Source organism: Micrococcus sp. 2A (genome assembly GCF_039519235.1).
GTDB lineage: Bacteria > Actinomycetota > Actinomycetes > Actinomycetales > Micrococcaceae > Micrococcus.
In genome coordinates this window covers 1-112365 of the sequence record NZ_CP154351.1, presented here as the reverse complement: position 1 = coordinate 112365, position 112365 = coordinate 1, and the positions used below count along the sequence as shown (strand labels likewise).

General features: G+C 72.6%; 105 protein-coding genes and 4 tRNA genes (1 of these 109 only partly in view). 36 read left to right on the top strand and 73 right to left on the bottom strand.

Going from position 1 to position 112365, the window contains the following annotated elements:
* The 10 genes from AAG742_RS00545 to AAG742_RS00500 all read right to left on the bottom strand — a co-directional run.
* A protein-coding gene (locus AAG742_RS00545) for a helix-turn-helix transcriptional regulator (protein WP_136941142.1) crosses the window boundary here: on the bottom strand, positions 1-51 show its start. It extends 264 nt beyond the left edge of the window; the window shows 51 of its 315 coding nt (coding positions 1-51); its start codon is at positions 49-51; the stop codon falls past the left edge of the window.
* A gap of 844 nt (positions 52-895) precedes the next feature.
* On the bottom strand, positions 896-1837 hold the full coding sequence (locus tag AAG742_RS00540; protein ID WP_101966191.1) for a cation diffusion facilitator family transporter: 942 nt from the start codon (positions 1835-1837) through the stop codon (positions 896-898).
* A gap of 2 nt (positions 1838-1839) precedes the next feature.
* Positions 1840-2190: a metalloregulator ArsR/SmtB family transcription factor gene (locus AAG742_RS00535; RefSeq protein ID WP_225348724.1), complete on the bottom strand. Its 351-nt coding sequence runs from the start codon at positions 2188-2190 to the stop codon at positions 1840-1842.
* A gap of 175 nt (positions 2191-2365) precedes the next feature.
* Positions 2366-2956: a LysR substrate-binding domain-containing protein gene (locus AAG742_RS00530; RefSeq protein WP_225348723.1), complete on the bottom strand. Its 591-nt coding sequence runs from the start codon at positions 2954-2956 to the stop codon at positions 2366-2368.
* A 514-nt stretch (positions 2957-3470) separates the two neighbouring features.
* A tRNA-Cys gene (locus AAG742_RS00525) sits at positions 3471-3544 on the bottom strand.
* 15 nt (positions 3545-3559) lie between these two features.
* The gene (locus AAG742_RS00520) at positions 3560-4078 is read right to left on the bottom strand and encodes a carboxymuconolactone decarboxylase family protein (RefSeq protein ID WP_061873196.1); all 519 of its coding nucleotides are present in this window, start codon (positions 4076-4078) and stop codon (positions 3560-3562) included.
* Between the two features lie 13 nt (positions 4079-4091).
* The gene (locus AAG742_RS00515; RefSeq protein WP_061873197.1) at positions 4092-4457 is read right to left on the bottom strand and encodes a helix-turn-helix domain-containing protein; all 366 of its coding nucleotides are present in this window, start codon (positions 4455-4457) and stop codon (positions 4092-4094) included.
* 41 nt (positions 4458-4498) lie between these two features.
* Positions 4499-5176 (bottom strand): hypothetical protein, encoded by a 678-nt coding sequence (locus AAG742_RS00510; protein WP_225348722.1) that lies wholly within the window; start codon positions 5174-5176, stop codon positions 4499-4501.
* Positions 5177-5240: 64 nt separating this feature from the next.
* Positions 5241-5546, bottom strand: coding sequence for a metal-sensitive transcriptional regulator (locus AAG742_RS00505; protein WP_006214168.1), 306 nt, complete (start codon positions 5544-5546; stop codon positions 5241-5243).
* 10 nt (positions 5547-5556) lie between these two features.
* Positions 5557-7458, bottom strand: a complete 1902-nt coding sequence (locus AAG742_RS00500; RefSeq protein ID WP_248124761.1) for a heavy metal translocating P-type ATPase — start codon at positions 7456-7458, stop codon at positions 5557-5559.
* A gap of 198 nt (positions 7459-7656) precedes the next feature.
* On the opposite strand from AAG742_RS00500, the gene AAG742_RS00495 reads away from it, so the two are divergent.
* Positions 7657-7779, top strand: a complete 123-nt coding sequence (locus AAG742_RS00495) for a hypothetical protein (protein WP_255355161.1) — start codon at positions 7657-7659, stop codon at positions 7777-7779.
* 85 nt (positions 7780-7864) lie between these two features.
* Here AAG742_RS00495 and AAG742_RS00490 read toward each other — a convergent pair whose 3' ends face one another.
* From AAG742_RS00490 to AAG742_RS00450, 9 genes are all read right to left on the bottom strand, one after another.
* Positions 7865-8464, bottom strand: coding sequence for a YdhK family protein (locus AAG742_RS00490; RefSeq protein WP_088477531.1), 600 nt, complete (start codon positions 8462-8464; stop codon positions 7865-7867).
* Positions 8465-8561: 97 nt separating this feature from the next.
* A complete protein-coding gene (gene fdxA / locus AAG742_RS00485; protein WP_088477532.1) occupies positions 8562-8891 on the bottom strand; it encodes a ferredoxin in 330 nt (109 codons plus the stop codon).
* Positions 8888-10123 (bottom strand): MFS transporter, encoded by a 1236-nt coding sequence (locus AAG742_RS00480; RefSeq protein ID WP_135101183.1) that lies wholly within the window; start codon positions 10121-10123, stop codon positions 8888-8890. Before AAG742_RS00480 ends, fdxA begins: the two co-directional genes overlap by 4 nt.
* A gap of 45 nt (positions 10124-10168) precedes the next feature.
* Positions 10169-11314, bottom strand: a complete 1146-nt coding sequence (locus AAG742_RS00475) for an FAD-dependent oxidoreductase (protein WP_088477534.1) — start codon at positions 11312-11314, stop codon at positions 10169-10171.
* 46 nt (positions 11315-11360) lie between these two features.
* On the bottom strand, positions 11361-11714 hold the full coding sequence (locus AAG742_RS00470) for a metal-sensitive transcriptional regulator (protein ID WP_006214162.1): 354 nt from the start codon (positions 11712-11714) through the stop codon (positions 11361-11363).
* A 66-nt stretch (positions 11715-11780) separates the two neighbouring features.
* Complete coding sequence (locus AAG742_RS00465; protein WP_006213356.1) at positions 11781-12032, bottom strand: YHS domain-containing protein; 252 nt, start codon at positions 12030-12032, stop codon at positions 11781-11783.
* 53 nt (positions 12033-12085) lie between these two features.
* The gene (locus tag AAG742_RS00460) at positions 12086-14356 is read right to left on the bottom strand and encodes a heavy metal translocating P-type ATPase (RefSeq protein ID WP_061873202.1); all 2271 of its coding nucleotides are present in this window, start codon (positions 14354-14356) and stop codon (positions 12086-12088) included.
* 46 nt (positions 14357-14402) lie between these two features.
* A complete protein-coding gene (locus AAG742_RS00455) occupies positions 14403-15302 on the bottom strand; it encodes a hypothetical protein (protein ID WP_343282137.1) in 900 nt (299 codons plus the stop codon).
* Positions 15303-15343: 41 nt separating this feature from the next.
* A complete protein-coding gene (locus tag AAG742_RS00450; RefSeq protein WP_006213359.1) occupies positions 15344-15553 on the bottom strand; it encodes a heavy metal-associated domain-containing protein in 210 nt (69 codons plus the stop codon).
* Between the two features lie 625 nt (positions 15554-16178).
* Between AAG742_RS00450 and AAG742_RS00445 the strand changes: the two genes are divergently transcribed.
* Complete coding sequence (locus AAG742_RS00445) at positions 16179-16535, top strand: hypothetical protein (protein ID WP_061873204.1); 357 nt, start codon at positions 16179-16181, stop codon at positions 16533-16535.
* Between the two features lie 18 nt (positions 16536-16553).
* Here AAG742_RS00445 and AAG742_RS00440 read toward each other — a convergent pair whose 3' ends face one another.
* The 3 genes from AAG742_RS00440 to AAG742_RS00430 all read right to left on the bottom strand — a co-directional run bounded on the left by AAG742_RS00440 (position 16554) and on the right by AAG742_RS00430 (position 18978).
* Entirely contained in the window at positions 16554-17282 is a 729-nt protein-coding gene (locus AAG742_RS00440) for an SUMF1/EgtB/PvdO family nonheme iron enzyme (protein WP_223246359.1), read from the bottom strand.
* 71 nt (positions 17283-17353) lie between these two features.
* Entirely contained in the window at positions 17354-18280 is a 927-nt protein-coding gene (locus AAG742_RS00435; RefSeq protein ID WP_343282182.1) for a hypothetical protein, read from the bottom strand.
* A 263-nt stretch (positions 18281-18543) separates the two neighbouring features.
* Entirely contained in the window at positions 18544-18978 is a 435-nt protein-coding gene (locus AAG742_RS00430; protein ID WP_298710705.1) for a DUF3806 domain-containing protein, read from the bottom strand.
* An 87-nt stretch (positions 18979-19065) separates the two neighbouring features.
* Here AAG742_RS00430 and AAG742_RS00425 point away from each other — a divergent pair, with 87 nt between their 5' ends.
* Complete coding sequence (locus AAG742_RS00425) at positions 19066-19542, top strand: low molecular weight protein-tyrosine-phosphatase (protein ID WP_298710708.1); 477 nt, start codon at positions 19066-19068, stop codon at positions 19540-19542.
* A 1-nt stretch (position 19543) separates the two neighbouring features.
* Positions 19544-20377, top strand: a complete 834-nt coding sequence (locus AAG742_RS00420) for a fructosamine kinase family protein (protein WP_298710713.1) — start codon at positions 19544-19546, stop codon at positions 20375-20377.
* A gap of 447 nt (positions 20378-20824) precedes the next feature.
* Here AAG742_RS00420 and AAG742_RS00415 read toward each other — a convergent pair whose 3' ends face one another.
* From AAG742_RS00415 to AAG742_RS00345, 15 genes are all read right to left on the bottom strand, one after another.
* The gene (locus tag AAG742_RS00415; RefSeq protein ID WP_298710716.1) at positions 20825-21757 is read right to left on the bottom strand and encodes a DUF2520 domain-containing protein; all 933 of its coding nucleotides are present in this window, start codon (positions 21755-21757) and stop codon (positions 20825-20827) included.
* On the bottom strand, positions 21754-23388 hold the full coding sequence (locus AAG742_RS00410; protein ID WP_298710720.1) for a PH domain-containing protein: 1635 nt from the start codon (positions 23386-23388) through the stop codon (positions 21754-21756). The genes AAG742_RS00415 and AAG742_RS00410 overlap by 4 nt, the downstream gene beginning before the upstream one ends.
* Positions 23385-23948: a PH domain-containing protein gene (locus tag AAG742_RS00405; protein ID WP_343282181.1), complete on the bottom strand. Its 564-nt coding sequence runs from the start codon at positions 23946-23948 to the stop codon at positions 23385-23387. The genes AAG742_RS00410 and AAG742_RS00405 overlap by 4 nt, the downstream gene beginning before the upstream one ends.
* On the bottom strand, positions 23878-24408 hold the full coding sequence (locus AAG742_RS00400; protein ID WP_343282180.1) for a DUF3180 domain-containing protein: 531 nt from the start codon (positions 24406-24408) through the stop codon (positions 23878-23880). The genes AAG742_RS00405 and AAG742_RS00400 overlap by 71 nt, the downstream gene beginning before the upstream one ends.
* Positions 24405-25010 (bottom strand): 2-amino-4-hydroxy-6-hydroxymethyldihydropteridine diphosphokinase, encoded by a 606-nt coding sequence (gene folK / locus AAG742_RS00395; protein ID WP_298710729.1) that lies wholly within the window; start codon positions 25008-25010, stop codon positions 24405-24407. The genes AAG742_RS00400 and folK overlap by 4 nt, the downstream gene beginning before the upstream one ends.
* A complete protein-coding gene (folB, locus tag AAG742_RS00390; RefSeq protein WP_248118423.1) occupies positions 25007-25405 on the bottom strand; it encodes a dihydroneopterin aldolase in 399 nt (132 codons plus the stop codon). The genes folK and folB overlap by 4 nt, the downstream gene beginning before the upstream one ends.
* On the bottom strand, positions 25402-26298 hold the full coding sequence (gene folP, locus AAG742_RS00385) for a dihydropteroate synthase (RefSeq protein WP_298710732.1): 897 nt from the start codon (positions 26296-26298) through the stop codon (positions 25402-25404). The genes folB and folP overlap by 4 nt, the downstream gene beginning before the upstream one ends.
* A gap of 49 nt (positions 26299-26347) precedes the next feature.
* Positions 26348-26968 (bottom strand): GTP cyclohydrolase I FolE, encoded by a 621-nt coding sequence (gene folE / locus AAG742_RS00380; protein WP_298710877.1) that lies wholly within the window; start codon positions 26966-26968, stop codon positions 26348-26350.
* A gap of 32 nt (positions 26969-27000) precedes the next feature.
* The gene (gene ftsH, locus AAG742_RS00375; protein WP_298710735.1) at positions 27001-29088 is read right to left on the bottom strand and encodes an ATP-dependent zinc metalloprotease FtsH; all 2088 of its coding nucleotides are present in this window, start codon (positions 29086-29088) and stop codon (positions 27001-27003) included.
* A 177-nt stretch (positions 29089-29265) separates the two neighbouring features.
* Positions 29266-29817 (bottom strand): hypoxanthine phosphoribosyltransferase, encoded by a 552-nt coding sequence (hpt, locus tag AAG742_RS00370; RefSeq protein ID WP_298710738.1) that lies wholly within the window; start codon positions 29815-29817, stop codon positions 29266-29268.
* A 52-nt stretch (positions 29818-29869) separates the two neighbouring features.
* A complete protein-coding gene (gene tilS / locus AAG742_RS00365) occupies positions 29870-31141 on the bottom strand; it encodes a tRNA lysidine(34) synthetase TilS (RefSeq protein ID WP_298710741.1) in 1272 nt (423 codons plus the stop codon).
* 13 nt (positions 31142-31154) lie between these two features.
* Positions 31155-32351 carry a zinc-dependent metalloprotease gene (locus tag AAG742_RS00360; protein WP_298710879.1) on the bottom strand — a complete coding sequence of 399 codons (1197 nt, stop codon included), beginning with the start codon at positions 32349-32351 and terminating at the stop codon, positions 31155-31157.
* Between the two features lie 72 nt (positions 32352-32423).
* Positions 32424-33893: a D-alanyl-D-alanine carboxypeptidase/D-alanyl-D-alanine-endopeptidase gene (dacB, locus tag AAG742_RS00355; protein ID WP_298710744.1), complete on the bottom strand. Its 1470-nt coding sequence runs from the start codon at positions 33891-33893 to the stop codon at positions 32424-32426.
* Positions 33890-34414 carry a helix-turn-helix domain-containing protein gene (locus AAG742_RS00350; protein WP_248118411.1) on the bottom strand — a complete coding sequence of 175 codons (525 nt, stop codon included), beginning with the start codon at positions 34412-34414 and terminating at the stop codon, positions 33890-33892. The genes dacB and AAG742_RS00350 overlap by 4 nt, the downstream gene beginning before the upstream one ends.
* Positions 34415-34475: 61 nt before the next feature.
* A complete protein-coding gene (locus tag AAG742_RS00345; protein ID WP_298710747.1) occupies positions 34476-35828 on the bottom strand; it encodes a serine/threonine-protein kinase in 1353 nt (450 codons plus the stop codon).
* Between the two features lie 144 nt (positions 35829-35972).
* Between AAG742_RS00345 and AAG742_RS00340 the strand changes: the two genes are divergently transcribed.
* From AAG742_RS00340 to AAG742_RS00330, 3 genes are all read left to right on the top strand, one after another.
* The gene (locus AAG742_RS00340; RefSeq protein WP_298710750.1) at positions 35973-38042 is read left to right on the top strand and encodes a VWA domain-containing protein; all 2070 of its coding nucleotides are present in this window, start codon (positions 35973-35975) and stop codon (positions 38040-38042) included.
* Positions 38043-38184: 142 nt separating this feature from the next.
* Entirely contained in the window at positions 38185-38772 is a 588-nt protein-coding gene (locus AAG742_RS00335; RefSeq protein ID WP_298710753.1) for an inorganic diphosphatase, read from the top strand.
* A gap of 98 nt (positions 38773-38870) precedes the next feature.
* Positions 38871-39503, top strand: a complete 633-nt coding sequence (locus AAG742_RS00330; protein WP_248118405.1) for a hypothetical protein — start codon at positions 38871-38873, stop codon at positions 39501-39503.
* A gap of 120 nt (positions 39504-39623) precedes the next feature.
* Here the strand turns inward: AAG742_RS00330 and AAG742_RS00325 are convergent, their stop codons facing one another.
* Entirely contained in the window at positions 39624-40466 is an 843-nt protein-coding gene (locus AAG742_RS00325) for an HAD family hydrolase (RefSeq protein WP_298710755.1), read from the bottom strand.
* A 157-nt stretch (positions 40467-40623) separates the two neighbouring features.
* Entirely contained in the window at positions 40624-41910 is a 1287-nt protein-coding gene (gene serS, locus AAG742_RS00320) for a serine--tRNA ligase (protein ID WP_248116632.1), read from the bottom strand.
* Between the two features lie 41 nt (positions 41911-41951).
* Here serS and AAG742_RS00315 point away from each other — a divergent pair, with 41 nt between their 5' ends.
* Positions 41952-43079, top strand: a complete 1128-nt coding sequence (locus tag AAG742_RS00315) for a diacylglycerol kinase family protein (RefSeq protein WP_298710757.1) — start codon at positions 41952-41954, stop codon at positions 43077-43079.
* Between the two features lie 38 nt (positions 43080-43117).
* Here AAG742_RS00315 and pheA read toward each other — a convergent pair whose 3' ends face one another.
* The gene (gene pheA / locus AAG742_RS00310; protein WP_298710759.1) at positions 43118-44050 is read right to left on the bottom strand and encodes a prephenate dehydratase; all 933 of its coding nucleotides are present in this window, start codon (positions 44048-44050) and stop codon (positions 43118-43120) included.
* Positions 44047-44373, bottom strand: coding sequence for a rhodanese-like domain-containing protein (locus AAG742_RS00305; RefSeq protein WP_248116639.1), 327 nt, complete (start codon positions 44371-44373; stop codon positions 44047-44049). The genes pheA and AAG742_RS00305 overlap by 4 nt, the downstream gene beginning before the upstream one ends.
* Positions 44374-44427: 54 nt before the next feature.
* Between AAG742_RS00305 and AAG742_RS00300 the strand changes: the two genes are divergently transcribed.
* Positions 44428-45900: an amidase gene (locus AAG742_RS00300; protein ID WP_298710761.1), complete on the top strand. Its 1473-nt coding sequence runs from the start codon at positions 44428-44430 to the stop codon at positions 45898-45900.
* A gap of 24 nt (positions 45901-45924) precedes the next feature.
* Here AAG742_RS00300 and AAG742_RS00295 read toward each other — a convergent pair whose 3' ends face one another.
* The 3 genes from AAG742_RS00295 to AAG742_RS00285 form a co-directional block, all read right to left on the bottom strand.
* Positions 45925-46491, bottom strand: coding sequence for a DUF4190 domain-containing protein (locus AAG742_RS00295; RefSeq protein WP_298710763.1), 567 nt, complete (start codon positions 46489-46491; stop codon positions 45925-45927).
* A gap of 225 nt (positions 46492-46716) precedes the next feature.
* Entirely contained in the window at positions 46717-48873 is a 2157-nt protein-coding gene (locus AAG742_RS00290) for a PIG-L family deacetylase (RefSeq protein WP_298710766.1), read from the bottom strand.
* Entirely contained in the window at positions 48870-50033 is a 1164-nt protein-coding gene (locus AAG742_RS00285; RefSeq protein ID WP_298710769.1) for an acyl-CoA dehydrogenase family protein, read from the bottom strand. Before AAG742_RS00285 ends, AAG742_RS00290 begins: the two co-directional genes overlap by 4 nt.
* A gap of 167 nt (positions 50034-50200) precedes the next feature.
* Here AAG742_RS00285 and AAG742_RS00280 point away from each other — a divergent pair, with 167 nt between their 5' ends.
* From AAG742_RS00280 to AAG742_RS00260, 5 genes are all read left to right on the top strand, one after another.
* A complete protein-coding gene (locus tag AAG742_RS00280; protein WP_343282179.1) occupies positions 50201-50677 on the top strand; it encodes a Fur family transcriptional regulator in 477 nt (158 codons plus the stop codon).
* 52 nt (positions 50678-50729) lie between these two features.
* Positions 50730-53081 (top strand): catalase/peroxidase HPI, encoded by a 2352-nt coding sequence (gene katG, locus AAG742_RS00275; protein ID WP_343282178.1) that lies wholly within the window; start codon positions 50730-50732, stop codon positions 53079-53081.
* Positions 53082-53252: 171 nt separating this feature from the next.
* Positions 53253-54971 (top strand): phosphoglucomutase (alpha-D-glucose-1,6-bisphosphate-dependent), encoded by a 1719-nt coding sequence (gene pgm, locus AAG742_RS00270; RefSeq protein ID WP_248116651.1) that lies wholly within the window; start codon positions 53253-53255, stop codon positions 54969-54971.
* A 52-nt stretch (positions 54972-55023) separates the two neighbouring features.
* Positions 55024-56715, top strand: coding sequence for an aldehyde dehydrogenase family protein (locus tag AAG742_RS00265; RefSeq protein WP_248116652.1), 1692 nt, complete (start codon positions 55024-55026; stop codon positions 56713-56715).
* A 1-nt stretch (position 56716) separates the two neighbouring features.
* Positions 56717-57271, top strand: coding sequence for a hypothetical protein (locus tag AAG742_RS00260; RefSeq protein ID WP_298710780.1), 555 nt, complete (start codon positions 56717-56719; stop codon positions 57269-57271).
* A 3-nt stretch (positions 57272-57274) separates the two neighbouring features.
* Here AAG742_RS00260 and AAG742_RS00255 read toward each other — a convergent pair whose 3' ends face one another.
* Positions 57275-58120 (bottom strand): glycerophosphodiester phosphodiesterase, encoded by an 846-nt coding sequence (locus tag AAG742_RS00255; RefSeq protein WP_298986792.1) that lies wholly within the window; start codon positions 58118-58120, stop codon positions 57275-57277.
* 171 nt (positions 58121-58291) lie between these two features.
* On the opposite strand from AAG742_RS00255, the gene AAG742_RS00250 reads away from it, so the two are divergent.
* Positions 58292-59404: a hypothetical protein gene (locus AAG742_RS00250; protein ID WP_298986761.1), complete on the top strand. Its 1113-nt coding sequence runs from the start codon at positions 58292-58294 to the stop codon at positions 59402-59404.
* Between the two features lie 116 nt (positions 59405-59520).
* The gene (locus tag AAG742_RS00245) at positions 59521-60069 is read left to right on the top strand and encodes an NYN domain-containing protein (RefSeq protein ID WP_298986764.1); all 549 of its coding nucleotides are present in this window, start codon (positions 59521-59523) and stop codon (positions 60067-60069) included.
* Positions 60070-60087: 18 nt separating this feature from the next.
* Here the strand turns inward: AAG742_RS00245 and AAG742_RS00240 are convergent, their stop codons facing one another.
* Positions 60088-60519: an Lrp/AsnC family transcriptional regulator gene (locus AAG742_RS00240; protein ID WP_298986795.1), complete on the bottom strand. Its 432-nt coding sequence runs from the start codon at positions 60517-60519 to the stop codon at positions 60088-60090.
* 30 nt (positions 60520-60549) lie between these two features.
* On the opposite strand from AAG742_RS00240, the gene AAG742_RS00235 reads away from it, so the two are divergent.
* The 3 genes from AAG742_RS00235 to AAG742_RS00225 all read left to right on the top strand — a co-directional run bounded on the left by AAG742_RS00235 (position 60550) and on the right by AAG742_RS00225 (position 64735).
* On the top strand, positions 60550-61980 hold the full coding sequence (locus AAG742_RS00235; RefSeq protein ID WP_298986767.1) for a DUF6421 family protein: 1431 nt from the start codon (positions 60550-60552) through the stop codon (positions 61978-61980).
* 40 nt (positions 61981-62020) lie between these two features.
* Positions 62021-63094: a beta-eliminating lyase-related protein gene (locus tag AAG742_RS00230; RefSeq protein WP_248116657.1), complete on the top strand. Its 1074-nt coding sequence runs from the start codon at positions 62021-62023 to the stop codon at positions 63092-63094.
* 216 nt (positions 63095-63310) lie between these two features.
* Positions 63311-64735, top strand: coding sequence for an amino acid permease (locus AAG742_RS00225; RefSeq protein WP_248116820.1), 1425 nt, complete (start codon positions 63311-63313; stop codon positions 64733-64735).
* A gap of 40 nt (positions 64736-64775) precedes the next feature.
* Here AAG742_RS00225 and AAG742_RS00220 read toward each other — a convergent pair whose 3' ends face one another.
* On the bottom strand, positions 64776-65621 hold the full coding sequence (locus AAG742_RS00220) for an HAD-IIB family hydrolase (protein ID WP_248116658.1): 846 nt from the start codon (positions 65619-65621) through the stop codon (positions 64776-64778).
* 57 nt (positions 65622-65678) lie between these two features.
* Between AAG742_RS00220 and AAG742_RS00215 the strand changes: the two genes are divergently transcribed.
* On the top strand, positions 65679-66761 hold the full coding sequence (locus AAG742_RS00215) for a malate dehydrogenase (RefSeq protein ID WP_343282177.1): 1083 nt from the start codon (positions 65679-65681) through the stop codon (positions 66759-66761).
* A 182-nt stretch (positions 66762-66943) separates the two neighbouring features.
* On the opposite strand, the gene AAG742_RS00210 is transcribed toward AAG742_RS00215, so the two are convergent.
* Complete coding sequence (locus tag AAG742_RS00210) at positions 66944-67864, bottom strand: carbohydrate kinase (RefSeq protein WP_343282429.1); 921 nt, start codon at positions 67862-67864, stop codon at positions 66944-66946.
* Between the two features lie 106 nt (positions 67865-67970).
* Between AAG742_RS00210 and AAG742_RS00205 the strand changes: the two genes are divergently transcribed.
* Positions 67971-69335 carry a solute carrier family 23 protein gene (locus tag AAG742_RS00205; RefSeq protein ID WP_298986777.1) on the top strand — a complete coding sequence of 455 codons (1365 nt, stop codon included), beginning with the start codon at positions 67971-67973 and terminating at the stop codon, positions 69333-69335.
* Positions 69336-69360: 25 nt separating this feature from the next.
* On the opposite strand, the gene AAG742_RS00200 is transcribed toward AAG742_RS00205, so the two are convergent.
* The 5 genes from AAG742_RS00200 to AAG742_RS00180 all read right to left on the bottom strand — a co-directional run bounded on the left by AAG742_RS00200 (position 69361) and on the right by AAG742_RS00180 (position 74856).
* Positions 69361-70182, bottom strand: a complete 822-nt coding sequence (locus AAG742_RS00200; protein WP_298986780.1) for a CPBP family intramembrane glutamic endopeptidase — start codon at positions 70180-70182, stop codon at positions 69361-69363.
* A 143-nt stretch (positions 70183-70325) separates the two neighbouring features.
* The gene (locus AAG742_RS00195) at positions 70326-71162 is read right to left on the bottom strand and encodes a hypothetical protein (RefSeq protein ID WP_298710801.1); all 837 of its coding nucleotides are present in this window, start codon (positions 71160-71162) and stop codon (positions 70326-70328) included.
* Between the two features lie 137 nt (positions 71163-71299).
* The gene (locus tag AAG742_RS00190) at positions 71300-72022 is read right to left on the bottom strand and encodes a dienelactone hydrolase family protein (protein ID WP_343282176.1); all 723 of its coding nucleotides are present in this window, start codon (positions 72020-72022) and stop codon (positions 71300-71302) included.
* Between the two features lie 164 nt (positions 72023-72186).
* A complete protein-coding gene (locus AAG742_RS00185) occupies positions 72187-74160 on the bottom strand; it encodes an AMP-binding protein (RefSeq protein ID WP_298986784.1) in 1974 nt (657 codons plus the stop codon).
* 159 nt (positions 74161-74319) lie between these two features.
* On the bottom strand, positions 74320-74856 hold the full coding sequence (locus tag AAG742_RS00180; protein ID WP_248116665.1) for a YceI family protein: 537 nt from the start codon (positions 74854-74856) through the stop codon (positions 74320-74322).
* 398 nt (positions 74857-75254) lie between these two features.
* Here AAG742_RS00180 and AAG742_RS00175 point away from each other — a divergent pair, with 398 nt between their 5' ends.
* A complete protein-coding gene (locus AAG742_RS00175) occupies positions 75255-76214 on the top strand; it encodes a CoA ester lyase (RefSeq protein ID WP_298987852.1) in 960 nt (319 codons plus the stop codon).
* 111 nt (positions 76215-76325) lie between these two features.
* On the opposite strand, the gene tctA is transcribed toward AAG742_RS00175, so the two are convergent.
* The 3 genes from tctA to AAG742_RS00160 are packed head-to-tail and all read right to left on the bottom strand — an operon-like array spanning position 76326 to position 79394.
* Entirely contained in the window at positions 76326-77831 is a 1506-nt protein-coding gene (gene tctA / locus AAG742_RS00170; RefSeq protein WP_343282175.1) for a tripartite tricarboxylate transporter permease TctA, read from the bottom strand.
* Position 77832: 1 nt separating this feature from the next.
* Positions 77833-78393: a tripartite tricarboxylate transporter TctB family protein gene (locus AAG742_RS00165; protein WP_319075645.1), complete on the bottom strand. Its 561-nt coding sequence runs from the start codon at positions 78391-78393 to the stop codon at positions 77833-77835.
* Positions 78390-79394 carry a tripartite tricarboxylate transporter substrate binding protein gene (locus AAG742_RS00160; protein ID WP_343282174.1) on the bottom strand — a complete coding sequence of 335 codons (1005 nt, stop codon included), beginning with the start codon at positions 79392-79394 and terminating at the stop codon, positions 78390-78392. Before AAG742_RS00160 ends, AAG742_RS00165 begins: the two co-directional genes overlap by 4 nt.
* A 167-nt stretch (positions 79395-79561) precedes the next feature.
* On the opposite strand from AAG742_RS00160, the gene AAG742_RS00155 reads away from it, so the two are divergent.
* Entirely contained in the window at positions 79562-79912 is a 351-nt protein-coding gene (locus AAG742_RS00155; protein WP_248116675.1) for a universal stress protein, read from the top strand.
* Between the two features lie 91 nt (positions 79913-80003).
* On the opposite strand, the gene AAG742_RS00150 is transcribed toward AAG742_RS00155, so the two are convergent.
* Positions 80004-81284, bottom strand: a complete 1281-nt coding sequence (locus tag AAG742_RS00150) for a Glu/Leu/Phe/Val dehydrogenase (protein WP_343282173.1) — start codon at positions 81282-81284, stop codon at positions 80004-80006.
* 388 nt (positions 81285-81672) lie between these two features.
* Here AAG742_RS00150 and AAG742_RS00145 point away from each other — a divergent pair, with 388 nt between their 5' ends.
* Together AAG742_RS00145 and AAG742_RS00140 are read left to right on the top strand one after the other, a co-directional pair.
* Complete coding sequence (locus AAG742_RS00145; RefSeq protein ID WP_343282172.1) at positions 81673-82836, top strand: DUF1524 domain-containing protein; 1164 nt, start codon at positions 81673-81675, stop codon at positions 82834-82836.
* 22 nt (positions 82837-82858) lie between these two features.
* Positions 82859-83059, top strand: a complete 201-nt coding sequence (locus AAG742_RS00140; RefSeq protein WP_298710815.1) for a hypothetical protein — start codon at positions 82859-82861, stop codon at positions 83057-83059.
* A 109-nt stretch (positions 83060-83168) separates the two neighbouring features.
* Here the strand turns inward: AAG742_RS00140 and AAG742_RS00135 are convergent.
* Positions 83169-83252, bottom strand: a tRNA-Leu gene (locus AAG742_RS00135).
* Between the two features lie 152 nt (positions 83253-83404).
* Here AAG742_RS00135 and AAG742_RS00130 point away from each other — a divergent pair.
* Genes AAG742_RS00130 through pknB form a run of 7 tightly spaced genes read left to right on the top strand, consistent with a single transcriptional unit; the run spans position 83405 to position 93574 of the window.
* On the top strand, positions 83405-84241 hold the full coding sequence (locus AAG742_RS00130; protein ID WP_248116684.1) for a DUF3662 and FHA domain-containing protein: 837 nt from the start codon (positions 83405-83407) through the stop codon (positions 84239-84241).
* The gene (locus AAG742_RS00125; protein ID WP_248116686.1) at positions 84238-84828 is read left to right on the top strand and encodes an FHA domain-containing protein; all 591 of its coding nucleotides are present in this window, start codon (positions 84238-84240) and stop codon (positions 84826-84828) included. The genes AAG742_RS00130 and AAG742_RS00125 overlap by 4 nt, the downstream gene beginning before the upstream one ends.
* Positions 84829-84832: 4 nt before the next feature.
* On the top strand, positions 84833-86401 hold the full coding sequence (locus AAG742_RS00120; RefSeq protein ID WP_298710818.1) for a protein phosphatase 2C domain-containing protein: 1569 nt from the start codon (positions 84833-84835) through the stop codon (positions 86399-86401).
* Entirely contained in the window at positions 86401-87837 is a 1437-nt protein-coding gene (locus tag AAG742_RS00115; protein ID WP_298710821.1) for an FtsW/RodA/SpoVE family cell cycle protein, read from the top strand. The genes AAG742_RS00120 and AAG742_RS00115 overlap by 1 nt, the downstream gene beginning before the upstream one ends.
* Positions 87834-89279: a penicillin-binding transpeptidase domain-containing protein gene (locus AAG742_RS00110; protein ID WP_248116692.1), complete on the top strand. Its 1446-nt coding sequence runs from the start codon at positions 87834-87836 to the stop codon at positions 89277-89279. The genes AAG742_RS00115 and AAG742_RS00110 overlap by 4 nt, the downstream gene beginning before the upstream one ends.
* Positions 89276-91273 (top strand): protein kinase, encoded by a 1998-nt coding sequence (locus AAG742_RS00105; RefSeq protein WP_248116694.1) that lies wholly within the window; start codon positions 89276-89278, stop codon positions 91271-91273. The genes AAG742_RS00110 and AAG742_RS00105 overlap by 4 nt, the downstream gene beginning before the upstream one ends.
* A 21-nt stretch (positions 91274-91294) precedes the next feature.
* Positions 91295-93574, top strand: coding sequence for a Stk1 family PASTA domain-containing Ser/Thr kinase (gene pknB / locus AAG742_RS00100; RefSeq protein ID WP_298710824.1), 2280 nt, complete (start codon positions 91295-91297; stop codon positions 93572-93574).
* Between the two features lie 48 nt (positions 93575-93622).
* On the opposite strand, the gene AAG742_RS00095 is transcribed toward pknB, so the two are convergent.
* Entirely contained in the window at positions 93623-94279 is a 657-nt protein-coding gene (locus AAG742_RS00095) for an aminodeoxychorismate/anthranilate synthase component II (protein WP_248116698.1), read from the bottom strand.
* 164 nt (positions 94280-94443) lie between these two features.
* Here AAG742_RS00095 and AAG742_RS00090 point away from each other — a divergent pair, with 164 nt between their 5' ends.
* Positions 94444-94755, top strand: a complete 312-nt coding sequence (locus tag AAG742_RS00090) for a cell division protein CrgA (RefSeq protein ID WP_248116700.1) — start codon at positions 94444-94446, stop codon at positions 94753-94755.
* Between the two features lie 197 nt (positions 94756-94952).
* Here AAG742_RS00090 and AAG742_RS00085 read toward each other — a convergent pair whose 3' ends face one another.
* Both AAG742_RS00085 and AAG742_RS00080 read right to left on the bottom strand, forming a co-directional pair.
* Positions 94953-95807 (bottom strand): rhomboid family intramembrane serine protease, encoded by an 855-nt coding sequence (locus tag AAG742_RS00085; RefSeq protein ID WP_248116702.1) that lies wholly within the window; start codon positions 95805-95807, stop codon positions 94953-94955.
* Between the two features lie 104 nt (positions 95808-95911).
* A complete protein-coding gene (locus AAG742_RS00080; RefSeq protein WP_282442663.1) occupies positions 95912-96445 on the bottom strand; it encodes a peptidylprolyl isomerase in 534 nt (177 codons plus the stop codon).
* Positions 96446-96652: 207 nt separating this feature from the next.
* Between AAG742_RS00080 and AAG742_RS00075 the strand changes: the two genes are divergently transcribed.
* Positions 96653-97822 carry a hypothetical protein gene (locus tag AAG742_RS00075; protein WP_248116706.1) on the top strand — a complete coding sequence of 390 codons (1170 nt, stop codon included), beginning with the start codon at positions 96653-96655 and terminating at the stop codon, positions 97820-97822.
* Positions 97823-97885: 63 nt separating this feature from the next.
* Here AAG742_RS00075 and AAG742_RS00070 read toward each other — a convergent pair whose 3' ends face one another.
* The gene (locus tag AAG742_RS00070) at positions 97886-98110 is read right to left on the bottom strand and encodes an amphi-Trp domain-containing protein (protein WP_248116708.1); all 225 of its coding nucleotides are present in this window, start codon (positions 98108-98110) and stop codon (positions 97886-97888) included.
* A 49-nt stretch (positions 98111-98159) separates the two neighbouring features.
* Here AAG742_RS00070 and AAG742_RS00065 point away from each other — a divergent pair, with 49 nt between their 5' ends.
* Complete coding sequence (locus AAG742_RS00065) at positions 98160-99203, top strand: nucleoside hydrolase (RefSeq protein ID WP_298710827.1); 1044 nt, start codon at positions 98160-98162, stop codon at positions 99201-99203.
* Here the strand turns inward: AAG742_RS00065 and AAG742_RS00060 are convergent.
* On the bottom strand, positions 99152-99919 hold the full coding sequence (locus AAG742_RS00060) for a queuosine precursor transporter (RefSeq protein ID WP_298710830.1): 768 nt from the start codon (positions 99917-99919) through the stop codon (positions 99152-99154). The genes AAG742_RS00065 and AAG742_RS00060 overlap by 52 nt on opposite strands.
* A 126-nt stretch (positions 99920-100045) precedes the next feature.
* On the opposite strand from AAG742_RS00060, the gene AAG742_RS00055 reads away from it, so the two are divergent.
* Entirely contained in the window at positions 100046-100633 is a 588-nt protein-coding gene (locus tag AAG742_RS00055; RefSeq protein ID WP_248116715.1) for a hypothetical protein, read from the top strand.
* 11 nt (positions 100634-100644) lie between these two features.
* On the opposite strand, the gene AAG742_RS00050 is transcribed toward AAG742_RS00055, so the two are convergent.
* The 10 genes from AAG742_RS00050 to dnaA all read right to left on the bottom strand — a co-directional run bounded on the left by AAG742_RS00050 (position 100645) and on the right by dnaA (position 112365).
* Positions 100645-100717: transfer RNA gene (locus AAG742_RS00050), tRNA-Ala, on the bottom strand.
* A 25-nt stretch (positions 100718-100742) separates the two neighbouring features.
* Positions 100743-100916: a DLW-39 family protein gene (locus tag AAG742_RS00045; RefSeq protein ID WP_248116717.1), complete on the bottom strand. Its 174-nt coding sequence runs from the start codon at positions 100914-100916 to the stop codon at positions 100743-100745.
* A gap of 56 nt (positions 100917-100972) precedes the next feature.
* Positions 100973-101046: transfer RNA gene (locus tag AAG742_RS00040), tRNA-Ile, on the bottom strand.
* Between the two features lie 126 nt (positions 101047-101172).
* Complete coding sequence (locus AAG742_RS00035; protein ID WP_248116719.1) at positions 101173-101673, bottom strand: DUF3566 domain-containing protein; 501 nt, start codon at positions 101671-101673, stop codon at positions 101173-101175.
* Positions 101670-104486 carry a DNA gyrase subunit A gene (gyrA, locus tag AAG742_RS00030; RefSeq protein WP_298710890.1) on the bottom strand — a complete coding sequence of 939 codons (2817 nt, stop codon included), beginning with the start codon at positions 104484-104486 and terminating at the stop codon, positions 101670-101672. Before gyrA ends, AAG742_RS00035 begins: the two co-directional genes overlap by 4 nt.
* A gap of 156 nt (positions 104487-104642) precedes the next feature.
* Entirely contained in the window at positions 104643-106790 is a 2148-nt protein-coding gene (gene gyrB, locus AAG742_RS00025) for a DNA topoisomerase (ATP-hydrolyzing) subunit B (RefSeq protein WP_343282171.1), read from the bottom strand.
* 330 nt (positions 106791-107120) lie between these two features.
* On the bottom strand, positions 107121-107693 hold the full coding sequence (locus AAG742_RS00020) for a DciA family protein (RefSeq protein WP_248116721.1): 573 nt from the start codon (positions 107691-107693) through the stop codon (positions 107121-107123).
* Positions 107686-108897: a DNA replication/repair protein RecF gene (gene recF, locus AAG742_RS00015; protein WP_343282170.1), complete on the bottom strand. Its 1212-nt coding sequence runs from the start codon at positions 108895-108897 to the stop codon at positions 107686-107688. The genes AAG742_RS00020 and recF overlap by 8 nt, the downstream gene beginning before the upstream one ends.
* A 19-nt stretch (positions 108898-108916) precedes the next feature.
* Positions 108917-110032 carry a DNA polymerase III subunit beta gene (gene dnaN / locus AAG742_RS00010; RefSeq protein WP_248116725.1) on the bottom strand — a complete coding sequence of 372 codons (1116 nt, stop codon included), beginning with the start codon at positions 110030-110032 and terminating at the stop codon, positions 108917-108919.
* 800 nt (positions 110033-110832) lie between these two features.
* Entirely contained in the window at positions 110833-112365 is a 1533-nt protein-coding gene (gene dnaA / locus AAG742_RS00005) for a chromosomal replication initiator protein DnaA (RefSeq protein WP_248116727.1), read from the bottom strand.

Here is a 112365-nt window from a genome sequence, read left to right as displayed (position 1 = left end):
CAGCTGCCGGTGCTGGTCCGCTCTATCCGCAAGGTACACGACTTCTCCCATGGGCCCACGATAAGGCGGTGAGCATGCTGTCGGGAGTTCCTTGATTCAGCCAGGGAAGCCCCGGCGATGAGAGTGCCTTCTCCGGTGCTGTCAAGAGGTGAGGCGCTAGAACGTGTATGAATCAAATTGGCGCGTTTTTGAAATCTTCGCTGCATCTCGACAGTATGAATCAAATTGGCGCGTTGTAGAGATGCAGCGAAGATTTCACACGACACGCGGTGAACCCTTCTCGGAGCAAAACCTTCAGCGGGGTCTGTGAAATGTACCCCTCGGCCGCCGAGAGAGTCATCAACGCCCAGGGTCAGTACATCTAGCCGACCACCCTGACCGCTGCGTCGCGGACATGTCCCAGGCGCGCGCCTGACAGTGCGCTCATGCCGGGAAGGCGATTCTGAGGCCGTGCCACCTGCCGCTCGACTTCCGCCTCAGGCACCGGGTGCAGAGGAGTCACCTCTCGTGGTCGACGGCGGGCTATCAGTCGGGGATGCTCTCGCGTGCAGCCTTGCGAATCTGTGCTGAAGCGTGCTGCGAGGCAAAGGTCAGCAGTTGAGAAACAGCTGGCGGGCGTGAAGCAGGAACTGGTGACAGCTGATCGTTAGTGCCGGGAGGCTGAGGATGAGTCGTTGGCGGCCGTGCATCCGGTGAGCAGGAAAGCACCGACCACGACGGTGATTGCAGCGGTTTTCGTTCCGCCGTACTTCGGGAATGGCCTGAAGTTTTTCATGGGATTCCTTCCCGTGTCTGCCCGTGGTGCCAATTGGCCTTACTACCCCATAGGGGTAGTGCCTACCTGCGTGACGCGGAAGCGCCCCCGCCCGGAACGAGCCCGGGAGGGGCACTGCGTTCAGTCGTGCTTGCTGATTTCCGGTTCATGTTCGGCAATGTGCTCGGTCTCGATCTGGAAGGTCGAGTGATGGATGGAGACCTCGAAGTGTCCTGCGACGCAATCTTTGATCTCGTGGAGCGTCTGCGCGGCACGACCGTCGGTGAAACACTCGTCCTCGACGACGACGTGGGCGGTCAGGATCGGCAGGCCGGTCGCCACAGTGGAGGCGTGCAGGTCATGGACATCTTTGACATGGTCAAGTTCGAGGATGTGCGAACGCACCTTGTCGAGGTCGAGGCCCTTGGGAGTGAACTCCATAAGGACGCCAGTGGTCTCGCGCATGAGCTTGAACGCGCGAGGCACGATCAATGCGGCGATAAGCAGTCCGGCGATGGCATCGGCCTGCATGAACCCGGTCGTGGCGATGACGATCGCCGCGATGATCACTCCGAGCGACCCGAGGGCATCATTGAGAACTTCGAGGAACGCGGCACGCATGTTGAAGTTCGAGCCGCGGCTGGAGGCGAGGATGGTGATGGCGATGATGTTCGCGACCAGGCCGATGATGCCGAATATCAGCAGTTCGCTTGCGGGCACCTCCGGCGGCTCGAACAGTCGCCGGATGCCTTCGATGGCGGCGTAGGTGCCCACCGCCAGCAGCAGTGCCGACTGTCCGAGGGCTGCGATCACTTCAATACGCCGGAACCCCCAGGTGCGCTTGGAGTTGGCGGGCTTGAGCATCAGCGTCGCGGCGATCAGTGCGACCAGCAGGCCGGACGCATCGGTAATGGCATGGGCGGTGTCGGTCAGCAGTGCGAGGCTGCCGGTGATGATCGAGCCGATGGCCTGGGCGACGACGATCGTCGCGGTGATCGAGAATGCGATCCAGAGTTTCTTGCGGAAATCTCCGGGGTGACCGGTCTCGCTGGCGGCGGGGCCGTGATTGTGTCCTGCGCCCATGACTACTTCTTGTCCGTATCTGTCGCGTGGTGGGTATGTGGGAGTCGCAGGTGCGTGCAGAGCAGGGTCTGCGTGCCGGTGGCATCGAGGAGGCGTTCGGCAGCGGCGATGAGGGTACGCAGGAGCTCGGACTGTGCCAGCGAGTACCAGGTGGAGCGCCCTTCCGGGCGCATCGTCGCCAGGCCGCACTCGACGAGGAAGCCGACATGCTTGCTCACCGTGGACTGGGCCAGGCCCATGTGCTCGACCAGGTCCCGGACCCGGTGCTCCCCGGAGGCGAGGTGCTGCACGATCGCTAACCTCGTCGGCTCCGCAAATGCCTGGAACAGGTGGGCGTACGCTACTGTCGCCACTTCGTCGAGGGTTGCCCCCTCCTCTTGAATCATCGTCATAGGGCGATCATATCGCGCTAGAGCGATATTGTCGAGTGTGATCTGTTGCTCCGACACGGAATGAAGCTCAGGGGTCCCGTCGCACCCGAGGATGGGCTACCTGGGGGATGGTCGGTCGCATAGCTGCAGTGGGGAGCTACGTCAGCTGACCATCGGCCCCGGTGGAGAGCAGGCGGGGTGGGGAGCCGATGTCGATGAGTCGGGTGAAGTAGTCCTGTGCGCAGGTGGCGAAGACCCCTACCTGCGGGTGGCTCCTCCTCTGCCCTGGCCAGGTCAGCGCCACGGTCACCCGTGGGGCATCCTCGATGGGCAGATAGACCACCTCCGGCGCGCGGTGATTGTGCGTTGTCGCCTCTGCAGTGATGCCGATGGCGTCGCCGACAGCGATGCGGGTTAACCACTCGTCCGTGTTCGCCACCGAGATCGTGCGCGGCATGCGAGCAGTCGTACTCCACAGCTCCCCGGTGGCCGTCGGAGCGGTCGCCCAGACCGCCACCGGCCCGTCAGCGAGATCGGCTAGGGTCACCGACTCCTGCCGGGCACGGGAGTCGCTGCTCGTCACCGATGCAACCAGGCGTTCGGTGAACAGCGGTAACCGCTCCAAACCCGGACCAATGGCACGTTTGGGTGAAGAAGAGCGGATGAGTGCGGCATCGATCGCCCCCGTCGCGCAGGGCCCAGATCGGGTCCGTCGGGCGACTGTATTCGATGAGCTCAGCGTGCCCACGCTTCCATTCCTGGAACAGAGGCAAGGTGTGACGGCCAAAGCCGGCCCAGGCGCAACGGCACCAGGATGCGCAGTGAGGCCGTGGTGCGATCTTCCAGGTGAAAAGGTAGGTTTGAATCCGGTTCCGAGAAGGGCACATGGGCCTGGGTCCGACGATCAGACTCTGTTGTGAGCCGCGGCCCGCCCTCGCCCTCGCAACGTTCAAGTGAGTAGATCCTGGAACGGCCGAACTTCAGACGGATGCCGTAGCCGCCGTTGGGTCCGTCAGGCAGAAACTCTGCCCCCAATTCTTCGAGGGCGGCCCGCACACGCTCCTGCTTCTTCTACGACAAGTCGTGTCGCCCCTTCTCGAAGTCGCGCAACTCTTCCTTGGTCACGTTGGCTTCACGGGCGATATATTGGGCGCTCACCTTCACGAGGATGCGCGCGGCGCGTGTCATGTCACCGTTGAAGATGTGCTAGCTCTCCATCACTCGCCTCCAACGACGTGTGTCCTATTGGGCTCAGCGGGAAGTGGAGGTGCCTACGGGATTCGAACCCGTGTAAACGGTTTTGCAGGCCGCTGCCTATCCTCTCGGCCAGGGCACCAAGTCGCCGGCGAAGTCAGTCGCCCGGCGTGAGGCCAGCAACCAGGTTGAAGGCGCCGGTGAGAATGTTCAGCGACACGACCCCGACGACATCAGAGATCTCACGGTCGCTGTACCCGTATCCCCGAAGCTCGTCAATCTGCTCGTCGGTGATCGACGTAGGCTCACGGTAGATCTGGAGGCCGAGCGCGATCATCGCCGCGACCGGGCCGGTCATCGCCGTACCCTGCTGGGCGAGTGCGATCTCGTCATCGCTGACCCCGAGCGATCGTGCCGCGCTGATGTGCGAGGCCAGGCACATTCCGCATCCCTGCTTCGACTGCACGGCGATCGAAACGAGCTCGCTGACCTTACGGTCGAGCTTGGCGCGACGCATGGCTTTGCTCAGCTGCAGATAGCCGCCGAGCACCGCCGGGGAGTGCGCCATCGTCGAGACCATGTCTCCGACCTGGCCGTGCCGCTCGACGAGATCGCCGAGCAAGTCTCGTGAGGCCCCCACTGCGGTCTCAGGGGTCAATCGGGAAAAACGGGGCATGATGCCTCCTCTGTCAGTTCGGTCGCGAGTTCGAGGTGGGAGAACCCGCACGAGTGCGTTCCTGCTGCTGATGTTCGGCATGGAAGATCGCAGCCTCAGCCAGCGCCCCGGCATGCACACCGTTCAATAGGTAGAAGTCGCCGGACTCGCGTCGCTGCCGACTCACGATCCCGGCCGACTCCAGGCGGTGAAGCTCGTGGGAGGTCTGGTCGACGGGAAGGTCGACGATGTCCGCCAGATGATTGGCAGAGACCTCGATGTCGCGAATGGCGAGGATCATCTTCACACTCACCGGATTCGCCAGCAACGCGAAGACTCCGACCGCCGCATTCAGATGCGGTGTGTCATACGTGGCGTGCACGTGCTCAACCTTCTTCATAGTCATCAATACTACCCCATACCCCTATAGGGTATCAAGGGTTATTCAATCGATGTGACGGACTTGGAGACGCGTGGCCGGGTGCGGCGGATCGGGGTGAGGCCAGAGGCGACGGGTCCGCGCAGGAGCACGTGTCCAGTCGGGAGGGTCAACCGCGTCCAACGGCCGGCGGTTGAGATCGTGGCCCCGTTTCCTCGGCTGAGGAACCCGAAGACGTAGGCGGCGAACGCAACGCCTTGTGGCAGCGATGCGAGTGCCGTGTCCGGGGTACCCCAAACCGTGCCCCGGATCTTGCGGACGACATCGTCGCCGGGTTTGTCGGGAAGTGCTTGGGCGACGGCCTCGATGCCGGCACGGGCGCTGCGCATCAGCGTCAGGCTGGTCACATCGGCAATAAGTCTCCACCCGTGTTGCGGGGGTTCGACGCTGGTCCAGGCGGGTGCCAGCGCGGTCTCCGGCAGCGCCAGGGTCAGGGGGTCGGCGGTCGCGGTCAACGTTTCCACGGTGACGTCGCACTGCAGCTGAGGGTCGGAGCGGAGCGTGCGAAGGACGAGGATCGTAGGAGTGCGGTCGAGCGGACCACGGGGCGTTAGCGCGGCTGCGCTCATGCGCAGCAGCCCGGCCGCGGCCTGCAAGCGCACGCCATGGGCACCGGCCTGCGCGGCCCGCTGAGCGAAGGTGAGCGCGTCGCGGGCGGACGGCGCGTCGGCAAGGAGCAAGCGCGCTGGCATCCTGAGGGTTTGTGCCCGCCGTGTCCTGGAACGCGGTGATCGGGGTCCGGGTTCAGGAGCGAACGAGCCGGTTGATGGCGTCGGTGGCTTCCTGGATCTTCTCGACGGCCGCCTCGTCGCTGAGCTTGGCGGCATCAAGCACGCAGTGCTTGAGATGGTCGTCGAGCAGACCAGTCGCAACCCCCTGGAGGGCACGGGTCAGAGCGGAGACCTGGGTGAGGATGTCGATGCAGTACTTCTCCTCATCGATCATCTTCGCGATCCCACGCGCCTGTCCTTCGATGCGCTTCATGCGGCCGAGATAGCGCTCCTTGTCGCTGATGTAGCCGTGCTGGTGGGAATCGGTATCGACAGACATGGGCATGTCCTTACTTCTGGCGCTCCAGGACGGAACGCGTGCTGGCTTCGGGTGTGAGGTCGATGCGCCGCAGCAGCTGGGCGTTGAGCGCGACAACCACGGTGGAGGCTGACATCAGGATCGCGCCGATCGACATTGGCAGGACGAATCCCACCGGTGCCAGGATACCGGCCGCCAACGGCACCGAAAGAAGGTTGTAGCCGGCGGCCCACCACAGGTTCTGCTTCATCTTGCCGTATGCGCGTCGCGACAGCTGGATGATCGAGAGCACGCTGCGTGGGTCGGAACTGGCCAGGATCACCCCGGCCGAGGCGATGGCGACATCGGTGCCCGCGCCGATCGCGATGCCGACATCGGCCTGCGCCAGAGCCGGGGCGTCGTTGACGCCGTCGCCGACCATCGCGACCCTCTTGCCCTCTTCCTGCAGCTGGGAGACCTTCGCGGACTTGTCCTCCGGGCGCACGCCGGCGAAGACGCGGTCGATGCCGAGCTCCCGTCCGACCTCGTTCGCGACCGCCTCGGCATCGCCGGTGATCATGACGACCTCGACGCCGAGGGCGTGGAGGGCGTCGACGGCGTCGCGGGATTCTGGCCGGACCTCGTCGGCGAGCCTCAGCCCGCCGACCACCTGGCCGCCGCGGAGAACGTGCAGAATGATCGCGCCCTCGGAGCGCCATGCCTCGGCCGTGCCGACCTCGTGCTGACCGGTCTCCTCGAGCAGCCGGGGCCCGCCGACGCGGACCTCCTGGCCGGAGACGGTCGCGGTGACGCCGACGGCGGGCGAGGATGAGAAGCCGCTGGCCTGCTGGAGGGCAAGGCCCTTGTCCTTGGCGGCGGTGACGATGGCCTTGGCGAGCGGGTGCTCGCTGTCGGCCTCGGCCGAGGCAGCGAGGGCGAGGACCTGGTCGGCGTCGAGTTCGCCGGTCGGCTCGACGCCGGTGACGGTGGGCTCGCCCTTGGTCAGCGTGCCGGTCTTGTCGAACAGCACCGCGTCGACCTGCCGCATGGACTCCAGCGCCAGGCGGTCCTTCACTAGGACGCCTCCGCGGGCGGCTCGCTCGGTGGCGATGGAGACGACCAGCGGGATCGCCAGGCCGAGGGCGTGGGGGCAGGCGATGACGAGCACGGTGATGGTGCGCACGACGGCCTCGTCGGGCATGCCGATGAGCGTCCAGACGACCGCAGTGACCAGCGCCGCGCCAAGAGCGAACCAGAACAGCCAGGCCGCGGCCTTGTCGGCGATCCGCTGGGCGCGGGAGGATGAGTTCTGCGCCTCGGCGACGAGCCGGTTGATGCCGGCCAGGGCGGTGTCGTCACCGGTGGCGGTAATCTCCACCCGCAGGCCGGAGTCGGTGGCGACGGTGCCGGCGGTGACGGTCTGGCCCTCGCCGCGAGAGACCGGGCGGGACTCGCCGGTGATCATGGACTCGTCCATCTCGGCGCGGCCGTCGACGATGGTTCCGTCAGCCGGGACGCTGCCGCCGGGGCGCACGATGACCACGTCGCCCACGTCGAGGTCGGCTGGGGCCACCTTGACGACGTTCTCGCCCTCGACGCGCTCGGCCTCGTCTGGCAGCAGTGCCGCCAACGAGTCGAGCGCCGAGGTGGTCTGGGCCAGGGAGCGCATCTCGATCCAATGGCCCAGCAGCATGATGACGATCAGCAGCGCCAGTTCCCACCAGAATTCGAGCTCGTGATGGACGAGCCCGAGCGTGGCGGCCCAGGAGGCGAAGAAGGCCACCGTGATCGCCAGAGCGATGAGTAGCATCATCCCGGGCTTGCGGGACTTCAACTCGCTGACGGCACCGGTGAGGAAGGGCCTGCCGCCCCAGACGTACATGACGGTGCCCAGTGCCGCGGCGACCCAGCCCGCCCAGCCGGGGACCTCGTAGCCCAGCAGCATGGCGAACATCGGTGAGAGGGCAACCGCGGGGATGGCGATGACGAGGTTGATCCAAAACAGCCGGCGGAACTGGCCAACGTGGTCCCCGTGCCCGCCATGGCCGCTGTGATCTCCGTGCCCACCGTGCTGGGCATGCTCATCGTGGCCGCCGTGCTCGTCGAGGCCCGTGTGGCCTGAGTGCTGCCCGTGGTCCATGGCGTGGCCCTGATGCCCGGTGTGCTGACCCTCGCGCGTGCCGTGCGCATCCGCCGAGGCGTGCGCGGACACAGACCCGTGGTGATGCTCGCCGTGGGCGGGTGTATCGGTTTCGTGACCGTGGTGCTGGTGTGAGTTCGGGTCCGTCATGATTCCTCTCCTCCGTCATCGAGCCAGGCCGATTGCCGCTCACCCGGTGGCCGGGCAAGCGAACGTCGGCTCAGGACGCTGGTTGGATCTCGCTCTCGACGACCCACTTGTGGTTCGTCATCTTCATGCCGTCCGTCTCGTAGTCGACCATGTAGACCGTCTCATCGGTGGACGAAGCAATGATGGCCTTTACGCCTTCCATGCCTTCCATGTGCTCGGCGAGCAGAGTCACCTCTGTGCCGTCGGCCAGGCGCGCGTCGCCGGCATCCTCAATTTCTTCCTGCACGACCCACTTGTGATCAGTGACGGGGTCGCCGCCACCTGCGGGCGTGTAGTTCACGGAGTACGTGTACGTGTCGAATGCGCCGGAAATCGTTGCTGTAGCCCCTTCCATGCCTTCCATGTGGTCGGCCGTGAGCTGCACCTCGGTACCGACAGGGTAGGTGGGCTCACTGGCTTCGGCGATACCCTCGGGTGCCGGTCCGCCGTCCATCGGGTGCTCCATCTCTTCATCACCGCTTTCTGCGTTGTTGCCGCCGTGGCCCTGATGCTCCTCAGTAGCCGAGGGGTCGGTCTGCTGGTTGTCGTCTGCTCCGCTGGCGCAACCGGCGAGCACGAGCGCCACTCCGAGGGCTCCCGCTGCCAGTCCTGTTCGCAGTCTCCTCTGCATGTCATTTCCTTTCATCAATATGCCTACCCTATACCCCGAGGGGGTACTAGTCAAGACTTGTGTGTTGTGTCGGTATGGATCAATCGGAAACCCCTTCTCAGAGGGTCTGCTCGTGTTGGATGGGCAATGCGGCGATGAGGGGATGGTCGAAGCCCGTCGGTCCGGTCTTCGCGGCTCCTCCGGGAGAACCCAACTCGTCGAAGAACTCGACGTTGGCCTTGGAGTAGTCAGACCATTCGTCGGGCAGGTCGTCTTCGTAGTAGATGGCCTCGACGGGGCAGACCGGTTCGCAGGCTCCGCAGTCGACGCATTCGTCGGGGTGGATGTAGAGCGAGCGTTCGCCCTCGTAGATGCAGTCGACAGGACATTCGTCGATGCAGGCGCGGTCCTTGACGTCCACGCAGGGAAGCGCGATCACGTAGGTCATGGCTGCTCCTCTCGGTCGGGTGCGGATCGGCGGTGAGAGCCGGTGGGAGGCTCGGGGAAGTCGTCAGCCTCTGCCGGGCCTGCGGCCGGGTGCGGGATGCGCAGGCGCAGGACGGTGGCGACGAGGCTGAGGGCGATGATGATCGCACCGAGGATCGTCATCGTCCCCGACAGGGTGAGCACCGGCACGAGCAATCCGGCGACGATGGTGGGCACGCCGAATGCCAGGTAGGCAACTGTGTAGATCACAGCCATCACGGCGGCGCGTTCCGACGATGCCGTGTGGGGCATGAGTGTGCGCAGTACCCCGAGGAACGCTGTGCCGAACCCGGAACCGACGATCGCGACCGAGGCGACATAGGCTGGGTAGGAACCGAGTGCGAGGGCGCCGATGCTCACTGCGGTGCCGAACGCCAGGGCACTGGTCGCATACAGGCTGATGGTGCGGGCGGAACGCCGCTGTAGGACGGAGGAGGCGGTGACTCCGGAGATCGCCAGTGCGAAGAGGACGATCCCAGCTTGGGTGTGCGTGGAGCCCCCAAGCTCACTGCCGACGAGGTCGGCTCCGAGCGCAAGGAAGAGTCCGTTGGTCGCCCACCCGGCGATGATCACGGGCACTCCGACGGTGAACATGCGGCGTAGGTGCGGTGGCACGGTGAACCGCGGACGGAGGTCGCCACGTCGTATCTGGGTCTTCGGGACCAGTTCCGGTGTGCTCCACACGACCGTTGCCACGATGAGGAAGGCAAGCACGAGCGACCCGAAGACGGCAGTTGTCGGTTCGGAGGTGAGATCGAGGAGAAGTGCAGCACCGAGAGCCCCGGCCCCAAGGCCAATCATCGGGCCGATCGTGTTCCACAGGGCTGCGATGTTCCGATGTGACGGGGACTCGAAGTCGATCATCATCGCCGACAGCGCCGGGATCAGCAGACCCGCTGCGAGCCCTTGCAAGGCTCGGGCGACCAGGAGCGCCGCGAGGCTACCGGCGAACCAGAACATGGCCACGCTCAGCGCCAGCGCCAAAGAACCGGCGGCCACGACCGGACGTCGGCCGACGTGGTCGGAGAGTGGTCCGAGGTAGAGCAGCGCGGCCAGGAGGGTGAAGGTGTAGACCGCGAACACGAGTGTGGTGGCGACGGGGATGAGTCCGAGCCGTTCGGCGATCTGGGGATAGAACAAGGACGGCGCGCTGGCAGCGGCCATCATGAGAATGGTCGCTGCCAGCGAGAGCACGAAGCCCCACCGTGGGATCTGCCTAATACAGTCTCCCGCCATTGCCTATGCCCGCACGCCGTGGAGCTGCTGCCCCCACTGGTAGACGGTGCCGACTGCGTCGATGCCAGTGACGCCGACGACGATGCCGTCGATCTCGTGGCGGACGATGAACTCCTCACCCGCTTCCAGGTGGGCGTCTGCGCCGGCTGTGTACCCGACTCCGGAGATCATCTGACCGTAGACCATTGCCATGTAAGGGCTGCGTGGCAGGTAGGCGCCCGGATCGTCGCTAACGCCGAGGTCGTGCAATGCGGCCCGCGCGGCATGCGCACCCTGTGCGGCGGCGTCTTCCCAATGGTCGATGCGCCAGGCGTCCAGTGCTTCGTCGTGGTGCGTGGCCACGCCTCCGGCTGCGTAGACGTGGTCTGCCGCGGCGCGGAGGTGATCGTCGACGTCGATACCGTTCGTCCACGGTGACGGGGCTGCGGGCGTCGTGCCGAGCGCGAGGAGAAGGAAGTCAGCCACGACGGGATTTCCGTCGTTGAGGGTGATGGTGACACCGGATTCTGTTTCGTCGACATGCTGGAGAGTGCGACCGAATCGGGCCTGCACCTTGGCGGCATGGTCGGCGGCGAGGCGCTCAGCCACGGGCGCCCCAAACGCTCCGACGCCGGGAACTGAACTGCGGGAGACCAGCGTGACCATGTGTCCGTCGGCTTGCAGAGACGAGGCCGTCTCGGCTGCGATGATTCCACCGCCGTAGATCGCTACCCGCGCGGGTCGCCCCAGTCCGGTCAGCAGCTTTCGGATGCCCAGGGCATCCCCCACGGAGTGAAGAGCGGTGACCCGCCCTTGTCCGGCGTCGTCGCCGCCGAACACGTCAGCGGGCAGGGAGCGGGGCATGCTCCCGGTCGCGACGATGAGCGCGTCGTAGGAGACTTGTGCGCCGGAGGTCAACTGGGCCTGCTTCGCCGAGGTATCGACTTTAAGCACGGTGTCGGCGATGACCTCGATCTGAGGCAGCGGGAGCTTGATCATCTCCGGCGGTGTCTGACCGAACGCGATTCCCTTGATGAGCATCCGCGTATAGGGCGTCTCCCCGGTGCGGGTCACCAGCGTCACCCGGACATCGTCGCGTGAGGCGAGAGTGCGGGCGGCTGCGGCCCCGGCTGCTCCCGATCCGAGGATGAGGACGTGCTGTGGGGTCATAGAAGAACTCCTGGATGCTGGTCGTGATCGAACTGATGCGCCGGCGTCAGGAGCGCACGAGGCGGGCGATGGCCTCGGACGCCTCGCCGAGCCTCTGCTCGCTGACTGGTCCGCCGGCGAGTGCGGCGTCGAGGACGCAATGCTTGAGGTGATCGTCGAGCAGGCCGAGGGCGACGTTTTCGAGTGCCCTGGTGACTGCGGAGATCTGGGTGAGGATGTCGATGCAGTAGCGGTCCTCGTCGACCATCCGATCGATGCCGCGGATTTGGCCTTCCAGGCGGCGCAGGCGATTGCGGTACTTCGTCTTATCGCTGATGTATCCGTGGACGGACGCGTCGCCGTCGCCTCCTGCGGGGCAGGTGTCGAGGTGGGTTTCGGTGGTGGGAGTCGTAGTGGTCATGTCGGTTCGCTCCGATCAGGTGGCGGGGTGCCGCAGCGGTGCCGCGGCACCCCGCACGCTGGTGGATTACGCCATGTTGGCGGCGTACTTGGCTGGGTCCGAATCGAACGCGGGCCCACAGCCAGCGCAGCAGAAGTAGTAGCGCTCATCCTCGAAGTCGCGGTAGAGGCCGGCGGCCTCGGCGGTCTTCTTGCTGACCGGGGTGCCGACCATGACCGGGCAGGTGGTCATGTCATCGGCGCCCCCGCCAAGAAGGTTCTCGCGTCCACCGTTCTCCACGGCCGGGTTGGTCTCGTTCGTGCTGCAGCAGCTGCTCATTCTCTGGTGTTCCTTCGTTATTGGATTCGTGTGGATGGGTGGGTTCTCGTACGTCACTTCGAGGCGACGCTCGTGAACCCGCGCAGGCGGAGGCTGTTGCCGACGACGAAGACGCTGGAGAACGCCATCGCCGCACCTGCGAGCATGGGGTTGAGCATGCCGAGCGCAGCGACCGGGATCGCGGCGGTGTTGTAAGCGAATGCCCAGAACAGGTTGGTCTTGATCGTCGACAGGGTCTTCCTGGACAGGCGGATCGCGTCGACGGCGGCCCGCAGGTCACCGCGCACGAGCGTGATGTCGGAGGCCTCGATCGCGACGTCCGTGCCGGTGCCCATCGCGAGGCCCAGGTCGGCCTGCGCGAGCGCGGGGGCGTCGTTGACGCCGTCGCCGACCATCGCGACGATCTTGCCCTCTTCCTGGAGGCGGGTGACGACGTCGACCTTGTCCTTGGGTAGCACTTCGGCGATGACCTCGTCGATGCCGACCTCGGACGCGATCTGGCGGGCCACGGCCTCGTTGTCACCGGTGAGCAGCACCGGGGTCAGGCCGATCTCCTTGAGCCCGCGGATCGCCTCGGCGCTCGTGGGCTTGACGGTGTCGGCGACGACCAGGATGCCACGCGCAGCACCGTCCCAGCCGATCGCGACGACCGTCTTGCCCTCGCCCTCGGCCTGGGCCTTCGCCTGTGCGACCTCCGGAGAGAGCTTCTGCGACCAGTCCGCCAGCAGAGACTCGCGGCCGACGACGACCGGGGTCCCCTCGACGATGCCCTGCACGCCCTTGCCCTCGACATTGGCGAAGTCCTCTGGAGTAGGCAGCTGGCCGACTTCCTGGGTCGCGCCCTTGGCGATCGCCTGCGCAATCGGATGCTCGGAAGAGTCTTCCAGTGCACCGGCGAAACGCAGCAGCTCCGCACGATCCACACCGGGCTCAGTGATCACGTCGGTCAGAGTCATCTTGCCGCTGGTGACGGTGCCGGTCTTATCGAGCACGACGGTGTCGACCTTGCGAGTGGACTCCAGCACCTCCGGACCCTTGATGAGGACGCCCATCTGCGCACCGCGCCCGGTGCCGACGAGCAGCGCGGTCGGGGTTGCCAGACCCAGCGCGCAGGGGCAGGCGATGACGAGCACGGCGACCGCTGCGGTGAACGCGGCGGCGACGGGGAACCCGCCTCCCAGCCAGGCGCCGAGGGTGATGAACGCGACGACGATGACGATCGGCACGAAGATGCCGGAGATGCGATCGGCCAGACGCTGCACCTCGGCCTTGCCGGTCTGCGCGTCCTCGACGAGCTTCGCCATCTGTGCGAGCTGTGTGTCCGAACCCACACGAGTCGCCCGCACGACCAGGCGGCCGCCGGCGTTGACGGTGGCACCGGTGACCGAGTCGCCCTCGCGGACCTCGACCGGCACGGACTCGCCGGTGAGCATCGAGGCGTCCACCGCGGAGGAGCCGGAGGTCACGAGACCGTCGGTGGCGATCTTCTCGCCTGGACGGACGATGAACTCGTCGCCGACCGCCAGCTCAGAGGTGGGGATCTTCACCTCTACGCCGTCGCGGAGTACGGCGACTTCCTTCGCGCCCAGCTCCAGGAGGGCGCGCAGCGCGGCCCCGGCCTGGCGCTTGGATCGCTTCTCGAAGTAGCGGCCGGCGAGGATGAACATCGTCACGCCCGCGCCGACTTCGAGGTAGATGTTCGCCGCGCCATCCGACGGAGCGATCGTGAACTCGAAGGGGTGCGTCATGCCGGGAGTGCCGGCAGTGCCGAGGAAGAGCGCGTAGAGCGACCAGAGCAGTGCGACGGAGGTGCCCATCGAGATGAGCGTGTCCATCGTCGCCGCACCGTGCTTGAGGTTTGTCCACGCCGCCTTGTGGAACGGCCAAGCTCCCCAGATGATCACCGGTGCGGCCAGGGCGAGTGAGGCCCACTGCCAATACGTGAACTGCAGCGCGGGGATCATCGCCATCGCGATTACGGGAACAGTGAGCACGATCGCGCCGATCAGCCGATGCCGCAGCGAGGTGAGCTCACTGTCTTCCTCCTCCCCGGCCTCGGTCTCCGACGTGTTCGCCGTAGTGTCCTTGGGCTTGGGCAGTGCGGCCGTGTACCCGGTCTTCTCGACCTCGGCGACCAGCAGTGACGGATCGTAGCCGGCAGGCACGGTGACCTTAGCCTTCTCAGTGGCGTAGTTGACGGTGGCCGCGACGCCATCGAGCTTGTTCAGCTTCTTCTCGATCCGGTTCGCGCAGGAGGCGCAGGTCATCCCGCCGATCTCCAACTCGATGTCCGGCCCACCCGTTGGGGGCGCTGATGTGCTCATCCTCTTCCTTCTTTCTCAGCTCTCGTGCGACGCCGGGCCCTGCGGGTCAGTGGCCGTCGGAATGCGAATCGTCTGTCTTCGTGCCGTCACCATGCTCAGCGTCGATCACGAACTCGGCGGTGTGCACCTGCCCGTCGACCTGGAAGTCCAGGTAGAGCAGGTAACGGTCGGCGGTCGGGGCCTCCGCTGCGAATCCGATGTCGGGTCCGGCCGTGTCCCCGGCCTGGGGCTGGTCGCCCTCGGCGTGGACGTGCAGGTAGGCGAGGTCACCCTCGCGCAGCGCCACTAAGTGGCCGAACGCGCCCAGGTAAGGCTCCAGCGTGGTCACCGGCTGACCGTCACGCTCGACCGAGATGGTGAGCTCGCTTGAGGTGCCCGCAGTGAGGTCGCCGTTGAGGGAGACGGTGTATCCGTCGACCTCGTCGGTGGGCTGCGCCTCGGTCTCGACAGGGGTGAAGTCGCCCGCGACCTCGATTGCGCGGGTGAGAGTGATGCCTTCGGCTTCCTCGCCCGCGGGTGTGAAGTCGGCGTACACGCGGTAGGTGCCCGCCTCGTCCCAGGTCCACGGCACCGACCAGGTGCCTGTGCTCGTGTCGAGTTCGGGGTGCACGTGCTGGAAGCCGGCGCCGTCGGTGCGCACGGCGATCAGGTGCAGGTCCTTCTCGTGCGCGGTGGTGTATTCGGTCACCGGTTCGCCGGACTCGTCGAGGATCTGGAAGCTCAGGTCTCCATCCTCGCCTGCGGCCGTGGGGGCCTGGACCGGAGAGAGCACGAAGCCGTCCGCGCTTGCGGAGACCCCGTTCAGAGCGGGCTCCGCGGTTTCCTGCGCAGCGTCGCCGTGCCCTTCACCGTGTGCGTTCACGCCGCTTCCTTCTGCCCATGCTGCTGCGAAGCTATCGGGAATGACGGCGCCGGCGAGGCCGAAGGCCCCGCCGAACGCCACCACCAACCCGGCCCCGTAGAGCGCGAGCCGTCCTCCGGCCTTCATCAGACGCGCACCGCCGAGTAGCCGGCCTCCTCGACCGCCGCGAGGACCTTGGCGTCGTCGATCTCGCCCTCGGCGGTGACGTTGAGCTTGCCGGTCTGCGCGCTGACTTGGATGTCCTGGACGCCGGGGATCTCGCTGACCTCCTCGCGGATCGACATCTCGCAGTGGCCGCAGGTCATGCCCGTCACCTGGTAATCGTTCGAAGCCATCAGGTGTCCTCCTTGTATGTCGGGTTGTACGTCGGGAGTACCCCTACCGGGTACGTGTACTAGTCAAACGTATACCCATGTCAGGTATTCCGCAAGGAGGGAGGCGATCGTGTGAGCTGCATTGCGCAAGTGCTGCAAACAATGGTTGGAGCGTCCGAGGTGTGCCTTGTGGTGCACCGATGCTGCGGGGCGATCCGCTGGGTTCTGGCGCTGCGCGTCGGAGAGTAGTGACCCCTCGGCTCATCAGAACCGTGGACTGCCTTGCCGCATCGACGAAGGCAGCGAAGACTGGTACGAAACCGACTCGCGCCCAGACCCGTCAGTGAGTGGGGTCAACGCTCGGGAAGCGCGGTGCCGGAGACCCCAGGCAGGGGTCTCTGACGGTGACCCTGGTGAAGGCGCGCGGGCGCAGCAGCACGGGGACAGTCAGTGGCCGGGCCGATCCCGTGGAGGACGTCGTCACCCTCGGGGTTGTCGAGATGCAGCAAAGACTGCACGCGACTCGCCGTGAACCGTTCGGAGAGGGGGCGGGATCCGGTGTGTGAGGGAGCCTGGCCGGACGCCCCTGCCGTGCTGGGGCGGGGAGCAGGCTGGGGTATCGAGTCGACAACTCTAGGCTGTCACCGTGACCACTGTTTTAGATCACCTCCGCGCTGATGACCGCGAGCACGTCGGGTACATCGAGATGACCGACGAAGGCCTCTTCATCCCCTACGACCTCCTGCGTCGGCGATGCGGTGAACCCATGGAGTCGACCGAGGCCGAAGAACTGCTTGACACCGTCGGTTTGCAGGCGTTGGGCGAACAGTGGCTGCTTCGCACCGAGGGTGACGCATGGGTGCCCGTGGGCATCCAGGAGTTCTCACGAGAGGCCGTCACAGTGGCGCCGCGGCTCGATGACAGGGCGGTGGCCAAGGCGCCGGATCTCACCGCGACGGTGATGTTGTCGTTGCCGACGGATCGGCTCCGTTCCGCCGAATGAGGCTGGGCGGTTCCCTTCTCAGGCGAAGATCTCCCGCAAGGGTGTCCACCCCACGGGAAGCGGCCCGCAGATGGCGGCTCGTTGCCTGTCTGCCTCATGGGACCAGCCCTGAGCTTGTCCCGGGCTGCCGACCAGACCCCGGGCCAGGCGGAGTCCCACGTCCTCCAGGACGGCGTCCGGGGCGCTGCCCCGGCGCACTGAGGCGCGCACGCTCCAGGGTTCATCCGCCCAGCCACCCCCGCGCAGACTGCGGTAGTCGCCGTAGCGGGCGGGATCGGCGTAGTCCCAGCACCATTCCCAGATGTTGCCGAGCATGTCGTGCAGACCGTGCGGGTTGGCTTTCTTCATGCCGACGGGCTGGGGGCCCTCAAGGTGGTCGAGGCTGGTCCAGGCGATGTCTTCAAGCGGCCCGTAGGTGGGCGAGGTCGTTCCGGCGCGGCAGGCGTACTCCCACTCGGCCTCGGTGGGCAATCGGTACCCGTCAGCGCTCGTGTTCCAGGTGACGGAGCGTCCGTCCCCAGCATGCGTGTAGGCCGGCTGCAGCTCTTCAGCATTGGATAGCTCGTTGCAGAGGTTGATGGTCTCGAACCATGTCAGAGGCGTGAGCGGGCGTCCGGTGCTCCGGTCACGGAGGGGGTGCACGGCCATCTCGAAGGGCTCCAGTTCCACATCCCGTGTGGTCCCGCGACGGGCGTCACGCAGGGTGATTTTTCCCGAAGACAGGGTGGCCATGGAGGGCTGGTTCATGGCGTCAGCGTCGCACACGGGCTGACTGGAGAACCACGAGCTGCACCCGGACAGGGTTCAACTGTCAATACCTAAGTGGCTCGTGGTCGTATGAAACATATTTGCGCGTTTGTGAAATCTTCGCTGCATCTCGACAGCAGGACGCGGTGTTCGCCGGTGGGGAGCTCAATCCGCACGACCCTGCCCTCGCGGACGTTGCCGCGCGCCTCAGCCGTGGCCACGACGGTGAGGAGGAACGAGCCGTCCGGGGCCACCTCGGCGCCGAGGCCGAAGGCATGGGAGCGGTCGACGCCGGTGAGGTGGCGCAGGTGGTGCGCGGCGTCGTCGGCGGGGGCGGCGCCGTCGTCGCTGGCGTCCGACTCCGGGACGCCCTGCGGGTCCGGGCCGTCCTCGAGGAGGAAGAGCTCGGGGCGGGCGGGGCCGAGGTCGTGGTCCCAGAAGCGCACGGGGTAGCCGGCGTGGAGGATCGCGTCGACGCCGGCGTCCTTGCGGGCCTGCACGAGGCGGGCGTGCTCGGCCTCGGTGCTCGCGCCGCTCAGGCGCTCCGCGGTGACGACGACGCGGTCGGCGTGCGCGGCGCACGTGACGGCGGAGACGCCGCCGGGGCGGTTGAGCACGACGCGGGCCTCGCCGCCGCGGGCAGGGAGGGCCCAGAGCGCGGCGGCCTTGTCGGCGTCGTCGACGGAGGGGTCCGGGCGCGTGGAGGTGAAGTAGAGAGTGCCGTCCGCGGCGAACGCGGCGCCGGACTCGCCCTCCCGGGAGCGGGTGAGGCGGTGGGCGGGGCGCTCGCCTGCGGGGTCGAGCTCCCACAGTGCGGTGGCGTAGCCGGTGCCCTTGCCGTCGAGGGTGGCGACGGTGGTGACGAGGCGCGTGCCGTCCGGGCTCAGGGTGAGGCCGGAGACGCGGGGCAGTGCGACGAACGCGGAGAGGTCGTGGAAGGGGGTGGGGGCTGAAGCGGGCGTGGGGGCGGCCGAGGACGGGGTGTCGGGCGAGGTCATGCCGTCCGTTCTATCCGGGCTGGTGTGACCGGGGCAACACGGACCCCTCCCCGGGAGGCAGGCGCACACGCCGCAACGCCTTGGGGAAGCGGCGTGTGCGCCTGCCTCCGCGAAGGAGAGTGCCGACGTTCGGGCCGCCGCATCCCGTCCGTCGCGGCCCGAACGCAGGGGTCAGCCGCGGTGGCGGTCCGGTGGCGGTTCGGTGGCCGGGTGGCCGGGTGGCGACCTGAGCGTCCCCCTCAGCCTTCACCGGGCGCCCCGCCTCAGTCCTCGGCGCGGGCCTTCGCGCGGATCTCCTGCAGCTGCGTGCCGAGCCAGTCGACGTACTCGCCCATCCAGCCCGTGGCGCCGTGGTTCCAGCTCTCGCCGACCACGGAGTGCGGGAAGATCACGGCGTCGGAGAGGTGGTCGCGCAGGCCGAGCTCGGAGCCCTCGTCGTCCTTCAGGGTCACCCACTGCATGCCGTGGCGGGCGCCGAGGTGCTCCCCCAGCAGCACCACGACGACGTCGAGGTGCACTCCCAGCTCGTCCGGGTCCACGTCCGCCGCGCCGACCCGGGCCACGAGACGGTCGTAGTAGGCGCTCACGGCGTCCAGGTCCAGGTGGTCCACGCCCTCCTGCGCGGCGAAGTCGCGGCGGGCACTGACCCACTCCTGCTCGGTCTCGGTCAGGGGGGACAGATCGGGCTGCTCGGTCATGGGATCCATCGTGCCAGGCGTTCGGGCGACGACGGCGCCGCCCGAACGGGCATGGCCCCCTGCCACGCCCTTTGGGACACTGGCCTCATGCGCATCATGACGGTCTGCCTGGGCAACATCTGCCGCTCCCCCGCCGCCGAGGCCGTGCTGCGGCGCCGGATCGCGGAGGCCGGTCTCGACGACGTCGCGGTCACCTCCGCCGGCACCGCCGACGACCACGTGGGCGAACAGCCCCACGAGCTCACCCGGGAGGTCGGCGAGAAGCTCGGCTACGACTTCCCCACCGTCGGCGCCCAGTTCAGCGCGCAGGACCTCGAGGGGGCGGATCTCGTCCTCGTGATGGACCGCATGAACCTGGAGGACGCGCGGCGCCTGGCCGCCACGGACGCCCAGCGGGCGAAGGTCCGCCTGCTCGGCGAGTTCGCCTCGGACGTGGACACGGCCGGCGTGGTCGAGGTCCCGGACCCGTGGGGCCGCCCGCGCGGGCAGTTCGAGGAGATGTACCGCCAGATCGAGGACGCGGCCGACGGCGTCGTCGCCGCGATCCGGGACGGGCAGGTCTGACATGGTCCAGCACCAGGCCGAGGACACGTTCTTCCGCAAGCACCGCGCCGGAGCGCCCGAGCGCTTCTTCGAGCGGGAGGCCGCCGGCCTGCGCGCGCTCGGGGCGGCCGGCGCCCGGGTCCCCAAGGTGCTCAACGTGGACGACGGCAGCCTGCGGATCGGGCGCGTGAGGACCGGCGGCCGCCCCTCCCCGCAGACCGAGGAGGCCTTCGGCCGCGAGCTGGCCGCCCTGCACGCCGGGTCGCGCCGTCCCGCCGGTGAGGCCGACTCCTTCGGCTCCCACGACGGCGTCCCGATCGGCTATCTCGGCGAGGCTCCCGTGGACTACACGCCCACCGGCACGTGGGCCGAGTCCTGGGTCGCACGGCGGATCGTGCCGCTGGCCCGCGAGGCGGAGCGGCGCGGCGTCGTGCCGACCGCGGCCCTGGCGACGGCGGAGCGGCTCGCCGAGCTCACGGACGGTTTCGGGACGGACTCACCCGTGGACCACCCGGGCGCGGCGGTGCTGGGGCCTGCCGAGCCGTCGTCGCTGCTGCACGGGGACCTGTGGGCGGGCAACCGGCTGCTGGACCACGAGGGCCGCTCCTGGCTGATCGACCCGAGCGCGCACCGCGGCCACCGCGAGGTGGAGCTGGCGATGATGCAGCTCTTCGGCGGCTTCGGCGAGGAGGCGTTCGCCGCGTACGAGGAGTCGTTCCCCCTGGCCGAGGGCTGGCGCGATCGCGTGGCGCCGTACCAGGCGGTGCCGCTGCTGGTGCACGCGATCCTCTTCGGCGGCTCCTACGGGCCGCGGGTCGTGGACTCCCTCGAGGCGGCGGTCCGGCTGGGCGGCTGAGGCTGACCGAGGACGGCGCCCGGCCTGTCCCCTCCTTCCCGGAGCCCCCTCTCGACGGCGGGCAACGAGTCCATGCCCGGCATCGTGGCCATCGCGCCAACGGGTGGTTCTTCGTGGCCTTCTTCGCCTGTGACGAGGCCATCGCCGCCAGCTCCACGTGAAGGCCCCTCTGCGTCGCCACGCTCCATCGGTCCGCCGCTCGCATGCCGTCGAAGAGGCGGGAGACATCGAAGAAGTCCAAGACCTCCAGCACCACCCAGAGGCGCATGCGCCCGTGGCAGCGTGCGGGCGACCTCGTCGAGCCTCGTCGAGCCTCGCCGTTGTCAAGCGTCATGCCGCGTCCACGCAGGAGTGACCGCTGCTGTACCACCGTGGTGGACGTCTTCAGCGGACGCATTCGGCCTCCGGTCGGCGCGGCGCCGGGACGGGGTGGACGTGCTGGGCTCCTCAGGCGTCGTCGGGCTCGGCGAGGACGTCCAGGACGCGGGCCGCCGCTTCGTCGCGCAGGGCCCCGCGGGCGGCGGCGCGCCGAGCGGTCGCGGCCGCGAGCGCCTCCCACGTGTCCAGCACGTCGGCGGGCATGCCCTCGGCCACCAGCTCGCGCAGGGTGTCGCGATGGGCGCGCACGGTCTCGACGTCGCCGCGGGCCACCGGGCCGGTCAGGGCGTCGTCGCCGTCGGCCAGGGCGTTCTCGAGCGAGGCGCTCAGGAGCGGGCGCAGCAGCCGCTCGGTGTCCGCCATCCCGATCTGCCGCAGCAGCTGGGCCGCCTGCGCCGTCACGGTGACGAGGTGGTTCGAGCCGTGGCTCAGCGCCGCGTGGTAGACCGCGCGGTCCGCCTCCTTGATCACCACGGGCTCGCCGCCCATCTCCACCGCGAGCGCCTGCGCCACGGGCAGCACGACGGGATCCGCGGTCACGCCGAACACGCAGTCCCGCAGTCGGGCGAGGTCCAGGCTCAGCCCTGTGAAGGTCATGGCCGGGTGGATGGCCAGCGGGATGGCCCCGGCCGCGCGCACGGGGCCCATCACGCCCACGCCGTAGCGGCCCGAGGTGTGCACCAGCAGGTGGCCGGCCTGCACGTGCCCGGCGGCCACGAGCCCGGCCACGAGCTCCCCCAGGACGTCGTCCGGCACCGCGAACAGCACCATCTCGGAGCGCCGCAGGATCTCCGGGACCTCCAGCACGGGCACGTCCGGCAGCAGCGCCTCGGCCCGGGTCCGGGAGGCCTCGGAGACGGCGTGCACGCCCGTGACGGTGTGCCCCGCGTTCCGCAGGGCCGCGCCCAGCACGGCGCCCACCCTCCCCGCGCCGATCACCCCGACGCCGAGCCGCCCGGGCCGCTCCCGCGGGTCCAGGCTCGTGTCCAGTCCGCCGGTCATGCGCTCTCCTCTCGGGGGGCGACGGCGACGCCCGCCACCGCCAGCTCGCGCCGCCCGACGTCGGTGCTCGCCACCTCGCGCGTGCGCTGCTCGAAGCGCTCGAGCTCCTCGGGGGCCATCCACCGGTTGCGGTCGGCCAGGCGGCGCGACCGGGCGGCGTGCCCCGACTCGAGGGCGAACAGCTCGAGGGCCTCCGCCTCGTCGAGGTCCGGAACGGTGGCTGTGGCGCCGGCCATGCCCACCGTGACGGTGGCGATCCGCAGGCGCCGCTGCACCGGCCCCTGGTTCAGCGACGCGGTCTGCATGCGCTCGTGCTGCAGGGTCTGGAACGAGCGGTTCCACCGCCCGCGCCGCACCACGAGCAGCGTGCGCGTGGTGGTGCAGCCGGTGCGGTGCCAGGACCGCAGGTTGAACCACCAGCGGGCGCGCCGCGGGATGTGCCGAAAGCCGCCCTCGGTCCCGGAGCCGTGCAGGCCCAGGTGCATGAGGCCGGCGGGGGTGAGGCCGGCCTCGGCGCGGGGGTCGCCGTCGAGCCCGGGATCCGGAGCCGCCACGGTGAGCACCCGGAGCACATCCTCCCAGCGGCCCACCGGCAGGGCCGTGCTTCGCTCGCCCCCGGAGCCCCCGCCGTAGCCGGCCACGGACACCTTCACGCGATACCACCCGAACGGCCGCCAGAACAGCGGCTGGGCGACGGTCACGCCCTGCACGCGCCCCGGCGGGATGGTCTGGGAGGTGGTCTCGGTGAGGCCGTGGCGCAGGCGCAGCCCATCCGGGGAGCGGCGCACCGTGAACCCCCAGCCGGAGTTCAGCCCGGACCACAGCCCGCCCAGCAGCGCGAAGCCGAGGGGCAGGGACGGGGCCCCGATCAGGCCGAGCACCGCCATCTCCTCGCCGTCCAGCCACGAGGAGGGCACCAGGCGCGCCGCCACGGACACGGCGGCCGCCCACAGCGCGAACGCCACGGCGACGCCGGCCACCGACCCGGAGAGCAGCACCGAGCCGACCAGCCGGCCGGGGGGCACGGTGAGCATGAGCTCACCCTCGTCGGCGGCGCGGTGCAGGTCCGCGGCCGAGGCCGACGGCGGGCCGTCTCCGGTCACCGCCCCGGAGGCGCGGTCCAGGATCTCGCGGCGCAGCTGCTCGGCGTGGCGCTTCTTCAGGTAGGAGAGCTCGAGCGCGGACTCCCCGCCGTCGGCCGCCTCCACCTTCACGGCCGCCAGCCCGAGGATCCGGGCGACGAAGGGGTGCTGGAGGTCGACGGCCTGGATGCGGTCGTACTTCATCTGCCGGCGGCTGCGGAAGATCCACCCCTGCCGCAGCTCGATCTCCTCGCGGCCCAGGCGGAAGCGCGTGAACCACCAGGAGAAGAAGAACGCGAGGCAGACCAGCAGCAGGACACCGGCCGCGATCGCCCCGCCGATCAGGAGGGACTGTGGGTCCACGGGGTCGCCGGACGAGGTCTCCGCCTGACCCAGCGCGCGGGCGACCGCCTGCTCCACGACGTCGCGCCCCACCACGAAGGCGAGCACGGCCAGGCCGGTCCAGCCCTTCACCCACGGAGAGGCGGGGTGGACGCGCACCCAGCCGTCGTCGTCGTCGTGGAGGTCGGGGTCGGGGCGTGCGCTCACAGGCCCGCCAATCGGGCCTGGCCGCGGGCCATGAGCACCTCTCGGAGCTCGTCGCACGTGGCGGCGGGGATGCCCTCGAGGGTGACGTCGCCGCCGGAGGACGCCGTCTTGAGCGTGAGGGTCTGGAGGCCGTAGCGGCGCAGGAGCGGGCCGTCCGAGGTGTCCACGTACTGCAGCCGCCCGTAGGGGACGGCGTTCACGGTGCGGAAGAGCAGGCCTTCGCGCCACAGCAGGTCGTCCTCGCGCTCGGCCCAGCCCATGGCGCGCACGCTCCGCGGGATGAGGACGAGGTCGGCCGCCCAGGAGAGCAGCACGACCGCGGGCAGGCCCCACGCGGCCCACGCCCACATGCCCTCCCACACACCGGTGAGCTTCAGCACGAGCGGCACGGAGAGGACTGCCAGGAGGATCACGTGCCCGATCGCCGAGGAGATCAGCTTCACTGGTGTCAGCTTGGACGAGACGGGCGTGAACACCACCCCGTCCTGGTCAATCCCGGCCACGTGCGTACCCTCCCTCGGTCTCGGGGCGGCCCCGTCGGCCGCCTCCCGGGAGTCCATCCTGCCCGCCCGCGCCGCCGCCATCCTCCTCAGGGGGGATCCTGCACCAGGCCTCCACCACGAGGCCCGCCACGAGCATCACCAGTCCGCCCACGGTCAGCAGGGCGGCGTCCACCACGGTGGGGGCCCGGGTGCCCGTGTGGGAGGCCACCTGCCCCGCGACGCCGGCGTGCCAGCCGGCCAGCGCCGCGCCCGTGAAGCCGACGGCCTGCCCCAGGACCAGCGTGCGCGCCGCGGCCAGCGGGTCCATGCGCTCGGCCACGGGCTTCTCGCGGTCCCGCCGCACGCGCCACGCCAGCGCGAGGACGAGGACGCAGACGGCCGCCGCCGTGATGAGGCCGGTGCGTCCCACGGCCGGAGCGGGCAGGCCCATCGAGGGCGCGGCCAGGGCGGCGAGCCAGCCGAGCACACCGGCAGCCAGCAGCACGACGGCGGTCCACGCCGAGCGCAGGGAGGTCACGTCGCGTCCCTCCCGGCCTGCCCTGGCGCGCCGAGAAGGCGGGCGCGGCGGGGCGCCGCACGGCGGACGCCCCCGGCGTCGGCGGCGCGCTCGGCGAGCTGCGCGACGGGCTCGCCCGCGAGCTCGGCCGCGGGATCGAGCCACAGCCACGGCAGGAGCACGAAGGCCCGCTGCGCGGCCCGCGGGTGCGGGAGGGTGAGGTCCGGGTGGTCGCTGCGCAGCTCGCCGTAGGCGATGAGGTCGACGTCGAGGGTGCGGGCGCCCCAGCGCTCCGAACGGCGGCGGTGGTGGTCCTGTTCGAGCCGGTGCGCCAGGCCGAGGAGCTCCCACGGGGAGAGGCTCGTGCGGATCCGGAGCACCTGATTGAGGTAGTCCGGCTGTCCGGGCGGGCCGCCCACGGGGGCCGTGACGGCGCGGGGGGACGCCTTCACGTCATGGACGTCGGGGGTGACGGTGATGACGGCGACGGCGTGGTCGAGGGTCTCCCGGACGTCCCCGAGGTTGGCCCCGAGCGCGAGCACGGCCGTCACCGGCTCGACCGGGCGGGCGGCCAGCTCCGGCGTCGGGGCGGGCCCCTCGGCGGGGTGGGACGCGGGGCTCATCTCCCCTCCTCCCTGCGGCGGAGCACCGTGACGGCCGCGTCGGCGAAGTCGTGCGGGATGGGGGCCTGCGGCTTGTGCACGGTGACCTCCACCGCCTCCACCACGGGCTGCTCCGCGAGGACGGCGGCCGCGATCCGCACGGCCAGCGTCTCGATCAGGTCCACCGGCTCGCCCGTCACGAGCCGGACCACGGTGTCGGCGACCTCGCCGTAGTGGGCGGTGCGGGCGAGGTCGTCCGTGGCGGCGGCAGGGCCGGCGTCGAGGTGGAGCACCACGTCCGTGACGAACGGCTGCCCGTCCCGGCGCTCGTGCTCGAACACGCCGTGCCGGCCCACGGCCGTGAGGCCAGTCAGGCGGATGCGGTCCGGGGCGGTGCCGCGCCCGGCCGCGCTCACGCCGGCACCTCGGCCGAGAGGGATCTCCCCAGCCACGAGGCACCGCGCCACGCCGCGGCGGCGCGCACCGCGGCCGCGCTGGAGGGGACGTCGTGCACGCGGACGGCCCACACGCCGTGGAAGGCGGAGAGCGCGCTGACCGCGGCGGTGGCGGCGTCCCGCTCGGTCGGCTCCGGGGCCGCGCCGTCCGCGTCCTCCAGGAGCGAGCCCAGGAAGCGCTTGCGGGAGGCGGCCACCAGCACGGGGTGGCCCATCGCCTGCAGCCACTCGAGGCCGCGCAGCAGCTCCCAGTTCTGCTCGCCGGCCTTCGCGAAGCCGAGCCCCGGGTCCAGGATCAGCTGCTCGCGCTCCACGCCCGCCGCCATGAAGCGCTCCGCCACGGCGCGCAGCTCGCACACCACGTCCGGCACGGTGTCCGCGTACTCCGCCAGTCCGTCCATGGCCTGGGGCTTGCCGCGGTTGTGCATGAGCACGTACGGCGCGCCCGTCTCGGCGATGAGCTCGGGCATGTCCGGCTCGTGGACGAGGCCGGAGACGTCGTTGACGATCACGGGGCCCAGCTCGAGGGCGGCCCGCGCGGTGGCCGTGTGCATCGTGTCCACGGAGACCACGGCCCCGTCGGCCAGCAGCGCCTCGACGACCGGGAGGATCCGCTCCTGCTCCTGCTGCGGGGGCACGGCCTGCGCGCCCGGGCGCGTGGACTCGCCGCCGACGTCGATGATGTCCGCCCCCTCGGCGAGCATCCGCCGCGCGTGGGCGAGGGCGGGGCCGACGGCGTCGTGGGCGCCGCCGTCGGAGAACGAGTCCGGGGTGACGTTCAGGATGCCCATCACCAGGGTGCGGTCCGCGGGCAGGGCGCCCAGCAGGGCCCGGTTGGCCTCACGCGTGCTCACTGTGTCCTCCTCGTTCGGGGGCGGCGCCCGCGGGTGCGCCCGACGTCGCTCAGCCGTGCATGATGAGGCTCATGGCCTCGGAGCGTGTGGACGGGTCCCGCAGCTGCCCGCGCACGGCGGAGGTGACGGTCTTCGCGCCCGGCTTGCGCACCCCCCGCATGGACATGCACAGGTGCTCGGCCTCGACCACCACGATCGCACCCTTCGGCGCCAGGTGCTCCATGAGGGCCTCCACCACCTGCGTGGTGAGCCGTTCCTGCACCTGCGGGCGGCGGGCGTAGAGCTCCACGAGCCGGGCGAGCTTGGACAGCCCCGTCACCCGCCCCTCGGCGGAGGGGATGTAGCCGATGTGCGCCACGCCGTGGAAGGGGACCAGGTGGTGCTCGCACGTGGAGTAGAAGGGGATGTCCTTCACCACCACGAGCTCCTCGTGCGCGATGTCGAACGTGGTGCCCAGCACCTGCTCGGGGCTCTGGTGCAGGCCCGCGAAGAACTCCGCGTACGCCTTGGCCACGCGCTTCGGGGTGTCCTGCAGCCCCTCGCGGTCCGGGTCCTCGCCGATCGCCTCGAGGATCTCCCGGACGGCCCGCTCGATGCGCGGCCGGTCCACGGCGGTCGAGCGCGGGTCGAACGTGCCGGGCACGCCCGGGAACGCGTCGTCGTCGCCCATCGGGCCGTCGTCGTGCAGGAGCAGGTCCGGGTTCACCACGTCGGCCCCTTCCCGGGGCCGGGCGCGTTGCCCGGGCCGGTGGCCGGCGGCGTGCCGCCGGGGGCGTCTCCGCCCAGCGACGACGGCGGCGCGCCCTCGGGAGCGACCGGCACCGTGCTGTCCGAGGTGCCGACGGGCGCCTGCTCCTCCGCGTCGCGGCGCGAGCGGCGCTCGGCCGGGGAGAGGACGGGCGGCACGTCGTGGGGGAGGCGCTCGTCGGCCGCGAGCCAGAGATCCCGCTCCGGACGCTTGCGCACGTCCGCGAAGATCTCGGCGATCTCCTCCTGGTTGAGGGTCTCCCGCTCGAGGAGCTCGTAGGCGAGCCGGTCGAGGATGTCACGGTTCTCGGTGAGCACCCAGTGGGCGTCGGCGTGCGCACCGTCGAGGAGGGCGCGGACCTCGGCGTCCACGAGGGAGGCCAGCTCGTCGGAGTACTCGCGGGACGAGCTGCCGGAGCCCCCGCCCACGAACGGCTCGGAGTCCCCCGTGCCGAGCTTCACGGCGCCCACGCGGGAGCTCATGCCGTACTCGGTGACCATCTTGCGCGCCGTCTCGGTGGCCTTCTGGATGTCGTTGGCCGCGCCGGTGGAGGGGTCCTTGAAGACGACCTCCTCGGCCACGCGGCCGCCCATCGCGTAGGCCAGCTGGTCGAGCAGCTCGTTGCGCGTGACCGAGTACTTGTCGCTCTCCGGCACCACCATCGTGTAGCCCAGGGCGCGGCCGCGCGGCAGGATCGTGATCTTGGTGACGGGGGCGGAGTTGCGCAGGCCGGCCGCCACGAGCGCGTGGCCGCCCTCGTGGTAGGCCGTGACCTTGCGCTCGTGCTCGTTCATGAGGCGCGTGCGCTTCTGCGGGCCCGCCATCACGCGGTCCACGGCCTCGTCCAGGGCCTTGTCGTCGATCACGTTGTTGTTCGAGCGGGCCGTGAGCAGCGCCGCCTCGTTGATGACGTTCGCCAGGTCCGCTCCCGTGTAGCCCGGGGTGCGCTTGGCCAGGGAGCGCAGGTCCACGTCCATGGCGATCGGCTTGCCCTGCGCGTGGACCTCGAGGATCTTCGCGCGGCCCTCCAGGTCAGGGGCCTCCACGGGGATCTGCCGGTCGAAGCGGCCGGGGCGCAGCAGCGCCGGGTCCAGGACGTCCGGGCGGTTGGTGGCCGCGATCATGATGACGTTGGTGGAGGCGTCGAAGCCGTCCATCTCCACGAGCATCTGGTTCAGGGTCTGCTCGCGCTCGTCGTTGCCGCCGCCGATGCCCGCGCCGCGGTGCCGGCCGACGGCGTCGATCTCGTCCACGAAGATGATGGCCGGCGCGTTGTTCTTGGCCTGCTCGAAGAGGTCGCGCACGCGGGAGGCGCCCACGCCCACGAACATCTCCACGAAGTCCGAGCCGGAGATCGAGTAGAAGGGCACCCCGGCCTCGCCGGCCACGGCCTTGGCGAGCAGGGTCTTGCCCGTGCCGGGAGGGCCGTAGAGCAGCACGCCCTTGGGGATCTTGGCGCCCACCGCGTGGAAGCGGTCCGGGACGGTGAGGAACTCCTTGATCTCCTCGAGCTCCTCCACGGCCTCGTCCGCGCCGGCGACGTCCTTGAACAGCACGTCCGGGTTGTCCTTGTTGATGAGCTTCGCGCGGGACTTGCCGAACTGCATGACCTTGCCGCCGCCGCCCTGCATGCGGGAGAGGAGGAACCAGAAGAACAGGGAGATCAGCAGGAACGGGACCATGAGGCCCAGCAGCGAGGTGAGCCAGTTGCTGCGCACCGGCTCGTCCGTGTAGCCGTCCAGCGCGGACTGGTCCACGGCCGCGACGACGTCGTCCGCGCGCGCCGCGGAGAAGTGGAAGTAGACGTCCTTGCCGAGGTCCCGGCCGTCCTGCTCGTAGGGCTCACGGAGGGAGAGGTCCACGCGCTGGTCGCCGTCGACCACGCGGGCCTCCACGGCCCTGTCGTCCTTCAGCATGGACATGCCCACGTTGGTGTCCACCATCGCGCGGCCGCCCTGGCTCGTGGCCAGCGGGATGGCCATCCCCAGCACGAGGAGCCCGAGCAGGATCCAGACGTAGGGCTTGTTGAACAGCTTCTTCACGGTCCGTCTGTCTCCTGGTCTGCCATGTCCCGGCGGGACGCGGGCCGGGTGCACGGAGGCGCGGCCCGGGCCTTGGGTCACTGCACCACGGTACCGGGCGGGCGGAGCGGCGCGGGGACGGGCCGCGGGGAGTTCGCCGCCGGTGGACAGCCCCCTCTCCCCCGCGGGCGGCGGGGGTCAGCTGTAGACGTGCGGGGCCAGCGTGCCGACGAAGTCCAGGTTGCGGTACTTCTCGGCGTAGTCGAGGCCGTAGCCCACCACGAACTCGTTGGGGATGTCGCGGCCGACGTACTTCACGTCGATCTCCACCTTCATCGCGTCCGGCTTGCGCAGCAGCGCGCAGATCTCCACCGACTCCGGGCCGCGGGACTCGAGGTTCGCCTTGAGCCAGGAGAGGGTCAGCCCCGAGTCGATGATGTCCTCCACGATCAGCACGTGGCGGCCGGTCAGGTCCGCGTCGAGGTCCTTGAGGATCCGCACCACGCCGGAGGACTTGGTGCCGGAGCCGTAGGAGGACACGGCCATGAAGTCCATCTCGACGTGCGAGTGCAGGGCCCGGGTGAGGTCGGCGACCACCATCACGGCGCCCTTGAGCACGGCCACGATCAGGAGGTCCTTGGACTCGTAGTCGCGGTCGATCTGCGCGGCGAGGTCCGTGATGGTGTCCTGGACCTCCTCCTTGCTCATGAGGACGTGGGTGAGGTCTTTCCGGACATCCTGTGCGTCCATGCGGGTGCCGCTCCTGGGTGCTCGTGCGGGTGGGGCCGGCGCCGGGTCGCGGTCAGCAGCCGGGGCGTCGGGGGATGAGGACCAGTCTGGCACACGGGCCCCCACCGTCGGCCTGCCCGGAGGACTCCGCGACGCACGTCACTCCGGGCCCCTCCCGGACCGCACGCACGCCGCCGGCCAGCTCCACGGGACCGGCCGACGTGCCGCCCCGGCGGGCCCCCGTGACGAGGGTCTCCACGGCGAGCACCCGTTCCCGAGAGAGGTCCTCCGCCCCCGCCCGGCGGGCGGCGCGGACGATCACCCGGCGGCGCACCGCCGGCGGCAGGGCGGCCAGCCCGTCCAGATTGAGCGCCACCACGACGCCGGGCGCCTCCCCCACGGGGCGCCCCGCCTCGGCCACGGGGTCCGGAGCACCCGCAGCGGCACGCGCGTCCCCCAGGAGCAGGCCCGCGAACTCCCGACCGGCCCACGCGTCGAGGGCGTCGGCGTCCTCGGCGGCCAGGGCGGCGGTGCGCGTGAGGGCGTCGCGCACGCCGGGGCCGAGGCCGGCGTCGGCGTCCTCGAGGGCCGGCAGGACGCGGGTGCGGATCCGCGAGCGCAGCAGGGCCGGGGCCCGGTTGTGGGGGTCCTCGAACCAGGCGATCCCGGCCCACCGGCAGATCGCCTCGGTGTCCGCCCGGGTGAGGCCGAGCAGGGGCCGGGCCACGGGGATGCCGCCGGGCAGGGTCCCGCGCGTCGGGATCCCCGCGAGCGACCGGGTGCCGGATCCTCGGGCGAGACCGAGGAGCACCTGCTCGGCCTGGTCGTCGGCGGTGTGCGCGGTGAGCACGAGGGCGAGGGCGTCGGCGGACGCGGCCTCGGCGGCGCGGGCCAGAGCCTCCCGACGCGCGGTGCGGGCCGCGGCCTCGGGGCCGTCCCCCGCGGGGACCACCCGCACGGGCGTCACGGTGACGGGGTCCAGGCAGAGGCCGCGGGCGACCTGCGCGGCGGCCGCCGCGACCGCCGCGCTGCCGTCCTGCAGCCCGTGGTCCACCACGACGGCGCCCACCGGACCCAGCGGCCGCCCGGCGCGCGTCGCCGTCAGCACGGCGCAGGTCACCGCGAGGGCCAGGGAGTCCGCCCCGCCGGACAGCGCCACGAGTGCCCGGGGGGCCTGCGCGCCCTCCTCGGCCCGCGCCCTCCTCGGCCCGCGCCCACCGGTCGCGCCGCCGTCGGCGTCCGGTCCGAGGACCGTCCGCACCGCGGCCACGGCGCGGTGGAGGGCCCCCGGCCAGCGGGCGCGCCGCGGCCACGGGGTGACCGCGTCCAGGGCGGGGAGCGTCACCGGAGCGGACCCGTCAGGCCTCGGCGCGGATCCGCGCCACCCACGTCTCGGGCGCGTGGATCTCCGCCTCGCTCGGCAGCAGCTCCGGGGCGTCCCACACCACGTTGAACCCGTCCATGCCGATCTCCCCGACCACGGCGTCCACGAACCGCTGGCCGTCCCGGTACTGGGCCATCTTGGCGTCCATCCCCAGGATCCGGCGGATCGCCCGGTCCACCGCGGAGCGGCGGTCCCCGCGCTCGTCGAAGCGGCGGCGGATGGTCTTGACGGAGGACACGACGGAGGAGTCCACGGCGTCCATGACGACGTTCGCGTGGCCCTCGAGCAGGGACATCACGGCGGTCACGCGGGACAGGCGCTCCCGGTCCTCCTCGTCCTGGAACGCGCCGAGCAGGCCCAGGCTCGGCCGGCCCGACGTCACAGCCGGGCCCGCCTCCCCGCCGGCGTGGCTCGCGACGCCGCCGCCCCGACCCCGCACGGACCCCGCCAGGGGGTTCGCGGCGGCCAGGGCGGAGCGCAGCCGCTCGGGCAGGGACTCGGCCTTGTCGAACAGCCCGCCGGTGAGCCCGGTGATCTCCGACCGCAGGTGCCCGCGCAGCCACGGGGCGGCGGCGAACTGGACCCGGTGGGTCTGCTCGTGCAGGCACACCCAGAGCCGGAAGTCGGCGGGGTCCACGTGGATCTCGCGGCGCACCTGCACCACGTTCGGCGCCACGAGCATCAGGCGGCCGCCCGCGGGGCCGGCGGGGACGCCGTCGGGCCCCGGGAGGGCGCTGAACGGGTCGTACTGGCCGAGCACCTTGGCGGAGAGCCACGCGAGGATGCCGCCCATCTCCAGGGCGGTGGCGCGCGTCGCGACGGGCGTGGTGGCTGCCTCGTACTCAGCCGGGCGCGTGGCCTGCAGGTGTGCGAACGTGGGGCCCAGAAGCGCCGCGAAGGACTGCGTGTTCGCGCGGGACCACGTGGGGCGGTCCACCACGAGCACCTGGGAGTCGAGCAGGTCCCGGGCCGCCTCGAGTCCGGTCAGCCGGTGGACGTGCGGCACGGAAGCCGCCGCGGCCACACGGAGGCCCTCGGCCTCCCCGCGCGCCTCCCGCGCGGAGATGCGCGGCCCGGCCACGGTGAGGGCCTCGGCCGTGCGGGCGGCGAACGCCCAGTCCACGGGGTGCACGGCGGGTGCGGCCGGGCCGGCGGTGGGGCCGCCGGCCATGCGGGGCTGGTCTGCGCTCATGCGGCCCATCCCATCACAGGCGCCGGGCACGGGACCGGGTCCGGTGCCCGCTCACAGGGCGGCGACCGCGGCCACCGCCTCGTCGATCGCCGCCCGCGCCGGCTCGATCTGCCAGTCGACCTCGGAGCACACCACGCTGAACGCGAGCACCCGCCCCGACGTCGTGGTGACGGTGCCGGTGAGGGAGACCGTCTGGTCGAGGGTGCCGGTCTTGGCGGCCACGGCGCCGCGCGCGGGCGGGGACGGGAAGCGCTCGCCCAGCGTGGAGTCCTCGCCGGGGCGCGGCAGCGCGTCCAGCACCCCGTCCTGGGCCGGCCCCGCCGAGAGCCCCGTCACCACCTCCACGAGCTGCTCCGGGCTCACCCGGTTGGCGGCGGCGAGGCCGGAGGCGTCCACGACGTCCATGCCCGCCGTGTCCACGCCCAGCGCCGCGACCCGACGCTCGAGGAGCGCGGCGGCGCCGTCATGGGTGGCGGGGAGCCCGGCCGCCGCGGCCGCGGTGTGCGCGAGGGCCTCGGCCACCTGGTTCTCCGAGTGCATGAGCATGTGCTCGACCTGCGCGCGGACGGGAGCGGACGTCACCTCCGCCACGGACGCGGCCGCGCGCACCTCCTCGCGGGGCGCCTGCGTCGCGGGGACCTCCTCCCGCACGGCCACCTCGACGCCGCCCTCGCCCGCCTCCGCCGCGTCCTCCGCGAGGGCGGCGAGCTCGGCCTGGAAGGTGCGGGCGGCGGACGCGGCCGGGTCCGCCAGCCGGTCCTGTCCGGTCCCCGGCGTGGCCCGCCCGCCGTAGGTGGCCAGCGGCTGGACAGGGGCGATGTTGCCGCTCTCCACCATCCCCGTGGACCACGCCGGGTTGAGCGGGGCCTCGTCCTCGAACAGGCGCAGGTCCGTGCTCACCACCACCCGGCCGGTGACGCCGCGCTCGTCCAGCCCGGCCAGGGTCCGCTCCGCGAGGGTGCGCAGGCCGGCGCGGCCCGCCACGCTCGAAGGGTCCGAGGCCCCCGTGCCGAGCAGGACGTCGCCGCCGCCGACGAGCACCAGTTCCGTGGCTCCACCGTCCGCCGCCGGACGGGCGACCACGCGGGTGGTGAGAGCGGCGTCCGGGCCGAGCGCGTCCACGGCGGCCGCGGCCGTCAGGAGCTTCATGGCCGACGCCGGCGCGACCGGCTCGTCCGCGCGCCGGGAGAACAGCACCCGCCCCGTGGCGAGGTCACGGAACTCCGCGGACGCCACCCCCGGGGCCGCCGCCAGCCCCGGCTCGACCGCGTCCGCCACCGCGGCGGCCGAGGGCACCTCCCCCGGGGCCGAGGTCGAGGCCCGCGGCGTCGGGGAGGGGGACGGCGTCGTCGTCGGGGAGGGGGACGGGGCGGGGGCGGACCAGACCGCCGAGGGGGCGGGCCCCGAGGCCAGTCGCGTGAGCAGGAAGTCCCGGGCCAGCATGCCGAGCAGGGTGGCCACGGCCAGCGCCAGCAGCACGCAGAGGACGACGATCGTGCGATCGGAGCGGCGGTCGGTCACGACGCCACCGGGGTGGCGTCGCCCGCGGCGACGGACCGGGCCGCGGAGAAGAGGGCGACGAGCTCGTCCGCGCCGCTGCGGCGCGCGGCCTCGAGCACCGCGTCCCACTGCGCCGCGCTCGCCCGGTGGTGATGGGCCGCGGCGAAGGCGTCGGGTCCGGCGTCATCGAGGCGCGCGTCCGACGTCGCCGCCGCACCGTCACCGGTGACCGCACGCACGCGCGTGGTCAGCACGGGGTCCGACGCGCGGACCTCCTCCAGCACGGCGGCGCGGTCGCCCTCTCCCATGCGCTCCTCGAGCATGACGAGGCGCGCGTAGACGGCGGGGTTGCCGATCTTGATCCGCTGCCCGGAGCCGAGCTGGGAGAGCATCGGCGCGGACAGGCCGAGGACCCCGGCCAGGGCCCGCTGGCTGACCCCGTACGCCTCACGCAGGACGCCGAACCGCTCGCCCAGCGGCTGCCCGTACAGCGCGCGCTGCTGGTCGAGGTTGTCCTGGAGGTCGTGATCGGTGAGGGCCATGCCGACCATGATGACGGACCCGCGGTTGCAGGTGCAAAGACGTGCCGGTGACGGCGCCGTCTCAGCTGGCGACCTCGGTCCACGCGTACCCGCCGTCGCCCCACGTGCACATCAGGTGGCGACCGTCCACGCCGCGCACCTCCGTGCCGCGCTCCGCCGCGAGGCAGCCGTCCCTGAGGCGCACGGAGCTGATGATCCGGGGGGAGCCCGTGGAGGACGGGGTCGCGGGCCCGGCCGGCCCCTCGGCGGAGGACTCCGCCGTCGGCGGGGGCGCGGAGACGGCGGCGTCCGTGGGCGCCGTCACGGACGACGACGCGGCGCTGGACTCAGCGGGCCCGCCGGCCGCCTCCTCGCTCCCGCCTCCCAGGAGCAGGGCCAGCGCGGTCGCCACGGCCAGGAGCCCCAGGACGATCAGCGCCCACGCCCAGCGGCGCGCGCCCAGCTCCGGGTGCACGTCGGGATCCATGGCGGGGTCCGCGGCGGGGTGCCGCGTCGGCTGGGGCGCGGCCGCCATCGCCGTGGCCGACGTCGGCTGGGCGGTCTCCCTGCCCGGCCCGGCCATCAGGTCCTGGACCTGGTCGAAGACCTCGAAGGGCTCCCCCTCCGCGGTGAGGAACCCGCCGTCGGCCTCGCGGCCCGCGGCGACGAGGGGCGCCAGGACCGCCGGGGCCCCGGCCGCGGCCCGCACCCGCACCTCCGGGTCCTCCGACCCGAGTCCGCCCTCGCCGAGCAGGTCCCGCAGGGCCGGGGAGGCGATCCCCGCGAGGACGTCGGTGGGGGCTGTCGTCTCGTCGGGGACTGCGGCGGGGGCCAGGAGCCGCAGGGCCGTCCGGCCGGCGGCGAAGAGGTCCTGCGCCGGGGCCGGGTGGGCTCCGGCGGCGGCCTCGGGCGCCACGAAGCCCGGCGTGCCGTGGAGCAGGCCCAGCTGCGTCAGGCGGGCGTCCGAGACGCGCATGGCCAGTCCCATGTCCCCGAGACGGGCGTGGGGTGCGCCCGTGCCGGTGGGCTCGAGCAGCACGTTGGCCGGCTTCACGTCCCGGTGGACCCAGCCGTCCGCGTGCAGCGCGGAGAGGCCGTCGAGGATCTGGAGGAGCAGGTGCGCCACGAGCGGCTCGGACAGCGCCCCGTGGTCGGCGAGGGCGTCCTCGAGGGATCCGCCGGCCACGAGCGGCATGGCGATGGCCACCTCGTGGTCCTCCGCCGCCCAGCCGTACGGAGAGGCCAGGTGCGGGTGGTCCACCTGCACACCCTGCTCCCGGACGAACCGCAGCAGCGCCGCGGAGTCGGACTGGCGCAGCACCTTGGCGGCGCACCTCTGCTGCCGGCGCAGGTCGCGGGCGACCCACACGGTGCCCTGCCCGCCGCCCGCGAGGGGCTCGAGCAGATCGAAGCGCCCGGCGATCACCTGTCCCATGGACCCATCATCGCCGAGACCGGTGGCGTCCTCGCGCCCGCCGGCGGAGGGGCTCCCGAAAAAAGTGTTTGCGTTCGTGACCGAGGGGGCTTAGGTTTGCTCATGCAAACAGTCGGTCGACTCTCCTCACCTCAGGAGCCACCCATGGGACACCGCACCACTCCTCTCGCCGCCGCGATCACCTCCGGCCTGATCACCCTGGCCCTCGCCCCCACCGCAGGCGCCCAGCCCACGGCCCCGGCCACCGGTGACGGCACCGCCCAGCAGCCCGTCGTCGTCGTCATGGACTACTCCGAGTCCATGCTCGAAGCCGACGCCGACGAGGCCGGCACCACCCGCATCCAGGCCGCCAAAGACGCAACGAAGAGCCTGATCCAGAACACCCCGGACGACGCCCGACTGGGCATGATCGCCTTCGGCCACGCCGACCGACAGACCTGCACCACGATCGAGACCCTCCAGAAGGTCGACACGATCGACAAGGACGCCCTGCTGGCCAAGGTCGACGCCCTCAACGCCCAGGGCGGCACCCCCATCGGCCAGTCCCTGAGCCGCGCCGCCGACGAGCTGCGCGGGATCGAGGGCGAGAAGTCCATCATCCTCGTCTCCGACGGCGAGCCCGCCTGCGACGAGCCCCCCGCGTGCGAGGTCGCCCAGGACCTGGCCGACCAGGGCATCGACCTGACCGTGCACACCATCGGCTTCCGCCTGAGCGGCAACGCCAAGGCCCAGGAGACGCTGGAGTGCATCGCGAACGCCACCGGCGGCACGTACACGCCCGCCGAGGACGCCGCCCAGCTCACCGAGACCCTCACCACCCAGACCACCCGCGCCCTGCAGGGCTACCAGGCCTCCGGCACCCCCGTGACCGGCGGCGCCCGCTACGAGGAGGCGACACTGCTGCTCCCGGGGCAGTACCGAGACACGCTGACCTCCCACGGCCGAAACGAGGACCTTCCCGCACTCAACGGCAGCCGCTTCGATCGTGGGGACGTGAAGTTCTACCGGATACCGCTGCGTCAGGGGTACCTGCCGGTGCTGACCGCGACCCTGGCCACGGGTGTGGAGCAAGCCGCGTCCGAGGGGTCCAGCCTGGTGGCCATCGAGCCGGTGGCGGCACCCGGCAACAACAACTGCTATCCGTACCGGAAGGACGGAACGGGCGACATGGCGGACGCCCGCGGTGTGCCGTCCGCCACGTTCTCCGACCGGCTCTGGGTGCAGCGCGCATTCGAGGATGAGAGCCTCCGGGCGAAGTGCCTCTCCGCCGAGGGCGACCTCGTGGTCGCCGTCTACCAGGAGACCGACCTGCCCACCGACGCACCGACCGACCTCGAGCTGCTGCTGGCCTATGAGCCACAGCGCGACCCCGAGGGATCCCCCGCCCCGGAGTCGAAGGACCTGCGCGCGCCCGCCCCGACGAAGGCCACGCCGGTGACCGGCGGCGGCTCCTTCAATGACGCCGTCACTCTCACGGACGGCCAGACCATCTCTGACTCCCTGGTGCCGGGCGAGGAGCGGTACTACACGATCGAGGCGGGCGTGAACCAGGATGTGCTCACCCGGCTCGACTTCCCGCAGAGCGACGAGAACGTCGTCACCGTGATGGCGCACCTCTACAACCCCCTGCGCGAGCCGATGATCCTGAGCAGCGGCCAGGAGCGGTATCACAGCGGCTTCGCCCTCGGCACCGTCCACCCCCGCGCGGGACAGACCGTGTTCAACCACACGAAGGTCCCCATCCATCCGAACCGGCGGCTCGACTATGTCAACGTCCTCGAGGGTGACACCATCTCCGTCGCGGGCCGGCAGTACGTGGTGGTCTCACGCGCCTACAAGGCGGACGTCCCGGCGACCCCGCTCCCCTTCGAGCTGACGGTCGCCACGTCCGGCGCGTCGGACGGTCCCGGCCCGGAGCACATCACGACGGCGGCGCAGTTCGTGGAGAGGTTCGGCCAGCCGGGCTCGGGGCCTGCGCCGGAGACGGCCCAGCCCTCCGCGGAGGCACCCGCTGCCGACGCGTCCGGGTCCGCGGCCGGGGAGGCGGCGGAGGAAGGCGCCGGGAGGGCCGCCGGTGACACGGCGACCGCCGAAGCCGCCGCGGATACCGATGCCGCGGGCGGCGCACCGACCTGGGCACTGGTCCTCGGCGGGATCGGCCTGCTGGCCTTGGGCGGGGGTGTGGCGGCCCTGACCCTCGGGCGCCGCCACTGAGGGGCCGGGTGCGCGGGCCGAGGTCGTCGGCTCGCGCACCCGCCCCGTCCTGGGTGCGACGGACGCCCCCGGTAGGCTGACCCCAGCACTGCCGGGCGGCGCGCCCGCCGTCCGGGAATCGCCCCTGTCTGAAGGAGAAGCCATGGCGCACGACGTCACCATCGAGATCCCCGCGGGCTCCCGCGTGAAGTACGAGTTCGACCACGAGACCGGCCGCCTGCGCCTGGATCGCGTGCTGTTCACCTCGATGCAGTACCCCACGCACTACGGCTACTTCGAGAACACCCTCGGCGAGGACGGCGACCCGCTGGACGCCCTCGTGTTCCTGCCGGGCTTCGACCTGGTGCCCGGCTGCATCGTGGAGGCCCGGCCGGTGGGCGTGTTCAACATGACCGACGACGGCGGTGGAGACGCCAAGCTGCTGTGCGTCCCCGCAGACAAGCGGTTCGACCACATCGTGGAGCTCGAGGACGTCGAGGAGTCCCTCAAGCAGGAGATCGAGCACTTCTTCACCCGCTACAAGGACCTCGAGCCGGGCAAGTGGGTCAAGGCCGAGGGCTGGCAGGGCCGCGCGGACGCCGAGAAGGAGCTCGAAGCCTCCATCGAGCGCTTCGCCGCCGCCGGTGAGCACTCCCCGTCCGACGAGCCGCAGGGCCGCGACGTGGACACCGAGGAGGCCGAGCCGGCCACCGAGGAGGGCTCCGAGACCGACGTGCCGCAGGGCCGCTGACCCCCGGACCACCCCCGGCGCGTCCCGCGCCACGCACGACGGCGGCCGCTCACCCATCCGGGTGGGCGGCCGCCGTCTGCGCTGGCACAATCGAGCGCATGCTCGTGCTCACCCTCAACCAGCGGGACACCCCCGACGCCGGCGATCGCGTGGACGCCTTCCTGCGCAGCCTGGACGCAGTGCCCGGGCTCGAGGCGGCGGCGGCGCTGCCCTTCCAGCGTTCCGTGGGCGACGAGCTGATCGGCGCGGTCGAGGACCCTGCCCTCGCCGTGGACGTGGCGCTGCGCGCGCTGCGGGAGCGGCGCTGGAACGTGGGGGTCGGCGTCGGGGGCGTGATGCACGCGGACGGGACGCCGGGCCTGCCGGAGTCCGGGGACGTCCACGACGCCGGCGGGCCGGCGCTCTCCGCCGCGCGCCGCGCCGTGGAGGCGGCCGCCCTCTCCACCGCGCGCATCCCGCTGGCCGTGCGGGGCCGGGACGAGACGGCCGCGGCGGAGGCCGAGGCGGTGCTCAAACTGGTGGGCCAGCTCGTGTGGACACGCACCGAGGCGGAGTGGGCCGTGCTGGACCTGCTCGTCCCCGGCGTGCGCGGCCAGCAGAGGCCCGCCGCCGAAGCACTGGGGATCACGGTGCAGGCGGTGTCCCAGGCGACGCAGCGCGCGTTCTGGAACGAGGAGCACGCCTGCCGGCCGGCTGCCGCGCGGCTGCTGGGCCTCGTCGATGCCGCCTGAGACAGCCCTCCCCCTGCAGCCCACCGGCGCCCGACTCCCCGCTGACGGCTGACCCCTGCGTTCCAGCCGCCGCGCCAGCCGGGTAGCGGCGGGAGCATCAGGGTCAGCGCCGGTGGGCCGTCAGACGGCCGCCGGCTCCTGCACGCGCACGCCCGCGGGGCGGTCGGCCTCCGGGACGAGCGACCACAGCACGTCCGCGAGGCCGTGGTCGTCCACCCCGCCGGTCACCTCGTCCGCGGCCTCCTTGACCTCGCGCACGGCCTGGCCCATGGCCACGCCGCGGCCGGCCCAGCGCAGCATCTCGAGGTCGTTGCGGCCGTCCCCGACCGCCACGGTGTCCTCGATGCCCACGTGGAGCACGGTGCGCAGCCCCTCCAGCGCCGAGGCCTTCGTGACGCCCGCCGCGGCGACGTCCAGCCACGCCGTCCAGCCCACGGAGTACGTCACGCCGGAGAGGCCGATGCCCTCCACCGCGCGCCCGAACTCCTGAGCCGAGGAGTCCGTCGAGAACACCACGAGGCGCACGGCGGTGGCGTCCATGAGCGCGTCGAACGTGGTGCCCGTGGCGTCCACGCCGAAGGAGGCGTCCTGGAAGCGCTCGGTGGAGAGGAACCGGCCGTCCGGGACCTCCACGGCGTACTTCGCGCTGGGCAGGCGGCGGCGCAGCTGCGTGAGCACGGAGCGCGGCTCGAACGTGCGGCAGTCCGTCACCTCGTAGCCGTCCTCCAGGCCGCGGTCCAGGCGCAGGGTGATGCCGCCGTTCGAGCAGACCATGTAGCCGGCGTCGATCCCGAGGGACTCCCCCACCGGCAGCGTGGCCCCGCGGGAGCGCCCCGTGGCGATCACGACGTGGTGGCCCGCCGCGACGACGGCCTTGACGGCCTCACGCACGGGCTCATGCAGGTGCCCGTCGTGGTCCACGATCGTTCCGTCCACATCCAGGCATACGAGCTTCTTGGTCATGGCCCCACCCAACCACACGGCCCGGACGGGACAGCGACGCGCGGGTGAACAGCCGGGACGCCCCCTCACCCCCGAACGAGGTGTCACGAAGTGTGGGTATGCGGCCGCCATACCCACACTTCGTGACACCTCGTTCCGCCGGGGGGGGGGCACGGGGTCAGAGGACCTCGAACCGCTCCAGCCCGCCCACGTAGGGGCGCAGCGCCTCCGGCACGGTCACGGAGCCGTCCGCGTTCTGGTGGTTCTCCAGGATCGCGACGATCCACCGCGTGGTGGCCAGCGTGCCGTTGAGCGTGGCGACCACGCGGGTGCCGCCCTTGGCGCCGTCGTCATTCTTCATCCGCTCGCGGATGTTGAGGCGGCGCGCCTGGAACGTGGTGCAGTTCGAGGTGGAGGTCAGCTCTCGGTAGGTGCCCTGCGTGGGGACCCACGCCTCGCAGTCGAACTTGCGGGCGGCGGAGAGGCCGAGGTCGCCGGCGGCGGTGTCGATCACGCGGTAGGGGACCTCGACGGCCGCGAGCATCTGCTCCTCCCACGCGAGCAGGCGGGCGTGCTCCGCCTCGGCCTCCTCCTGCGTGGTGTAGACGAACATCTCGAGCTTGTTGAACTGGTGCACGCGGATGATGCCGCGGGTGTCCTTGCCGGCCGAGCCGGCCTCGCGGCGGTAGCACGTGGACCAGCCGGCGTAGCGCACGGGCCCCTCGGAGAGATCCATGATCTCGTCCGCGTGGTAGCCGGCCAGGGCGACCTCGGAGGTGCCCACGAGGTAGAGGTCGTCCCGCTCGAGGCGGTAGATCTCGTCGTCGTGCTGCACGTCGAAGCCGGTGCCCTGCATGGTCTCGGGGCGCACGAGCGTGGGCGGGATGACGGGCACGAACCCGTTCTCGATCGCCAGGTCCAGGCCCATCCGCATGATGCCCAGCTCGAGGCGGGCGCCCACGCCCTTGAGGAAGCTGAAGCGGGCACCGGAGACCTTCGCACCGCGCTCCATGTCGATCGCGCCGAGCAGCTCGCCGAGCTCGAGGTGGTCCCGGGGCTCGAAGCCGTCCGCCGCGAAGTCGCGCGGCGTGCCGACCTCCTTGAGCACCTCGAAGTCGTCCTCGCCGCCGGCCGGGATGCCCTCCACGATGAGGTTGGGGAAGCCCCGCTGCAGGTCGGCCACCTGCGCCTCAGCCTCACCGGAGGCCACCTCCGCCGCCTTCACCTGCGCGGCGAGGTCCTTCACCTCGGCGAGCAGGGCCTGCTTCTCCTCGCCCTGGGCCTGCGCCACCTGCTTGCCGAACGCCTTCTGCCGGGCGCGCAGCTCCTCGAAGCGGGTGATCGCGGAGCGCCGCGCGGCGTCCGCCTCGAGGAGGCGGTCCACGAGGGACGCGTCCGCCCCACGGGCCTCCTGGGAGGCGCGGTACTTCTCGGGCTGCTCGATGAGGTCCTTGACGTCGATCACCCGCCCAGACTAGCGAACCCGCGCCCCTCTAGACTGGCCGCATGACCCCCGAACTGATCCTGGCCGTCCTCGCCCTCGTCGCGGTGGTGGCCCTGGCCGTCGTCGTGATCGGCCACGTGGTCTCCGGCCGGCGCCGCGACCGCGAGATCGCCGCCCTGCGCGCGGACCGCCAGTCCCTGGCCGCCCGCGTCGAGGAGCTGCGGGAGCGCGTCGTCGCCACCGAGGAGGCCGCGGCGCCCTCCCACGAGGTGGCGCTGATCCTCAACCCCGTGAAGAACGACGCGGAGCAGGTCCGCGGCAAGGTGATGGACGCCGTGCGGCACTACGGGTTCGGCGAGGCGCTCGTGCTGGAGACGGCGGAGGACGACGCCGGCACCCAGATGGCCCGGGACGCGATCGAGGCGGGCGTCGGGCTCGTGATCGTGGCCGGCGGCGACGGCACGGTGCGGCTCGTGGCGGAGGAGCTCACCGGCTCCGGCATCCCGCTGGGCGTGGTCCCGATGGGCACGGGCAACCTGCTGGCCCGCAACCTCGACCTGCCGATCAACGACCTCGAGGAGTGCATCCGCATCGCCCTCCACGGGCGCCGCCGCGTGATCGACACGGTGGACATCCGCCTCACGGACGCGGACGGCGGTCAGCGCCGGAACACGTTCACGGTGATCGCCGGCGCCGGCTACGACGCGGACATCATGGGCGACACCCGCGACGACCTGAAGAGCAGGGCGGGGTGGCTCGCCTACAGCGAGGCGGGGCTTCGCCACCTGGGCGGCGCGCGCCACGAGGTCACCGTCACCCTCGACGGCGGCACGACCAAGCGCTTCAAGGTGCGCAGCGTGATGGTGGCCAACTGCGGCATGCTCACGGGCGGCCTGGAGCTGCTGCCGGAGGCCAAGCTCGACGACGGCCTGCTGGACGTGGTGGTCCTCTCCCCGAAGCACGCCCTCGACTGGGCACGGATCGCCGCCAAGACCCTGGTCCGCTCGAAGCGACCCATCCCCGTGCTCGAGACGGAGCAGGCCACGCGGGTCTCGATCCGCCTCGCCGAGCCGATGCCCTCCCAGCTCGACGGCGACGCGACCGGCGACGTCGTGGCCATCGACGCCCGCGTCCAGCCGGACACGCTCACCGTGATGATCGGGAACGAGGAGCGCGCCTCGGTGGAGTGAGCCGGCGGACGAGCCGGCCTCGGCGTCGAGGACCCGGGTCAGCGCCCGCGCAGCCCCTCGACCCACTCCCGGCCGGCCCGATAGGCCTCGTCCGAGGTGTGCGGCGCCACGACGGCGGCCCGGTGCTCGGCCCGCGGGTAGGAGCCGAGGAACCGCACGCCCGGGAAGATCCGGTGCAGGGCGGCCAGCGCCGCCCCCACGCGCTCCTCGGCGAGGTGCCCCTCGAGGTCGATCGAGAAGAAGTACTGGCCCAGCCCCGTGCCCGTGGGCCGGGACTCGATGCGCGAGAGGTTGACTCCGCGCGTCGCGAACTGGTCGAGGATCTCCCGCAGCGCACCCGGGTGGTCGTTCGGCAGCGGCACCGTGAGGGTGGTCTTGTCCGAGCCGGTGGGCGCGGGCAGTGAGCCGGGCCGGGAGACGAGCACGAAGCGCGTCACGGCGCCCGTCACGTCCTCGACCCGCTCCGCGAGCACGGGCAGACCGGTCTGCTCGGCCACGAGCGGTGCGCACACGGCGGCGTCGAAGGCCGCGCCCTCCAGCAGCAGGCGCGCGCCCGCGGCGGTGGAGGAGGCGGGGGTGAACTCCGCCGCGGGCAGGGTCGCCTCCGCCCACCCCCGCACCTGGGCCCACGCGTGCGGGTGCGTGGTGATGCGGCGGATGTCCCCGAGCCCCGTGACCCCGGGCCGCCCCACGAGCACGAAGCTGATGGGGACGAGCACCTCGGCCAGGATCTGCAGCTCGTCGCCCAGGGCGATGTCGTCCAGGGTGGCGGAGACGCCGCCCTCGACCGAGTTCTCGATGGGCACCATCGCCCGGTCCACCTCGCCGGCCCGGACCGCGGCCAGGGCCGAGATCACCGACGCGGCGGGCACGAACTCCGAGCCCTCCTCATCCGCGACCCGGCGGAGCGCCGCCTCCGTGAAGGTGCCCTCGGGGCCCAGGAAGGCGTAGCGGGGACGCTCAGGGCTCACTTGACGGTCGGCTCGGCGTCGCCGTCGGCCTCCATGGGCTTGCCGGCCTCGAGCCACGCGCCCGAGCCGCCGGCCACATTGATCGCCGAGTAGCCGCGGCCCACGAGGAACTCCGCGGCGCGCGCGGAACGGCCGCCCGTGCGGCAGATCACGTGGTAGTCGGTGTCCGGGTCCAGCTCCTCCAGGCGGTCCGGCAGCTGGCCCAGCGGGATGTGCTGGGCGCCGGCGGCGCGCCCCAGGGCCCACTCGTCGTCCTCACGCACGTCCAGGATGGGGGCGTCGGCGGGGATCTGGTCCACGGTCACGGTCTCGAAGTTGCTCATGGCTCCACCCTACGGCGGCGCCCGGACACCACAAGGCTGGCTACCCTCGTCCCCATGGAGAACTCCGCCGCCCGCACCGCCCGACTCCTCGACCGCTCCGCCGTGGAGCTGCGGGACGCGCTGGCCGCACGCGAGCTGTCCGCGCGCGAGGTCACCCGGGCCGCGCTCGACGCCGCCCACGCGAACGCCGACCTCGGCGCGTTCGTGGTCCTGGACGAGGAGCGCGCTCTCGCCCGGGCGGACGCGCTCGACGCCGAGTCCGCGCGCCGCGGCTCGCACGCCGCCGGCTCCGGCGCGGACGCCCGGCGCGCAGCGGGCGACGACGTCGTCCCCGCCTCCCTCCACGGCCTGCCGGTGGCGTTCAAGGACCTGGTCGACGTGGCCGGGCTGCCCACGCGGCAGGGCTCCGCCCTGCTGGCCGACGCCCCGCCCGCCGCCGAGGACGACCCGCTCGTGGCCCGCCTCGGCTTCGCGGGGACCGTGACCCTCGGCACGACCACGGTCCCCGAGTTCGGCCTCGACTCGTACTCGGAGAACCTCGTGGACGCCCCCGCCCGCAACCCCCTGGACCCGGCGCGCACGCCCGGCGGCTCCTCGGGCGGCTCGGCCGCGGCGGTGGCCGCCGGGATCCTGCCGTTCGCCCCCGGCTCCGACGGCGGCGGCTCGGTGCGCATCCCCGCCGCGGCCTGCGGGCTCGTGGGCCTCAAGCCGGGCCGTGGCACGCTGCCCACGGACCGGTCGGAGGACACCGTCCGCAACCTCACCGTGGCCGGCCCCCTCGCCCACACCGCGGCGGACGCGGCCCTGCTCTTCGACGTCCTCGCCGGCACGGAGGGCTTCGCCGGCCGCGCCCTGACGGACGTGCGCAGCACCGTGGAGCGGGCGAGCGCGGGCGAGCGCGGGGACCCCCGGCGGATCGGGGTGACCATGGCCTCGCCCTTCAGCCCGGACGTGGAGATCACGCTGGCCCGCCCCGCGATCGCCGCCCTCACCCGTGCCGCGGCCGCCCTGGGCGGCGGCGGCCACCGCGTGGAGGAGTTCAGCCCCTACTACGGCGAGGACTACCACCGGGACTTCCGCACGGCGTGGACCTCGGGCCTGCTCGAGGCGCCCCTGCCCGACGGCGCCGAGGTGCACCTGGGCGCCGTCGCGGCCTCGTTCCTGCGCTCCGCGCGGGCGACGGGCGCCGAGGAGATCAGAGCCGCCGTCGCGCGCCTGGAGGAGTGGGCGCACGGGATGCGCGCGCAGTTCTCGGACGTGGACGTCGTGATGACGCCCGTGCTGGCCACGCCGCCGCCCCTCGTGGGGCACTTCCTCGCCATGGCGCCGGAGGAGAACTACGCGGCGCAGTGCGCCTTCACCCCCTACACGTCCATGGTCAACGTGATGGGCCTGCCCGCGGTGTCTGTGCCCGTGCTCACCGACGACGACGGCCTGAGCTGGTCCGTGCAGCTCATCGGCCGGGCAGGCACCGAGGGGGCCCTGCTGCAGCTGGCGGCGCACCTGGAGCTGCTGCTGGCGGGGTGAGCGGGGCCCCGCGGTCTCCGGTGATCAGGCGTCCAGGCCCTGGACGGCGTCGTTGTACACGGCGTCCATGGACATGCCCATCACCACGATCAGGAGGATGAACCCCACGACGAGCAGCGCCAGCAGCGCGAGGGAGATGTAGTTCATCACCAGCCCCGCGATGGCCATGCCGCGGCCGTTGGGCTCCCGCTTGAGGCCCATGTGGCCCAGCACCACGCCCACGATGGGCGGGAAGAACAGCATGACGCCGCCGACCAGGGACACGATGCCGAGGATCATGGAGGACACGGACAGCCCTGTGCCCGCGGTCTGCCCCGGTGCGAGGGGCTGGCCGCCGTACGTGTAGGCGGGCATGCCGCCGCCGTACGCGCCGTAGGACCCCGGGGCGGTCCCGTGGGCACCCGGGGATGCGCCGTCGCCGCCCCGGCCGTACGGTCCGGGCGCGGTGGTCTCCGGCCCACGCGTGCCGGAGGCGTCCGGCCAGCCGGCGGCGCTCGACCCGTTCGCGCCGTCGGCGGAACCGCTCCCGTACCAGCTCGGCTGGGACGCGGGAGCGCGGTGCGGGTCGGGCTGGGCGTTCGGCTCGGTCATGTCACCAGTCTAGTCGGCAGGGCCTCACGCGACCCAGGCCCGGTCACTGGCCACCGGACCCGCCCGCCGGTCACCGCGCTGCCGAACCTGCCCCACCGGACCCGCCTCCGCGCGAGCTGGGCGCAGTACTGCCAGGCAACCTCGGGGGTTGCCTGGCAGTACTGCGCCCAGCTGAAGGGCAGGCGCGCCGGACAGGCGCTCCAGGCCGATGCGCCCTGGGCCCGCTCACTCCCCGCCCGCCTCCCGCAGGAACCCGGAGAACCCTCCGGGGGTGCGGCCCACCAGGCGGGCCGAGGTGCAGACGCGCGCGCGGTCCGTGGCGATCACCCGCTCCTCACCGAGTGCCCGCACCGCCCCGGTGAGCTCCACGTCCTCGTGCTCGGGGACGGCCGGGAAGCCGCCCGCGGCCTCGTAGAGGGACCACGGCAGGCCCAGGTTGGCGCCGTGCACGTGGGGGTGCCCCTCGCCGTGGCGGTAGGCGGCCCGCCAGGCCTCGAGCGCGGCGTGGCGGGCGGTGCCGGCGGCGCCCTCCGCCGCTCCGGAGCCCTCACCGGAGCCCGCGCCGCCTGCCTCCAGCTCGACGTCCACGGTCCCGAGCACGAGGGCCTCCCGCTCGCCCGCCGTCGTCGTCTGGGCGAGGAGCCAGTCGGCGGGGACGCGCGAGTCCGCGTCCGTGGAGGCGAGCCAGAGGCGCTCCGCGGGCACGTCCGGGAAGAGGCCGCGCGCGTGCCCCGCCGCGGCCCTGCGGGCCCGGCCGACGCCGCCCTCGCCGTCGCCGAGCTCGACCACGTGGAGACGCGGGTCCGCGTGGCGGGCGCGCTCGGCGACCGACACGGTGGCGTCCTCGCACCCGTCCGCCGCCACGACGACGGCCGCGGAGCCCTGCGCGTGGTGCTGCTCCCAGCGGTCCATGGCCGTGCTCAGCGCCGCGAGACAGCGGGGCAGCAGGGCCTCCTCGTTCCGAGCCGGCACCACGACCACGGCGTGGGTGGCCGCGGCCGCGCGCACGTGGAGGCTGATCCGGAAGTCGTCCTCGGTGTGCTCGGCATGCAGGCGCCAACGCGGGTCGGCGGCCACGCGGGCGTGCACCGTGTCCCCGTCGAGGGGCCAGCCCTGGATCGGGTGGCGCCAGTGGCAGAGCAGCAGCTCCCCGCCGGGGGCGAGGTCCTCGGCCACGCGGTCGAGCATGGCGTCCAGCTCCTCGGGCTGCAGGAAGTAGCCGATCTCCGAGGCGATCACGAGGTCGGCCCCGGCCGCGTCCGCGGGCCACTCCCCCGGCAGCACCGCGCGGCGCACCTCGGCATCGGGCAGGCTCGCGAGCCGCTCGGCCGCCCGCTCCACCGCCACCGGAGAGGCCTCGAGCCCCACCACGCGCTCCGCCCGCTCGGCCACCTGCGCGGTGAGCACGCCGATCGACGCGCCCGCCTCCACCACGGTGCCGTACCGCGGGCGGGTCAGCATCGCGAGGGTGAGCGCGCGCTTGCGGGCCTCGTAGGGGGAGCTGAGGTACCGCCACGGGTCCGCGTGCTCCCGGTACAGCCGGTCGAACACGGCCGCGGCGCGGCCGGCGTCGGCGTCCTCGGGGCCGGAGTAGCGGTGCACCTCGAAGGGCCGCTCGTGGTGGGCCAGGACGTTCGGGCCGAGGATGGCCTCGTCGCCGGGCGCCTCGGACAGCGGCGCCACCTGGGAGGCGTGCGCGGCGAGGGAGGCGCGGCGGGCCGCCCGGTCCTCATCGGTGAGGGGCAGCCGCCGGTAGCGGCGCGCGGGCAGGTCCGCGGGGTCGCCCCAGTGCCAGAACCAGATGGGGAACGCGCACAGCGGCAGGTCGCGCTCGCCGGCCAGGTCCGCGACGACGGCGCCCACCGCCTCGTGGTCCGCGTGCCCGTCCCCGGGGTCATGGGAGGCGAGGACGACGGCGCCGTCCGGGTGCGCACGGAGGTGCTCCTCGATCGCCGCGACGACCGCCTCCCGCACCGCGTCCGCGTGGTCCCCGACGCCGGAGTCGGGCAGGCCGAGCGAGGTCCAGGTCAGCGCCTCGCGGCGGTCCCCGCCGTCCGGGCCGGTGCCGGCCGCGAGCGCGTCCATCGCGTGGTCCATCTCCCCGCGGCGGATCCGGACGAGGTCCTCCGGCGTGTGGGTCGGCGAGTCCGGGTGGGAGGCCTCACCCGCGGTGGCCACGAGCACGCGCACGCCGGCCCCTCCCCGCAGCGCCGCGCGGATCAGGCCGGTGGCGCCGAGCGTCTCGTCGTCGGGATGCGCGACGGCGACCAGCAGCAGGGTGCGCGGGGTCCAGTCCGGCGGGGTCAGGGCGGGCAGCTCGGCGATGCCCCCCGCGGCCCAGGCGTCCTCGGAGGTGCCGGCGTCCAGGTGGGAGAAGCTCACCAGGCCCACGCACCGTCGGTGGTGGGGACCGGCGCCGCGTCCCGAGCGTCCCCGCGCTCCAGCAGGGCCCGGCCGAGGCGTGCGTCGTCGCGGTGGCCGTGGTGCTGGCGCAGGTAGACCTGCAGGTCCGCCACGGCCCGCGCGTGCCGCGCGTTCCCTGTGAGCGGGCCGGGACCGGTGGCCTGCCCGACGACGTCGAGCACCTCCGTGCACAGCTGCGTCACGGTGCCGCGGATGCGGTCGGCCTCGAGCATGCCGTCCCCGTGGTCGAGGCGCCCCGCGTCCACGTCGGCGGCCGCGCGCGCGAGGAGGGTGCCCATCGCGTGCAGGAGGCGGTCGACCCGGCCGAGCGCGGCCTCGCCGACCTGGTCCGGGCCGGGGCCCGCGCCCGCCGCCCGCCTTCGCAGGGAGTCCCGCAGGGTGCGCGCGATGCCGACGGCCCCGCCGAACCACACCGCGGCCACTCCGATGCCGCCCCACGCGAAGCCCGGGCGGGTCAGGTACCACTCGTCCTCGCCGACGGGCTCACCGGGGACGTCCGCGAAGCGCAGGCCGACGGTGGTGATGGGGGCCAGGCCGAGGGCGGGCCACGCGGCGTCGGCCGCCGTCACACCGGGATCGCCGAGGTCCACGAGGAGGGCGTGGCGCACGCCGTCGCCGTCCTTGGCGGTGACGACCGCGTGGGAGCACTCGTCTGCGAGAGAGCACCAGGGCTTCTCGCCGTCGAGGCGCCAGCCGTCGTCGGTGCGGCGCACCGTCGGGGTCTGCCCGCCCGACTCGGACGCGTAGACGCCGAGCAGGCCCTCCGGGGCGGGGACGCCGGCCTGGGACAGGATCGAGAGCGCGTCCAGGTGGGGCTCGAGCACCCGGGCGGCGGAGAGGTCCTGCGCGGCCACGGAGGCGAGCAGCTCCCACTGCTCGCGGGTGGCACCCTCGCCGGTCAGCGGGAGGTCGAGAGGGGCGTCGCCGTCGGCCGCGCCCTCCCTCAGCAGCGCCACCATCGGGGCGACGTCGCCCCCGCAGGCCGCCGCAGTGGAGAGGAAGGCGGCGTCGTCGCGGGGAAGCACGCGGGCGCCCGTGGGGAGCGGCCCCCGCGCTCCCCGTGTCGACGGCCGCTCCCCGGAGACCAGGGGGAGCCGGACGGGCTCGGGTGCGCTCATGACGGGGCCTTTCTTCCGCGTACGGCCGCGGTGCCGCACTGGGCGTTCACCCTAGCGAGCGGCCCCGGAGCGGGGGAACGGCCCGGGGCCGGGGCGTCACACGCGGAGACGGACGCGGCATGGGCGCTTTCTTGACAAGTTCCAGAAAAGGCGGTGACATGGGGCCCATGCGCCCGTCGTCGACAGCCCCGCTCCCCGAGCACGCGCTCCTGCGCGACGCCGGGCTGCGTGTGACGCGCCCACGGCTCGCGGTGCTGAGCGCCCTGCGCGCCCACCCGCACGCGGACGCGGCCGCCGTCCTGACCGCGGCGCGGGAGGCCCTGCCCTCCGTCTCGCACCAGGCGGTCTACGACTGCCTCCACGCGCTCACCGAGGCCGGGCTCGTCCGCTCGATCCAGCCCGCCGGCTCCGCCGCGCGCTACGAGATCCGCCGCCATGACAACCACCACCACCTCGTGTGCCGCGGGTGCGGCGCCGTGGTCGACGTGCCGTGCCACACCGGGTCCGCCCCGTGCCTGCAGGCGCAGTCGGACCACGGGTTCCTCATCGACGAGGCCGAGGTCTACTACTGGGGCCTGTGCCCCGCGTGCCGCGACGGACAGGACGAGGCGGCCCCGCCGTCGTCGTCCGCCGCGGCCCCCTGAGCCCCCCCATCCACCCCGCGACCCCACCTTCCGTCCCCGAAAGGATCACGCCATGAGCGCTGAAGAGAAGAACCTCCCGCACGGCGAGGAGAGCACCACCGTCGGCGAGATGAACGACACGGTCGCCGTCGGCCAGCCCACCGCGCCCCGCCACGACGCCGACGGCCCGGACACGGCCACCGACGCCGCGGCCACGAACCCGCAGTCGGACGCCGCCGAGGGGAAGTGCCCCGTCGCGCACGGCGCCCCGCTGGCGCACCCGACCTCCGGCGACGCCAACCAGCAGTGGTGGCCGAACCGCCTGAACCTGAAGATCCTCGCGAAGGACCAGCCGGTCCAGCGCCCCGAGGACGGCGGCTTCGACTACCCGGCCGCGTTCGAGAAGCTCGACCTCGCCGAGGTGAAGGCGACCATCGCCGAGGTGCTCACCACCTCCAAGGACTGGTGGCCTGCCGACTTCGGCAACTACGGCCCGTTCATGATCCGCATGGCCTGGCACTCCGCGGGCACCTACCGCGTGACCGACGGCCGCGGCGGCGCCGGCGAGGGCCAGCAGCGCTTCGCGCCCCTGAACTCCTGGCCGGACAACGCCTCCCTGGACAAGGCCCGCCGCCTGCTGTGGCCGGTCAAGAAGAAGTACGGCCAGTCCCTCTCCTGGGCCGACCTCATCGTCCTGGCCGGCACCGTGGCCCACGAGATCATGGGCATGCCGACCTTCGGCTTCTCCGGCGGCCGCATCGACGCCTATGAGCCCGCGGACGACGTCTACTGGGGCCCCGAGACCGAGTGGACCAACGGCGGCGCCGAGCGCTACAAGGGCGAGCGCGACCTCGACAACCCGCTCGCGGCCGTCGAGATGGGCCTGATCTACGTGAACCCGGAGGGCCCCGAGGGCGAGCCTGACCCGCTGAAGTCCGCCAAGGACATCCACGAGACGTTCTCCCGCATGGGCATGAGCGCCGAGGAGACCGTCGCGCTGATCGGCGGCGGCCACACCTTCGGCAAGACCCACGGCGCCGGCCCCGTGGAGGGCAACATCGGCGCCGAGCCCGAGGCCGCGGACATCGAGCAGATGGGCCTGGGCTGGAAGAACGCCTACGGCGAGGGCAAGGGCCGCGACACCATCACGTCCGGCCTCGAGGTCACCTGGACCTACCACCCCACCCGCTGGGACAACGAGTTCTTCCACATCCTCTACGCGTACGAGTGGGAGCTCATGGAGTCCCCGGCCGGCGCGAAGCAGTGGCGCCCCGTCAACGGCGGCGGCTCGGACATGGTCCCCGAGTCCGACTTCCGGGGCCGCCGCGAGCCCCGCATGCTGACCTCGGACCTGGCCCTGCGCTTCGATCCCGTGTTCGGCGAGATCTCCCAGCGCTTCAAGGACGACTTCGCCGCGTTCCAGGACGCCTACGCCCGCGCGTGGTTCAAGCTGACCCACCGCGACATGGGCCCGATCGCCCGCCACTACGGCCCCGAGGTGCCCGCCGAGGAGCTCGTGTGGATGGACCCGGTCACCGCCCCGGAGACGGTCCCCGGCCACGCCGAGGTCCAGGCCGTCAAGGACGCGGTCGCCTCCTCCGGCCTGTCCGTGACCGAGCTCGTGAAGACCGCGTGGGCCGCGGCCTCCTCCTTCCGCTCCTCGGACAAGCGCGGCGGTGCCAACGGCGGCCGCATCCGCCTCGAGCCGCAGCGCTCGTGGGCGGTCAACGAGCCGGCCGTCATCGGCCCGGTCATCGCGAAGTTGGAGCAGATCGCCGAGCAGACCGGCGTCACGTTCGCCGACACCCTCGTGATCGCCGGCAACTGGGCCGTGGAGAAGGCCGCGGCCGACGGCGGCGTGGAGGTCTCCGTGCCCTTCACCCCGGGCCGCGGCGATGCCACCCAGGAGCAGACGGACGTGGAGTCCTTCCGCCACATGGAGCCCAAGGTGGACGGCTTCCGCAACTGGGATCCGCGCCCGTCCAAGCAGTTCCCGTCCGAGTTCGCGCTCGTGGACCGCGCCAACCTGATCGGCCTCTCCGCCCCGGAGATGACGGTGCTCGTGGCCGGCCTGCGCGTGCTGGGCGCCGTGCCCGCGGGCTCGAAGGACGGCGTGTGGACGGAGAACGTGGGCGTCCTGTCCCAGGACTTCCTCACCGCGATCACGGACATCGACACGCAGTGGGAGAAGGTGGCCGAGGGCCGCTACCGCGGCGTGACCGCCGAGGGCAAGGAGCTCTTCGGCACCCGTGACGACCTCGTGTTCGGCTCCAACTCGGAGCTGCGCACCCTGTCCGAGGTGTACGCCGCCGACGACGCCAAGGAGAAGTTCGTGCGCGACTTCGTGGCCGCGTGGGCCACGGTCATGGACGCGGACCGCTTCGACGCGCGCCGCGCCGCCAAGGAGTCCACGAACCAGGGCTGACGCCCCTGGGCCTCGGACGCCCGGACGCGCCGAGGTCCTGGCCGGACGACGACGGGCGCTCACCCTCGCGGGTGGGCGCCCGTCGTCGTGGGGGGCGGGTGCGTCAGGCCAGGACCGTGCGGCAACCGCGAGTTCTTCCCCCGCTCACCCGCGCGTGCCAAGGTGAGGGGCATGACCGAGAACGCCGCTCCCGTCCCCGCCTCCCAGCGCCCTGGCACCCCCGCACTGCCGGAGGACCTGATCGACGTCGAGGCCCTCCTCGAGGCCTACCGCACGGGCCACCCGGACCCGTCCGACCCGGCGCAGAAGGTCGTCTTCGGCACCTCCGGCCACCGCGGCTCCGCGTTCAAGACCTCCTTCAACGACGACCACATCGCGGCGATCACGCAGGCCGTGGTCGAGTACCGCGCAGAGAAGGGCATCACGGGCGCCGTCCTCGTCGGCCGTGACACCCACGCCCTCTCCGAGCCCGCGCAGGACACCGCGGTGCAGGTGCTGCTCGGCAACGACGTCGAGGTGCTCGTGGACGCGCGCGGCGGCTACACGCCGACCCCGGCCGTCTCCCACGCGATCCTGCACCTCAACGAGGGCCGCGACCTCACGCCGGCGGGCTTCTCCGCCGACGGGGACAACACCGGTCTCGTGGACGGGCTGGTCATCACGCCCTCCCACAACCCGCCCGCCGACGGCGGCTTCAAGTACAACCCTCCGCACGGCGGCCCCGCGGACACCGAGGCCACGTCCTGGATCGCGAACCGCGCGAACGAGCTGCTCGCCGCGGGCCTCGACGGCGTGCGCCGCGTGGGTGCGGACGAGGTCGCCGGCCATCCGAAGCTGGGCGAGTTCGACTTCCTGGACCGCTACGTCACGGACCTGCCCGAGGTGATCGACCTCGAGGCGATCCGCGAGGCCGGCGTGCGGATCGGCGCGGACCCCATGGGCGGCGCGTCGGTGGCGTACTGGGGCGAGATCGGCAAGCGGCACAGGCTGGACCTGACCGTGGTGAACCCGGAGGTGGACCCGCGGTTCGGCTTCATGACGCTGGACTGGGACGGCAAGGTCCGCATGGACTGCTCCTCCCCCCACGCGATGGCCTCGCTCATCGAGCGCATGACCCCGGACGCGGACGGGGTGGCCCCCTTCGACGTCGCCACCGGCAACGACGCCGACGCGGACCGTCACGGCATCGTCACCCCCGACGGCGGGCTGATGAACCCCAACCACTTCCTCGCGGTGGCCATCGACTACCTCTACCGCAGCCGGAAGGGGTGGCCGCAGGACGCCGGCGTCGGGAAGACCCTCGTCTCCTCGTCGATGATCGACCGCGTGGCGCGCGACCTCGGGCGCGACCTCGTGGAGGTGCCGGTGGGCTTCAAGTGGTTCGTGCCCGGCCTGCTGACCGGCACGGGCGTGTTCGGCGGCGAGGAGTCCGCGGGCGCGTCCTTCGTGACCTTCGACGGCGACGCCTGGTCCACGGACAAGGACGGCCTCCTGCTGTGCCTGCTGGCCGCGGAGATCATCGCGGTCACGGGCCAGTCCCCGTCCGAGCGCTACCGGGACCTCGTGGCCCTGCACGGCGCCCCGGCCTACGCGCGCATCGACGCCCCGGCCACCGCCGAGCAGAAGGCCCGCCTCAAGGAGCTCACCGCGGACGACATCACCGCCGAGACCGTGGGCGGCGAGCAGATCCTCCACGCCCTCACGACCGCCCCGGGCAACGGGGCGGCGATCGGCGGGCTCAAGGTGGTCACGCAGAACGCGTGGTTCGCCGCGCGCCCCTCCGGCACCGAGGACGTCTACAAGATCTACGCGGAGTCCTTCCTGGGCGAGGAGCACCTGGCGCAGGTGCAGCAGGACGCGCAGCGGCTGGTGGACGGCGTCATCGGCTGAGCGCGGAGGCGCACCCTGCCGCCGCCCAGCCCGCCTGGGTAGCGTGGGCTCCATGAGCAACGGCACCCCCGAGCAGCCCCGTCCCCGCCACGCGAGCGAGGAGCCGGACACGACCCGCACCGACGCCGCCTCCCCCCACGACGGCAACGTCACGGACACCGCGGACACCGCGGACGACGCAGCGGCGACCGGCACCCCGGCCCTCCTGACGACGGCCGGGGCCCTCCCGGAGGGCCTGGCCGCGGACGTCGGCTGGGACCTCGGCGAGGACGAGCCCGAGGAGGAGACCGCCGAGCCCCTGCGCGAGCCGCTGCCCACCGAGGCCCTGCCGATCATGCCTGCCGGCACCCGACCCGAGGAGCCGCACGCCGCCGTCGGGAGGCTGCGCGCCGCCGCCCGCCTGCGCGCCGCCCACCCCCGCACCGTGCGCCTGCACCAGCTGCGCGGGCTGAAGCGGATGCTCACGGAGCAGCAGGAGCGGTTCGTGAACGCCCTGGGCGAGGACCTCGGCAAGGCGCCCACGGAGGCGCTGATGACCGAGGTGATCTCGGTGCGCTCGGAGGTGGACCACGCGATCCTGCACCTGAGCGAGTGGATGGAGCCGCGGCCCGCAAAGCTGCCGCTGACCCTGCAGCCCGCGAGCGCCGAGGTGCGGCCACGGCCCAAGGGGCTCGTGCTGATCATCGGCGCGTGGAACTACCCCGTGCAGCTCACGCTCGCCCCGCTGGTGGGCGCGCTGGCGGCGGGCAACGCCGTGGTCATCAGCCCCTCGGAGAAGGCGCCCGCCACGGCCCGTGCCCTGCAGGAGCTGCTGCCTCAGTACCTGGACTCCGCGCTGATCTCCGTGGTGGCCGGCGGCAGGGACTGCAACACCGCGCTGCTCGCGGAGCCGTGGGACCACATCCTCTACACGGGCGGCGAGCGCGTGGGGCGGATCGTGTACGAGGCCGCGGCCAAGACGCTCTCCCCCGTCACGCTGGAGCTGGGCGGGAAGTCCCCGGCGGTGGTGACGCCCGCGCGCAACACGGGGGCGATGGCCCGCCGCCTCGCGTGGGCCAAGTTCACCAACGCGGGCCAGACGTGCGTGGCCCCGGACTACATCCTCGCCGTGGGCGAGGAGGCCCACGCGCAGGTGGTGGCCGAGCTGCCGAAGGCGATCCGCGAGTTCTACGGCGCGGAGCCGCGCGAGTCCAAGGACTACGGCCGCCTCATCTCCGCCGAGCACGCCCAGCGCCTCGCGGACATGGTGGAGAAGGACGTGGCTGCCGGCGCCGAGGTGCTCGTGGGCGGCGAGGTCGACCCGGCCGCGCGCTACATGGCGCCCACCGTGGTCACGGGCGTGCAGCCGGACGGCGCGCTCATGCAGGAGGAGCTGTTCGGCCCCGTCCTGCCCGTGCTGAAGGTGGGGGCGTTCCAGGACGCGCTGGACTTCATCGCCGACCGCCCGCACCCCCTCGCGGCGTACCTCTTCACGGACCGCCCGCGCCTGCACCGCGCGTTCGACGAGCAGGTCCAGGCCGGCGGCCTCGGCTACGACGTCGCCCTGCTGCACGCCGGCATCACCACGCTGCCCTTCGGCGGCATCGGATCCTCCGGGATGGGCGCGTATCACGGGCAGGCGGGCTTCGAGACGTTCTCCCACCTGCGCCCGTCCATCACGAAGTCGGACCAGGTGGACACGCTCAAGACCGCGTACCCGCCGTACGGCTGGATGAAGCGCAAGATGATCCCGAAGATGCTCTGACATGGACAGCCGGCTGCGCCGCCTGCCGCCGGCCCTGGTGATGACGGGCCTCCTCGCCGTCACCGGGTGCGGTGCCGGTCCGACGTCGGGAGGGTCATCGGAGGGTGCCGGCGCCGGGTCCCCGAGCGGGGCGACGCCGTCGCGCATCTCCGCCTCCGACCTCGCCGCGCCCGGCGCGGCTCGGGGCCGGGGCGGCGATCTGCCGGTCGGCACGCAGCCCCACGCGGTGACGTCCCTGGCCTGGGACGGGCGCCCCGTGGCGACGGGTCCGTGGACGAGCGTGGACGTCGACACGGGCGCGCCGTTCACGTTCACCGCTCGGGAACTGTGCGGGCAGCCGCGCGTGGACGTCCTGAGCGTGACGCCGGACGGGTGGCAGGCGCACCCGAGCGAGGGCCAGCCGGCCGTCGCGTGCCTGCCCGAGGACGAGACCGCCTCGGCAACCGAGGCGGTGCGTCGGCTCTTCGACGGCCCGGTGGCCGTGGACGAGGCGGAGGACGGCGCGCTCACCCTGACGCGGGCCGGCGTCGAGCTGGTGCTGGCGCCGCGACGGTGAGGCTCAGCGCTGCGGCCAGAGGCCGCGGCGCGTGAAGACCTCCGCGAGGACGTCGGCACGGTCGGTCATGACGCCGTCGACGCCGAGGTCCAGGAGCCGCTCGATCTCCTCGGCCTCGTCCACGACCCACACGTGCACGGGCAGGCCCGCAGCGTGGCAGCGGCGCACGAAGTCGGCCGTCACCACCCGGATGCGCCCGTGCCGGATCGGCACCTGCACGCAGTCGATGTCGAGGGCGTGGCGGCGCAGCCACCCCGTGAGGCCAAGCGGGCCGAGCAGGACGAGCGCGGCGATGGCGGCGGCCCCGCCCGACGTCGCGATGCGGTGCGGGCCGTGCGCGCGCTCGGCGTGGCCGAGGGCGGTGAGAGAACGCCGGAAGAGGCGGCGGCGGGAGTCGTGGAAGGACGCGACGAGCACGCGGTCCCACGCCTCGTGCTCGGCGAGCAGGTGGGCCATGGCGGGGGCGGCCGCGCAGTCCTTGAGGTCCACGTTGAGGCGGGCCTCGGGGAGTGCGGTGAGGAGGTCGGCGAAGCGCAGGAGCGGCTCGCCGCCGACCGTGACGGAGTGGAGCTGCTCCCACGTGACGTCGGAGATCCGGCCGCGGCCGGTGGTGACGCGGTCCAGGGTCTCGTCGTGGAAGACCACGAGCACGCCGTCCTTCGTGGTGCGCACGTCCAGCTCGAGGTAGGCGAAGCCCGCATCACAGGCCGACTGGAACGCCGCCAGCGAGTTCTCCCGCTCGTTCCCGGCGCCGCGGTGCGCGAAGCCGAGGGGCCGGCCGGCACGGCCGGGCAGGGAGTCCGCGAGGTAGGCGGGGGCGGGACGGAGCGTTGGCCGGGGCGCACGCAGGGAGCGCGCGGGACGGGCACGCGGGCACGGCGACGGGCCTGAGGACGGCACGGTTCGGCGGGTCACGGGGTCAGGGTAGCGGGCGCCCGGAAACCTCCCGTTGCGAGTCCGACGGCGACGAGGGTGCTTCCTAGACTGGACCCACCTCGTCCCCGTCTTCAGGAGCCCTCCGTGCCCCGCACCTCGTCCCGCTCGCGTGGCCGGGCCGGGCCGTCCTCGCGCCCCGTCCACCACCGCTTGATCTGGGTCGACGTCGCCCGCTGCCTCGCGCTGATCTCGATGATGCTCGCCCACACCGCGCCCACCGGCGGCCCCGGCGGTGTCCTGAACCTCACCGAGCACCTCACGGCGGCCCTGTTCGCGGCGCTCGTGGGCGTCTCCGCCCGCCTCGAGGTCCAGCACCTGGGCATCGGCCGCGCGGCGGCCCGCGCGGTCATCCGGGCGCTCGTCCTCGCGGCGTGCTCCTGGCTCGTCGGGTTCTTCGGCGCCCAGGTGCACGACATCCTGCCGCACCTCGCCGTCGTCGCCCTCCTGATGGGCCTGCTCGCCGCGCTCCCGCTCGCCGCGCAGCTCGTCCTCGCCCTCCTCTCGGCGTCCGGCGGCGTCGCCCTCGTGGCCCAGGGCACGACGGCGGCCGTCGCCGCACTCCTGCCGCTGGCCGACGCGGTGGGCCTGCCCGCGGACCGCCTCGCGACGGGCGTGGCCACGATGCTCACCGACGCGCCCTACCGCCTGCCCCTGCTGCTCGCGTGGGCGCTGCTCGGAGCGGTCGTACTGCGCACCCTGCACGGGACCCGCGAGGACCCGGCCCGCCGCATGCGCGTGGACGCGGTGTGGTGGGCGGTCGGCGGGGCGGCCCTGGCCGGCGTCGTCCTCGCGTCCTCCCGCGCGAGGACCGGCGCGATGCCCGTCCCGTACTCCGGCACCGTGCCCGAGGTCCTCGTGGACACCGGCCTGGTGCTGCTGGTGCTGGGACTGTGCGCCGCCGTCGTGCCGAACCACGCGAACCCCGCCACCGAGCTGCTCTCCATCCCGGGAGCGATGACCCTGTCCGTGTACGTGGCGCACCACGCCTACCTCGGGTGGGCGGCGCGCGCTGCGGGCCCCGGCCCGTGGCGCACGCCCGGCGGCGCGGACGACACGTGGTTCAACGTGGTCGTGCTGATCCTCGGCGCGATCGCGCTGCCGCTGCTGTGGCGCACGTACGTGCGGTCGCGGCCCTGGCGGGCGGGCCCGATCGAGGGCGTGGCGCGCCTCGTGACGGACCGGATCGGCGGCCGCTGATGGCCCGCCGCGCCGACCTTCCCGCGGGCTCGCTCGAGACGCCCGCCGTCGAGTTCCACCCCGCCACCGCCACCGCCCCGCGGACCGCGTCCGCCCCGCGGGGTAGCCTCGAGACCGTGAGCGAGCGAACCACCTACCTGCTGGTCGACGGCGAGAACATCGACGCGACCCTCGGCACGTCCATCCTCCAGCGGCGCCCCCAGTCCGACGAGCGGCCGCGCTGGAAGCGCCTGCTTCACTTCATGCAGGACCACTGGAACCAGCCCGTCAAGGGCCTGTTCTTCCTCGCCATCGACGGCGAGATCCCGATCCCCTTCGTGCAGGCGCTCACCGCACTCGGCTACCAGCCGATCATGCTGCGCGGCGAGGGCAAGGTCGTGGACCTCGGCATCCAGAAGACCATGGCCGCGCTCCAGGCACGCGAGGACGACGTCGTCCTCGTCAGCCACGACGCCGACTTCGCCCCGCAGATGGCCGACCTGGCCTCCACCCCGGGCCGCCGCACCGGCATCATCGGCTTCGAGGAGTTCCTCTCCGGCATCCTGCGGGCCATCCCGGGCGTGGAGTTCTTCGACCTCGAGTACAAGGTCGAGGCGTTCGACTCGTCCTTGCCGCGCCTGCGCGTCACCGACGTCGCCGAGTTCGATCCGCTCGAGTTCCTCTGAGCCACCGGGCCCCGTGCGTCAGCGCACCGGGCCGGGCTCCTCGAGGGGCAGCATCGGGCGGTGCTCGTAGAAGGTCTGCAGCACCACGGTGGTCCGCGTGTTCACGGAGGCCACGTGGCGGATCTCGTTGACGAGCGCCTCGAGCTCGCGTGGCGAGCCCACCCGGACGAACAGCATGTACGCCGCGTCCCCGGCCACGGAGTGGCAGGCCTCGATCGCGGCGACCCCCTCCAGGAGCTGCGGCGCGTCGTCGGGCTGCCGGGGGTCCAGTGGCGTGATCTCGATGAAGGCCGCGAGCGGCTTGCCGACCGCCTCGGGGTCCAGCAGCGCCCGGTATCCGGTGATCACCCCGCTCCCCTCGAGCTTGCGCAGCCGCGCTTGCACCGCGGACGAGGAGAGGCCGACCCGCTCCGAGAGCTGGGCGAGGGTGGCACGCGGATCGCAGGAGATTTACCGGCGACACAGCGACAGGAGGCGTTCATGACCACTTCTCTGCCCACGGAGCAGGCCATCATCGGCGAGCCGGAGGTCGTCGAGGACGCCCGCCACGCCGAGTCCCACCCGGCCTGGCTGCGACTCAAGGCGGCCGCCACGGCACTCCAGGGACTCCAGGCCGAGGACGGCTCGGTGCCTGACCCCGTCGACCACCCCGCCGCCCGCGACCACGTCGCCGTGATCACCGCCGCCGTCGCCACGCTGGCCCCGCTCTTCCCGCACGACGCCGCCTACCTCGCCGCCCTGCCCCGCGACGTCGCGCGCTGGGAGGCGGACGGCTTCGGCGTGCCCGACTTCCTGGACTCCCTCGTGGCGTTCCAGCCCCAGGAGCACCGCGTGGACGGCATCCGTCACCTCGTGGTCTTCCCGATGTACACCCAGAACGGCTCGCCCGACCGACACGTCGAGGCCCTGATCGTGGAGGCCATCTGGCCGGAGTTCATCGCGGACCTCGAGGCCGGCGACCACGGCAACAAGCTCTTCCTGTCCCTGCGGCTGATCGACTTCACGCCGGGCTACGACACGAACTCAGCGGTGCTGTTCCCCGAGACCGTGGCGATGCGCGAGATCCCCACGTTCACGTGGGGCGCGATCTTCCAGGACCGCGAGGCGGCCCGCTTCCGCCGCGTCGTCGCCGCGGCCGCGGACATCACGAAGCTGGACCTGCCCGCCGACGCCGCGGAGCTCGTGGCGGACCAGGACCTCGCCGAGAGGACGTTCGTCATGTGGGACCTCATCCACGACCGCACGCACATGCGCGGCGACCTGCCCTTCGACCCGTTCATGATCAAGCAGCGCATGCCGTTCTTCCTCTACACGCTCGAGGAGATGCGCTGCGACCTGACCGCGTTCCGCGAGTGCGTCCGGATCGAGCAGGCCCTCACCGCCCGCGCGGAGGCCGGGGAGGACCTGAGCGAGACGGAGCAGGCGACCCTGCGTCACGCGAAGCTCGTGCACTACGCCGTGCTCTTCGACCGCGTCTTCCGCTTCGCGCTCACCGGCTCCCGCGTGCGCAACGACGACGGCCTCGGCGGCCAGCTGCTCTTCGCGTGGCTCCACCGCCGGCACGTGGTGGAGTGGCGGGACGTGAAGCTCAGCGTGGACTGGGAGGGCCTGGCGCCGGCCGTCGTCGAGCTCGGCGACGCGATCGACCGGCTGTACTGGGAGTCCATCGACCGCCCCAAGACCGTGCACTGGCTCAAGGCCCACGAGCTGGTCGCGTCCGTGGTGGCCCCGCATCCGGCCTCGGCGTGGGCGCAGGGCCTCCCCCAGGACGTGCTGGCGGGCCCGCCGAAGGGGCTCACCGACCTCGTGCTCGACGACGAGTTCCCGCTCTCCATGTTCTTCGAGGCGCTCGAGAAGAAGATGCGGGGCGTCATCGTCTCCACGGCCGGCATCCGCGCCGCGGACGCCTGAGGCGCGTCGCACGATGACCACCCACCGGAAGGGGACCGACATGCAGAGGATCCACGACGCCGAGAGCCGCGGGTTCGCCTCGGACAACTACTCCGGGGTGCACCCGGAGGTCCTCGCGGCGATCGCCGAGGCCAACGGCGGCCACCAGACCGCCTACGGCGAGGACGCCTACACCGCCCGGCTGCAGGAGGTGGTCCGCGGGCACTTCGGCGAGCAGGCGCAGGCCTGGCCGATGTTCAACGGGACGGGCGCGAACGTCGTCGCCCTGGAGTCCATGCTGCCGCGCTGGGGCGCGGTGGTCTGCGCGGACACCGCCCACATCCACGTGGACGAGGGCGGCGCGCCGGAGAAGGCCGCCGGGATCAAGCTCCTGCCCGTGTCCACCCTGGACGGCAAGCTCACCCCGGAGCTGATCGACGCCGAGGCGTGGGGATGGGGGGACGAGCACCGGGCCCAGCCCCTCGTCGTCGCGATCACGCAGTCCACCGAGCTCGGCACCCTGTACACGCCGGAGGAGATCCGCGCGATCACCGAGCACGCGCACGCGCGCGGCATGACGGTGTTCCTGGACGGGGCGCGGATCGCCAACGCCGCGGCCGCGCTCGACCTGCCGCTGCGCGCGTTCACCACGGACGCCGGCGTGGACGTGCTCTCCCTGGGCGGCAGCAAGAACGGGGCGCTCGCCGCGGAGGCGATCGTGGTGCTGAACCCGGACGCCGTGCAGGGCCTGGCCTACCTGCGCAAGCACCAGATGCAGCTCGCGTCCAAGATGCGCTTCGTCTCGGCGCAGCTGATCGCGCTCTTCGACGGGGACCTGCACCTGCGGATCGCCGGCCACGCGAACGCCATGGCCCGGCGCCTCAGCGACGCCGTGACGGCCGGCATCGCGGACGGCTCCCTCCCCGGGGTGGCGCTGACCCAGAACACCGACGTCAACGCGGTCTTCGCGACCCTGCCGGCCGGCGTCGCGGACCGGCTGCGCCGGTCCTTCCGGTTCTACGACTGGGACCCCGCGACGGGCGAGGTCCGCTGGGTGTGCAGCTTCGACACCACGGAGGAGGACGTCGACGCGTTCGTCGCGGCCCTGCGCGAGGAGCTCGCCGCGGCGGGCTGACCCGAGGGCGACGCGCGCCGCGGCCGCGTCCGGGTGTAGAGTTCTGCGACCTCGAATCCGGGGTGGAGGCGCCGGACGTGCGCCCGCCCCCAGCGACGAAAGACCTCCGTGGACTCCAGAGACACCCCCGGCTCCGCCCTGCCGGCCGGCAGCACCGCCGCCGGCCCCGCCGCCAGCACCGCCGCCCTTCCCGCCCCGTCAGAGGCGCACAACGGCCTGCGCCGCACCCTGGCCGCCCGCCACCTGATGATGATCGCGATGGGCGGCGCCATCGGCACCGGCCTGTTCGTGGCCTCCGGCAACAGCATCGCCACCGCCGGCCCCGGCGGCGCGCTGCTGGCGTACGTCGTCATCGGCTTCATGGTGTTCCTGCTCATGCAGTCCCTCGGCGAGATGGCCACCTACCTGCCGGTCTCGGGCGCCTTCGAGGAGTACGCCACCCGGTTCGTCAGCCCCTCGTTCGGCTTCGCCATCGGCTGGAACTACTGGTACAACTGGGCGATCACGGTGGCCGCGGAGCTCGTCGCGGCCGCTCTGGTCATGCGCTACTGGCTCCCGGACGTCCCCTCGTGGGCCTGGTCTGCGCTCTTCCTGGCGATCCTCTTCGGCCTCAACGCGCTCTCCACCCGGGCCTACGGCGAGTCCGAGTTCTGGTTCTCGCTCATCAAGGTCGTCACCGTGGTGGTCTTCCTCGTCCTCGGCGTCATGATGATCGCCGGCATCCTCGGCGGCGCCGCCCCGGGCTTCGAGAACTGGACCACCGGCGAGGCCCCGTTCGTGGGCGGCGCCCCGGGCATCCTCGCGATCTTCCTGGTGGCCGGCTTCTCCTTCCAGGGCACCGAACTCGTCGGCGTCGCGGCCGGCGAGGCGGAGGACCCGGAGAAGAACGTCCCGAAGGCCATCCGCACCGTGTTCTGGCGCATCCTGCTCTTCTACGTCGGCGCGATCACCGTGATCGGCTTCCTGATCCCCTACACCAGCCCCAACCTGCTGGGCAGCGGCGTGGAGGACATCTCGATCTCCCCGTTCACCCTGGTGTTCGAGAACGCCGGCGTGCTGGCCGCGGCCGCCGTGATGAACGCCGTGATCCTCACAGCGATCCTCTCCGCCGGCAACTCGGGGCTGTACGCCTCCACCCGCATGCTCTGGGCCCTGGCCGACTCGGGCAAGGCCCCGCGGTTCCTCGCCAAGGTCAACCGCCGCGGCGTTCCCATGAACGCGCTGCTGGTCACCACCGCCGTCGGCGCCCTGTGCTTCCTCACCACCCTCGTCGGAGACGGGGCCGCCTACGTGTGGCTCGTCTCCGCCTCCGGACTGGCCGGGTTCATCGTGTGGATGGGCATCGCGTGGAGCCACTACCGGTTCCGCCGCGCGTACATCGTCCAGGGCGGCCGCCTCGAGGACCTGCCCTACCGCGCCGCGCTCTTCCCGTTGGGCCCGATCGTCGCGCTGCTGCTGTGCACCGTGGTGGTCCTGGGTCAGGGGTACGGGGCGTTCGGCGAGGGCGTGGACCTGCTCGCCGCAGCCACCGCGTACCTCGGCCTGCCGCTGTTCCTGGCCCTGTGGCTCGGCCACAAGCTGGTCACCGGCTCGAAGCCGGTGCGCGCCGAGGACGCCGACCTCACCCGCGAGCGCTGGTGACCCCGGCGGCCGGGCCGGGCCGGTCGGCCGCGCCCGCCCGTCAGACCTCCGGCAGCGCCAGCAGCTCCTCGATCGCCCCGGCCACGCCGTCGTCGTCGCAGGCCCCGACCACCGCGTCCGCCGCCGCGCGCAGGCTCACGTGGCCTGAGGCCACGGCGCAGCCGAGGCCCGCCCACGCAAGCATCTCGGCGTCGTTGGGCATGTCCCCGAAGGCGACGACGTCCGCCGGCGCGATCCCCCGGCTCGCCGCGAAGTCCGCGAGGGTGGCCGCCTTGTGCACGCCCGGCGCGGACATCTCCACGAGGGCCACGCCGGGCGCGGAGTGCGTCGCGCTGACGAGCTCCCCGAGCTCGGCGCGCGCGGCCTCCAGGAACGCGTCCGGCTCGAGGGCCGTGGAGCGGGCCATCAGCTTCACGACGACGGCCTCCGCGGGCAGCACGCCCTCGAGGGCAGCCGCGGCCGGCGTGGCGTCCTCGAACGCCGACGCCTCCGTGAACGCGGTCTCCCAGAAGAAGCCGTCGAGTGTCTCGGCGCCGAACGTGGCGGTGGGGTCCAGGGCCCGCAGCCGCTCGACCGCCGTCCACACCGTCCCCCGCTCCATCGGGCGGGACTCGAGCACCTCGCCGGTCGCGGGATCCACCACCACGGCGCCGTTGGAGCAGATCACCGGTCCGACGTCGCCCAGCTGGTCCGCGAGCGCGTCCAGCCAGCGCAGCGGCCGCCCCGTCACGAACACGACGACGACGCCCGCCTCGTGCGCCGACCGCAGCGCCGCGATGGTCCGCGGGGAGAGCCGCCCCGAGCGGGTGTGCGCGTAGCCGATGACGGTGCCGTCCAGGTCCGTGGCGACGAGCCGGGGGCGGCGGATCGAGGTCGGCAGAGGCATGCGTCGAGTCTAGGCGGGGTCCTCGCGAGGGGCGCGGGCAGTTGGCAGGATGAGCGCATGGACACCCAGAGCAGCGCCGCGCGCACCGCCCCCGCCCCCATGAGTGCGGCCCAGACCCCCCGCACCGTCACCGTCACCGGCGCGGCCGGCAACATCGGCTACGCGCTGCTCTTCCGGATCGCCTCCGGCGAGATGCTCGGCGCCGACGTCCCCGTGCGCCTGCGCCTGCTCGAGGTCCCGGCGGCGCTGCGGGCTGCCGAGGGCACGGCGATGGAGCTCGCGGACGCGGCGTTCCCCCTCCTCGCGGACGTCCAGGTCACGGACGATCCCGCGGTGGCCTTCGACGGCGTGCAGCACGCCCTGCTCGTGGGCGCCCGCCCGCGCTCGGCCGGCATGGAGCGCGGCGACCTGCTCGAGGCCAACGGCGGCATCTTCGGGCCCCAGGGCCAGGCGATCAACGACCACGCAGCGGAGGACGTGCGCGTCGTCGTCGTGGGCAACCCGGCGAACACGAACGCGCTGATCGCCGCCTCCCACGCTCGGGACGTGCCGGCCGACCGCTTCACCGCGCTCACCCGCTTGGACCACAACCGCGCGGTCTCGCAGCTCGCGGCGAAGGCCGGCGTCGCGGTGACCGACGTGGACGGCATCACCGTCTGGGGCAACCACTCGGCCACGCAGTTCCCGGACCTCACCCACGCGCGCGTGCGGGTGGGCGGCGCCGACGGCGGCTGGCGCCCCGCGCTCGAGGTCGTGGACGCCGGATGGGCCGCCGAGGAGTTCATCCCGCGGGTGGCCGAGCGCGGCGCGGAGATCATCAGCGTGCGCGGGGCGTCCTCGGCGGCGTCGGCCGCGAGCGCGACGATCGACCACATGCGCGACTGGTTCCTCGGCACGGGCGTGGGCACGGACGGGCAGGCCCGGCGCACCTCCGCGGCGATCGTGTCCGACGGCTCCTACGGCGTGCCCGAGGGCCTGATCAGCTCGTTCCCGGTGGTGTCCGAGGGCGGGCAGTGGCGGATCGTGCCGGGCCTGGAGCCAGACGCCGCTCTGCTGCCGGACGCGGCTGAGCGCCTGGAGAGGACCGTGGCCGAGCTCGACGAGGAGCGGGAGGCCGTCACGGGGCTCGGGCTGCTCTGAGCGAGCCCGCTGGGGAACGGGCGGGCGCCGGACGACGGGACGCCGCCCGCCCCTCAGGGTGGTCACGACACGCCGTCTGGAGACATGGCACGCGGCGTGTTGTGACCACTCTGCGTCCGACGGCGTCCGCCCGCGGCGTGTTGTGACCATTCTGCGTCCGACGGGGTCCGCACGCGTCGTCGTCAGCCCGCGAGCTCGGCCCGCGTCGGCGGGTCGGCGCCCGGGCGGGACGCCGTGATCGCGGAGGCGCGGGAGGCGTAGATCAGCACGGACTCGACGTCGTCCGGGTCCATGGCGTGCAGCCGCTCGCGGTGGGCCGCGCCGAGCAGGGAGCGGTCGTCGAGGGCGGCCAGGAGCGCCGCGGTGAACGAGTCGCCGGCACCCACGGTGTCCGCGACGTCCACGGGGACGATCGGGCGCTCGCGCACGCCGTGTGCAGTGACGGCCACGATGTCCTCGGCGCCGCGCGTCATGACCACGAACGCCGGGCCCATGGCCTGCCACGCCTTCAGGGTCTCGAGCAGCGGCCGGTCCGGGTAGAGCCAGGCGATGTCCTCGTCAGAGGCGTGGACGACGTCGGAGAGGCGCACCGACTCCTCGGCGCGAGCACGGGCGAACACCCGGTCCGGGACGATGCTGGGCCGCACGTTGGGGTCGTAGCTGACGGTGGTCTCCGGGGAGAGCCCCTCGAGCAGACCCATGACCTCGGCGTCGCCGGGGGCGAGCATCGTGGCGATCGAGCCGGCGTGCACGTGCTTGAGGGACCCGCCGGCGGCCGCGCAGAGGTCCCGCACGAGGGCGGCGGCGGGCGGCAGCGTCCAGTCGAGGTCGAACTCGTAGCTGGCGGCGCCCGTCGGGTCCAGGCGCGCGGTGGCCTGCGACGTCGGGGAGGAGTCCGGCTCCAGGAGGCTGCGCACGCCGTTGCCCTCGAGATGGGCGGCGATCATGGCGCCGTACTCGTCCTGGCCGAAGCGGCCGGCGAAGAGCACGGGGCGTTCCAGGCGGCTCACACCGACGGCCACGTTCAGCGGGCTCCCGCCCACGTGCGCTCGGGGCGTGGCGGTGTCCGAGAGGACCACGTCCACCAGGGCCTCGCCGATCACTCCGAAGTACTCAGACACACCTCAAACGGTACCCTACAGACCGACGCGCGCCCCGATCCGAAGCCCGGTCCGGTGCCCTCATCCACTCCTGAACGGCAAGGCGGCCATGGCCCACAGCACCCCCACCTCACCCGCTCGGCACGCCGACCCCTCCCGGGGGTTCGGCTGGCGCGTGCACGGCGACGGCCGCACCATCACGCCGGGCACCGTCGTCGCCCCGGACGAACGCCTCAGCTGGCCACGCACCGTGGGCATCGGCGTGCAGCACGTGATGGCCATGTTCGGCGCCACCGTGCTCGTTCCCGCCATCACCGGCATGCCCGCGACGACGGCGCTGCTCTTCTCCGGCATCGGCACCCTGCTGTTCCTCGTGATCACCGGCAACCGCCTGCCGAGCTACCTCGGCAGCTCGTTCGCGTTCATCGCCCCGCTCACGGCGGCCACCGCGCTCGAGGGCACGGGCGCCGCGCTCGGCGGCATCATGGCGACGGGGCTGCTGCTCGCGGCGATCGGCGTCGTCGTGCACCTGTCCGGCACCGGCTGGATCCACGCCCTCATGCCGCCCGCCGTGATGGGCACCATCGTGGCGCTGATCGGCCTGAACCTCGCCGGCGCGACGACGGCGGCCATGCAGGAGGTGCCCCTGACCACCTTCGGCACGGCGCTGGCGGTGGTGCTCACGGCGGTGCTGTTCCGCGGCCTCGTCGGGCGGCTGTCCATCCTCGTGGGCATCCTGGCCGGGTACGTGCTGGCGCTGGCCCAGGGCCAGGTGGACTTCGCCGCAGTCGGCGAGGCGGCCTGGGTGGGCCTGCCGCCGTTCCACGCGCCCGAGTTCAGCCTCCAGGTGCTGCCGCTGTTCCTGCCGGTGGTGCTCGTGCTGATCGCCGAGAACATCGGCCACGTCAGGACCGTCGGCCTGATGACCAAGCGGGACCTCGACCCGCTCACCGGCCGCGCTCTGATCGCCGACGGCCTCTCCACCACCTTCTCCGGCCTGGGCGGCGGTGTCGGCACCACCACGTACGCGGAGAACATCGGCGTCATGGCGAGCTCGCGGGTGTACTCGACCGCCGCGTACTGGGTGGCCGGCCTCACCGCGATCGCCCTCGCCTTCCTGCCCAAGTTCGGGGCCGCCGTCGCGACCATCCCGGCCGGTGTGGCCGGCGGCGCCGGCATCATCCTCTACGGCATGATCGGCGTGATGGGCGTGCGGATCTGGGTCCAGAACCGCGTGGACTTCTCCAACACCATCCACCTCATGACGGCGGGCGCGGGCCTGATCATGGCGATCGCGGACCCGCAGCTGACGGCGGGCGGGCTGGTGTTCGGCGGCATCACGCTCGGCACGATCGCCGCGCTCGTGGTGCACCACCTCATGACGGCCGTGGCCCGCTGGCGCGGCACCGAGCCGGTCCCCGAGGACGAGGACGCCGAGCGGTACGAGGCCACCCAGGCCGGCCGCCTCGGCTGAGGTGGGCGGCGAGCCCTGCCGGGGCTCACCGCGTCAGCAGGTACGCCGCCACGGCCCAGCCGTTCATGATCAGGTGCGCCAGGATGTTCATCGCGATGTTCCGGTACCGCCACCACAGCAGGCCCAGGAACAGGCCCGACGTGCCCTGCACCGCCACGATCAGTGCGGCATCCCGGGCCAGGTCCGTGGACCCGTGCGTGCCGAAGTGCATGAGCCCGAACAGCACGCACGTCAGCGCGATGCCCGCCGCCGGCCCCAGCCACACCTCCAGCCGCGTCTGCAGCCAGCGGCGGTAGAACAGCTCCTCGCCCACGCCCGCCGTCAGCGCCGTCACCGCCGCCCCGAGGAGCAGGAACGTCAGGTCGTGGCCGGAGAAGTCCGCGGCCGGCACCCACGGCGCCGCCTGGGACAGCCACGCCCACACCACGACGACGGCGAGCGGCGCCCACCAGCGCCACGCCCCTCCAGCGCGGAGCACTTCCACCCCGCCACGCCACACGAAGCGCAGCGCGAGGGCGGGCAGCACCATGAACAGCAGGGCCTTCGAGAGCACGAAGTCCACGTCGGACAGCGGCGAGAGGCCGAGCCCGATCGTGAGCACGGCCAGCCCGACCAGGAAGGCCGTGCCGTGCCGGAACGCCCGCGCCTCTCCCACCACCGCCGGTTGGGACGTCCGCCGGGGCGGCAGCAGGAGGGTCAGAGCGACACCCACCACGGGCGGCAGGAACACCTGCCACAGGGGCAGGGTCGGGGCGGAGGGGTCGGCGGAGACGGTCAGCCCGTTCGGATGGCCCAGGACCACTGACCCCACAGAGAGCGCATACGCCAGGGCGCACGCGGCCAGCACGGCCGTGCGCAGCGTCCGGGAGGCCCTCCCGCCTCGGCCGCCCCCGTCGACGACCCCTGCGCCGTGGGCCCCCTTCACCGCGGATGGGCCCCACGGCGCAGGGCTCGTCCTGTCGGCGGTGCTCGTCATGTCTGCCCGCCGGGTCATCGCGAGCTCCCGGGTCGCCGTCCCCGGCTCACGCCGACGAACGTCTGGACCAGCGGCGTGTCCGCCTCCTTGAGCCAGGCCAGGCCCACGTCCCAGCCGGGATGACGGGGGTCGCCGGCCTCGTAGGCGGCCCCCTCCGCGGACACCTCGCCCTCCACGCCCGTGTCCTCGACGGCGGCCTCGCCCTCGAGCTCCTGGAGCATCGCCTCGGCCTCGCGGTCGGCGCGGGACTTGCCCACGACGTCGTCCAGCGCGCTGGCCACGGGCAGCACCACGACGTCCTTGCGGCCGAACATGCGTGCCACGGACATCGGCAGCACGACGTGCCCGGTGCCGGACGCGGCGATCTCGATGGCCATGCGCTCGCCCGCGCCCGGCACCTCGGCCGGGTCCAGGGGGTCCTCGCTCGGGGCCGGGGCGAAGCGGGCGGGCTCGAGCTCCTCCTCGGGGTCGAGCTCGGCCATGGGCACGGGGCCGTCCGCGTCCACGTCCCACGCGGAGAGCAGGTGGTCCTTGCCGACGCACACCACGGGCAGCTCCGAGTAGGAGGTGACCGTGTGCACGTGCCGCAGATCGACGCCGGCCGCGGTCAGCACCTCGTCCAGGGTGCGGTCGCGGCGCCACCGCACGTACCCCAGCTGGGGCAGCGGGTGCAGCGGAAGCCCGTAGGCGTCATGGGCGAGGTGCGCGAACTGCGCCGACTCGTCGTGGTTGACCAGCTTCACTACGCGCTCGCGCGAGCTGAACCGTCCGACCCACGTGGACGGCGTCGCCCCGGGGATGGTCGCCAGGAACAGCGTCTCGGGCGGGTTCTCCGCGACGTCGAAGCGCACCTTCGCCGCGGGGGCGTCGCGACGGCGGCCGGCGCCGCCCTTCGCCCCGCCGGCCTTGCCCGCACCCGTCTTGCCGCCGGGCCGTCCGGGCCGCGCGCCTCCGCCGGAGCGGGAGGGGCGGCCGCCTCGTGCGGGGCTCAGCGGACCTTCTCCTTCAGGAAGGAGACCGCGCGGCCCCAGGCGAGCTTCGCTTCGGCCTCCTGGTAGTTGCCCGCCGGGTTCTCGTCGTTGTGGAAGGCGTGGTCGGCGTCGTAGTAGAAGTACTCGACCTCCGCGCCGGACTCCTCGCGGATCTGCTGCTCCTGCTGACGGGCCTTCTCCACGGGGAACATCTGATCGCGCTCGGCGTAGTGGCCCTGGACCGCGGCGCGGACGCCGGAGAAGTCGCCGGGCACGCCCTGGCCGACCCCGTAGAACGGCACGGCCGCGGACACCTTCTCGCCCTGCTGGGCCGCGAGCGCCAGCACGAAGCCGCCGCCCATGCAGAAGCCGATCGCGCCGACGGTCTCGGAGGTGACCTCGTCGCGCCCGAGCAGGAAGTCGACGGCGCCGGCCAGCTGGCGGGCGCCCTCCTCGGCGGGGAGGTTCTGCATCATCTCGCCGGCCTCGTCGCCGTCGTGAGCGATCCAGCCGCCGAACAGGTCCGGTGCCAGCGCCACGAAGCCCTCCGCGGCCAGGCGGTCGCACACGTCCTTGATGTGGTCCACGAGACCCCACCACTCCTGGATCACGATGATCCCGGGCCCCTTCCCGGACTCCGGCAGGGCCAGGTAGCCGTGGCCGGTCTGGTCGCTGTGCGCGGCGTCCTTGGTGGGCAGGTTGAACGAGACGTTCTGGTGCGGGGTCTTGGAAGCCATCATGCGCCCCACCCTACGGATCGCGCCCGGGGTGCGGCGAGGGCTGGTCGCACTCCGCGCTGTGGTCACGCCACGCCGCGCACGCTCCGGGGCGGACGGCGTGTCGTGACCACAACGCGCCGGCGCGCCGGAGCGCCGAAGCGTCGGAGCGTCAGCGCTTCAGCACCTCAGCGCTTCGGCAGCAGGTGCGCGATCCGCTCCGCGAGCGCCGAGCGCTTGAGCTTCTGCGTGGGCGTGAGGAGCGCGGCGAGCTCCTCGGGGTCCGGCAGGAGCACCTTGTAGGAGCGCAGCCGCTCGGGCACGGGGACCTTCGCATTGGCGGCGTCGATGGCCGCGCCCACCGAGTCGCGGATCCGCTGCTCGGAGACCTCGATCATGCGCCCGGCCTCGTCCCTGAACCGCTCCGCGGTCTCGGCGCCGTCCCGCAGGCGGGCGGACACGGCGTCGGGCACCTGCCAGTCCGGCAGGTGACGCTGCACCCACGCGGCGAGGGCCTCGCGGTCCAGCAGGATCATGGCGGTGGGGTGGTCCAGGCCATCGCCGATCACCACGGCGTGGCCGACCGCGGGGTGCAGCTCCACCTCGCGCTCCCACGCGGCGGGGTTGATGGTCTTGCCGTTGGCGGTGACGATCACGTCCTTGACGCGACCGGTCACGGTGAGCCGGTCGTCGTCGTCGAGACGGCCGAGGTCCCCGGTGCGGAACCACTCGCCGTCGAACGCGGCGGCGGTCTCATCCTCGTCGGTGTACCCGGCGAACACGCCGGGGCCGCGCATCTGGATCTCGTCGTCGTCAGCGATCCGCACGGACATCCCGGGCAGGGGCAGGCCCACGGTGCCGGGGACCACGTCCCCCTCGCGATGGCCCACGGCGGGGGCGGTGGTCTCGGTGAGCCCGTAGCCCTCGAACACGGTCAGGCCCATGCCAGTGAACAGGCGCAGCAGGTCCGGGTCGAGCTTGGCCGCGCCGCACAGCAGGTGGGTCACCCGGCCGCCGAGCAGGTGCCGCACCCGGCGGTAGAAGAGCCGCTCGTAGAGGGCCAGCTGGGCGCGCACGGGCACCAGGAGCTTGGGGTCCTCGCCCAGCACCACGCGCCCCTTCGCGACGGCGGCCGCCCGGGCGCGCTCCCAGAGCACGCCCACGGAGAGCGGGCCCACGCGGGTGCCGCGCGCCTTCTCCTCCACGCCGAGCACGATCTTGGACAGCACGCCGGGGACCACCATCACGAAGGTCGGGCGGATCTGCCCCATGGACGGCACGGCGGCCTTCGGGTAGCCCACGTGCGCCACGGACATCCCACCGTGCAGGCAGATCATCTGCACGGCGCGGGAGAGCACGTGCGCCAGCGGCAGGAACAGCACGGTGGAGCCGCCCGGGTGCACGAACCCCCGGTAGGCCTCGGCCACGTTGAGCACCTGGTGGACGAAGGACCGGTGCAGGATCCTCGTCCCCTTGGGCTCCCCCGTGGTGCCGGACGTGAACACGATCGTGGCGACGTCGTCCAGGCCTCGGGCCGTGCGGGCCGCCTCGAGCGCCCCGTCGGTGACGTCGGCGCCGAGCGCCTCGAGGGCGCGCAGGTCGCCGGCGGGGGCGCCGTCGGCGTCGGCGTCGTCCAGGGTCCACACCGCGGACCCGTGGGGGCCGCGAGCGGCGCCGTCCCGCGCGTCGAGGGCCTCGCGCAGCGTGGCTGCGGCGGCCCGGGAGCCGGCGAAGGCGGCGCGCACGCCCACGACGTCGGCGATCGCCGCCATCTGCGTGGCCGGGGCGGAGTCGAACATGGGGACCACCACGGCGCCCGCGTAGAGGCAGGCGAGGTCCATCAGGGTCCACTCGTACCGGGTGGCGGAGACGATGGACACGGCGTCCCCCGGGCGGATCCCCAGCGCGATCAGGCCCTTGGCCAGCGCGCGCACCCGGGCGTGGAACGCGGCCGTGGTGACCGGCTCCCACGGGGCGTCGAACGGCGCGGCGGGGTGGCGCACCTGGAAGGCCACCACGTCGGGGTGCCCCGCGACGCGGCGCTCCAGGACGTCGGTGATGTTGCGCAGCTCGGCGGCGTCGGCGAGGGCGGGCATGTCCACCTGGCGGCGGGGGACCGGGGAGGCGGACGGGGCGGCGGGGACCGGGGAGGCGGAGTCCATGGTGACGATTCTCGTGCATCCGCGGCCCGCTGACCTGCACCCGGTCCGGCCACGGCGACGCCGGCCGCCCCGGGGTGGGGGCGGCCGGCGTCGTGGGGTGTCCGGGGGGGGGAGACGATCAGCCCCGGACGTCTGCGGGTCCGGCGGGCCGGGCCCGGATCAGGCCTGGACGAACTCGGCGTCGATCTCGATCTTCACCTTGTCGCCCACCAGCACGCCGCCGGCCTCGAGCCCGGCGTTCCAGGTCAGTCCGAAGTCCTTGCGGGAGATCTCGGTCTTGGCCTCGAAGCCCACGCGGGTGGTGCCGAACGGGTCGGTGGTCTGGCCGCCGAGCTCGACCTCCAGCTCGACCTGCTTCGTGGTCTCGAGGATGGTGAGGTCGCCGACCAGGACGAACTCCTCGCCGTCGAAGCCGCGGACCTCGGTCGAGCGGAAGGTCATGGTGGGGTGCTTCTCCACGTCGAAGAAGTCCTCGCCCTTGAGGTGGCCGTCGCGGTTGGCGTCCTTGGTGTCGATGGACTGCATGTCCACGGTGATGTCCGCGGAGGAGCGGGCGAAGTCCTCGGCGACGGTGAGGGTGCCGGAGACGGCCTGGAAGGTGCCGCGCACCTTGGAGATGCCCGCGTGGCGGACCGTGAAGCCCACCTCGGTGTGGGAGGCGTCGAGGTTCCAGGTTCCGGGGGTGACCTGCGTCATGGGGATGCTCCTTCAAGGATGTTCGGATCTGCGGTCACAGGGTGCTCCCCCGTGCTTGTTTCAAATCTAAACATCTCTCTCCATCGCGCGTCCAGGACTTGCACGTGAAAGTCAGAAACACTCCGTCACACTTCACGTGTGAACCGCGGAATCTCGTCGTTCGCGCGCCGGGGGCGCGGGCATCGTCGTCGCGACCGGTGTCCTGTAACCTGGGCCACACGTGCCGCCCACCCGCGGCCGCTCCCGGCGCCGACCCGCGCCGACGACGACGGGGCCCCACCTGGTCCTCCCCGTCCGACCGATCCGCGTGAGGCACCCCGCCCGCGGACCGTCCGACGACGACACCAGCCCCGGCGACCCGCCCCCGCGTCGCCCTCCCGCCTGAAGGAGGCCCCGCCATGACCGTCACCCTCTCCCCCTCGCCCACCCAGCCGTTCTCCCCCGTGCCCGGCCAGCGGATCGACCCCGAGCTCGCCCGCTCCTGGCTGCTCGTGAACGCCGCGCAGCCCGAGCGCTTCCAGCCCGCGGAGGACTCGGCCGCGGACATCGTCATCCTGGACGTCGAGGACTCCGTGGCCCCCGCGGACAAGCCCAAGGCCCTGCAGGACACCGTCGACTGGCTCACCTCGGGCCACACCGCGTGGGTGCGCCTCAACGGCTACGGCTCGAAGTGGTGGGAGGACGACGTCGCGGCGCTCGCCGCGACCCTGCCCGCGCACCTGGGCGGGCCGGTCGCCGAGGGCGGCCTGGCCGGCGTCGTGCTGGCGATGGTGGAGTCCACCGACCACGTGAACGAGACCGCGAAGCGGCTGCCGGGCGTGCCCGTGGTGGCGCTCGTGGAGACGGCACGCGGACTGCAGCGGATCGACTCGATCGCCGCCGCGAAGGGCACGTTCCGCCTGGCGTTCGGCATCGGCGACTTCCGCCGCGACACCGGCCTGGGCGAGTCGCCGATGGCGCTGGCGTACACGCGGTCCCAGTTCACGATCGCGGCGAAGGCCACGGGGCTGCCGGGCGCGATCGACGGGCCCACCGTGGGTTCCACCGGCGTGAAGCTCGCCGAGGCGACGGCGGTGACCGCGGAGTTCGGCATGACCGGCAAGCTGTGCCTCGCGCCGGAGCAGTGCGCGGCCGTGAACGAGGGGCTCAGCCCGTCCCAGGAGGAGCTGGCGTGGGCCCACGAGTTCCTCGCGGACTTCGAGGCCGACGGCGGCGAGATCCGCAACGGCTCCGACCTGCCCCGCAAGGCGCGCGCGGAGAAGATCCTCGGGCTGGCCGCCGCGTTCGGGGTGCACTCCACGCGGTATCCGGACCAGGACAACGCGATCACGGCGCCGTCGGACACGTACCACTACTGAGCGGGGCCGTCGCCCACCAGAAACGCGGGTTGAGGTGTCACGGGTGCGGAGGCCGCACACCGGTGACAACTCAACCCGCGTTGCCTCGGGGGGCGCGGATCCCGCCTCCGCTCAGACGTCCCGGCGGGTGTGGCTGACGACGGCGGCACGCACCGAGAACGCCAGGACGACGGCCAGGATCCCGTAGATCACCCACGTGATGGGGCTGGAGACCAGGATGGTGGGATCGCCCACCGAGCTCAGCAGCGCATCCCTGAGGCTGGTCTCGGCGAGCGGCCCGAGGACCATGCCGATCATGAGCGGGGCGAGCGGGTAGCCGTAGCGGCGCATGAGGAAGCCGAGCACGCCGAGGGCCAGCAGCATGAGCAGGTCGAACACGGCGCCCGTGGTGGCGTAGATCCCGAGCCCGCAGAACAGGGTGATCCCCGCGTACAGGTAGTGCTGAGGGATGAGCAGGAGCTTGGCCCACAGCTGGGCGAACGGGAGGTTGATGGCCAGGAGCACCACCATGGCGATGAAGAAGCTGGCCAGCAGCGCCCACACGAGGTCGGGCGAGCGGTCGAACAGCAGCGGGCCGGGCTGCAGGCCGTACTGCCGGAACGCCGCGAGCATGATCGCGGCGGTCGCCGAGACGGGCAGGCCCAGCGTGAGCAGGGCGCCCATCGCCATGCCGGTGGTCGCGTTGCCCGCGGCCTCCGGGGCGGCGAGGCCGCGGATGGCGCCCTTGCCGAACATCGGGACCCGGCGGCGCCTGTCCAGGCGACGCTCCGCGGAGTAGGCCAGGAACGTGGGGACCTCGGAGCCGCCGACGGGGACGATGCCGAACGGCAGGCCGATCGCGGTGCCGCGCAGCCACGCGGGGGCGGCCTCGCGGAACTCGGCCCCGGAGAGCCACGGCCGGCCGGTGCGGCGGATCCGCAGGTCCCTCCGCTCGCGGCGCACGCGGGAGGCGACATGGAACACCTCGCCGAGGGCGAGGACGGCCACGGTCACGGTCACCAGCGGGATCCCGTCGAAGAGCTGCGAGGAGCCCATCGTGAACCGCTCGGTCCCGGTGACGCCGTCGATGCCCACCACGGCGATGCCCAGCCCGAGCACGAGCGATGCCAGGCCCCGAAGCACGGAGTCGGCGACCACGGAGGAGGTGGCCACGAAGGCGAACAGGGCGAGCGCGAAGTACTCGGCCGGTCCGAAGCTCGTGGAGAACTCGGCCAGCACGGGCGCCAGGAACACCACGCACACCGAGGCGATGATGCCGCCGATGAACGCGCCGATCGCCGCAGTCGCGAGCGCCTGGGCCGCGCGCCCGTCCTGGGCCATGCGGTGGCCCTCGAAGGTGGAGGCGATGGCCGAGGCCTGCCCCGGGGTGTTCATCAGGATGGCCATGGTCGAGTCGCCGAACAGGCCGCCGAAGTACACGCCGGCGAACAGGATGAACGCGGCCGTGGGCTCGAGCGCGAACGTCATGGGCAGCAGCAGGGCCACGGCCATGGACGACCCGAGGCCGGGCATGACGCCCACGGCGGTGCCGAGCAGACAGCCGAGCACCACCCACAGCAGGTTCATCGGGGTGAGGGCTCCCGCGAAGCCCTCCATCAGAAGACCGAGCGTCTCCATGTCAGAAGCCACCTCCCAGGATGCCCGAGGGCAGGGTCAGACCGAGCACGACCGCGAACGCGAGGTACGCGAGCGAGGAGACGAACAGGGCCACGAGGATGTCGAACACCGGCCGCGGCGAGCCGAAGGCGCGGGCCACGGTCCAGAACAGCAGGGCGCCGGCCAGGATCCAGCCGAGCCACGGCAGCAGCAGAGCGAACGCCAGGAAGCCCAGGAAGACCCAGGCCAGGGCGGAGAAGTCGGAGTGGAAGCGGGTGAGGGGACCGGCCGGCTGGCCGACCTCGCCGTCCGCGTCCGCCTGGCCCTCCGGGGACTCGCGCGTCACCACCACCTGGACGGCGAGGGCCACGGCGAGCACCAGCCCGACCGCCGCGAGGATCAGCGGGAAGAACGAGGGGCCGGGGAAGTCCATCCCCTCGGTGTCCATGCGGAGCGAGCCGATCAACAGGTAGAGGCTGAACGCCGCCAGCACGCCGGGCATGACGAGGGCCGAGAGGCCGGTGGCACGCCCCCAGCGGGAGCGCTCGGGCGAGACGGCGGGGACGGTGGTCGAGTCGCTCATCGGATCTCCTCCGTCAGCCTCTGGATGCGCTGGACCTCGTCGTCGATGAACGTCTCGAGCTCCGGCCCGGTCAGGGGCACGAGGTTCCAGTAGTTGCGCTCCACCGCGTCGGCCCACTCGGGGGTCTGCAGCGCCTCGGTGACGAGCGCCTCGAGATCGGCCCGGTCCTCGGTGGAGATCCCGGGAGGGGCGAAGAGGCCGCGCCAGTTGGTCAGCGTCACGTCGTAGCCCTGCTCCCGCAGCGTGGGGATGTCCTCGACGCCCGTGAGTCGCTCCGGGGCCACCACGCCGAGCGCCCGGAGGCGGCCGCCCTGCACCTGGGGGTACATGTCGGCGAAGCCGCCCGCCGTGGCTTGGGCGGTGCCGTTCAGCAGGGCCTGGATCGCCTCTCCGCCGCCGTCGGAGTTGATGTAGGTGGTCTCCTCCACATCGATCCCGGCCTGCCCGGCGAGGTCCGCCATGACGAGCTGGTCGAAGGATCCGCCGCCGGTCCACCCCACGTGCGGCGGATCCGCGCGCCATGCCTCGATGAGCTCGTCCATGCTCTGGTACGGCGAGTCGGCGGGGACCACCACGAGGTTGTACTCCTCCACGGCGCGGGCGATCGGCGTGACGTCGGACAGCTGCGGTCCCGCCCCCCGGGCCGCGTGGGTCGCGATGTGTCCCGTACCGCCCACCATCAGGTTGTTCGGCTCCTCCAGCGTGCTCAGCTGGCCCAGGCCGATGGTGCCGCCGGCGCCGGGGATGTTCACGACCTGCACGTTGTTCACCAGGCCGTTCACGCGCATCGCCTGCTGGAGCTCCCGCTGGAACGAGTCCCAGCCGCCGCCGGCCGCAGCCGGGGCGATCAGGGTGAGGTTGGTGCGGACGTCCGTGCCGCCCGAGGCCGAGCCGATGGAGAACGCGCTGGCGACGATGACGGTGATCACCGCCACCACGGAGAACAGGAGGCGGCCGAGGCCGCCGCGGCGAGGCGGATCGGCCGTCGAGGAGGAGGGCATGCTGGGGTCCTTCTGACGAGACCCGGCAGGGCGGAGACGTCCGCGCCGACGGGTCTTGGTGCGAGTGGTGGTGAGACGGTATCAGCGATGTGGGTCACATTCGATCGAGGGCGCCACATGTCTCCTGGAGGGGACAAACGCCCGACCCATCGCGCACAGTGGACCCCATGACTATCGTGATCGCCGGCACCGGTTCCCCCGAGAGCGCCGCAGCCCACCGGGCCGCCCTGAGTGAGGCCGCCCTGCGCGGCGAGAACCTTGTGTACTTCTCCCTCGACGGCACGGAGCCGGACCCGTCCGAGGCGGGGAACGCGGGCGTCGAGGTGTCCGTGGAGCACGCCCAGGAACGCGGACGGGACGCCGTCGGAGATCTGCTGGACCACGCCGAGCGCATCGGCGCGACGCGGATCGTGGTGGGCGTGAAGCACCGCTCCCCCGTGGGCAAGCTCCTCCTGGGATCCGCCGCCCAGCAGCTCATCCTCGAGGCCCGCGTGCCCGTGCTCTGCGTGAAGCCCTGACCCGCACCCCGGTGACGACGTCGGCCCCGCGCCTCCGAGGGGGAGGCGCGGGGCCGAGGTGCAGTGCTCAGGCGCCCTCAAGCGCCCCCGATCACGGGTAGAGGCCGCGCAGCAGGTGCGCGTCGGCCACCCGCTCCACCGCGGTCACGGTGGCGGCCTCGCGAAGGGTGAGGCCTCGCTTCTGGCTGGCCTCCAGGAGCGCGTCCCACGCGGTGACCATGCGCTTCTCGAGGCGCTCGTCCACCTCCTGGCGGGACCACCAGTAGGCCTGGTTGGCCTGGGCCCACTCGAAGTAGGAGACGACCACGCCGCCCGCGTTGGCCAGGATGTCCGGCACCACGAGGACGTCGTTCTCGGTCAGGATGCGGTCGGCGGCGGAGGTGGTGGGCCCGTTGGCGCCCTCCACCACGATCCGCGCCGTCACGTCGCCCGCGTTCTCCTCGGTGAGCACACCCTCGACGGCGGCCGGGACCAGCAGGTCCACGTCCATCGTCAGCACGGCGGCGGCGTCCATCGGCTCGGTGTCCGGGGCGTCCACCACGCTGCCGGTCTCCTTCATGTGCGCCAGCAGCGAGTCGTAGTCCAGGCCGTTCGCGTTGTGCACGGCGCCATACTGGTCCGAGACCGCGACGACCTTGACGCCGGCCTCCGCGAGGAACTCGACCGCGCCCGCACCGACCTTGCCGAAGCCCTGGACCACCGCGGTGGCGCCCTCGGGCTTGATGCCGCGGTGCCGCAGGGCGGCGAGCGCGACGTGCACGACGCCGGCCGACGTCGCCGACGCGCGGCCCAGGGAGCCGCCCAGGGCGACGGGCTTGCCGGTGACCACGCCGAGCGTGGTGTGGCCGCGGCTGGTGGAATAGGTGTCCATCATCCAGGCCATCATGCGCTCGTCCGTGCCCACGTCCGGGGCGGGGATGTCCTGGTCCGGGCCGATGATCGGCAGGATCTCGGAGGTGTAGCGGCGGATGACGCGCTCGAGCTCGCCGGCCGAGTACTGGCGCGGGTCAATGCTGACGCCGCCCTTGGCGCCGCCGTACGGCACGTCCAGGAGGGCGCACTTCCAGGTCATCCACATGGCCAGCGCGCGGACCTCGTCGAGCTCCACGTGGGGAGCGAACCGCACGCCGCCCTTGGCGGGGCCGCGGGAGAGGTTGTGTTGCACGCGGTAGCCTCGCAGCACCTCGACCTCACCGGAGTCGCGGCGCAGCGGGATGGCCACGGCCATCTCGCGGCGGGGGGTGGCGAGGAGCTGGTGGAGCCCCTCGTCGTAGCCCAGCGTGGCGACGGCGGCGGCGAGCTGGGCCTTTGCGTCGTCCAGGGGGGAGCGGGGCGCCGGCGCCGTGGCGGCGCCGGTCGGGGTGGTCGTCATCGTTGAACGTCCTTGGTCGGTGATGGGGTGGTCACCGGCCGGACCTGAGCGGGCGTCCACGTCAGTGGGGAGGCCGGTCCGGACGGATTCACGCCCGCGCCGTCAGGTGGACGGTCAGCGGGCACCCGGCCAGCGTAGTCGCCGGAGGCGCCACACCCCAGGGACGGGCAACGGCGGCCCGCGTCACACCCCACGACACGCGCCGGACCCGCCCCTGACATGGGGGGACGACCCCCGCCGATAGGGTGGAACACTCTCCTTCCCCGATCCGGCCCCCGCACCCGCGCCGGATCGTCCCGCTGACCCCGAGGTGCCCCCGCGGCCGCCCGCACCCAGGAGGGCCGACCGCGGGACAGCCGTCCGCCTGGGGACAGACCGGACCCTTCGCATGCCCCTCCCCCGCTCCCGCGCCCTCGCCGCACTCACGGCCGCCCTCGCGCTCCTCGCGTCCGGCTGCGTCCCCCCGGACAGCACCACCTCCACGCCGACGCCGGACCCGAGCCGGGCGGCCGCGTCCGTCACCCGGGCGGCCGAACCCACGCTGCCCGCACCCGAGGCGGCCTCCAGCCCTACGACGACGGCCGTGCCGCCGTCGGGGTCCGCGACGCCCGAGGCGACGATCCCTCCCGAGCCCGCGCCGACGTCGTCGTCCGCGCCGGAGGCCCAGGGGCAGGCCCGATCCGGGAGCGCCCTCGCGGCCCTGGAGCGGCTGGAGGTGAAGGGCCGCGCGCCCAAGACGGGCTACGACCGCGCGGAGTTCGGCCCGGCGTGGACGGACACGGACCACAACGGCTGCGACACGCGCAACGACGTCCTTGCCCGTGACCTCGTGGACGAGACCTTCAAGCCGGGCACGCGGGACTGCGTCGTGCTCACGGGTGTCCTCGAGGACCCGTACACGGGCACCCAGATCCACTTCACGCGCGGGCAGGGGACGTCGGAGGCGGTGCAGATCGACCACGTCGTGGCGCTCTCGGACGCGTGGCAGAAGGGCGCCCAGGGGCTCTCCGAGGCCCAGCGGACGGCCCTGGCCAACGACCCGCTGAACCTGCTGGCCGTGGACGGCCCGTCCAACCAGAAGAAGTCCGACGCCGACGCCGCCTCGTGGCTGCCGCCGCGGAGCGCGGCGCGGTGCCCCTACGTGGCGCGGCAGATCGCGGTGAAGATGACCTACACGCTGTGGGTCACCGACGGGGAGAAGGGCGCGATGGAACGCGTACTCGAGTCCTGCCCGGACCAGGAGCTTCCCGACGGCGGCGCGTCGCCGGGGGCGATGAGCGAACCGCAGGCGGCGCCGGAGCCCGTGAGGAGCAGCGCGGCGCCCGCTCCCGCCCCGAAACCCGCACCGACCAAGGCCGCGCCCCGGCTGGCGACCACCGAGCCCGAGGCGGCCGAACCGGATGAGGCTGAAGCCGAGGAATCCGCGACGGACCCGCACTTCAGCAGCTGCAAGAAGGCCAAGGACGCCGGGTACGGCCCCTACGCGTCCGGCTCGGACCCCGAGTACGCCTGGTACCGCGACGGCGACGATGACGGGGTCGTCTGCGAGTGAGGCTGGAGTGCATGATCACCACATGAATTCAGAAAAGGACCGCCCGAGTGTCTGGATCGTCCTCCAGGATGAGACGCCGGACAACACCGTCTTGGGCGTCTTCGAATCCCGCTCGGCGGCGGCAGCGTTCTCCGACGAGGTGAGCTGCCTCTTCCCGCGCCGTGTTCTCTACGCCGAGTACGCGATCGGGTACAGATTGACGGACCACTCCCGGTCCGCCTGACTCCCTGAGCGTGGGCACGAGCACGCCCCTGCCCGGACATGCAGAAAGGACCCGAGATCCTCTTCCGAGGTTCCCGGGTCCTTCCGTGCGGCCGGTGTCCGGCCCGCTGTGCGCGAGGGGGGACTTGAACCCCCACGTCCTTTCGAACACTGGCACCTGAAGCCAGCGCGTCTACCTATTCCGCCACTCGCGCGAGTGACTTCCTGCTCGTGATCCGCTTTTCACACCAACCGCCGCAGGCAGCGAGAGATACTCTACCCGCACGCCCGGCCACCCCGCAAATCCTCTCGCCACGGTCCGGCCCCGTACTATCGGAGGCGACGACTGTGGAAAGGGGCCCCATCGGTGGGACTTCTGGACAACCTCGAACACGGCCTGGAGAAGGCCGTGCGCTCCGCGTTCTCCGCGGGCGGCTCACGCTCGGTGAAGCCGGTGGAGATCGCCACGGCGCTGCGGCACGCGATGGACGACGAGTCCTTCGCCCTGTCGGAGGGCCATACGGTGGCGCCCAACGACTTCGTGGTCCACTTCTCCCCCGCGGACTTCGAGCGTGCCCGCGCGTGGGGCAGCCCCCTGGCGAGCCAGCTCTGCGACGAGGTCATCCGCCACGCCGAGACCCAGGGGTACGGCCTCCCCGGCGCGGTGCGCGTGGCCTTCCACGCGGACGAGGCGGTCCGCCCCGGCAGCCTGCGCGTCGTCTCGCACCTCGACGACGGCTCCTCGAGCTCCTCCTCCCCCGCCGCTCCGGCGCCGACTGCCCCCGCACCGCCGCCGGCACCGGCAGCACCGCAGCCCGCACGCCGGCCGGCCCCGCGCCGAGCCGCTGCGCCGGCCGTCCAGCCCACCGTGGTCCTGCCCCGCGAGCCGGCCCGGCCCCGCGTTCCCGCACTCGAGCTGGACGGCGTCCACCACCGCATCGACACCACGGACGTGGTGCTGGGCCGGTCCGCCGAGCGCGCCGATCTCGTGGTGCCGGACACCTCGGTCTCCCGCGAGCACGCACGCCTCGTGCGGGTGGGCGCCACGGTCACCCTCATCGACCTGGGCAGCCGCAACGGCGTGCTCGTCAACGGCCGTCGCGTCGACGGCTCCACCACCCTGCGCGAGGGTGATCGGATCACCGTGGGCCAGACCGAGCTGGTCTTCCACGCCGCCGCGCCGACCGGAGGGACCCGGGCATGAACGAGCTCGCCATCGCCGTGCTGCGCCTCGGCCTCCTGCTGGCCCTGTGGATCCTGATCATCTCGATCGTCCTCTCCCAGGGACGAGACCTCGTGGTGGGCCGACGCAACAAGACCCGCTTCGAGCAGGCCCGGCGCGACGCCGAGGTCCAGGCCCCCGTCGCCCGGGTGGCCGCCGGCCCCGTCCCGGCCACCGCCGGAGCCTCCGCGGCCGGGTCCTCGCCCGCGGCGCCGTCGTCGTCCCCCGCACACGCCGCGCCCGCCGCCGCGAGCGCCCCCACCCTCCCCGCCCCGCGCCTGGCCCGCACCCTGCGCGTCGTGGAGGGCCCGCTCGCGGGCCGCACGGTGGAGCTGGACGGCCGCCCGCTGCTCATGGGGCGCGCGCAGGACGCAGGCCTGGTCCTCGTGGACGACTACGCCTCCGGCCGCCACGCACGGCTCTTCCCGCAGGGCACCCGCTGGTTCCTCGAGGACCTGGGCTCCACCAACGGCACCGCCGTGGACGGCGCGCCCGTGACCCGCGCCCTGCCCGTGGGCCCGGAATCGGTGATCCGCATCGGCAAGACCGTCATGAGGCTCGAGGCCTGATCCGATGACCCTCGTCCTCCGCTTCGCCGCTCGGTCCGACGTGGGACGCGTGCGCTCCAAGAACGACGACTCCGCCTACGTGGGCCGTCACCTGGCGGTGCTCGCGGACGGCATGGGCGGGCACGTGGGCGGCGACGTCGCGAGCGCCTCCACGGTGCTGGACCTGGCCCCGCTGGACGACGTCGGCTACAAGGACCCGGGCACGGTCCTGCCGGACGAGATCCAGAACGCGAACCTGATCCTCAACGAGCTCGTGCACGCCAACCCCAAGCTGGCCGGCATGGGGACCACCTGCACCGCCGCGCTCCTTGCCGGCGAGACGCTGCACATGGCGCACATCGGCGACTCGCGGGCCTACCGCCTCGCCGACGGCGCGTTCTCCCAGGTCACGCGCGATCACACGTTCGTGCAGAAGCTCGTGGACGAGGGCCGCCTGGAGGCTGCCGAGGCGCAGTTCCACCCCAACAAGAACGTCCTCATGCGGGTGCTGGGGGACGTGGACGCCTCCCCCGAGCTCGACGTGTTCGACGTGCCCGTGGCGGCCGGCGAGCGCTGGCTGCTCTGCTCCGACGGACTCACGGACGTGGTCACGGTGGAGCGCATCCACCAGGAGCTGGCCGAGGGCGAGGCCCTCAACACCGTGGTGGACAACCTGGTGGACCTCACCCTCAAGGGCGGCGCCCCGGACAACGTCACCATCGTGGTGTTCGAGGTCGCGGAGGGCACGCCCGAGGAGCTCGCCCCTCCGCCGGAGGTGCACCTCTCGGAGGACGCCCTGGCCGTGGCCCAGGCGCCGGAGGCCGGCGCGGTGTCCGGGCGCCTGCTGCGCGAGGACCTCGCGGCGCGGCCCCACCTGATCGTGGGCGCCGCCTCCTCCGCGGTGAAGACCGACCGCATCCCCGTGGTCACCCGCAGCTCCACCCGCCGCCGCGCGGCCGCCCTGCTCGGCGAGACGCCCGCCCCGGAGAACCGTCCCCGCCGGACGGCCGCGCTCCTCACGAGCGGCGGCGAGTCCGTCACCCCCGCGCCGCTCGACTCCGCCGTCGGCCCGTCCGGCCGTCCCGGGACCCCCGGGGAGGTGGAGGCCGCGTCCGCCTCGGACACCCCGGCGGCGGGCGCCGTCGGGACCCCGGAGGGCTCCGCGACCGCGCAGTCCCCGGCGGACGGCGCCGACGACGGCAGCCGCCGCAGGCGCGACGGGAAGCCGACGCAGTACCGCCGCGGCTGGTTCATCCCCGTGTTCACCACCCTGCTGGCCCTCCTCCTCGCCGCCGTGGCGCTGTGGGGCTACCTGTGGACCCAGACCCAGTACTACGTGGGCGAGGACGCCGGGCAGGTGGCCGTGTACCGCGGCGTCCCCCAGCACCTGGGCCCGCTCGACCTCTCCCATGTGGACCGGCGGACCGACCTGTCCGTGGACGGCCTCCCCTCGTACGCCCAGGAGCGCGTCCGCTCCGGCATGGCGGCCCGTGACCTCGGCCACGCCGAGCAGATCGTGACCGAGCTGAGCGAGTCCCTCGCCCCCGGCGCCCCCGCGCCCACGGGTGAGACCCCGGAAGGAGGCGAGCGCTGATGCCCGACGTCATCTCCCCGCCGCGGCCGCGCCGCACCACCGAGCTGATCCTGCTGGTCTTCGCCCTGGCCGTGGCCGTCGGCGCGGACCTGCTGGGCATCCTGGGCGCGGGCGGCACCGTGACCCGCACGGACCTCGTGCCCCTCGGGGTCTTCGCCGCGGCCACCCTCGTGATGCACGTCGTGCTGCGCCTGCGCGCGCGCTACGCGGACCCCTTCATCCTGCCGATCGCCGCGCTGCTCAACGGCCTGGGCATCGCCGTGATCCGCCGGCTCAGCGAGGACACGCGCGGGGCCAGCGCCGACTCGCAGCTGATGTGGTCCGTCCTCGCCGTCGCGGTGGCCACGGCCCTGGTGTTCCTGGTGCGGGACCACCGGCTGCTGCGCCGCTGGCCGTACCTCTTCCTGGCGGCCTCCGCCCTCCTCCTGGTGCTGCCGCTCGTGCCCGGCCTCGGTCTGAGCGCCAACGGCGCCCGCATCTGGGTGAACGTCGGCTTCGGCACCTTCCAGCCGGGCGAGATCGCCAAGATCACGCTGGCCATCTTCTTCGCCGGGTACCTCTCCGCCAACCGGGACCTCATCCTGCTGGCCGGGCGGCGCGTGGGCCCGCTGACGTTCCCCCGGGTACGCGACCTCGGCCCGCTCGTGGCGGCCTGGCTCGTGGCGCTCGGCGTGCTCGTGTTCCAGCGGGACCTCGGCTCGGCGCTCCTCTTCTTCGGCATGTTCATGGCCATGCTGTACATCGCCACCTCGCGGTTCTCCTGGATCCTGTTGGGCCTGGGCCTGGTGGCCGCGGGCGCGGTGCTGGCGTTCCTGTTCATGCCGCACGTGACCGCCCGCTTCCAGATCTGGCTCCACGCGTTCGACCCGGAGATCTACCACCGGGACTTCGGCGGCTCCTACCAGGTGGTCCAGGGCCTGTTCGCCATGGCCTCCGGAGGCCTCATGGGCACGGGCCTCGGAGCGGGCAACCCCACCCAGGTGCCGCTGTCCTTCTCGGACATGATCCTCGCCAGCATCGGCGAGGAGCTCGGCTTCGTGGGCCTGGCCGCCGTGCTGGTGCTCTACCTGCTCCTCGTCACCCGCATGATGCGGGCGGCCCTCGGCGTGCGGGACGCGTTCGGCAAGGTGCTCGCCTCCGGCCTGGCCTTCACCATGGCGTGGCAGGTCTTCGTGGTGATGGGCGGCGTCACCCTCGTGCTGCCGCTCACCGGCCTGACCACGCCGTTCCTGGCCGCAGGCGGCTCGTCCCTGCTGGCCAACTGGATCATCGTGGGCCTCGTGCTGCGCATCTCGCACGCGGCCCGCCGGCCCGTCGTGGTGGACGCCATGGTGAACGCCTCGGGCCCCGGCGCCGGCCACCTCGACCCGGGCGCGGAGCTGCCGCGCGCCGCCGTCGCCTCCGGCTCCTCCTCCACGGGGGGTGGCCCGCGATGAACGAGGCGATCCGACGCACGTGGACGGTCATGGTGGCCATGTTCCTGGTGCTGGCCGCAGCGGCCTCCGTGATCCAGGTGGTGGCCGCGGACCGGCTCAAGCAGAACCCCCTGAACTCGCGCCAGATCTTCCTGGAGTTCGGCGCACCACGCGGGCCCATCCTGGTGGACGGCGAGCCGATCGCCGAGTCCGTGGAGTCCGACGACGCCTTCACCTACCAGCGCGTCTACCACGACACCGCGCTGTATGCGCCGCTGACCGGCTTCTACTCGCTCACGTACGGCACGGAGGGCCTGGAGAAGGCCATGAACGAGCAGCTCGCGGGCACCCCCACCTCGCAGTTCATGGACCGCGCCGTGGAGATCATCACGGGCGCCACCGCGGAGGGCGACCAGGTGGAGCTCACGATCGACCCGGAGGCCCAGCGCGCCGCCTACGCCGCGCTGCCCGAGGGCGTGCGCGGCTCCGTGGTGGTCACGGACCCCGAGACGGGCGAGATCCTCGCGATGGCCTCCCGCCCGGGCTTCGACTCCAATGCCCTCTCCTCCCACACGCGTGCGAAGGCCCAGGAGGCCATGTCCGCGCTCGAGGCGATCCCGGGCGCGAGCGCGTACCGCAACCGTCCGTCCGAGCAGACGGTCTCCCCCGGCTCCACGTTCAAGCTGATCGACGCCGTCGCCATGCTGGAGTCCGGCGACTACGCCCCGGACGACGTCCTGGACGTCCCCGCGCGATGGACTCTGCCCGGCACCTCGGCGCAGATGGGCAACTACGACGGCGGCCAGTGCGACGGCATCGAGAAGGCCACGCTCACCACGATCATGGCCCAGTCCTGCAACACCCCCTTCGCGATGGCCGCCGTCGAGCTCGGGGAGGACGCGATCCGCGACACCGCCGAGCGCTTCGGCTTCAACGAGGAGGGCTCGATGCCGCTGCCGATCGCCGCGTCCCGCTTCCCCGAGGACCTCGACGACGCGTCCCTGGCGCAGTCCGCCATCGGGCAGCGCGACGTGCAGGCCACGGCCCTGCAGATGACCATGGTGGCCGCGGGCATCGCCAACGAGGGGATGGTGATGGAGCCGCAGCTGGTGCGGGCTGTGCGCCGCCCGGACCTGACCACGGTGGAGGAGTTCAGCCCCCGGGAGCACGGCCGAGGCACGGACGCGGACGTGGCGCGGCAGATCACGGGGATGATGGAGGAGGTCGTCCGCAGCGGCACCGCGACGGGCGCGGCCTCGGACAGGATGAGGATCGCGGCGAAGACGGGCACGGCGGAGATCGGTGACAGTGAGAACGTGCACTCATGGATCACCGGCTTCGCGCCGGCGCAGGACCCGCAGGTCGCGGTGACGATCGTCATCGAGGACGTGGACACGAGTTTCGGACACCGGACAGTGGTGGAGGGCATGAAGAGCATCATGGAAGCGGTGGTCGCAGAATGAGGCCGACATCGGGGATCACCCTCGGGGGCAGGTACCAGCTGACCGATCGGATCGCGATCGGCGGCATGGGCGAGGTCTGGAAGGCGCGGGACAAGGTCCTGGGCCGGATCACGGCCGTGAAGATCCTCAAGGAGGAGTACACGGGCGACCCCAACTTCCTGCGCCGCTTCCGGGCCGAGGCCCAGCACACCGCCCTGCTCAACCACCCCGGCGTGGCCAACGTGTACGACTACGGCGAGGAGAAGGGCTCCGCCTACCTCGTCATGGAGCTCGTGCCGGGCCAGCCGCTCTCCGCGATCCTGGAGAAGGAGACCTCCCTCTCCCCGGAGCGCACCCTGCGGATCATCTCCCAGACCGCCGCGGCGCTCTCCGCCGCCCACGCGCAGGGCCTGGTGCACCGGGATGTGAAGCCCGGCAACCTCATGATCACGCCCTCGGGCCGGGTGAAGGTCACGGACTTCGGGATCGCGCGCCTGGCGGACCAGGTGCCGCTGACGGCCACGGGGCAGGTGATGGGCACCGCCCAGTACCTGGCCCCCGAGCAGGCCACGGGCCAGCAGGCCACCGGGTCCTCGGACATCTACTCGCTGGGCATCATCGGCTACGAGGCCCTCGCCGGCCGCCGGCCGTTCACGGGCGAGTCCCAGATCGCGATCGCCCTCGCGCAGGTCAACGACACCCCTCCGCCGCTGCCGGACACCGTCCCCGCGCCGGTCCGCGCGCTGATCATGTGCATGCTCTCGAAGGACCCGAGGGAGCGTCCCTCCGACGCCACGGCCCTCTCCGACGCGGCGGACGCCCTGCGCCAGCGGGACACACGGGCCGCCGTCGCCGCCGCGCCCGTGCTGGCCTCGTTCCTGGAGGAGCAGGGCGTGCCGGCCGAGGCGGACCAGGAGACCGCCACGCTCGACTACGCGGGCATGCGCGCGACGCATCAGAGCGGCTCCGAGGACGGCCGGGGCGGCGGGGACGGCCCAGCCACCGCGGAACTGCCCGTGGCCGCCGCGTCCGCGCCCCAGGCCGACCAGGACATCTCCGCCACGCGCCCGGCGGACACCCGCCCCTCGCCCATGGTGGCGCCGGCCGGGGAGTCCTGGGGCGCCCCTGCGGCGGCGCCCCGGTCGGGCTCCGCGCCCGCGGGCCGGCGCCGCGGACCCCGCTGGCCGCTCATCGCCCTCCTCGCCCTCCTCGTGTTCGCGGTGCTCGGCGCCCTGCTGTGGCCCCTGGTCATGGGGGCGCGCGACGGCGGCGCCCCAGGCTCCTCCCCCTCGGCCTCGGCCGTCCAGGTGGACGCCGAGGCCTACCGGGGCCGCCCCGTGGCCGAGGTGCGCCCCGAGCTGGAGCGGCTCGGCCTGACCGTGGCGCAGGAGGACCGTGACGACCCGCAGCCGGAGGGCACCGTGATGGGTGTGAACCCCGTGGGCCCCCTGCAACGCGGCCAGACCGTGACCCTGGCCGTCTCCACCGGCGCCGGGACACTCCCCCAGGACCTCGTGGGCCAGCCCGTGGACACGGTGGTCGCGCTGCTGCGCGAGCGCGGGTTCAGCGTGGACCGTGTGGACGATCCGGAGGCCGACGGCGCCGCCGGCGAGGTGGTCCGCGTCGTGCCCGGCTCGGGGGAGCGGCACCGCTTCGACACACCCGTCCAGGTGATCGTGGCCACGGCCGGCTCGGGGACCGCCCCCGCGGCCCCGCCGGTGGAGCCGGCCCCGGCGTCGTCCTCGGCCCCCGCCGCGCCGCCGGCCGCGCCCAGCACCTCCCAGCCCGCCGAAAGCACCCCGGCCGCCCCGGTGACCCCCGAGGGCTCCCCGACCGCCTCGGCCGCCGAGCCCCTCCCGGAGCCGACCACGGAGGCCCCGGCCCCGACTCCCCCCGACCCCTCGTCGGCCGAGACGAGCACCCCGTCCCCCGCGGGCGGGGGCGCCTCCTCGCCCGGCGTGGCCGACCCCTCGGCCACGGACGTCCCGACGTCCACGGCGACCCCCGCCGGCTGACGCCGGCCGACGGAGGTGCCCGTGCCCGGACCCCGCATCCTCAACGACCGCTACCGGATCAACGAGCTGATCGGACGCGGCGGCATGGCCGACGTCTTCCGCGGCCGGGACCTGCGCCTGAACCGGACGGTGGCCGTGAAGCTGATGCGCGCGGACCTCGCCCGGGACGCCCAGTTCCAGGCGCGGTTCCGGCGCGAGGCCCGCGCCGCCGCCGCCCTCAACCACCCCTCGATCGTGGGCGTGTACGACACGGGCGACGTCTGCATGAGCGAGGACCAGCACCATCCCGTCGACTGCCCGTTCCTGGTCCTCGAGCACGTCTCCGGGCGGACCCTGCGCGAGGTCCTCGACGACGGGTGCGTGCCATGGCGGCGCGCCGCCGCGTGGACGGTGGGCGTGCTCGAGGCCCTCGAGCACTCGCACGCGGAGGGGATCGTCCACCGGGACGTGAAGCCCGCCAACGTGATGGTGACCCCCGCCGGGGACGTGAAGGTCACGGACTTCGGACTCGCCCGCGCCCTCGCGGACACCTCGGCGAACACGTCCCAGCAGACCGTGGTCGGCACCGCCCTCTACCTCTCCCCCGAGCAGGCCACGGGGCGCGCGGTGGACGCCCGCGCCGACCTGTACTCGGCGGGCTGCGTGCTCTTCGAGCTGCTCACGGGACGGCCGCCGTTCACGGGGGACACCCCTCTGGCGGTCGCCTACCAGCACGTGCGCGAAACCCCTCCCGCGCCCTCGGAGGTGGCCTCCGGGCTGCCGCCGGCGCTGGACCCCGTGGTGCTGCGCGCCCTGCGCAAGGACCCGGCCGAGCGGTACGCCTCCGCCACCGAGTTCCGCCGTGCCCTCGAGGCCGCCGTCGCCGACCCCACCGCGCTCCCCCTCGCCGAGGAGGGACCGGTCACCCGCGCGCTCCCGGCGGCGCCGCCCGCCGTGGGCGAGGGGGGACGGCCCGACGACGCGCCCGACGACGCGGACACCCAGGCTGTGGCCGGGCACGCCGTGGCCGGCACCTCCCTGCCCGGAGCACCCTCGGCCGCCCAGCTCGCCGCCGCGGCCTCCGTGGACGGACGCTCCCCCAGCACCGGCTCGCACCACGCGGTGGCCCCGGCCCGCCCGACCACCGTCCCCCTGGCGCTCGCGCCCGCAGCCCCGACGCCCGCGGGCTCCCATGCCGCGCCGCCGCCGCCCGAGCCGGGGACGTCCCGCCGTCGGCTCCTGGCCCTCGTGGGCGCCATGGGGGCGGTGCTGCTGCTCCTGGCCGCCGTCCTCTCCCTGACGCTGGGCGGGCGGGGCCTCGGCCCCTCGACGGTGCCGGACCTGCAAGGCCGGACCGAGGCGGAGGCCGTGGCGGCGCTCTCGGACGCGGGCCTCACCGCCGCCGTCGTCCCGGTGTTCCACGCCTCCGTGCCCGCCCAGCACGTGGTGGACACCGATCCTGCCGCCGGCGCCGCCGTGGACCGGGGCGCCGAGGTGCGCGTGCACGTCTCCCGCGGCCCCGCCGACGTCGTGGTCCCGGAGTCCCTGCAGGGCGCGCCCGAGTCCACGGTGCGCGCGGAGCTGGAGCGGCTGGGACTGTCCGTGTCCTCCGTGGAGTACCAGGACGCCGGCGGGATGGCGCGGGGCCGGCTCGTGCGCACGGACCCGTCGCTCGGCAGCGGCGTGGACTCCGGCACTCCCGTGGTCCTCTACCTCTCCTCCGGCATGGTGCCGGTCCCGGACCTGGTGGGGATGACGGTGGAGGACGCCCAGGCGACGCTGCGCCGGACGGCCCCGGACCTGGCGACCCGCGTCCAGTCCGACGAGAGCGGGGCCGTGGACACCGGCGTCGTGGTGGGCCAGGATCCGCCCGCGGGGACTCGCGTGGACACCCGGTCCGCGATCACGCTGACCACGTCCTCCTCCGCGATCGCGACCGTGGAGGGACCCGCCCTGGTGGAGGACCCGGCCGCGCCCGCCCCGTCCTGGATCGAGCCCGAGCCGACGCGGGACCCCCCGCCGGCGGAGCCGCCCGCCACGGCCCCGCGGCCGGATCCGACCACCGCGGCCCCGGCGCCTCCGAGCGACCCGCGGCCCAGCAGCGACGACCCGGAGCCGAGCACCTCCGTCGAGCCGACCCCGGACCCGAGCACTGAACCGCCGAGCGATCCAGTGCCCGGCCCGGACCCCTCGGAGCCCTCACCCAGTGGCCCGGCACCCGACCCGGAGCCGACCGCACCGGCCGATCCGGACCCCTCGACCTCGGGCGGCGTGGAGCCCGTGGTCCCCGAGCCCTCGATCGAGCCGACGCCCTCCACGTGAGCCGCGGGGCGGCGGGGACCGCTCAGCCGTCCTCGTGGGCCTTCGTGGTCAGGCGTCCTCGCGGACGAGCGGCGTGAGCTGCGCGCCGCGCTCGGCGGCGCCGTCCAGCCCCACCGACTCGAGCCAGTTGCCCAGCATGCGGTAGCCGCCCTCGGTGAGCACCGACTCGGGGTGGAACTGCACGCCCCACAGCGGGGCCGTGCGATGCGCGAGGCCCATCACGACCCCGTCGTCGGTCTCCGCGGTGATCTCCAGGACGGACTCGTCCACCGTGTCGCGCACGGCGGCGAGCGAGTGGTAGCGGGTGGCCGTGAAGCGCTCCGGCAGCCCCGTGAAGGTCGCATGCCCGTCATGGCGCACCACGGACGTCTTGCCGTGCATGAGCGTCTCAGCGTGCGTCACGGTCGCGCCGAACGCCTCCGCGATCGCCTGGTGGCCCAGGCACACCCCGAAGAGCGGCCGGCCGCCGTCTGCCGCGGAGCGGATGAGGTCGAGGGAGACGCCGGCGTCGGCGGGCGCGCCCGGCCCGGGCGAGATGAGCACCGCCGTGTGCTCCGCGGCCAGGGCGAGGACGCGCTCGGCGTCCACCTCGTCGTTGCGGATCACGGTGGTGCGGGCGCCCAGCTCCTGGAGGTAGCCCACCAGGGTGTAGACGAAGCTGTCGTAGTTGTCGACGACGAGCACGGAGACCGGAGAGTCGCTCACGAGGGCCGCTTCTTCCTCCCCGCCGCGCGAGGGCGGGGTGCATAGACTGGCCCGGCACGCCGCGCGCCGGTCCTTCGGCAGGTCAGGGAAGGATACCGCGTGGCCCCTGGACCCCCACGTCCCACCCGCGACGCCCGGACCCGGGCAGCAGAAGGAGCATCACCGTGGCAGCCCCCTCCGGCAAGCGCAAGGACTCGGCCCGCCGCAAGCGCGCCGAGCTCGAGAGGGCCCGTTCCGGCGCCCGCGCCTCCTCCGTGAGCACCGACCTCGGCGTCGTCGACGCCGGGCCCGCTCCCCTGCCCCGCTGGTACAAGGCCGTCATGTTCGGCCTGATGATCCTCGGCCTGCTGTGGGTCTGCACCTACTACCTCACGCAGGGGCTCTTCCCGCTGGTGGGCCTCGGCGGCTGGAACATCCTCATCGGCTTCGGCCTCGCCCTTCTCGGGTTCCTCATGATGTCCCGCTGGAGCGAATGACACGGGTGTGATTCTCCACAGCGGTGGACAACCCTGTGGAGAACTTCATCGGCCCGCTGACGCGGCTGAAGCAGTTGTCCCCGGGTTTGTCCACAGGTGTGGACGGTGACTGGGCCACTCCTGCACAGGGCCCCTGTGGACAGTCCGCCACCGCGCGGGCCGGCCTGCCGGCCCGCGCGGTGGCGGACCGGCACGGCTCACATCACCAGCGCGTCGAGTCCGATCCGGGAGGCACCCAGGGCGGTGAGGCCCCCGAGTGCCGCCAGCACGACCACGAGGCCCGCCACCTGGGCGCCCACCCCGCCGCGCCCCCGCCCGGGAGTGCCCGGCAGCGGGCCGAGCCGGGTGAGGACCAGGGCGACCGCCGCTCCCGTGAGCAGGCCGCCCACGTGGACCTGCCACGAGATCCCCGGCAGGGCGAAGGAGGCCGCGAGGTTCAGGCCGATGAGCACCGCGATCGAGCGCACCTGACCGCCGCCGATCCGCGTGAGGAGGAAGAGCGCCGCGAAGAGCCCGTAGACGGCGCCGGAGGCGCCCACCACCGGCTGCAGCGGGTCGGAGGTCCACAGGGCGAACACGGCTCCGCCGACCGCCGAGATCGCGTACAGGGCGAGGAATCGCCACAGGCCCAGCACCGGCTCGAGCACGCGGCCGATCACCCACAGGGCCAGCAGGTTCAGGGCCAGGTGAGTGGGCCCGGAGACGTCGTGCACGAGGGCGTAGGTCAGCAGGCGCCACGGCTCGAAGGCCAGCGGCGAGGTGTAGAGGCCTGCGTACCAGAGGGACGGCGTCACGCCGGTGACGGGGTCCCGGTACAGCCACTGCAGCGCGTACACGAGGGCGGTGAGCACGATGAGGCCGGTCGTCGTCGGTGCCGCGGTCAGGGCGCCGAGGACGCCGCCGCGCCCACGGGACGCCCGCGCGGGGGCGGACGACGGCGTCGGGGCGGCGCCGCTGCCGGGCGCCGCGGCGCAGTCCGCGCACACCATGGCGCCGCCGGCGGGGCGCTGGCACTCGAGGCACGCGGGGCGGCCGCACGCGGGACAGGTCACATACGCCGCACGGCCCGGATGCCGCGGGCACACCGGGGGTGTGCCGTGCGCGGACTCCGGGCCGTGCGGTCCTTCGGGGGTGGTGCTCACCGGGAGCGGGCCGCTCAGGCCTCGGCGATCTCGATGGACTCGATCACGACGTCCTCGAGCGGGCGGTCGCGCGGGTCCGTGGCGACGGCGTTGAGCTGGTCCACGATCTCCTTCGAGGCCTCGTCCTTCACCTCGCCGAAGATGGTGTGCTTGCCGTTGAGCCAGCCGGTGGGCACGGAGGTGATGAAGAACTGCGAGCCGTTGGTGCCGGGGCCGGCATTGGCCATGGCGAGCAGGTAGGGGCGGTCGAACTGGAGCTCGGGGTGGATCTCGTCCCCGAACTGGTAGCCCGGGCCGCCGACGCCCATGCCCAGCGGGTCGCCGCCCTGGATCATGAAGTCCTTGATGATGCGGTGGAACACGGTGCCGGAGTACAGCGGGGCGCCGTTGTTCTTCTCGCGGGTCTGGGGGTGGGTCCACTCCTGCTCGCCGGTGGCGAGGCCCACGAAGTTCTTCACGGTCTTCGGCGCGTGGTTGCCGAAGAGCTCGACGACGATGTCGCCGTGGTTGGTGTGGATGGTCGCGGTATGCGTTGCGTTGGCGGTCATGGGCGTCATTGTTCCACCCGCGGCCCCCGCCTGCCCCGGCTCGACCGACGCGCCCTCCGCGTCTTCGCGGTGGGCCGAATCGCGGCGCCCCGGCGGGGCGGTGCTCGAAGAAGGGGCGCGCTCGGACCGTGCCATGGCCACCGCACGCCACTAGGCTGATCCGGAGACGACCAGTCCAGCGAACATCCGACTGCACGGGAGGCAGACATGGCCCGCAAGAACCCGACCACCGACTCCGCGATCCAGCACGACGGCGGGGCGGACACGTTCCTGACCCGCCAGGGCGAGATCCTGCGCCACTGGGCCGAGCCCAGGATCGAGGCCGCCCTCGCGTGGGGCGAGGCCGGCACCGCCTTCGGCGAGGTGGGCACCACCGTCGCCGCCGAGGAGGGCCGCCGCCGCGCCAAGGACGTCAAGCAGGACATGGCCCCCCTGGCCGAGCGCGCCGGCAAGGCCGTGGCCGGCGGCCTGGGCGCCGTCGCCCCCGTGGTCGCGAAGCAGAAGGACGGCCTGCACGAGTTCTTCTCCGCGCTCCAGGACCAGGCCGCCGAGCTGGGCGAGGAGTTCACCAAGGAGGCCGAGTCCGCCCGCAAGGCCGCGAAGAAGGCCGGCAAGCGCGGCGCGAAGAAGACCAAGCAGGTCCGCAAGGATGCCCGCGGCGCCGCCAAGAAGGCGGACACGAAGGCCGACGTGCTGGGCTTCCTGACCGCCCAGAAGGCCGGCAAGGCCAAGGACGCCGCCGCGAAGGGCGGGCTCACCGCCGCCGGGCTCCTGGCCGCCGCCGTCGCCGCCGTCCAGGACCAGGGCGAGAAGCTGGCCCCGCAGGTCCAGGAGCGCCTCGCCGAGGCCTCCCGCTACGCCGAGCAGCGCCGTGAGGAGTTCGCGCCCGTCGCCGCCTCGCGTCTGGCCGACGTGGCCGGCAGCGCCCGCCAGACCGCGCACGACGTCCAGGTGCCCACCTCCGTGGAGCAGGCCCTGATCGCCCTCACCGGGGACAAGAAGATTGTGGCCAAGCTGCGCAAGGGCGCCGAGCACTACGCCGGCCAGACCGAGAAGGACCTCAAGCGCACCGCGCGCAAGGCCGACCGCTCCGAGCGCGCGGGCGGCCGCGGCTGGATCGTCGCGGGCATGGCCGCCGCCGCCGCGGGCGCCGGCTTCGCGATCTGGAAGCTCACCAAGCCGGTGCAGGACCCGTGGGCCGCGCCGACCCCCGGCCCCATCACCGCCAACATCCCCGTGGTGGAGCGCGGGGCGGCGAACGATCCCTACGCCAAGCAGCGCGAGGCCGTCGCCGAGGCCACGGGCCACCGCGTCGTCGGCCAGGGCCAGGCCGTGGCGGACGCCGACGCCCGCGTGCCGGGCGAGCCCACCCGCTGACATGACGAGGCCCCGCCGGATCGCTCCGGCGGGGCCTCGACGTCGTGGGGGGCCGTCAGCCGGTCACCAGGACAGGCTGATCTCCAGCTCGGACGTCCCGCCCTGCTCGACCTCCACCTCGACCTCCAGCTCCACCCGGTCGGGCACGGCCACGACGACGTCGCGACCGCCCTGCACCACCCGCACCTCGTTCTGGCGTGAGAGCTGGTCGGCGATCTCGCGCAGGCGGGCGGCCGCCTGCTCGCGGGTCATGGACTGCTTCTGCTCGTTCTCGAAGAGCTCGCTCATGAGGCCGAGGCTAGCGGGCGCGGCGGCGGAAGGCGATAGGGTCCGGACCGTGAGCATGCGCGTGCTGGTGGACATGGACCCGGGCATCGACGACGCGTGCGCGCTGATCCAGCTCGTGGGCGCCGGCGCCGAGATCGCGGCGGTGACGGCGGTGGGCGGCAACGCCTCCGCCCGGCAGTGCGCCCTCAACGCGGCCGGCCTGCTGGAGGTCCTGGGGCACGACGACGTCGAGGTCGCCCTGGGTGCGGAGGCCCCCCTGCGCTGCCCGGCCGAGACCACCCCGGAGACGCACGGGCCGCAGGGGCTGGGCTACGCGCGCGTGCCGTGGCGCGAGGAGCGGATCTCGGCGCGCCCCGCGCTCGACGTGTGGCTCGAGGAGCTGCGGGCACATCCGGGCCAGAGCGTGCTGCTGTGCACTGCTCCCCTGACGAACCTGGCCCTCGCCCTGCGCGCCGAGCCGCGCCTGCCGGAGCTGGCGAAGCAGATCGTGATCATGGGCGGCGCCTTCCACCACCCCGGCAACACCACGCCCACCGCGGAGTGGAACACGTGGTGTGACCCGGACGCGGCGAAGGAGGTCTTCGCGGCCTTCGAGGGGCTGCCCGAGGAGCGGCTGCCGATCGTGTGCGCGCTCGAGACCACGGAGCGGATCGAGTACACCCCCGCCCTGCTGGACGCGCTCCTCGCGGACGCCGGCCGCTCCCCCGTCGGGTGGAGCGCGGACCGTGTCCGGCAGCCCGGCCCCCTCGCGGGGACCGGGAGCGCCGTGCTGGACGTGCTGGCCGACGCGCTGCGGTTCTACTTCGAGTTCCACCACGACTACGACCAGGGCTACGTGGCGCACCTGCACGACCTGTTCGCCGCGCAGGTGGCCACGGGTCAGGCGGAGATCACGACGGCGGTCACGGTGATCGACGTGGAGGCAGAATCGGACCTGCTGCGCGGCACCACGGTGCACGACGACCGCGGCATCTGGGGCCGCCGCCCGAACGCGCGGCGCGTCACGGGCAACGACCCCGATGCGGTGTTCGCGGCGTTCGCTCAGGCGGCCGGCGAGGCCTCGCGGTGGATCTCGAAGCCGGGGGCCCGGTAGGTGGGCTCCCGCTTCTTGAGGGCTCGGATGATCAGCAGGGTGACGGGCACGATGAGGATCTCGATGAGCGTCTTGTAGAGGAAGCCGGTCGCCGTGTAGTTCGCCAGTTCCAGCAGCGAGATGGTACCGGCGTAGGCGATGGTGCAGAAGACCAGGGTGTCGAAGAACTGGCCGACCACGGTGGAGAGGATGAGCCGGAACGCCACGTGCCGTTCCTTCATGCGCTCCTTGAGGCGGACCACGATGGACGCGTTGAGCAGGGAGCCCACGAGGAACGCGACGATGCCGGCCACGGTGATCCGCAGCATGGGCGCGAGGGCCTGGTCCCACACCTCGAAGTTCTCGACGGGCGTGGTCCAGGAGACCACCGTGTAGGTGAGGGCGGCGAGCACGAGCATCGCGAACCCGAGGACGATGGCGCGGCGGGCCCGGCGCCAGCCGTACACCTCGGCCAGGATGTCGCCGATGATGTAGACGAACGGGAACAGGAAGGCGCCGCCGTCGAAGATGAGGGGGCCGCCCTCGTAGAAGACGTCGGAGAGGATCGGCACCGTCGGCCCATAGAAGAGCTTCGCGGCGGTGACGCCGGAGAGGATGAGGAGGGCGACGAAGACGCCCACGAAGATGTCGTAGTAGCTGTGGGGCACCGCGGCGTAGGACGTGGGGCCCTGCCCAGATGCGGGCTGGTCTGTGGTCGGGTGTTCGGTGGTGTTCACCGACCCATCCAACCATCCCGCGGGGCAGGCCCGGCGCGACGGCGGCGGCTCGAGTTGTCCACAGGGCATCCCGGAGGCGTGGGGCGGGCCGCTAGCGTCGGCGGCATGGAGGGGAGGAGGCGAATCGTGGGAGGGGCCGTGGTCACCGTGCTGGGCCTCGCCCTCCCGGCGTGGGGGGTGCTGGAGGCGTGGACCGGCAGCCCGCTCCTCGGCAGGCGGGATCGCCGGCAGGTGACCTTGATGCTCCTCCTCTGCGGCGCCGCCTGGTGGTCGGCCGGACGTGTCCTCCTCCGCCCGCCGCGCGCAGCGCCCCCACCGCTGCACGGGCCGCCCCGCAGCCCGGAGGAGGAGGCGAAGCGGCGCCGGATGCGTCTCGCCGTGACGGCACTGCTCGCGTATGCCGTGGTGCACACCGCGTGGGAGGCCACGCCGGGTGCACCGGTCGCCGCGGGCTACCTGGCCGTCACGGGCGGGCTGGTCCTCTGGGCGGGCCTCGTGATGTCCCTCCCGGGCGTCGCCGCCTGGGCGCGGCGTCAGCGGGCCTCGTGGACCGGGGAGGGCAGGGCGCCGGACACCCTCCTGACGGTCCCCGGGACGTCCGTGGTCCACTTCGTGGACCGGTCAGCGCGCGGCGGGCGCACGGGCGAGATCTGCAGAGACGGCGAGGGCCCCGCCGGAGCCGATCGTCTCGATCGTCCGGCGGGGCCCTCGTGATGGTCCGTCCGTGGAGGCAAGGGGACTCGAACCCCTAACCCCCTGCTTGCAAAGCAGGTGCGCTACCAATTGCGCCATGCCCCCGAGCGGTCCGCTCCACGTCTCCGGTTCAGGAGGCGGGTCGGTCCTTCGGCGCCGGGTCCGCGTGGGACACGCTCTCCGGCAGGCCATCCGTGGCCGAGGCCCAGATGTCCTTCCCCTCACGGTTCGCCCGCCACGTGCGGGCTCCGTAGGCCGCCGCGGCGGCGGCCGCCACGAGGGCGACGCGGGCCAGACGATCCATGGGAAACCCTCCGGGTACGAACGGAGCCCCAGCGGACCGGGGCTCTGTGGTGGGAGTGGGCGTACCAAGACTTGAACTTGGGACCTCTTCGTTATCAGCGAAGCGCTCTAACCGCCTGAGCTATACGCCCTCACCGTCGTTCTCGGCAGAAGCCGTTCACAACAGGAGATGACACTACACGAGCGCGGGCGCCCGGCGCAAATGCGCGCGGACGCCCACCGCCGTCGGCCCGTACGGGAGAGACCGACGGCGGCGGTCAGTCGTCCGTGAGCGTGACGCCGATGCCGCCCACCAGGGACGCGCAGAGGTTGTACAGCAGCGCGAACACGGTGGCGAGAGCGGTCAGCAGGATCACGTTCAGCACGGAGAGCACGGTGGCCAGGGAGGTCACGGTGCTCAGCGGCGCGAGGCTCTGCACCGTGAAGCGGCCGGCCTCCACGCCCAGGACGGTGCCCAGGATGCCGTTGACCTTCTCGAACACGCCCGTGACGTCGGCGAGCGAGTAGAGCGCCACGGAGGCCACCACGGTCAGGATGCCCAGGGCCACGGAGAGCAGGAACGCGAGCTTGAGCACGGACCACGGGTCGATCCGGCTCAGCATGAGGCGCGCGCGGCGCACCTTCGCCTTGGGAACGGCGCGGACCAGGTTCTCCTGCCCCGCGGACGAGGTGGCCTTGCGGACCGGACGGGAGGACCTCTCCGTGCCGCCCGCGGCCCGGCCGGAGCCGGACGGGCGCTGCGCTGCGGACGTGCTCACTGCTCTCCTCCGTCTGCATCCTCAGCATCGGACGCCTCGAGGGCGCCGTCGGCCGCGGCTACGGGGTCGTTCTGATCGGCTGCTGCGTCCAAGGGTACATCCGGGCCCGTCACGTCCTCGGAGGCCTCGTCGGCTCCCGTCTCCACCCCGGCCACGACGCCCAGGCCGGCCGTGCTGACCGCCGGATCCGCGGCGTCGCCGAGGGCCTCGCTGGCCGCCTCGGGCGCGTTCGCCTCGGCATCGGCCTCCGCGTCCGCCTTGGCCACCATCTCCTGCTCGTTGTTGAGCGTCACGGCCACGATCCGGTCCTTCTTGTCCGGCTTCGCGAAGATCACGCCCATCGTGTCGCGGCCCTTGGCGGGCACGCCCGCGACGGCGGAGCGCACCACCTTGCCGGAGGCCATCACCACGAGCACCTCCTGGTCCTCGTGGACGACGAGGCCGCCGGCGAGGCCGCCGCGGTCGTCGACGAGCTTGGCCACCTTGGTGCCCAGGCCGCCACGGCCCTGCAGGCGGTACTCGTCCACGCGGGTGCGCTTGGCGTAGCCGCCGTCGGTCACGGTGAACACGTACGCGTCGTCGTCGCCCTCGGCCCGGATGACGTCCATGGCCAGCAGGGAGTCGCCGCCGCGGAACTTCATGCCGGTCACGCCGGAGGTCGCGCGGCCCATGGGGCGCAGCGCCTCGTCCGTGGCGGTGAAGCGCAGGGACTGGCCCAGGCGGGAGATGAGGACGAGGTCGTCCGTGTCGGAGACCACCCGGGCCGAGACGAGCTCGTCGCCCTCGCGCAGCTTGATCGCGATCAGGCCGGCGGTGCGGTTCGTGTCGTAGTCCAGCAGCGGGGTCTTCTTCACGAGGCCGCCCCGCGTGGCGAGCACGAGGTAGGGGGCCCGGGAGTAGTCCGTGAGCGGCTGGATCTGGGCGATCCGCTCGTCCGGCTGGAACGCGAGCAGGTTGGCCACGTGCTGGCCCTTCGCGTCCCGGCCGGCCTCGAGCAGCTCGTACGTCTTGATCCGGTACACGCGGCCGAAGTTCGTGAAGAAGAGCAGCCAGTGGTGCGTGGACACCGTGAGGAAGTGCTCCACCACGTCGTCGCCGCGCAGGGTGGCCCCGCGCACGCCCTTGCCGCCGCGCGCCTGGGAGCGGTACTGGTCGATCCGGGTGCGCTTGACGTAGCCGCCGCGCGTGATGGAGACGACCATCTCCTCCTCGGGGATGAGGTCCTCGATGGACATGTCCCCGTCGAAGCCGGCCACGATCTCGGTGCGGCGGTCGTCGCCGTGCTTGGCCACGATCTCCGCGAGCTCGCCGGAGACCACCTCGCGCTGGCGCTGCGGGCTCTCCAGGATCTCCGTGTACGCGGCGATCCGGGCCATGAGCTCGTCGTACTCGTCCTGGATCTTCTGGGACTCGAGCGCGGCGAGCTGGCGCAGCTGCATCTGCAGGATGGACTGCGCCTGGACGTCGTCGATGTCCAGGAGCTCCTTGAGCGCCTCGCGCGCCACCTCGGCCGAGGCGGAGCGGCGGATGGTGGCGATGACCTCGTCCAGCATGTCGAGCGCCTTGAGCAGGCCGCGCAGGATGTGGGCGCGCTCCTCGGCCTTGCGCTTGCGGAACGCGGTGCGGCGCACGATCACGTCGATCTGGTGCTTCACCCAGTGGTGCACGAAACCGTCGAGCGAGAGGGTGCGCGGCACGCCGTCGACGAGCGCGAGCATGTTCGCGGAGAAGTTGGACTGCAGCTCGGTGTGCTTGTAGAGGTTGTTCAGCACCACCTTGGCCACGGCGTCCCGCTTGAGCACGATCACGAGGCGCTGGCCCGTGCGGCCCGAGGTCTCGTCGCGCATGTCCGCGATGCCGCTGATCTTGCCGTCGCGCACCATCTCCGCGATCCTCGCGGCGAGGTTGTCCGGGTTGGTCATGTACGGCAGCTCGGTGACCACGAGGCACGTGCGGCCCTGGAGCTCCTCCACGTTCACCACGGCGCGCATGGTGATGGGCCCGCGGCCGGTGCGGTAGACCTCCTCGATCCCCTTGCGGCCCAGGATCTGGGCGCCCGTGGGGAAGTCGGGGCCGTGCACGCGCTGCAGCAGCGCCTCGAGCAGCTCCTCGCGCGTGGCCTCGGGGTGCTCGAGGTACCACTGGACGCCGGAGGCCACCTCTCGCATGTTGTGCGGCGGGATGTTGGTGGCCATGCCCACGGCGATGCCGGAGGAGCCGTTGACCAGCAGGTTCGGGTAGCGCGCGGGAAGGACGACGGGCTCGAGCTGCTTGCCGTCGTAGTTCTCCTGCATGTCGACGGTGTCCTCGTCGATGTCCCGGACCATCTCCATGGCTAGCGGGGCCATCTTGGTCTCGGTGTAGCGCTGGGCCGCCGCGCCGTCGTTGCCGGGCGAGCCGAAGTTGCCCTGGCCGAGCGCGAGCGGATAGCGCTGCACCCAGTCCTGGATCAGGCGGACGAGAGCGTCGTAGATCGCCGTGTCGCCGTGCGGGTGGTAGTTGCCCATCACCTCGCCCACCACGCGGGCGGACTTGTTGAAGGAGCGGTCCGGGCGGTAGCCGCCGTCGTACATCGCGTAGAGGACGCGGCGATGCACGGGCTTGAGGCCGTCGCGCACGTCCGGGAGCGCGCGGCCGACGATCACGGCCATCGCGTAGTCCAGGTAGGAGCGCTTCATCTCGGACTCGAGGTCCACGGGCTCGACCTTGTCGGCCGCGCCCTCGGGCAGCACGTAGTGCTCGATGCCCTCGCTCACCTCAGCCGGGACCACGGCGGCGTGCACGCCGCCCTCCGGGGCGGTGCCCTCGGGCATCTCGGTCTCGGGCGTCTCGTTCTCCGGCGACTCGTTCTCCGGGGGGGTCGTCTCGCTCACGCGGGTCCTCTCGTCCTCGTCAGCTCATGCAGGGGAAGTCCGGGGGCCCGACGCGCGGGGCACCCGTGGGGTGCCCGCCCGCGCGTCGGGCGCGGATCAGATGTCCAGGAAGCGGATGTCCTTGGCGTTCTGCTGGATGAAGCCGCGGCGGGACTCGACGTCCTCGCCCATCAGCATGGAGAACACGGCGTCCGCGGCGGCCGCGTCCTCCATGGTCACCTGCAGCAGGGTGCGGTGCTCCGGGTCCATGGTGGTGTCCCACAGCTCCTGGTAGTTCATCTCGCCCAGGCCCTTGTAACGCTGCACGCCGTTGTCCTTGGGGTAGCGCCAGCCGCGGGCCAGGCCGGCCTCGATCGCGGCGTCACGCTCCTCGTCGGAGAACACGTAGTCGTGCGGGGCGTTGGACCACTTCACGCGGTACAGCGGGGGCTGGGCCAGGAACACGTGGCCCGCCTCGATGAGGGGGCGCATGTAGCGGAACAGCACCGTGAGCAGGAGCGTGGTGATGTGCTGGCCGTCCACGTCCGCATCGGCCATGAGCACGATCTTGTGATACCGCAGCTTGGAGAGGTCGAACTCCTCGCCGATGTTGGTGCCGAACGCCGTGATCATGGACTGGATCTCGGCGTTGCCGAGGGCCTTGTCCAGGCGGGCGCGCTCCACGTTCAGGATCTTGCCGCGCAGCGGGAGGATCGCCTGGGTGTCCGGGTTGCGGCCCTGCTTGGCCGAGCCGCCGGCGGAGTCGCCCTCCACGATGTACACCTCGCAGCGCGCTGGGTCCTTCGAGGAGCAGTCGGCGAGCTTGCCGGGCATGCCGAAGGACTCGAGCGGGGACTTCCGCCGCGCATGGTCGCGCGCCTTGCGGGCCGCCAGGCGGGCGTGCGAGGCCTGGATGGCCTTGCGGATGATCTCCTTCGCGGTGCCCGGGTTCCGCTCGAGCCAGTCGCCCAGGTGCTCCGTGACCACCTTGGACACGAAGCCGCGGGCCTCGGAGTTGCCCAGCTTGGTCTTCGTCTGGCCCTCGAACTGCGGCTCTGCGAGCTTCACGGAGAGCACGGCCGTCAGGCCCTCGCGGATGTCCTCGCCCGTGAGGTTGTCCTCCTTGGGCTTGAGGATCTCCTTGTCCCGCGCGTACCGGTTGATGAGGGCGGTCAGGGCGCTGCGGAAGCCCTCCTCGTGGGTGCCGCCCTCATGGGTGTTGATGGTGTTGGCGTACGTGTGCACGGACTCCGAGTAGGCGCCCGTCCACTGCATGGCCACCTCGACGGCCATGGAGCGGTCCCCGTCCTCGGCCTCGAACGCGATGACGTCCTCGTGCACGAGCTCCACCTTCTTGGAGGAGTTCAGGTGGCGCACGTAGTCCAGCAGGCCGTTCTCGTACCGGTAGGTCACGGTGCGGCGCTGGGGCGCGGGCGCGGGCGCGGCCTCGTCGAGGCCGTTCTCCTCGAGGGCGTCCCCGGCGGTGCCCTCCCCCACGATCTCGTCGTCCTGGACGGCGTTGTCCTCCTGGACGCGCTCGTCCGTGAGCGTGATGCGCAGGCCCTTGTTCAGGAACGCCATCTGCTGGAAGCGGGCGCGCAGCGTCTCCCAGTCGAACTCCACGGACTCGAAGATCTCCGGGTCCGGGTAGAAGGTCTGGACGGTGCCGGTGGCGTCCGTCTCCTCGCCCTTCACGAGCTCGCCCTGCGGCACGCCGCCGTTCGCGAAGCTCATGCGCCACGCGTGGCCCTGGCGGCGCACCTCGGTGTCCACGCGGCGGGAGAGCGCGTTGACCACGGAGATGCCCACGCCGTGCAGACCGCCGGACACGGCGTAGCCGCCGCCGCCGAACTTGCCGCCGGCGTGCAGGATCGTCATGACGACCTCCACGGTCGGCTTGCCCTCGGTGGGGTGGACGTCCACGGGGATGCCGCGGCCGTTGTCCTCCACGCGCACGCCGCCGTCGGCCTGCAGCGTCACGTCGATCCCGTCCGCGTACCCGGCCAGGGCCTCGTCCACGGAATTGTCCACCACCTCGTACACGAGGTGGTGGAGGCCGCGCGGGCCGGTCGAGCCGATGTACATGCCGGGGCGCTTGCGCACGGCCTCGAGGCCCTCGAGGACCGTGATGGCGGAGGCGCCGTAGTCGCCGGGCACCTTGCGGTCGCGCGGGGCCGGCGCGGCCTCGGCGGAGGCCTGCGGCGTCTCGGGCTGCGGCGTGGCCGCGGGCACCTCGGCCGGGTTCTCGGGCGTTGCGTCGCTCACGGGTGCTGGTCACTCCTCAACGTCGGCGGCATCCTCACGTGGCATCCCGCGCGCGGGCGCACGGCCGGGGGGCGGACGGCGCCGCGGTCCTGCGGGAGGACGCGGACGGGCTGCTGCGGGGGCGGAGCGTCGGATGGGACCGGGGCTCCGCAGTTCCCCACCAGTCTAGGCGCTTGCCGCCCTCGTGCCCGCCACATCGCGGAAGGCGGAGGCCGAGACCGCCCCTGAGCGGCCCCAGAGACCCCTCAGGAGGGGTGCGGGATCCCGTCCAGGACACCCGGGCCGTCTGACGGGGCCTCCGTGCGTCAGAGGGGCGCCTACGGTCCCGGGTCACCCGTAGGTGTCACGGGGGCCGCGGCCGCCCCGCACGGTGCGCGGGCCCTTCCGCCAGCTCGGCGCCTGCGGGCCGAGCGCCTCGAGGCGCGTGACCACGCCCGGGCCGAGCGCCTCGTCGAACCGCTCGAGCAGCACCGGCGCCATGAGCCGCAGCTGCGTGGCCCATGCCGTGGAGCTGGTGCGCACCCGCACCACGGAGTTCTCGAAGGACTCGGGGCGGCAGTGCAGCGCGATCTCCGGGCCCACCAGCTCGGTCCAGCGCGTCAGCACGGAGCCCACGGCCACGGGCGTGGACCAGCCGCGGTCCCGGATGAGGCGGGAGAAGACGTCGGAGACCTCGGCCGGGTCCCGGTCCGCGCCGGAGAACGGCCGGCGACGACGGACGCCGTCGTCGTGCCCGCGGGGGCCGCCGCCCGTACCCGCCATCGACGCCGCGAGCCCCGCGCCGCTCCCTCGTGTGCGCAGGGGGGCCTCTCCGCGCTCCCGGGCGGCGTCGCGGACCCGGCGCAGCTGCACGAGGGCGAGGTCCGGGCGGTCCGGGGTGAACGGGGGCTCCGGCTCAGCCATCGCGGCCGCCCTCGCGGGGGGCGCGGATGTCTCCCTCCACCGGGTCGGCGGCCGGCACGGCCTCGGATCCCTCCGCGTCCTGACGGATGAGGATCCTCGGCCCGGTCAGCTCCGCCGGGATGTCCTCGACGGCGGCGCCCGTGACGATCACCTGCTCCGCGCGCCCCACGAGGCGGGCCAGGCGCGAGCGCCGGGCGGAGTCGAGCTCCGCGAAGACGTCGTCGAGGATCAGCACGGGACGGCCGTCCGGATCCGGGTCGTCGGCCACGAGCACGTCGTACGCCGCGAGGCGCAGGGCGAGCGCGAGAGACCAGGTCTCCCCGTGCGAGGCGTAGCCGCGCGCCGGGGCCGGGCCCAGGAAGAGGGTCAGCTCGTCCCGGTGCGGGCCCACGAGGGTGAGGGCGCGGGCCTGCTCCTCGTCGCGCTGGGCGAGGAGGGCCGTGGCCATGTCCGCGGCCAGCTCGGCCACGGAGGGGACCTCCGCGTGCGTGCCGCGGGCCAGCGGGACGGTGGAGTCATAGGCGTAGGTCGCGGCCTTGGAGCCGTTGGTGAGCGCCGCGTACATCTCCTGGAGCGGGTGGGCCAGCAGGCGCAGCACGTGGAGCCGGCCGTGCAGCAGGCGGGCTCCGGCCGCGCACAGGTGCTCGTCCCACACCGCGAGGGTGGACTCCTCCTCCGCGCCCCAGCGCCGGGCACGCCGCGCGGACTTCAGCAGCGCGTTGCGCTGGCGCAGGACCCGCTCGAAGTCCGAGGCGGCCTCGCCCAGGGCGGGGCGCAGCTGCACCATGAGCTGGTCGAGGAAGCGACGGCGGCCGCCCGGGTCCTGCGTGACGAGGCCGAGGTCCTCGGGGGCGAACACCACGGTGCGCAGGATGCCGAGGCCCTCCTTGGCCCGCACGGGGGCGCCGCGGTTGATGGCCACCCGGTTCGAGCGGCCCGGGAGGATCTCGAGCTCGAGCGCCACCGTGCGCGAGCCGCGGTGCACCCGGCCGGCGATCCTGGCGCCGGGCTGGCCGAAGCGGACGAGCTGCGCGTCGGCGCTCACCCGGTGGGACTGGTGCGACCCCAGGTAGCCGATGGCCTCCACCAGGTTGGTCTTGCCCACGCCGTTGGCCCCGAGCAGGACCGTGGAGCCCGGCTGCATCTCGAGGTCGGCCCACCGGTAGGACCGGAAGTCCTGGACGGTCAGGCGGGACAGGTGCACGGGGTGGGGGCCGGGCCCGTCAGGCCAGGCGCACCGGCATCACGAGATACCGGTAGTCGGAGACGGTGCCGGCGTCCTCGGAGACGCCCGTGAGCAGCGCGGGCTTCGGAGCGGCGGTGAAGGAGAAGCGCACCTGCGGCTGGTCCACGACGGCCAGGCCCTCGGACAGGTAGGACGGGTTGAAGGCGACCGTGATCTCCTCCCCCTCGAGGGTGCAGGGCACGGACTCGGTGGCGCTCGCGTCGTCCCCCGTGCCGGCGTCGAGGCTGACCTCGCCCTCCCGGAACACCATGCGCAGCGCGGTGTTGCGCTCGGCCACGAGGGCGACGCGCCGCGAGGCCTCCACGAGGGCGCCGGTCTCCACGACGGCCTGGATGGGGCTGGACTCCGGGAAGAGGGAGCGGATCTTGGGGTACTCGCCGTCCACCAGCACCGAGGTGGTGCGGCGACCGCCGGAGGCGAAGCCCACGAGGTCCACCTTCTCGCTGACCATGATCTCGAGGTCACCGCCGCCCCCGAGGGACTTGGCCACCTCGGTGAGGGTGCGGGACTTGACCAGCAGCGAGGTGGAGATCGAGGGGTCGGCGGGGGTCCAGCGGATCTCCTTCATGGCCAGCCGGTAGCGGTCCGTGGCCAGGAATGTCATGGTGTCGCCGTCGATCTCGACCTTCACGGCGGTGAGGATCGGGAGTGTGTCGTCCTTGGAGGCGGCCACGGTCACCTGCGCCACGGCGTGCGCGAAGGCCGCGCCGTCCACGGTGCCGACGGCCGTCGGCAGCTCCGGGAGCGAGGGGTAGTCGCCCACCGGCATGGTGGCCAGGGCGAAGCGGGAGGAGCGGCACGTCACCACGACCTTGCCGCCGTCGAGCTCCACCGTGACGGGGGCGGCGGGCAGGGAGCGGACGATGTCGTTCAGCAGGCGCCCGGACACGAGGACCTGGCCCTCGGCCTCCACGTCCGCCTCGATCTCCAGGCGTGCCGAGGTCTCGTAGTCGAAGCTGGCCAGGGAGACCAGGCCGTTCTCCGCCGTGAGGAGCAGGCCGGAGAGCACCGGAACGGGGGGCCGCGGGGAGAGCGAGCGGGCGGTCCAGGAGACGGCGTCGCTGAGGATGTCGCGTTCGACGGTGAACTTCACGAGCTCTGCACTGCCTCTCTGGCGGGGACGTCGGTCATGGGAGACCCGTCCCTCTTCGGCGCGAGCGCCGGCGGAGGGGATGGGAGGCCTCGGCGGTGACGGACTCGGGCGTGCGGTGCGGGACCGCGGTTCGGCGAGCCGTCACGTGAACGTCAGCATAGGCGCTCGGCGCGGGCGGTGTCAGTTCACCCCCGCTCTGTGGAGGGCTGCCGAGGACGTGTCATTCAGGGGCCCGGCAGGGGCCGGGAGCGGGGCGCGGCGCAGGGAGCCTTGATGTTGCTTGACAGGATCTCTACGGAAGGGTCAGTAGGGGTAATAGCACGTGTGGATTCTGTGGACAACCGCGATGTGCGGCGTCAGGCCGCCGATCTCGCTGTGGGGGGCGTGGGGATTCCGTCCCGTCGGGGGTGTGCACGGCCGGTGGATGAGCCGATCGCAGCCCACCGACGTCGTCCACAGGGGTGTGGGAGGTTGTGCGGTGCGCTGCACCGTTTGTCCTCCGGCCGTCCACAGTTCTGTCCACAGACCTTGTCCACACCTCGCTGGATCCGCGGAATCATGCGGTTCACGCCTGTGGACGCCTGTGGATGACGGTGGAGAACTCCTCGCTCGAGGCTGGCTCCCCACCCTGTGCGCGGCCACCGTCCCCAGGGGTGTGGACCGCTCGGAATCGGCGCGGGGATCCCGCGGGGACGGGGCGCGCGTTGTCCACAGTGGGAGCGCTTCTCCACAGGGTTGTCCACAGTGGTGGACAATGTGGATGGAGTCTCAGGCTCCGGTTGAAGGGGATCGGACGTCCCTCAGGCGCCGCGCTGCTTGCGCTTGATCTCGTTGGTGAGCTCGGTCACCTGGTTGTAGATCGTGCGACGCTCGGCCATGAGCTCGCGGATCTTGCGGTCTGCGTGCATCACGGTGGTGTGGTCGCGTCCGCCGAGCTCCTGGCCGATCTTCGGCAGGGACATCTCGGTCAGCTCGCGCAGCAGGTACATGGCGATCTGGCGCGCCGTCACGAGCGTGCGCGTGCGGGACTTGCTGGTCAGCTCCTCGAGGGTGAGGTTGAAGTACTCCCCCGTCGCGTGGAGGATCAGCTCCGGCGTGATCTCCTGCGCCGAGTCGTCCGTGATGAGGTCCTTGAGGACGTGCTCGGCCAGCTCGATGTCCACCGGCTGACGGTTCAGCGAGGCGAACGCCGTCACGCGGATGAGGGCGCCCTCGAGCTCTCGGATGTTGGTGGAGATGCGGGAGGCGATGTACTCGAGGGCCTCCGGCGGGGCCACGAGCCCCTCGGCCTCCGCCTTCTTGCGCAGGATCGCGATGCGGGTCTCCAGGTCCGGCGGCTGGATGTCCGTGATCAGGCCCCACTCGAAGCGGGAGCGCAGGCGGTCCTCGAACCCGGAGAGCTGCTTGGGCGGCAGGTCCGAGGTGATGACCACCTGCTTGTTGTTGTTGTAGAGCGTGTTGAAGGTGTGGAAGAACTCCTCCACGGTCGCTTCCTTGTCCGCCAGGAACTGGATGTCGTCGATCAGCAGGATGTCCACGTTGCGGTAGAGCTGCTTGAACGAGGCGCCCTCGTCATGGCGGATGGAGTTGATGAAGTCGTTGGTGAACTCCTCGGAGTTCACGTAGCGCACGCGCAGGCCCGGGTAGAGGCGGCGGGCGTAGTGCCCGATCGCGTGCAGCAGGTGCGTCTTGCCCAGGCCGGACTCACCGTAGATGAAGAGCGGGTTGTAGGCCTTCGCCGGCGCCTCCGCCACGGCGTTCGCCGCGGCGTGGGCGAAGCGGTTGGAGGAGCCGATCACGAACGTCTCGAAGTGGTAGCGCTCGTTGAGGCGGCTCGTCTCGGCCGAGGTCGACGGCGGCGCCGGCGTGGGCGCGCCGGCGGCGGGACCGCCCGGGGCCGGGGTCTCGGGTACGGGGTCCTCCTGGCGACGCTCGAAGCCGGGGAGCTCGGCGGCGACCGCGCGACGGCCGGGCCGGGAGTCGGGGTCCGGGGTCGGCTCGGCGCTCACGGGCTCGCCGGCGAGGGCGGAGCGGCGGGCCTCCGGCTCGGGGGTGCGGGGCGGCTGCAGGTTCGCGTCGATGGAGATGGCGAGCAGGATCTCCTCGCGGAACACCGCGGTGAGGGCGTCCGTCAGGGCCTCGGCCACCTGGGCGCTCTGGAGCGTCTCGCGGGTGGTCTCGTTGGGCACCGCCAGCAGGAGGGTGTTGCCGATCTGCCCCTGCGGCTGGGCCAGGTAGACGTAGCCCATGAGACGTGCGCTGACCCGCGCGTCGTCCTCCAGCGTGCTCACGACGGAGCGCCACGACGTCAGCACGGCCTGATCTGCCACCAC

Excerpts from the sequence above, each read along its gene's own strand:
- AAG742_RS00540 (WP_101966191.1), bottom strand. The coding sequence starts at position 1,837 with ATGGGCGCAGGACACAATCACGGCCCCGCCGCCAGCGAGACCGGTCAC.
- AAG742_RS00520 (WP_061873196.1), bottom strand. The coding sequence starts at position 4,078 with ATGCCCCGTTTTTCCCGATTGACCCCTGAGACCGCAGTGGGGGCCTCA.
- AAG742_RS00515 (WP_061873197.1), bottom strand. The coding sequence starts at position 4,457 with ATGAAGAAGGTTGAGCACGTGCACGCCACGTATGACACACCGCATCTG.
- AAG742_RS00505 (WP_006214168.1), bottom strand. The coding sequence starts at position 5,546 with ATGTCTGTCGATACCGATTCCCACCAGCACGGCTACATCAGCGACAAG.
- AAG742_RS00500 (WP_248124761.1), bottom strand. The coding sequence starts at position 7,458 with ATGTTCGCCATGCTGCTGGGCTACGAGGTCCCCGGCTGGGCGGGCTGG.
- AAG742_RS00495 (WP_255355161.1), top strand. The coding sequence starts at position 7,657 with ATGCCCGGTGTGCTGACCCTCGCGCGTGCCGTGCGCATCCGCCGAGGC.
- AAG742_RS00490 (WP_088477531.1), bottom strand. The coding sequence starts at position 8,464 with ATGCAGAGGAGACTGCGAACAGGACTGGCAGCGGGAGCCCTCGGAGTG.
- fdxA (WP_088477532.1), bottom strand. The coding sequence starts at position 8,891 with ATGACCTACGTGATCGCGCTTCCCTGCGTGGACGTCAAGGACCGCGCC.
- AAG742_RS00475 (WP_088477534.1), bottom strand. The coding sequence starts at position 11,314 with ATGACCCCACAGCACGTCCTCATCCTCGGATCGGGAGCAGCCGGGGCC.
- AAG742_RS00470 (WP_006214162.1), bottom strand. The coding sequence starts at position 11,714 with ATGACCACTACGACTCCCACCACCGAAACCCACCTCGACACCTGCCCC.
- AAG742_RS00465 (WP_006213356.1), bottom strand. The coding sequence starts at position 12,032 with ATGAGCAGCTGCTGCAGCACGAACGAGACCAACCCGGCCGTGGAGAAC.
- AAG742_RS00460 (WP_061873202.1), bottom strand. The coding sequence starts at position 14,356 with ATGAGCACATCAGCGCCCCCAACGGGTGGGCCGGACATCGAGTTGGAG.
- AAG742_RS00450 (WP_006213359.1), bottom strand. The coding sequence starts at position 15,553 with ATGGCTTCGAACGATTACCAGGTGACGGGCATGACCTGCGGCCACTGC.
- AAG742_RS00440 (WP_223246359.1), bottom strand. The coding sequence starts at position 17,282 with ATGAACCAGCCCTCCATGGCCACCCTGTCTTCGGGAAAAATCACCCTG.
- AAG742_RS00435 (WP_343282182.1), bottom strand. The coding sequence starts at position 18,280 with ATGACCTCGCCCGACACCCCGTCCTCGGCCGCCCCCACGCCCGCTTCA.
- AAG742_RS00430 (WP_298710705.1), bottom strand. The coding sequence starts at position 18,978 with ATGACCGAGCAGCCCGATCTGTCCCCCCTGACCGAGACCGAGCAGGAG.
- AAG742_RS00425 (WP_298710708.1), top strand. The coding sequence starts at position 19,066 with ATGCGCATCATGACGGTCTGCCTGGGCAACATCTGCCGCTCCCCCGCC.
- AAG742_RS00420 (WP_298710713.1), top strand. The coding sequence starts at position 19,544 with ATGGTCCAGCACCAGGCCGAGGACACGTTCTTCCGCAAGCACCGCGCC.
- AAG742_RS00415 (WP_298710716.1), bottom strand. The coding sequence starts at position 21,757 with ATGACCGGCGGACTGGACACGAGCCTGGACCCGCGGGAGCGGCCCGGG.
- AAG742_RS00405 (WP_343282181.1), bottom strand. The coding sequence starts at position 23,948 with ATGGACTCCCGGGAGGCGGCCGACGGGGCCGCCCCGAGACCGAGGGAG.
- folK (WP_298710729.1), bottom strand. The coding sequence starts at position 25,010 with ATGAGCCCCGCGTCCCACCCCGCCGAGGGGCCCGCCCCGACGCCGGAG.
- folE (WP_298710877.1), bottom strand. The coding sequence starts at position 26,968 with ATGGGCGACGACGACGCGTTCCCGGGCGTGCCCGGCACGTTCGACCCG.
- hpt (WP_298710738.1), bottom strand. The coding sequence starts at position 29,817 with ATGGACGCACAGGATGTCCGGAAAGACCTCACCCACGTCCTCATGAGC.
- AAG742_RS00360 (WP_298710879.1), bottom strand. The coding sequence starts at position 32,351 with ATGGCCGGCGGCCCCACCGCCGGCCCGGCCGCACCCGCCGTGCACCCC.
- AAG742_RS00350 (WP_248118411.1), bottom strand. The coding sequence starts at position 34,414 with ATGGCCCTCACCGATCACGACCTCCAGGACAACCTCGACCAGCAGCGC.
- AAG742_RS00345 (WP_298710747.1), bottom strand. The coding sequence starts at position 35,828 with ATGGGACAGGTGATCGCCGGGCGCTTCGATCTGCTCGAGCCCCTCGCG.
- AAG742_RS00340 (WP_298710750.1), top strand. The coding sequence starts at position 35,973 with ATGGGACACCGCACCACTCCTCTCGCCGCCGCGATCACCTCCGGCCTG.
- AAG742_RS00335 (WP_298710753.1), top strand. The coding sequence starts at position 38,185 with ATGGCGCACGACGTCACCATCGAGATCCCCGCGGGCTCCCGCGTGAAG.
- AAG742_RS00330 (WP_248118405.1), top strand. The coding sequence starts at position 38,871 with ATGCTCGTGCTCACCCTCAACCAGCGGGACACCCCCGACGCCGGCGAT.
- AAG742_RS00325 (WP_298710755.1), bottom strand. The coding sequence starts at position 40,466 with ATGACCAAGAAGCTCGTATGCCTGGATGTGGACGGAACGATCGTGGAC.
- AAG742_RS00315 (WP_298710757.1), top strand. The coding sequence starts at position 41,952 with ATGACCCCCGAACTGATCCTGGCCGTCCTCGCCCTCGTCGCGGTGGTG.
- AAG742_RS00305 (WP_248116639.1), bottom strand. The coding sequence starts at position 44,373 with ATGAGCAACTTCGAGACCGTGACCGTGGACCAGATCCCCGCCGACGCC.
- AAG742_RS00300 (WP_298710761.1), top strand. The coding sequence starts at position 44,428 with ATGGAGAACTCCGCCGCCCGCACCGCCCGACTCCTCGACCGCTCCGCC.
- AAG742_RS00295 (WP_298710763.1), bottom strand. The coding sequence starts at position 46,491 with ATGACCGAGCCGAACGCCCAGCCCGACCCGCACCGCGCTCCCGCGTCC.
- AAG742_RS00285 (WP_298710769.1), bottom strand. The coding sequence starts at position 50,033 with ATGAGCGCACCCGAGCCCGTCCGGCTCCCCCTGGTCTCCGGGGAGCGG.
- AAG742_RS00280 (WP_343282179.1), top strand. The coding sequence starts at position 50,201 with ATGCGCCCGTCGTCGACAGCCCCGCTCCCCGAGCACGCGCTCCTGCGC.
- katG (WP_343282178.1), top strand. The coding sequence starts at position 50,730 with ATGAGCGCTGAAGAGAAGAACCTCCCGCACGGCGAGGAGAGCACCACC.
- pgm (WP_248116651.1), top strand. The coding sequence starts at position 53,253 with ATGACCGAGAACGCCGCTCCCGTCCCCGCCTCCCAGCGCCCTGGCACC.
- AAG742_RS00265 (WP_248116652.1), top strand. The coding sequence starts at position 55,024 with ATGAGCAACGGCACCCCCGAGCAGCCCCGTCCCCGCCACGCGAGCGAG.
- AAG742_RS00260 (WP_298710780.1), top strand. The coding sequence starts at position 56,717 with ATGGACAGCCGGCTGCGCCGCCTGCCGCCGGCCCTGGTGATGACGGGC.
- AAG742_RS00235 (WP_298986767.1), top strand. The coding sequence starts at position 60,550 with ATGACCACTTCTCTGCCCACGGAGCAGGCCATCATCGGCGAGCCGGAG.
- AAG742_RS00230 (WP_248116657.1), top strand. The coding sequence starts at position 62,021 with ATGCAGAGGATCCACGACGCCGAGAGCCGCGGGTTCGCCTCGGACAAC.
- AAG742_RS00220 (WP_248116658.1), bottom strand. The coding sequence starts at position 65,621 with ATGCCTCTGCCGACCTCGATCCGCCGCCCCCGGCTCGTCGCCACGGAC.
- AAG742_RS00215 (WP_343282177.1), top strand. The coding sequence starts at position 65,679 with ATGGACACCCAGAGCAGCGCCGCGCGCACCGCCCCCGCCCCCATGAGT.
- AAG742_RS00205 (WP_298986777.1), top strand. The coding sequence starts at position 67,971 with ATGGCCCACAGCACCCCCACCTCACCCGCTCGGCACGCCGACCCCTCC.
- AAG742_RS00190 (WP_343282176.1), bottom strand. The coding sequence starts at position 72,022 with ATGATGGCTTCCAAGACCCCGCACCAGAACGTCTCGTTCAACCTGCCC.
- AAG742_RS00185 (WP_298986784.1), bottom strand. The coding sequence starts at position 74,160 with ATGGACTCCGCCTCCCCGGTCCCCGCCGCCCCGTCCGCCTCCCCGGTC.
- AAG742_RS00180 (WP_248116665.1), bottom strand. The coding sequence starts at position 74,856 with ATGACGCAGGTCACCCCCGGAACCTGGAACCTCGACGCCTCCCACACC.
- AAG742_RS00175 (WP_298987852.1), top strand. The coding sequence starts at position 75,255 with ATGACCGTCACCCTCTCCCCCTCGCCCACCCAGCCGTTCTCCCCCGTG.
- tctA (WP_343282175.1), bottom strand. The coding sequence starts at position 77,831 with ATGGAGACGCTCGGTCTTCTGATGGAGGGCTTCGCGGGAGCCCTCACC.
- AAG742_RS00165 (WP_319075645.1), bottom strand. The coding sequence starts at position 78,393 with ATGAGCGACTCGACCACCGTCCCCGCCGTCTCGCCCGAGCGCTCCCGC.
- AAG742_RS00160 (WP_343282174.1), bottom strand. The coding sequence starts at position 79,394 with ATGCCCTCCTCCTCGACGGCCGATCCGCCTCGCCGCGGCGGCCTCGGC.
- AAG742_RS00155 (WP_248116675.1), top strand. The coding sequence starts at position 79,562 with ATGACTATCGTGATCGCCGGCACCGGTTCCCCCGAGAGCGCCGCAGCC.
- AAG742_RS00150 (WP_343282173.1), bottom strand. The coding sequence starts at position 81,284 with ATGACGACCACCCCGACCGGCGCCGCCACGGCGCCGGCGCCCCGCTCC.
- AAG742_RS00145 (WP_343282172.1), top strand. The coding sequence starts at position 81,673 with ATGCCCCTCCCCCGCTCCCGCGCCCTCGCCGCACTCACGGCCGCCCTC.
- AAG742_RS00140 (WP_298710815.1), top strand. The coding sequence starts at position 82,859 with ATGAATTCAGAAAAGGACCGCCCGAGTGTCTGGATCGTCCTCCAGGAT.
- AAG742_RS00125 (WP_248116686.1), top strand. The coding sequence starts at position 84,238 with ATGAACGAGCTCGCCATCGCCGTGCTGCGCCTCGGCCTCCTGCTGGCC.
- AAG742_RS00120 (WP_298710818.1), top strand. The coding sequence starts at position 84,833 with ATGACCCTCGTCCTCCGCTTCGCCGCTCGGTCCGACGTGGGACGCGTG.
- AAG742_RS00115 (WP_298710821.1), top strand. The coding sequence starts at position 86,401 with ATGCCCGACGTCATCTCCCCGCCGCGGCCGCGCCGCACCACCGAGCTG.
- AAG742_RS00110 (WP_248116692.1), top strand. The coding sequence starts at position 87,834 with ATGAACGAGGCGATCCGACGCACGTGGACGGTCATGGTGGCCATGTTC.
- AAG742_RS00105 (WP_248116694.1), top strand. The coding sequence starts at position 89,276 with ATGAGGCCGACATCGGGGATCACCCTCGGGGGCAGGTACCAGCTGACC.
- AAG742_RS00080 (WP_282442663.1), bottom strand. The coding sequence starts at position 96,445 with ATGACCGCCAACGCAACGCATACCGCGACCATCCACACCAACCACGGC.
- AAG742_RS00075 (WP_248116706.1), top strand. The coding sequence starts at position 96,653 with ATGGCCCGCAAGAACCCGACCACCGACTCCGCGATCCAGCACGACGGC.
- AAG742_RS00070 (WP_248116708.1), bottom strand. The coding sequence starts at position 98,110 with ATGAGCGAGCTCTTCGAGAACGAGCAGAAGCAGTCCATGACCCGCGAG.
- AAG742_RS00045 (WP_248116717.1), bottom strand. The coding sequence starts at position 100,916 with ATGGATCGTCTGGCCCGCGTCGCCCTCGTGGCGGCCGCCGCCGCGGCG.
- gyrA (WP_298710890.1), bottom strand. The coding sequence starts at position 104,486 with ATGCCCGAGGGCACCGCCCCGGAGGGCGGCGTGCACGCCGCCGTGGTC.
- AAG742_RS00020 (WP_248116721.1), bottom strand. The coding sequence starts at position 107,693 with ATGGCTGAGCCGGAGCCCCCGTTCACCCCGGACCGCCCGGACCTCGCC.